Source organism: Streptomyces sp. NPDC002088 (assembly GCF_040296605.1).
Classification (GTDB): domain Bacteria; phylum Actinomycetota; class Actinomycetes; order Streptomycetales; family Streptomycetaceae; genus Streptomyces.
Map to the genome: position 1 here is coordinate 54,836 of NZ_JBEOXO010000020.1, position 114,423 is coordinate 169,258.

General features: G+C 71.0%; 110 protein-coding genes, 1 pseudogene and 1 riboswitch (2 of these 112 only partly in view). Of the genes and pseudogenes, 62 read left to right on the forward strand and 49 right to left on the reverse strand.

Going from position 1 to position 114,423, the window contains the following annotated elements; genetic code table 11:
* The 19 genes and pseudogenes from ABT114_RS34050 to ABT114_RS34140 all read left to right on the forward strand — a co-directional run.
* On the forward strand, positions 1–47 hold the 3' end of the coding sequence (locus ABT114_RS34050) for an MBL fold metallo-hydrolase (RefSeq protein WP_351146779.1). The gene continues 703 nt to the left of window position 1, outside the view; the window shows 47 of its 750 coding nt (coding positions 704–750); its start codon lies off the left edge, out of view; it ends in the stop codon at positions 45–47.
* A gap of 170 nt (positions 48–217) precedes the next feature.
* The gene (locus tag ABT114_RS34055) at positions 218–874 is read left to right on the forward strand and encodes a GntR family transcriptional regulator (RefSeq protein WP_351146780.1); all 657 of its coding nucleotides are present in this window, start codon (positions 218–220) and stop codon (positions 872–874) included.
* Complete coding sequence (locus ABT114_RS34060; RefSeq protein WP_351146781.1) at positions 871–1,782, forward strand: dihydrodipicolinate synthase family protein; 912 nt, start codon at positions 871–873, stop codon at positions 1,780–1,782. The genes ABT114_RS34055 and ABT114_RS34060 overlap by 4 nt, the downstream gene beginning before the upstream one ends.
* Entirely contained in the window at positions 1,779–3,524 is a 1,746-nt protein-coding gene (araD, locus tag ABT114_RS34065; protein WP_351146782.1) for an L-arabinonate dehydratase, read from the forward strand. The genes ABT114_RS34060 and araD overlap by 4 nt, the downstream gene beginning before the upstream one ends.
* Positions 3,525–3,721: 197 nt before the next feature.
* Positions 3,722–4,657 (forward strand): carbohydrate ABC transporter permease, encoded by a 936-nt coding sequence (locus ABT114_RS34070; protein WP_351146783.1) that lies wholly within the window; start codon positions 3,722–3,724, stop codon positions 4,655–4,657.
* A complete protein-coding gene (locus tag ABT114_RS34075; protein ID WP_351146784.1) occupies positions 4,654–5,550 on the forward strand; it encodes a carbohydrate ABC transporter permease in 897 nt (298 codons plus the stop codon). The genes ABT114_RS34070 and ABT114_RS34075 overlap by 4 nt, the downstream gene beginning before the upstream one ends.
* 14 nt (positions 5,551–5,564) lie before the next feature.
* The gene (locus ABT114_RS34080) at positions 5,565–6,872 is read left to right on the forward strand and encodes a pectate lyase family protein (RefSeq protein ID WP_502988441.1); all 1,308 of its coding nucleotides are present in this window, start codon (positions 5,565–5,567) and stop codon (positions 6,870–6,872) included.
* Positions 6,869–8,032 carry a Gfo/Idh/MocA family protein gene (locus tag ABT114_RS34085; protein ID WP_351146786.1) on the forward strand — a complete coding sequence of 388 codons (1,164 nt, stop codon included), beginning with the start codon at positions 6,869–6,871 and terminating at the stop codon, positions 8,030–8,032. Before ABT114_RS34080 ends, ABT114_RS34085 begins: the two co-directional genes overlap by 4 nt.
* Positions 8,032–8,877, forward strand: coding sequence for a DUF6807 domain-containing protein (locus tag ABT114_RS34090; protein WP_351146787.1), 846 nt, complete (start codon positions 8,032–8,034; stop codon positions 8,875–8,877). The genes ABT114_RS34085 and ABT114_RS34090 overlap by 1 nt, the downstream gene beginning before the upstream one ends.
* Positions 8,874–10,382 carry a glycoside hydrolase family 43 protein gene (locus ABT114_RS34095; RefSeq protein WP_351146788.1) on the forward strand — a complete coding sequence of 503 codons (1,509 nt, stop codon included), beginning with the start codon at positions 8,874–8,876 and terminating at the stop codon, positions 10,380–10,382. Before ABT114_RS34090 ends, ABT114_RS34095 begins: the two co-directional genes overlap by 4 nt.
* A gap of 33 nt (positions 10,383–10,415) precedes the next feature.
* Positions 10,416–11,471 (forward strand): annotated as a pseudogene (locus ABT114_RS34100) (pectate lyase family protein); the annotation flags it as partial.
* Positions 11,472–11,566: 95 nt separating this feature from the next.
* Positions 11,567–12,904, forward strand: a complete 1,338-nt coding sequence (locus tag ABT114_RS34105) for an ABC transporter substrate-binding protein (protein ID WP_351146790.1) — start codon at positions 11,567–11,569, stop codon at positions 12,902–12,904.
* A gap of 134 nt (positions 12,905–13,038) precedes the next feature.
* Positions 13,039–13,836: a rhamnogalacturonan acetylesterase gene (locus ABT114_RS34110; protein ID WP_351146791.1), complete on the forward strand. Its 798-nt coding sequence runs from the start codon at positions 13,039–13,041 to the stop codon at positions 13,834–13,836.
* Positions 13,837–13,867: 31 nt separating this feature from the next.
* The gene (locus ABT114_RS34115) at positions 13,868–15,187 is read left to right on the forward strand and encodes a pectate lyase family protein (RefSeq protein ID WP_351146792.1); all 1,320 of its coding nucleotides are present in this window, start codon (positions 13,868–13,870) and stop codon (positions 15,185–15,187) included.
* A 92-nt stretch (positions 15,188–15,279) separates the two neighbouring features.
* Positions 15,280–16,398: a pectinesterase family protein gene (locus ABT114_RS34120; RefSeq protein WP_351146793.1), complete on the forward strand. Its 1,119-nt coding sequence runs from the start codon at positions 15,280–15,282 to the stop codon at positions 16,396–16,398.
* A gap of 4 nt (positions 16,399–16,402) precedes the next feature.
* Positions 16,403–17,425, forward strand: coding sequence for a pectinesterase family protein (locus tag ABT114_RS34125; protein ID WP_351146794.1), 1,023 nt, complete (start codon positions 16,403–16,405; stop codon positions 17,423–17,425).
* Complete coding sequence (locus ABT114_RS34130) at positions 17,418–18,713, forward strand: pectate lyase family protein (protein WP_351146795.1); 1,296 nt, start codon at positions 17,418–17,420, stop codon at positions 18,711–18,713. Before ABT114_RS34125 ends, ABT114_RS34130 begins: the two co-directional genes overlap by 8 nt.
* 24 nt (positions 18,714–18,737) lie before the next feature.
* Complete coding sequence (locus ABT114_RS34135; protein ID WP_351146796.1) at positions 18,738–19,850, forward strand: right-handed parallel beta-helix repeat-containing protein; 1,113 nt, start codon at positions 18,738–18,740, stop codon at positions 19,848–19,850.
* Between the two features lie 99 nt (positions 19,851–19,949).
* A complete protein-coding gene (locus ABT114_RS34140; protein ID WP_351146797.1) occupies positions 19,950–20,744 on the forward strand; it encodes an HAD family acid phosphatase in 795 nt (264 codons plus the stop codon).
* Here ABT114_RS34140 and ABT114_RS34145 read toward each other — a convergent pair.
* Entirely contained in the window at positions 20,741–22,948 is a 2,208-nt protein-coding gene (locus tag ABT114_RS34145) for a glycoside hydrolase family 43 protein (RefSeq protein WP_351146798.1), read from the reverse strand. The genes ABT114_RS34140 and ABT114_RS34145 overlap by 4 nt on opposite strands.
* A 199-nt stretch (positions 22,949–23,147) precedes the next feature.
* On the opposite strand from ABT114_RS34145, the gene ABT114_RS34150 reads away from it, so the two are divergent.
* Entirely contained in the window at positions 23,148–24,302 is a 1,155-nt protein-coding gene (locus tag ABT114_RS34150; protein ID WP_351146799.1) for a right-handed parallel beta-helix repeat-containing protein, read from the forward strand.
* 122 nt (positions 24,303–24,424) lie between these two features.
* On the opposite strand, the gene ABT114_RS34155 is transcribed toward ABT114_RS34150, so the two are convergent.
* From ABT114_RS34155 to ABT114_RS34165, 3 genes are all read right to left on the reverse strand, one after another.
* Positions 24,425–25,255 (reverse strand): pectate lyase, encoded by an 831-nt coding sequence (locus ABT114_RS34155; RefSeq protein ID WP_351146800.1) that lies wholly within the window; start codon positions 25,253–25,255, stop codon positions 24,425–24,427.
* An 83-nt stretch (positions 25,256–25,338) separates the two neighbouring features.
* Entirely contained in the window at positions 25,339–26,202 is an 864-nt protein-coding gene (locus ABT114_RS34160) for a hypothetical protein (RefSeq protein WP_351146801.1), read from the reverse strand.
* The gene (locus tag ABT114_RS34165) at positions 26,199–26,765 is read right to left on the reverse strand and encodes a SigE family RNA polymerase sigma factor (protein ID WP_351146802.1); all 567 of its coding nucleotides are present in this window, start codon (positions 26,763–26,765) and stop codon (positions 26,199–26,201) included. Before ABT114_RS34165 ends, ABT114_RS34160 begins: the two co-directional genes overlap by 4 nt.
* Positions 26,766–27,038: 273 nt before the next feature.
* Here ABT114_RS34165 and ABT114_RS34170 point away from each other — a divergent pair, with 273 nt between their 5' ends.
* The gene (locus ABT114_RS34170) at positions 27,039–28,490 is read left to right on the forward strand and encodes an NCS2 family permease (protein ID WP_351146803.1); all 1,452 of its coding nucleotides are present in this window, start codon (positions 27,039–27,041) and stop codon (positions 28,488–28,490) included.
* 75 nt (positions 28,491–28,565) lie between these two features.
* Here the strand turns inward: ABT114_RS34170 and ABT114_RS34175 are convergent, their stop codons facing one another.
* From ABT114_RS34175 to ABT114_RS34185, 3 genes are all read right to left on the reverse strand, one after another.
* A complete protein-coding gene (locus tag ABT114_RS34175) occupies positions 28,566–30,023 on the reverse strand; it encodes a peptidoglycan D,D-transpeptidase FtsI family protein (RefSeq protein ID WP_351146804.1) in 1,458 nt (485 codons plus the stop codon).
* Between the two features lie 108 nt (positions 30,024–30,131).
* Positions 30,132–30,599, reverse strand: coding sequence for a GNAT family N-acetyltransferase (locus ABT114_RS34180; protein ID WP_351146805.1), 468 nt, complete (start codon positions 30,597–30,599; stop codon positions 30,132–30,134).
* Positions 30,600–30,602: 3 nt separating this feature from the next.
* Entirely contained in the window at positions 30,603–31,376 is a 774-nt protein-coding gene (locus ABT114_RS34185; RefSeq protein ID WP_351146806.1) for an IclR family transcriptional regulator, read from the reverse strand.
* 144 nt (positions 31,377–31,520) lie between these two features.
* Between ABT114_RS34185 and ABT114_RS34190 the strand changes: the two genes are divergently transcribed.
* Positions 31,521–33,050 (forward strand): aldehyde dehydrogenase (NADP(+)), encoded by a 1,530-nt coding sequence (locus ABT114_RS34190; protein WP_351146807.1) that lies wholly within the window; start codon positions 31,521–31,523, stop codon positions 33,048–33,050.
* A 72-nt stretch (positions 33,051–33,122) separates the two neighbouring features.
* Positions 33,123–33,731, forward strand: coding sequence for a DUF1349 domain-containing protein (locus tag ABT114_RS34195; RefSeq protein ID WP_351146808.1), 609 nt, complete (start codon positions 33,123–33,125; stop codon positions 33,729–33,731).
* Here ABT114_RS34195 and ABT114_RS34200 read toward each other — a convergent pair.
* A complete protein-coding gene (locus tag ABT114_RS34200; protein WP_351146809.1) occupies positions 33,691–35,079 on the reverse strand; it encodes an MFS transporter in 1,389 nt (462 codons plus the stop codon). The two genes, ABT114_RS34195 and ABT114_RS34200, sit on opposite strands and share 41 nt — an antisense overlap.
* 70 nt (positions 35,080–35,149) lie before the next feature.
* On the opposite strand from ABT114_RS34200, the gene ABT114_RS34205 reads away from it, so the two are divergent.
* From ABT114_RS34205 to ABT114_RS34230, 6 genes are all read left to right on the forward strand, one after another.
* The gene (locus ABT114_RS34205; protein WP_351146810.1) at positions 35,150–36,154 is read left to right on the forward strand and encodes a GlxA family transcriptional regulator; all 1,005 of its coding nucleotides are present in this window, start codon (positions 35,150–35,152) and stop codon (positions 36,152–36,154) included.
* Between the two features lie 11 nt (positions 36,155–36,165).
* The gene (locus tag ABT114_RS34210) at positions 36,166–36,681 is read left to right on the forward strand and encodes a GNAT family N-acetyltransferase (RefSeq protein WP_351146912.1); all 516 of its coding nucleotides are present in this window, start codon (positions 36,166–36,168) and stop codon (positions 36,679–36,681) included.
* Positions 36,682–36,786: 105 nt separating this feature from the next.
* Complete coding sequence (locus ABT114_RS34215) at positions 36,787–37,506, forward strand: DsbA family oxidoreductase (protein ID WP_351146811.1); 720 nt, start codon at positions 36,787–36,789, stop codon at positions 37,504–37,506.
* Between the two features lie 95 nt (positions 37,507–37,601).
* Positions 37,602–38,654, forward strand: a complete 1,053-nt coding sequence (locus tag ABT114_RS34220) for an aminotransferase class V-fold PLP-dependent enzyme (protein ID WP_351146913.1) — start codon at positions 37,602–37,604, stop codon at positions 38,652–38,654.
* A gap of 56 nt (positions 38,655–38,710) precedes the next feature.
* On the forward strand, positions 38,711–39,325 hold the full coding sequence (locus ABT114_RS34225) for an RNA polymerase sigma factor (protein WP_351146914.1): 615 nt from the start codon (positions 38,711–38,713) through the stop codon (positions 39,323–39,325).
* Between the two features lie 40 nt (positions 39,326–39,365).
* Positions 39,366–40,370 carry a maleylpyruvate isomerase family mycothiol-dependent enzyme gene (locus ABT114_RS34230; RefSeq protein ID WP_351146812.1) on the forward strand — a complete coding sequence of 335 codons (1,005 nt, stop codon included), beginning with the start codon at positions 39,366–39,368 and terminating at the stop codon, positions 40,368–40,370.
* 172 nt (positions 40,371–40,542) lie between these two features.
* Here the strand turns inward: ABT114_RS34230 and thpD are convergent, their stop codons facing one another.
* The 6 genes from thpD to ABT114_RS34260 all read right to left on the reverse strand — a co-directional run bounded on the left by thpD (position 40,543) and on the right by ABT114_RS34260 (position 45,811).
* Entirely contained in the window at positions 40,543–41,433 is an 891-nt protein-coding gene (gene thpD, locus ABT114_RS34235) for an ectoine hydroxylase (RefSeq protein ID WP_351146813.1), read from the reverse strand.
* Between the two features lie 7 nt (positions 41,434–41,440).
* Positions 41,441–41,851, reverse strand: coding sequence for an ectoine synthase (locus ABT114_RS34240; protein WP_351146814.1), 411 nt, complete (start codon positions 41,849–41,851; stop codon positions 41,441–41,443).
* A gap of 63 nt (positions 41,852–41,914) precedes the next feature.
* Positions 41,915–43,186 (reverse strand): diaminobutyrate--2-oxoglutarate transaminase, encoded by a 1,272-nt coding sequence (ectB, locus tag ABT114_RS34245; protein ID WP_351146815.1) that lies wholly within the window; start codon positions 43,184–43,186, stop codon positions 41,915–41,917.
* Positions 43,187–43,199: 13 nt separating this feature from the next.
* Positions 43,200–43,715, reverse strand: a complete 516-nt coding sequence (ectA, locus tag ABT114_RS34250; RefSeq protein ID WP_351146816.1) for a diaminobutyrate acetyltransferase — start codon at positions 43,713–43,715, stop codon at positions 43,200–43,202.
* Between the two features lie 305 nt (positions 43,716–44,020).
* On the reverse strand, positions 44,021–44,536 hold the full coding sequence (locus ABT114_RS34255) for a DinB family protein (RefSeq protein WP_351146817.1): 516 nt from the start codon (positions 44,534–44,536) through the stop codon (positions 44,021–44,023).
* A gap of 174 nt (positions 44,537–44,710) precedes the next feature.
* Positions 44,711–45,811 carry a pyridoxal-phosphate-dependent aminotransferase family protein gene (locus ABT114_RS34260; protein ID WP_351146915.1) on the reverse strand — a complete coding sequence of 367 codons (1,101 nt, stop codon included), beginning with the start codon at positions 45,809–45,811 and terminating at the stop codon, positions 44,711–44,713.
* 203 nt (positions 45,812–46,014) lie between these two features.
* Here ABT114_RS34260 and ABT114_RS34265 point away from each other — a divergent pair, with 203 nt between their 5' ends.
* From ABT114_RS34265 to ABT114_RS34285, 5 genes are all read left to right on the forward strand, one after another.
* The gene (locus ABT114_RS34265) at positions 46,015–46,866 is read left to right on the forward strand and encodes a transporter substrate-binding domain-containing protein (protein ID WP_351146818.1); all 852 of its coding nucleotides are present in this window, start codon (positions 46,015–46,017) and stop codon (positions 46,864–46,866) included.
* 4 nt (positions 46,867–46,870) lie between these two features.
* Complete coding sequence (locus ABT114_RS34270) at positions 46,871–47,704, forward strand: amino acid ABC transporter permease (protein ID WP_351146819.1); 834 nt, start codon at positions 46,871–46,873, stop codon at positions 47,702–47,704.
* Entirely contained in the window at positions 47,701–48,492 is a 792-nt protein-coding gene (locus ABT114_RS34275) for an amino acid ABC transporter ATP-binding protein (protein WP_351146820.1), read from the forward strand. Before ABT114_RS34270 ends, ABT114_RS34275 begins: the two co-directional genes overlap by 4 nt.
* Positions 48,493–48,635: 143 nt before the next feature.
* On the forward strand, positions 48,636–49,727 hold the full coding sequence (locus ABT114_RS34280; protein WP_351146821.1) for an amidohydrolase family protein: 1,092 nt from the start codon (positions 48,636–48,638) through the stop codon (positions 49,725–49,727).
* A gap of 246 nt (positions 49,728–49,973) precedes the next feature.
* Positions 49,974–50,900, forward strand: a complete 927-nt coding sequence (locus ABT114_RS34285; RefSeq protein WP_351146822.1) for an SCO1860 family LAETG-anchored protein — start codon at positions 49,974–49,976, stop codon at positions 50,898–50,900.
* Between the two features lie 91 nt (positions 50,901–50,991).
* Here ABT114_RS34285 and cobC read toward each other — a convergent pair whose 3' ends face one another.
* Genes cobC through cobM form a run of 6 tightly spaced genes read right to left on the reverse strand, consistent with a single transcriptional unit; the run spans position 50,992 to position 57,360 of the window.
* Positions 50,992–52,059 (reverse strand): Rv2231c family histidinol phosphate aminotransferase CobC, encoded by a 1,068-nt coding sequence (cobC, locus tag ABT114_RS34290; RefSeq protein ID WP_351146823.1) that lies wholly within the window; start codon positions 52,057–52,059, stop codon positions 50,992–50,994.
* A complete protein-coding gene (locus ABT114_RS34295; protein WP_351146824.1) occupies positions 52,049–52,990 on the reverse strand; it encodes a sirohydrochlorin chelatase in 942 nt (313 codons plus the stop codon). Before ABT114_RS34295 ends, cobC begins: the two co-directional genes overlap by 11 nt.
* Positions 52,987–53,577: a precorrin-8X methylmutase gene (locus tag ABT114_RS34300; protein WP_351146825.1), complete on the reverse strand. Its 591-nt coding sequence runs from the start codon at positions 53,575–53,577 to the stop codon at positions 52,987–52,989. The genes ABT114_RS34295 and ABT114_RS34300 overlap by 4 nt, the downstream gene beginning before the upstream one ends.
* Positions 53,574–55,301, reverse strand: coding sequence for a precorrin-3B C(17)-methyltransferase (cobJ, locus tag ABT114_RS34305; protein ID WP_351146826.1), 1,728 nt, complete (start codon positions 55,299–55,301; stop codon positions 53,574–53,576). The genes ABT114_RS34300 and cobJ overlap by 4 nt, the downstream gene beginning before the upstream one ends.
* Positions 55,298–56,545 (reverse strand): precorrin-6y C5,15-methyltransferase (decarboxylating) subunit CbiE, encoded by a 1,248-nt coding sequence (gene cbiE, locus ABT114_RS34310; RefSeq protein ID WP_351146827.1) that lies wholly within the window; start codon positions 56,543–56,545, stop codon positions 55,298–55,300. Before cbiE ends, cobJ begins: the two co-directional genes overlap by 4 nt.
* A complete protein-coding gene (gene cobM / locus ABT114_RS34315) occupies positions 56,542–57,360 on the reverse strand; it encodes a precorrin-4 C(11)-methyltransferase (RefSeq protein WP_351146828.1) in 819 nt (272 codons plus the stop codon). The genes cbiE and cobM overlap by 4 nt, the downstream gene beginning before the upstream one ends.
* A gap of 94 nt (positions 57,361–57,454) precedes the next feature.
* Here cobM and ABT114_RS34320 point away from each other — a divergent pair, with 94 nt between their 5' ends.
* Positions 57,455–58,183 carry a ZIP family metal transporter gene (locus ABT114_RS34320; protein ID WP_351146829.1) on the forward strand — a complete coding sequence of 243 codons (729 nt, stop codon included), beginning with the start codon at positions 57,455–57,457 and terminating at the stop codon, positions 58,181–58,183.
* 20 nt (positions 58,184–58,203) lie between these two features.
* On the opposite strand, the gene cobI is transcribed toward ABT114_RS34320, so the two are convergent.
* From cobI to ABT114_RS34370, 10 genes are all read right to left on the reverse strand, one after another.
* The gene (gene cobI, locus ABT114_RS34325; RefSeq protein ID WP_351146830.1) at positions 58,204–58,953 is read right to left on the reverse strand and encodes a precorrin-2 C(20)-methyltransferase; all 750 of its coding nucleotides are present in this window, start codon (positions 58,951–58,953) and stop codon (positions 58,204–58,206) included.
* On the reverse strand, positions 58,950–60,344 hold the full coding sequence (locus ABT114_RS34330; RefSeq protein WP_351146831.1) for a cobyrinic acid a,c-diamide synthase CobB: 1,395 nt from the start codon (positions 60,342–60,344) through the stop codon (positions 58,950–58,952). The genes cobI and ABT114_RS34330 overlap by 4 nt, the downstream gene beginning before the upstream one ends.
* Positions 60,338–60,937 carry a cob(I)yrinic acid a,c-diamide adenosyltransferase gene (cobO, locus tag ABT114_RS34335; protein ID WP_351146832.1) on the reverse strand — a complete coding sequence of 200 codons (600 nt, stop codon included), beginning with the start codon at positions 60,935–60,937 and terminating at the stop codon, positions 60,338–60,340. Before cobO ends, ABT114_RS34330 begins: the two co-directional genes overlap by 7 nt.
* Positions 60,937–62,940 carry a putative cobaltochelatase gene (locus ABT114_RS34340; protein ID WP_351146833.1) on the reverse strand — a complete coding sequence of 668 codons (2,004 nt, stop codon included), beginning with the start codon at positions 62,938–62,940 and terminating at the stop codon, positions 60,937–60,939. The genes cobO and ABT114_RS34340 overlap by 1 nt, the downstream gene beginning before the upstream one ends.
* Positions 62,941–63,109: 169 nt before the next feature.
* Complete coding sequence (gene cobN / locus ABT114_RS34345; protein ID WP_351146834.1) at positions 63,110–66,760, reverse strand: cobaltochelatase subunit CobN; 3,651 nt, start codon at positions 66,758–66,760, stop codon at positions 63,110–63,112.
* A complete protein-coding gene (locus ABT114_RS34350) occupies positions 66,757–68,289 on the reverse strand; it encodes a cobyric acid synthase (protein ID WP_351146835.1) in 1,533 nt (510 codons plus the stop codon). Before ABT114_RS34350 ends, cobN begins: the two co-directional genes overlap by 4 nt.
* A complete protein-coding gene (locus ABT114_RS34355; protein WP_351146836.1) occupies positions 68,286–69,230 on the reverse strand; it encodes a cobalamin biosynthesis protein in 945 nt (314 codons plus the stop codon). Before ABT114_RS34355 ends, ABT114_RS34350 begins: the two co-directional genes overlap by 4 nt.
* Positions 69,231–69,334: 104 nt before the next feature.
* A riboswitch (cobalamin riboswitch) is annotated at positions 69,335–69,474 on the reverse strand.
* A 154-nt stretch (positions 69,475–69,628) separates the two neighbouring features.
* Positions 69,629–69,850 carry a hypothetical protein gene (locus ABT114_RS34360; protein WP_351146837.1) on the reverse strand — a complete coding sequence of 74 codons (222 nt, stop codon included), beginning with the start codon at positions 69,848–69,850 and terminating at the stop codon, positions 69,629–69,631.
* 34 nt (positions 69,851–69,884) lie between these two features.
* Positions 69,885–71,150, reverse strand: a complete 1,266-nt coding sequence (locus ABT114_RS34365) for an inorganic phosphate transporter (protein WP_351146838.1) — start codon at positions 71,148–71,150, stop codon at positions 69,885–69,887.
* Between the two features lie 143 nt (positions 71,151–71,293).
* Positions 71,294–72,043 carry a lysozyme gene (locus tag ABT114_RS34370; protein WP_351146839.1) on the reverse strand — a complete coding sequence of 250 codons (750 nt, stop codon included), beginning with the start codon at positions 72,041–72,043 and terminating at the stop codon, positions 71,294–71,296.
* 196 nt (positions 72,044–72,239) lie between these two features.
* Between ABT114_RS34370 and ABT114_RS34375 the strand changes: the two genes are divergently transcribed.
* The 3 genes from ABT114_RS34375 to ABT114_RS34385 all read left to right on the forward strand — a co-directional run bounded on the left by ABT114_RS34375 (position 72,240) and on the right by ABT114_RS34385 (position 75,825).
* Positions 72,240–72,992, forward strand: coding sequence for a class II aldolase/adducin family protein (locus ABT114_RS34375; protein ID WP_351146840.1), 753 nt, complete (start codon positions 72,240–72,242; stop codon positions 72,990–72,992).
* 96 nt (positions 72,993–73,088) lie between these two features.
* Complete coding sequence (locus ABT114_RS34380; protein ID WP_351146841.1) at positions 73,089–74,216, forward strand: alpha/beta hydrolase; 1,128 nt, start codon at positions 73,089–73,091, stop codon at positions 74,214–74,216.
* A gap of 169 nt (positions 74,217–74,385) precedes the next feature.
* Positions 74,386–75,825, forward strand: a complete 1,440-nt coding sequence (locus tag ABT114_RS34385; protein ID WP_351146842.1) for a hypothetical protein — start codon at positions 74,386–74,388, stop codon at positions 75,823–75,825.
* Between the two features lie 35 nt (positions 75,826–75,860).
* Here ABT114_RS34385 and ABT114_RS34390 read toward each other — a convergent pair whose 3' ends face one another.
* Together ABT114_RS34390 and ypfJ are read right to left on the reverse strand one after the other, a co-directional pair.
* Positions 75,861–76,274 (reverse strand): VOC family protein, encoded by a 414-nt coding sequence (locus ABT114_RS34390; RefSeq protein ID WP_351146843.1) that lies wholly within the window; start codon positions 76,272–76,274, stop codon positions 75,861–75,863.
* Positions 76,275–76,355: 81 nt separating this feature from the next.
* Entirely contained in the window at positions 76,356–77,246 is an 891-nt protein-coding gene (gene ypfJ, locus ABT114_RS34395; RefSeq protein WP_351146844.1) for a KPN_02809 family neutral zinc metallopeptidase, read from the reverse strand.
* A 263-nt stretch (positions 77,247–77,509) separates the two neighbouring features.
* On the opposite strand from ypfJ, the gene ABT114_RS34400 reads away from it, so the two are divergent.
* The 3 genes from ABT114_RS34400 (at position 77,510) to ABT114_RS34410 (ending at position 80,587) form a co-directional block, all read left to right on the forward strand.
* On the forward strand, positions 77,510–79,108 hold the full coding sequence (locus tag ABT114_RS34400) for an ABC-F family ATP-binding cassette domain-containing protein (protein ID WP_351146845.1): 1,599 nt from the start codon (positions 77,510–77,512) through the stop codon (positions 79,106–79,108).
* 335 nt (positions 79,109–79,443) lie between these two features.
* Positions 79,444–79,665 (forward strand): helix-turn-helix domain-containing protein, encoded by a 222-nt coding sequence (locus ABT114_RS34405; protein ID WP_006123601.1) that lies wholly within the window; start codon positions 79,444–79,446, stop codon positions 79,663–79,665.
* 118 nt (positions 79,666–79,783) lie between these two features.
* The gene (locus ABT114_RS34410; RefSeq protein WP_351146846.1) at positions 79,784–80,587 is read left to right on the forward strand and encodes an enoyl-CoA hydratase/isomerase family protein; all 804 of its coding nucleotides are present in this window, start codon (positions 79,784–79,786) and stop codon (positions 80,585–80,587) included.
* A 3-nt stretch (positions 80,588–80,590) separates the two neighbouring features.
* On the opposite strand, the gene ABT114_RS34415 is transcribed toward ABT114_RS34410, so the two are convergent.
* On the reverse strand, positions 80,591–81,358 hold the full coding sequence (locus ABT114_RS34415) for a nucleopolyhedrovirus P10 family protein (RefSeq protein WP_351146847.1): 768 nt from the start codon (positions 81,356–81,358) through the stop codon (positions 80,591–80,593).
* Between the two features lie 87 nt (positions 81,359–81,445).
* On the opposite strand from ABT114_RS34415, the gene ABT114_RS34420 reads away from it, so the two are divergent.
* From ABT114_RS34420 to amaP, 5 genes are read left to right on the forward strand one after another with little or no spacing between them, the layout of a single operon-like run.
* Entirely contained in the window at positions 81,446–81,934 is a 489-nt protein-coding gene (locus ABT114_RS34420; protein ID WP_351146848.1) for an Asp23/Gls24 family envelope stress response protein, read from the forward strand.
* Positions 81,935–81,962: 28 nt separating this feature from the next.
* A complete protein-coding gene (locus ABT114_RS34425; protein ID WP_351146849.1) occupies positions 81,963–82,148 on the forward strand; it encodes a hypothetical protein in 186 nt (61 codons plus the stop codon).
* Complete coding sequence (locus ABT114_RS34430; protein WP_502988436.1) at positions 82,145–82,567, forward strand: Asp23/Gls24 family envelope stress response protein; 423 nt, start codon at positions 82,145–82,147, stop codon at positions 82,565–82,567. Before ABT114_RS34425 ends, ABT114_RS34430 begins: the two co-directional genes overlap by 4 nt.
* Positions 82,564–83,250, forward strand: coding sequence for a DUF6286 domain-containing protein (locus ABT114_RS34435; RefSeq protein ID WP_351146851.1), 687 nt, complete (start codon positions 82,564–82,566; stop codon positions 83,248–83,250). The genes ABT114_RS34430 and ABT114_RS34435 overlap by 4 nt, the downstream gene beginning before the upstream one ends.
* On the forward strand, positions 83,247–83,834 hold the full coding sequence (amaP, locus tag ABT114_RS34440) for an alkaline shock response membrane anchor protein AmaP (protein ID WP_351146852.1): 588 nt from the start codon (positions 83,247–83,249) through the stop codon (positions 83,832–83,834). The genes ABT114_RS34435 and amaP overlap by 4 nt, the downstream gene beginning before the upstream one ends.
* Before the next feature lie 27 nt (positions 83,835–83,861).
* Here amaP and ABT114_RS34445 read toward each other — a convergent pair whose 3' ends face one another.
* The 6 genes from ABT114_RS34445 to ABT114_RS34470 form a co-directional block, all read right to left on the reverse strand.
* The gene (locus ABT114_RS34445) at positions 83,862–84,617 is read right to left on the reverse strand and encodes an SDR family oxidoreductase (RefSeq protein WP_351146853.1); all 756 of its coding nucleotides are present in this window, start codon (positions 84,615–84,617) and stop codon (positions 83,862–83,864) included.
* A 5-nt stretch (positions 84,618–84,622) separates the two neighbouring features.
* Positions 84,623–86,410, reverse strand: a complete 1,788-nt coding sequence (locus tag ABT114_RS34450) for a glycoside hydrolase family 15 protein (RefSeq protein ID WP_351146854.1) — start codon at positions 86,408–86,410, stop codon at positions 84,623–84,625.
* A 67-nt stretch (positions 86,411–86,477) separates the two neighbouring features.
* Complete coding sequence (locus tag ABT114_RS34455; RefSeq protein ID WP_351146855.1) at positions 86,478–87,269, reverse strand: SURF1 family cytochrome oxidase biogenesis protein; 792 nt, start codon at positions 87,267–87,269, stop codon at positions 86,478–86,480.
* A 50-nt stretch (positions 87,270–87,319) separates the two neighbouring features.
* On the reverse strand, positions 87,320–87,553 hold the full coding sequence (locus ABT114_RS34460) for a metallothionein (RefSeq protein WP_351146856.1): 234 nt from the start codon (positions 87,551–87,553) through the stop codon (positions 87,320–87,322).
* An 80-nt stretch (positions 87,554–87,633) separates the two neighbouring features.
* Positions 87,634–88,629, reverse strand: coding sequence for a DEDDh family exonuclease (locus ABT114_RS34465; RefSeq protein WP_351146857.1), 996 nt, complete (start codon positions 88,627–88,629; stop codon positions 87,634–87,636).
* 65 nt (positions 88,630–88,694) lie between these two features.
* Complete coding sequence (locus ABT114_RS34470) at positions 88,695–90,095, reverse strand: NAD(P)/FAD-dependent oxidoreductase (RefSeq protein ID WP_351146858.1); 1,401 nt, start codon at positions 90,093–90,095, stop codon at positions 88,695–88,697.
* Positions 90,096–90,356: 261 nt separating this feature from the next.
* Here ABT114_RS34470 and ABT114_RS34475 point away from each other — a divergent pair, with 261 nt between their 5' ends.
* The 4 genes from ABT114_RS34475 (at position 90,357) to ABT114_RS34490 (ending at position 93,938) form a co-directional block, all read left to right on the forward strand.
* Positions 90,357–91,067: a VIT1/CCC1 transporter family protein gene (locus tag ABT114_RS34475; protein ID WP_351146859.1), complete on the forward strand. Its 711-nt coding sequence runs from the start codon at positions 90,357–90,359 to the stop codon at positions 91,065–91,067.
* A 250-nt stretch (positions 91,068–91,317) separates the two neighbouring features.
* On the forward strand, positions 91,318–92,187 hold the full coding sequence (locus tag ABT114_RS34480; protein ID WP_351146860.1) for a sterol desaturase family protein: 870 nt from the start codon (positions 91,318–91,320) through the stop codon (positions 92,185–92,187).
* Entirely contained in the window at positions 92,184–92,849 is a 666-nt protein-coding gene (locus ABT114_RS34485; RefSeq protein WP_351146861.1) for a lysoplasmalogenase, read from the forward strand. Before ABT114_RS34480 ends, ABT114_RS34485 begins: the two co-directional genes overlap by 4 nt.
* Before the next feature lie 42 nt (positions 92,850–92,891).
* Positions 92,892–93,938 (forward strand): zinc-dependent alcohol dehydrogenase family protein, encoded by a 1,047-nt coding sequence (locus ABT114_RS34490; protein ID WP_351146862.1) that lies wholly within the window; start codon positions 92,892–92,894, stop codon positions 93,936–93,938.
* On the opposite strand, the gene ABT114_RS34495 is transcribed toward ABT114_RS34490, so the two are convergent.
* The 3 genes from ABT114_RS34495 to ABT114_RS34505 all read right to left on the reverse strand — a co-directional run bounded on the left by ABT114_RS34495 (position 93,939) and on the right by ABT114_RS34505 (position 98,106).
* Positions 93,939–94,952 (reverse strand): CopD family protein, encoded by a 1,014-nt coding sequence (locus ABT114_RS34495; protein ID WP_502988437.1) that lies wholly within the window; start codon positions 94,950–94,952, stop codon positions 93,939–93,941.
* Between the two features lie 100 nt (positions 94,953–95,052).
* Positions 95,053–96,447, reverse strand: a complete 1,395-nt coding sequence (locus ABT114_RS34500; RefSeq protein ID WP_351146863.1) for a CoA transferase — start codon at positions 96,445–96,447, stop codon at positions 95,053–95,055.
* A 129-nt stretch (positions 96,448–96,576) separates the two neighbouring features.
* Positions 96,577–98,106, reverse strand: a complete 1,530-nt coding sequence (locus ABT114_RS34505) for a S8 family peptidase (protein WP_351146864.1) — start codon at positions 98,104–98,106, stop codon at positions 96,577–96,579.
* A gap of 262 nt (positions 98,107–98,368) precedes the next feature.
* Here ABT114_RS34505 and ABT114_RS34510 point away from each other — a divergent pair, with 262 nt between their 5' ends.
* The 3 genes from ABT114_RS34510 (at position 98,369) to moaA (ending at position 101,488) form a co-directional block, all read left to right on the forward strand.
* Positions 98,369–98,725 (forward strand): DUF485 domain-containing protein, encoded by a 357-nt coding sequence (locus ABT114_RS34510; RefSeq protein ID WP_351146865.1) that lies wholly within the window; start codon positions 98,369–98,371, stop codon positions 98,723–98,725.
* Positions 98,722–100,341: a monocarboxylic acid transporter gene (locus ABT114_RS34515; protein ID WP_351146866.1), complete on the forward strand. Its 1,620-nt coding sequence runs from the start codon at positions 98,722–98,724 to the stop codon at positions 100,339–100,341. Before ABT114_RS34510 ends, ABT114_RS34515 begins: the two co-directional genes overlap by 4 nt.
* Before the next feature lie 157 nt (positions 100,342–100,498).
* Positions 100,499–101,488, forward strand: coding sequence for a GTP 3',8-cyclase MoaA (gene moaA / locus ABT114_RS34520; protein WP_351146867.1), 990 nt, complete (start codon positions 100,499–100,501; stop codon positions 101,486–101,488).
* An 8-nt stretch (positions 101,489–101,496) separates the two neighbouring features.
* On the opposite strand, the gene ABT114_RS34525 is transcribed toward moaA, so the two are convergent.
* Together ABT114_RS34525 and ABT114_RS34530 are read right to left on the reverse strand one after the other, a co-directional pair.
* Positions 101,497–101,715 (reverse strand): hypothetical protein, encoded by a 219-nt coding sequence (locus ABT114_RS34525; protein ID WP_351146868.1) that lies wholly within the window; start codon positions 101,713–101,715, stop codon positions 101,497–101,499.
* Between the two features lie 186 nt (positions 101,716–101,901).
* Positions 101,902–102,279 carry a DUF3099 domain-containing protein gene (locus tag ABT114_RS34530; RefSeq protein ID WP_351146869.1) on the reverse strand — a complete coding sequence of 126 codons (378 nt, stop codon included), beginning with the start codon at positions 102,277–102,279 and terminating at the stop codon, positions 101,902–101,904.
* Between the two features lie 245 nt (positions 102,280–102,524).
* Between ABT114_RS34530 and ABT114_RS34535 the strand changes: the two genes are divergently transcribed.
* Complete coding sequence (locus ABT114_RS34535; protein WP_351146870.1) at positions 102,525–102,803, forward strand: GlsB/YeaQ/YmgE family stress response membrane protein; 279 nt, start codon at positions 102,525–102,527, stop codon at positions 102,801–102,803.
* A 66-nt stretch (positions 102,804–102,869) separates the two neighbouring features.
* Here the strand turns inward: ABT114_RS34535 and tyrS are convergent, their stop codons facing one another.
* Genes tyrS through ABT114_RS34550 form a run of 3 tightly spaced genes read right to left on the reverse strand, consistent with a single transcriptional unit; the run spans position 102,870 to position 107,110 of the window.
* On the reverse strand, positions 102,870–104,138 hold the full coding sequence (tyrS, locus tag ABT114_RS34540) for a tyrosine--tRNA ligase (RefSeq protein ID WP_351146871.1): 1,269 nt from the start codon (positions 104,136–104,138) through the stop codon (positions 102,870–102,872).
* 57 nt (positions 104,139–104,195) lie between these two features.
* Positions 104,196–105,590 carry a metallopeptidase TldD-related protein gene (locus tag ABT114_RS34545; protein WP_351146872.1) on the reverse strand — a complete coding sequence of 465 codons (1,395 nt, stop codon included), beginning with the start codon at positions 105,588–105,590 and terminating at the stop codon, positions 104,196–104,198.
* On the reverse strand, positions 105,587–107,110 hold the full coding sequence (locus ABT114_RS34550) for a TldD/PmbA family protein (protein ID WP_351146873.1): 1,524 nt from the start codon (positions 107,108–107,110) through the stop codon (positions 105,587–105,589). The genes ABT114_RS34545 and ABT114_RS34550 overlap by 4 nt, the downstream gene beginning before the upstream one ends.
* A 163-nt stretch (positions 107,111–107,273) precedes the next feature.
* Here ABT114_RS34550 and ABT114_RS34555 point away from each other — a divergent pair, with 163 nt between their 5' ends.
* The 4 genes from ABT114_RS34555 (at position 107,274) to ABT114_RS34570 (ending at position 110,638) form a co-directional block, all read left to right on the forward strand.
* A complete protein-coding gene (locus ABT114_RS34555) occupies positions 107,274–108,395 on the forward strand; it encodes an SEC-C domain-containing protein (RefSeq protein WP_351146874.1) in 1,122 nt (373 codons plus the stop codon).
* A gap of 205 nt (positions 108,396–108,600) precedes the next feature.
* A complete protein-coding gene (fabG, locus tag ABT114_RS34560; protein WP_351146875.1) occupies positions 108,601–109,320 on the forward strand; it encodes a 3-oxoacyl-[acyl-carrier-protein] reductase in 720 nt (239 codons plus the stop codon).
* Between the two features lie 4 nt (positions 109,321–109,324).
* Complete coding sequence (gene fabI / locus ABT114_RS34565; protein WP_351146876.1) at positions 109,325–110,092, forward strand: enoyl-ACP reductase FabI; 768 nt, start codon at positions 109,325–109,327, stop codon at positions 110,090–110,092.
* 198 nt (positions 110,093–110,290) lie between these two features.
* Complete coding sequence (locus ABT114_RS34570; protein ID WP_351146877.1) at positions 110,291–110,638, forward strand: hypothetical protein; 348 nt, start codon at positions 110,291–110,293, stop codon at positions 110,636–110,638.
* On the opposite strand, the gene ABT114_RS34575 is transcribed toward ABT114_RS34570, so the two are convergent.
* Positions 110,619–111,308, reverse strand: coding sequence for a FadR/GntR family transcriptional regulator (locus tag ABT114_RS34575; RefSeq protein WP_351146878.1), 690 nt, complete (start codon positions 111,306–111,308; stop codon positions 110,619–110,621). The genes ABT114_RS34570 and ABT114_RS34575 overlap by 20 nt on opposite strands.
* Before the next feature lie 73 nt (positions 111,309–111,381).
* On the opposite strand from ABT114_RS34575, the gene ABT114_RS34580 reads away from it, so the two are divergent.
* The 4 genes from ABT114_RS34580 (at position 111,382) to ABT114_RS34595 (ending at position 113,930) form a co-directional block, all read left to right on the forward strand.
* Complete coding sequence (locus ABT114_RS34580; protein WP_502988439.1) at positions 111,382–112,716, forward strand: CynX/NimT family MFS transporter; 1,335 nt, start codon at positions 111,382–111,384, stop codon at positions 112,714–112,716.
* 48 nt (positions 112,717–112,764) lie between these two features.
* A complete protein-coding gene (locus tag ABT114_RS34585; protein WP_351146880.1) occupies positions 112,765–112,881 on the forward strand; it encodes an SGM_5486 family transporter-associated protein in 117 nt (38 codons plus the stop codon).
* Between the two features lie 210 nt (positions 112,882–113,091).
* Positions 113,092–113,298, forward strand: a complete 207-nt coding sequence (locus ABT114_RS34590; protein ID WP_351146881.1) for a hypothetical protein — start codon at positions 113,092–113,094, stop codon at positions 113,296–113,298.
* Positions 113,299–113,411: 113 nt separating this feature from the next.
* Positions 113,412–113,930, forward strand: coding sequence for a SixA phosphatase family protein (locus ABT114_RS34595; RefSeq protein WP_351146882.1), 519 nt, complete (start codon positions 113,412–113,414; stop codon positions 113,928–113,930).
* Positions 113,931–114,065: 135 nt separating this feature from the next.
* Here the strand turns inward: ABT114_RS34595 and serB are convergent, their stop codons facing one another.
* Positions 114,066–114,423: the 3' end of a phosphoserine phosphatase SerB gene (gene serB / locus ABT114_RS34600; protein WP_351146883.1), read on the reverse strand. 857 nt of this gene lie beyond the right edge of the window; the window shows 358 of its 1,215 coding nt (coding positions 858–1,215); the start codon falls outside the window, past its right edge; the stop codon is at positions 114,066–114,068.

Here is a 114,423-nt window from a genome sequence, read left to right on the forward strand (position 1 = left end):
GCGGCAGGACCTCCGCCGCGCGCGAAGGTGAGACGCGGAACTTCTGAGGCATCCGCGCCCCTTCCGTCCCGGCAACCTCAACTTCCTTTGTCAGAAGCATTGACGAAACACAGGGCCGCTCCTACCTTCAACGCGTCGTACTTCGTACGTCATATATGAGATCCGATACGTGAGATCCGATACGTGAGATCCGATACGCGAGATCCGAGAGGCGCGCATGACCTCTGTGCCCATGCCGATCCCCTCCCGCACGCAGTTCGTGCTGGAAGGGATCAAACACCGCATCCTCACCGGGCAGTTGACGCCAGGTCAGGCCTTGGTCGAGACGGAGCTCGCCGCGCAGTTCGGGGTGTCCAAGACCCCGGTGCGCGAGGCGCTCAAGACCCTGGCCGGCACCGGACTCGTCGTGATGAGCCAGTACAAGGGCGTCACGGTGCGCATGGTGGACGCGGACATGGCGCGCGAGGTCTACGACGTTCGGCTGCTCCTGGAGCCCGAGGCACTGAAGCGTGCGGTACGGCGCGGGGCCTCCCTGGATGCCGCGCGTGACGCGCTGACCCGGGCCGACGACGCCACGGACACCGCCGAACGCTCCCTGGCCAACCGGGAGTTCCACCGCGCCCTGTACCTGCCGTGCGGCAACCCGCTGCTCGGCCGGATGCTCGACGAGGTCCGCGACCAGGCCGCCCTGGTCTCCGCGGTCGCCTGGGCGGCCTCGCCCTCCTGGGAGCGGGAGGCCGGCGAGCACCGGGAGATCCTGCGGCTCGCCCTCGCCGGGGACGCGGACGGCGCGGCGAGCGCCCTGCACGCCCACATCGCGTCCTTCGTGCGGCGAGCGTTCCCCCAGGCCGAGGCAGAGGAAGGTCAGGAATGAGCAGCGTGGCGTTCGAGACCCAGCGGGCGGCTCTGGCCGACGTGGTGGCGATCCCGGTGACCCCGTTCGCCGAGGACGGCTCCGTCGACGAGCATGCTCACCGGGCTCTGCTGCGCCGTCTGCTCGACGGCGGGATCACCACGCTCACCCCCAACGGCAACACCGGTGAGTTCTACGCCCTCACCCCCGAAGAGCGGCGACTGGTCACGGAGTTGACGATCGATGAGGCAGGGGATCGTTCAACGATCCTCGTCGGGGTCGGGCACGACATCCCCACCGCCGTCGCCTCCGCCCGCCACGCCCGCGAGCTCGGCGCGCAGATGGTGATGGTCCACCAGCCCGTCCACCCCTACGTCTCGCAGCGCGGCTGGGTCGACTACCACCGCACCATCGCCGAGGCCGTGCCGGAGCTCGGCGTCGTCCCGTACATCCGCAACGCGCAGCTGGCCGGCGCCCGCCTCGCCGACCTCGCCGACGCCTGCCCGAACGTCATCGGTGTCAAGTACGCGGTCCCGGACGCCTCCCGCTTCGCCGCCTTCGCCCGCGACGCCGGACTGGAACGGTTCGTCTGGGTGGCCGGTCTCGCCGAGCCCTACGCCCCCTCGTACTTCTCCGCGGGCGCCACCGGCTTCACCTCCGGACTCGTGAACGTCGCCCCGTCCGTTTCGCTGAACATGATCGAAGCGCTTCGATCCGGTGACTATCCGGCCGCCATGAAGGTCTGGGAACAGATCCGCCGCTTCGAGGAACTGCGCGCCGCGGGTGGCTCCGCCAACAACGTCACCGTCGTCAAGGAGGCCCTCTCCTCCCTCGGTCTGTGTCGCCGCGAGGTCCGCCCGCCCAGCAGGGTCCTGCCGGAGCAGGAGCGGGCCGAGGTCGCCGCCATCGCCGCCGGGTGGTCCATATGAAGCCCGGGGAAGAGCGTCCGGTGAAGCGCCCGGAGGAGCTCAGAAGCCATCAGTGGTACGGCACCGGCGGACTGCGCTCCTTCAGCCACCGCGCCCGTACCCGCCAGCTCGGCTACCTCCCCGAGGAGCACCTCGGCAAGCCCGTCATCGCGATCCTCAACACCTGGTCCGACATCAACCCCTGCCACGTGCACCTGAGGGACCGGGCCCAGGCCGTGAAGCGGGGCGTGTGGCAGGCGGGCGGCTTCCCGTTGGAGTTCCCGGTGTCGACGCTGAGCGAGACCTTCCAGAAGCCGACCCCGATGCTCTACCGCAACATGCTCGCGATGGAGACCGAGGAGCTGCTGCGGTCGTATCCTGTGGACGGTGCCGTGCTGATGGGCGGCTGCGACAAGACCACCCCCGCCCTCCTCATGGGCGCGGCCTCCGTCGACCTGCCGACCGTCTTCGTGCCCGCCGGGCCCATGCTGCCCGGCCACTGGCGCAACGAGGTCCTGGGCTCCGGCACCGACATGTGGAAGTACTGGGACGACAAGCGGGCCGGCCTCATCGGCGACTGCGAGATGGCCGAGCTGGAGAACGGGCTCGCGCGTTCGCCCGGGCACTGCATGACGATGGGTACGGCGTCCACGCTGACGGCCGCCGCGGAGGCGCTCGGTGTGACGGTTCCCGGAGCGTCGAGCATTCCCGCCGTGGACTCCGGACACGATCGGATGGCCGCGTCATCCGGCATGAGGATCGTTGAACAAGTCCACAAGGGACGAACCCTCTCCGCGATCCTCACCCGCGACGCCTTCGAGGACGCCGTCACCACCGTCCTCGGTCTCGGCGGCTCCACCAACGCCGTCATCCACCTGATCGCCATGGCGGGCCGCGCCGGCGTCACCCTCACCCTCGACGACTTCGACCGCGTCGCCCGCACGGTCCCCGTCCTCGCCAACGTCCGTCCCGGCGGCCGGACGTACCTCATGGAGGACTTCCACTTCGCCGGCGGCCTCCCGGGGTTCCTCTCCCGTATCCCGGACCTGCTCCACCTCGACCGGCCGACGATCTCGTACGACACCCTGCGCGAGCAGATCGCCGGCGCTCAGGTGCACAACGACGACGTCATCCGCCCGCGGGACAACCCGGTCGCGGGCGAGGGCGGGGTCGCCGTCCTGCGCGGCAACCTCTGCCCGGACGGCGCCGTCATCAAGCACATCGCCGCCGAGCGGCACCTGCTGAAGCACACCGGGACCGCGGTCGTCTTCGACGACTACAGGACGATGCAGCGCACCATCAACGACCCGGAGCTCGGCATCACCGCGGACAGCGTGCTGGTGCTGCGCAACGCCGGCCCCAAGGGCGGCCCGGGCATGCCGGAGTACGGGATGCTGCCCATCCCCGACCACCTGCTCAAGCAGGGTGTGCGGGACATGGTGCGGATCTCCGACGCCCGGATGAGCGGCACGAGTTACGGCGCCTGTGTGCTGCACGTGGCACCGGAGTCGTACATCGGCGGACCGCTCGCCCTGGTGCGCACGGGCGACTCGATCAGCCTGGACGTCGAGGCGCGCACCCTCCGTCTCGACGTGGACGACGAGGAGCTGGAGCGGCGCAGAGCGGAGTGGACGCCGCCGCCCGTGCGCTACGAGCGCGGCTACGGCGCGCTCTACAACGAGCAGATCACCCAGGCCGACACCGGCTGCGACTTCGAGTTCCTGGCCCGGCCGGGCAAGGTGCCGGACCCGTACGCGGGGTGAGGGCGGCCTTCCGGGGCCTCCCTCTCCCTTGATCGACAGATCGACAGATCGAACGAGTCGAACGACATATGCGAAGCGCTTCACCCATGAGCCCGTAGCAAGCGCTTCCTGCACAACCTGCACCCCCGCACACGACCCACCGCACCCCGCCCCCCGCCCCCCGCACACGACCCACCGCAAGCGAACGGAGAACAGTCATGGCCCAAGCCGCAGCCGTGGCGAAACCGCCCGCGCCACCCCGGCGGCGCCGTGCCTCCGCCACGCCCCGCAGGCTCCCGTACCTGCTGATCGCCCCGGCGGCCCTGCTGATGCTGGGCTTCATCGCCTATCCGGTCATCAGCGTCTTCTACTACAGCCTGCAGAACTACAACCCCACCAAGCCGTGGCGAAACGGCTACGCGGGCTTCGACAACTTCGTCCACGCCTTCACCGACGACCCGCAGTTCTGGGACACGCTGACCTTCAGCGCCAAGTGGGTCTTCGTCGAGGTCGGGCTGCAGCTGCTGTGCGGTCTCGCGCTGGCGCTGATCGTCAACCAGACCTTCGTCGGCCGGGGTCTCGGCCGTGCCCTGGTCTTCTCCCCGTGGGCCGTCTCCGGCGTGCTGACCTCCGCGATCTGGGTGCTCCTCTACAACTCCCAGACCGGCATCACCCGTTACCTCGCGGACATGGGCATCGGTGACTACGGCACCAGCTGGCTGTCGGACACCTCCACCGTGTTCCCGGCGGCGATTGTCGCCGACCTGTGGCGCGGTGTCCCCTTCTTCGCGATCCTCATCCTCGCCGATCTGCAGTCCGTCTCGAAGGACCTGTACGAGGCCGCCGAGGTCGACGGCGCCAGCCGGCTGAAGCAGTTCTGGCACATCACGCTGCCCCACCTGAAGGACGCGATCGTCCTGTCCACGCTGCTGCGCGCGGTCTGGGAGTTCAACAACGTCGACCTGCTCTACACCCTCACTGGTGGCGGCCCGGCCGGCGAGACCACGACGCTTCCGCTCTATATCGCCAACACCAGCGTCGACGCCCACAACTTCGGCTACGCGTCCGCCCTGACCACGGTCGCGTTCGTGATCCTGCTCTTCTGCTCGGTCGTCTATCTGCGGCTGAGCAAGTTCGGAGGCGAGGACAAGTGATCACCAAAGAGGCCACCGTGGTCGCACCCGCTCCCGAGCGGGTGGCTCCCGAAGCCCCGGGCCCCGCCAAGCGTCGCCGGGCTTGGGACGAGGCCCCGCGCTGGCAGATCTACCTCCCCCTGTCGATCTACCTGCTCTTCACCCTGATCCCGTTCTACTGGATCCTGCTCTTCGCCCTGCGTCCGGCCGGTTCGACCTCGCTCGTGCCCTGGCCGATGACCTTCGACCACTTCGAGAAGGTCTGGACGGAGCGAAGCTTCGGCACGTACTTCCAGAACAGCGTGCTCATCGGCGTGGCGACCCTGGTCCTGACCACCATCGTCGCCCTGGCCGGCGGCTATGCGCTCGCCCGGTTCGACTTCAAGGCCAAGCGGGCCTTCATGCTGGCCCTGCTGTGCTCGCAGTTCGTCCCGGGCGCGCTGCTCCTGGTGCCCCTGTTCCAGATCTTCGCCAAGCTCCAGATGATCAACTCGCTGGGCAGCGTCATCCTCGCGGAGACGGTCTTCCAGCTTCCGCTGTCGATGATCCTGATCAGCGGCTTCATCCGGAACGTGCCGTACTCCCTGGAGGAGGCCGCCTGGGTGGACGGATGCACCCGGTTCACCGCCTTCCGCATCGTCGTACTGCCGCTGCTGCGGCCCGGGTTGATCGCCGTCGGCTCCTTCGCCTTCGTGCACGCCTGGAACCACTTCCTGTTCGCCCTCATGTTCCTGTCCGACCAGAGCAAGCAGACCATCCCGGTCGGCCTCAACACCCTGATGAGCTCGGACAGCGTCGACCTGGGCGCACTGGCCGCGGGCGGCATCATCGCGGCCGTACCCGTCGTGATCGTGTTCGCGTTCATCCAGAAGTGGCTGATCACCGGTTTCAGCGCGGGGGCGGTGAAGGGATGAGACTCGGCAAGAGCATGGCCCGCGGCAAGGGCGCGAGGCTCCGTCAAGTCATCATCGCAGCCGCTCTGTTGGGAGTGCTCTGCGTCCCCGCCCACGCCGAGGCCCGCGACATCAGCCGCGACACCCTGGCCCCGGACGACGGCTGGGCCGCCGCGGAGGGCGGCACCACCGGCGGCGCCGCGGCCGACGACGCCCACGTCTTCACCGTGACCGACCGGGCCGGCCTCGTCCGCGCCCTCGGCGGCGGCAGCGACACCCCCAAGATCATCAAGATCGCCGGGACAGTCGACGCCAACGCCGACGACGACGGCCACCACCTGGACTGCGCCGACTACGCTACCGACGGCTACGGCCTGAAGAAGTACCTCGCCGCCTACGACCCCCGCACCTGGGGCTCCGCCAAGCCCAGCGGAGAGCAGGAGGAGGCCCGCCAGGCGTCGGCGGCGAAGCAGGCCGAGCGGATCGTGCTGCCCGTCGGCTCCAACACCACCATCGTCGGCCTCGGCCCCGGAGCCGTCCTCAAGGGCGCCAGTCTCCAGATCAAGAACGCGGACAACGTCATCGTCCGCAACCTCGACCTGCGCGACGCCTACGACTGTTTCCCCGTCTGGCAGCCCAACACCGGGGGCCTCGGCGACTGGAAGACGGCGTACGACAACATCTGGCTGACCGGCGCCACCCACGTCTGGATCGACCACATCACGGCCTCCGACAAGGGCCATCCGGACGCGGACGAGCCCACCTACTTCGCCCGCAACTACCTCCGTCACGACGGCCTGCTGGACATCACCAACGGCTCGGACCTGGTCACCGTCTCCTGGAGCCGGTTCGCCGACCACGACAAGGCGATGCTGATCGGCAACAGCGACTCGGCGACGGGCGACCGCGGCAAACTGCGGGTCACCCTGCACCACAACGAGTTCGAGTCCGTGGTCCAGCGCGCGCCGCGCGTCCGCTTCGGACAGGTGTACGTGTACGACAACCGGTACGAAGTCCCCGAGGGCACCGAGTACCGCTATTCGATGGGCGTCTCCACCGAGTCCGGCGTCTACGCCGAGAACAACGCCTTCCACACCCCCGGCCACGTCGAGGCCGCCGACCTGGTCAAGAGCTGGAACGGCACCGCCCTGCACCAGACCGGCACCCTCTTCAACGGCTATCCGGTCGACCTGCTCGCCATCTACAACGCCTACAACTCGGGAAGCGAGCGCGATCTCACGGCCGACGTCGGCTGGACGCCTACCCTGCACGGAAAGATCGACAGCGCCGAGGCGGCCGACCGAGAGGTGGCGCGCGGCGCCGGCGCCGGGAGGATCCCATGACCGCACTGCCCATCGTCCTCGCGGGAGCACGGGGCCACGGCCGCTGGCACCTCGACAACATCCGTAGGCTCCAGGACAAGGGGCTCGTACGGCTGGCGGGCGTGTGCGAGCTGACCCCGCTCACCGCGGACGAGCTCCGTGGCCTCGGTGAGCCCGAGCAGTCCGCCGACCTCGGCGCGCTCCTGGACTCCACCGGAGCCCGGATCGCCGTGATCTGCACGCCCATCCCGACCCACACCGACCTCGCGCTGACGGCCGCCGAGCGGGGCGTGCACATCCTCCTGGAGAAGCCGCCGGCTCCTTCCTACGCCGAGTTCCGCCGGATGGCCGACGGGGTCGCGAAGGCCGGTGTCGTGTGCCAGATCGGCTTCCAGTCGCTGGGCGCGCACGCCCTGCCCGCGATCCGCGAGCTGATCGTGGAGGGGGCGATCGGCGCGGTGGCCGGGATCGGCGGCGCCGGCGCCTGGGCGCGCGCCGAGGCCTACTACCGGCGGGCACCCTGGGCGGGCAGGCGGCGACTGAACGGCGTCGACGTGATCGACGGCGTCCTCACCAACCCCCTCGCACACGCCGTGGCCACCGCGCTCGCCCTGGGCGGCTCCACCCGCGCCGAGGACGTCACCGGCATCGAGACCGAGCTGCTGCGCGCCAACGACATCGAGTCCGACGACACCTCCTGCGTCCGCGTCACCACCGCGCAGGGCCACCAGGTCACGGTCGCCGCGACGCTGTGCGCCGAGAACCCGGACGAGCCGTACGTCGTCGTGCACGGCAGCCGCGGCCGGATCACCTTCTGGTACAAGCAGGACCGCGTCCTCCTCCAGCGCGCGGACCACGGCCCGGAGGAGTACGAGTACGGCCGTACGGACCTGCTGGAGAACCTCGTCGAGCACCTCACCGACGAGACCGGGCGGACCGCGCTGCTCGTCCCGCCGGACGCGACCGGCGCGTTCATGAAGGTCGTCGAGGCGATCCGGGTGGCCCCCGACCCGGCCCCGCTGCCCGCCGGTGCCTGGCACCTGCTGCCCGACGAGGGCCGCCGGGTCGTGCCCGGCGTCGACGGACTCGTCGCGGCCGCCGCCGACACCCTCGCCCTCTACTCCGAACTGGGCGCCCCCTGGGCGCTCACGACAGCGAACCCGAAAGAGGTGAGTACCTGATGACGGCGAACGACTCACCGGTCCTGCGCGTCGCGGGCCGCCCGGTCGGCCGCTACGTGACCCGGCCCGAGCTGCCCGAACGGCTCTCCCCGCGCCCGTATCTGCACCCCGTCACCACCCTGGCCGGCACGGCCGTGACCGAGCTCAGCCCTGACGACCACATCCACCACCTCGGCGTCGGTGTCGCCGTTCCCGACGTCGAGGGGCACAACTTCTGGGGCGGGCGCACCTTCGTCCGCGACCAGGGCCCGACGGAGCTCGACAACCACGGCGCCCAGCGGCACACGGCCTTCCAGCTGCGCGATCCCGACGGCTTCGTGGAGGAGCTGCGCTGGGTGGCCGCGGGCGCGGAGCTGCTGCGCGAGCGCCGTACGGTCGCGGCCGTCGAACTCACCGAGTCCGCCTGGGCGCTGGACTTCACCTTCTCCCTCACCAATGTCACCCCGGACCCGCTGTCGATCGGCAGCCCGGCCACCAACGGGCGCCTCGGCGCCGCCTACGGCGGCTACTTCTGGCGCGCCCGCAAGGAAGACCGGCCCCCGGACGTCTTCACCGCCGACACCGAGGGCGAGGCCGACGTCCACGGCACCCGCGCCGACTGGCTCGCCCTGGCCGGCGCCACCTGGACGCTGGTCTTCGCCGGAGCCACGGACGCCACCCGCCGCGACCCCTGGTTCGTGCGCGCCACCGAGTACCCGGGCGTCGGCTCGTCCCTGGCGTCCGAGGAGCGGCTGACGATCGAGGCCGGCGACACCGCCGTACGCCGGGTCGTCACCGTCGTCGCCGACGGCCGCCTCGGCCGGGACGCGGCCGCCGCGCTGGTGCGGAAGGCGGTCAGCCAGTGACGTACGAGACCTACCGCAACCCCGTCCTGAACGCCGACTGGTCCGACCCGGACGTCATCCGCGTCGGCGACGACTTCTACCTCACCGCGTCCAGCTTCGGCCGCGCCCCCGGCCTGCCGCTGCTGCACTCCCGCGACCTGGTCAACTGGTCGCTGGTCGGCCACGCCCTCGAACGCCTCGAACCCGGACGGGAGTTCAGGTCGCCGCGCCATGACTGCGGGGTCTGGGCCCCGTCGCTCAGGCACCACGACGACCGCTTCTGGATCTTCTGGGGCGACCCCGACCAGGGCATCTTCCAGATCAACGCCCCCGGGATACGCGGCCCGTGGACCCGCCCGCACCTCCTGAAGGAGGGCAAGGGACTCATCGATCCGTGTCCCCTGTGGGACGACGACACCGGCGAGGCGTATCTGGTCCACGCCTGGGCCAAGTCCCGCTCCGGTGTGAAGAACCGCCTCACCGGCCACCGTATGCACCCCGACGGGACCTCCCTGCTCGACGACGGCAAGCTGATCGTCGACGGGGACCGGATCCCCGGCTGGTTCACCCTCGAAGGGCCCAAGCTCTACAAGCACGACGGCTGGTTCTGGATCCTGGCGCCCGCCGGGGGAGTGGAGACCGGCTGGCAGGGTGCCTTCCGCGCCCGGGAGTTCTTCGGCCCGTACGAGGAGAGGATCGTCCTCGAACAGAAGGACACCGACGTCAACGGCCCCCACCAGGGCGGCTGGGTGCGCACCCCGTCCGGCGAGGACTGGTTCCTGCACTTCCAGCAGCGCGGCGCGTACGGCCGTGTCGTCCACCTCCAGCCGATGCGCTGGGGCTCCGACGGTTGGCCCGTGCTCGGCGACGAGGGCGCCCCCGTCGCCGTACACCGGCGGCCCGCCCTGCCGCAGCAGCCGCCCGCCGCACCCGCCACGGACGACGACTTCCCGGGCGGACGGTTCGGCCGCCAGTGGTCGTGGACGGCCAACCCCCATGACGGCTGGGCCACCCAGCACTCCGGCGACGGGCTGCGGCTGACCTGCGTACGCTCGGCAGACGCGCACGACCTGCGGAAACTGCCGAGCGTACTCACCCAGCGGCTGCCCGGAGCGCCCGTCGCCGTCGAGGTGGAGCTGAAGCTGCACAGCGAGGAGCCGGGGGCGCGGGCCGGGCTCGCGGTCCTCGGGGACGCGTTCGGCTGGATCGGACTCCAGCGGGGCACGGACGGGGCGGTGCATCTCGTACACCGGTTCGCCGAGGCCGTGGCCGTGGGGGAACGCGACGCCGAGCAGCCACGGCTCGCGCCCGAGGGGCGGGCGAGGCTGAGGATCGAGATCGGGGCCGGAGCGCGGTGCCGTTTTTCGTCCGATGTCGGTGACGGCCTCCGTCCGTCCGGCCCCGTCTTCGCCGCCACCCCCTGGCGCTGGGTCGGCGCCCTGCTCGGCCTGTTCGCGTCGGCGCCCGAGGGAAACGGGCACGCCGGCGCGGCCACCTTCACACAGTTCCGGATCAGTCCCCTGTAACCCACCCCACCCGCACGCCTGTTGGGAGCCGCAATGACGCACTTCCATAGCAAGCGCTTGCCGAGACGGGGCGTCGTCCTGGCCGCCGTCGCGGGCCTGGTCGCCGCCCTCGGACTCGGCACCATCGGCGAGGCCAAGGCCGAGACCGCCGCCCTTTCGCCGCAGGAGTCGGCCGCCTCCCGCTGGACCGACCAGCCCCACGGTTTCGCCTCCCTCGCGGGCGGCACCTCCGGCGGAGCCGGCGGCGAGGTCGTCACGGTCAGCGACCAGGCCTCGCTGGCGAAGTACGCGGCCGCCGAGGAGCCGTACGTCATCCGGGTCGCCGGGGCCGTCGCCGTCCAGCCGTTCGGTTCGGACGTCGTGGTCGCCTCGAACAAGACGATCGTCGGCGTCGGCGACACCGGCGAGATCGTCCACGGCGAGCTGCACCTCAACCCCGGCACCCACAACGTGATCATCCGGAACCTGACGATCCGAGACAGTTACGTCGAGGGCGACTGGGACGGCAAGACGCAGGACTTCGACGCCATCCAGATGGACACCGTCGACCACGTCTGGATCGACCACAACCGCCTCACCCACATGGGCGACGGGCTGCTCGACATCCGCAAGGACAGTCAGTACATCACCGTCTCCTACAACCAGTTCGCCAACCACAACAAGGCGTTCGGCATCGGCTGGACGACCAACGTCCAGACCCAGATCACCATCGACCACAACTGGTTCACCGGCACCAAGCAGCGCAACCCGTCCGCAGACAACTGCGCCTACGCCCACCTCTACAACAACTACATGTCGGCGCAGGTGGCCGACGGCGACCCGGTGTGGACGTACGGGAACTGGTCACGCGGCCACACCAAAATGGTGATCGAGAACAGCTACTACGACGGCGTCCAGCACCCCTACCAGGCCGACACCACCGCCGAGTTGGTGCAGCGCGGGTCGATTCTCAAGAACACGACCGGGCGGCAGGACGAGTGGGGTACCGCTTTCGACCCCCGTGATTTCTACGCCTATCGGCTGGACCCGGCGGCAGCCGTGCCCGCCCTGGTGACGCGGTTCTCGGGGCCGCAGAAGCAGATCGGCACGGGTCCTGCATGAGCCGGGCGACCGGGCGCCGCACGACCGTCACTGACCCCCCGCACCTTCATATCTCCGTGGATCCGGAAGAAGAGAGCCGACCTATGAAGAGCAGCATCCGCAGAAGCAGGCGCGCCGCCATGGCCGTCGCCCTGGGCTCCGTGCTCGCGCTGACCGCCACCGCCTGCGGCGACGACGGCAGTGGCGCGGCGGGGGACAAGGGCAACGAGGGCTCCGGCAAGGGCACGATCACCTTCTGGGACAACAACGGCGGTGTCCGCACCGACATCTGGAAGCAGATCATCGCCGACTTCGAGAAGAAGTACCCGGACATCAAGGTCAACTACGTCGGGATCCCCGCCGCGAGTGCCCAGTCCAAGTACGACACCGCCATCCAGGGCGGCGGCCTGCCCGACGTCGGCGGCGTGGGCACCGCGGTGCTCGCCGAGGTCGCGGTCCAGGGAGCGCTGGAGCCGCTGGACAGCCGGCTCGAGAAGAGTTCGCTGAACGGCAAGCTGAGCCAGAACCTGCTCGACGTCAGCAAGTCGGCCGGTGGCGGAGACACGCTGTACCAGGTGCCGACCTCGGCCAACAACGGCACGCTGTGGTACCGGACGGACCTGTTCCAGGCGGCCGGGCTCGACGCCCCGACCACGTGGTCGAAGTTCTACGAGGCCGCCGACAAGCTCACCGACAAGGGCAAGAACAAGTTCGGGTTCACCATCCGAGGCGGTGAGGGATCCATCGCGCCGGCCCTGGACGCGGTGTACGGCCAGACCGGCATCACCTCCTTCTGGAACGGCGACAAGACCACCGTCAACGATCCGAAGAACGTGGCCGCCCTGGAGAAGTACGTCGCGCTGTACAAGAAGGACACCCCGTCCGCCGACGTCAACAACGACTTCACCAAGATGGTCGCGCAGTGGGACAGCGGCACGATCGGCATGCTGAGCCACAACCTGGGCTCCTACCAGGACCATCTGAAGGCGCTGGGCGCGGACAAGTTCAAGGGCATCCCGAACCCGACGCAGGACGACGGCACGCGTGTGCAGATCTCCAACCCGGTCGACGGGCTGAGCCTGTTCAAGTCCAGCAAGAACAAGACGGCCGCCTGGAAGTTCATCGAGTTCGCCGTCTCGGCCGCGGAGAATTCCAAGTTCAACGAGTCGGCGGGGCAGGTGCCGGCGAACACCGATGCCGCGAAGGACGCGTGGATTCAGAATGCCGAGCCGACGAAGCTGGCGGCGGAGGCGCTGAACGGGACCGGCACGAAGATCGTGCAGCTGCCGTACTACCTGCCCGACTGGAACACCATCTCCAAGGCGGACAACGAGCCGAACTACCAGAAGGTGCTGCTCGGGAAGATGAGTGCGAAGGATTTCCTGGACACGCTGGCTGATCAGCTGAACGCTGCGCAGGCCGACTGGAAGAAGAACCACTGAGATCGGGTGGTTTCGGTTGTGGGCGCGGCCGCGAGCCGGTTGTGGCTGGTCGCGCCCACGCGGCGGAGCCGTATGTCGATACAGTCCCGCGCCCCCAGGGAAACGTCCGCAACCCCTGTTTGAAAGGCACCGTTGTGTCTCTTACCCGCAGACAGGTCACCTCGGCTGCCGTGGCCGCCGTTCCTCTCGCCTTTGCGGCGACCGGGAACGCGCAGGCTTCAGGGCGCCGATCTCGCACTCTCCACATCGCCGGCGATTCAACCGCCGCCCAGAAATACGCCGACGCCGCTCCCGAGACCGGGTGGGGTATGGCGCTTCCGTTCTTCCTCCGGAAAGAGTTGCCCGTCGCCAATCACGCGGTGAACGGGCGCAGTTCGAAGAGCTTCATTGATGAAGGCCGGCTCGATGTCATCCTCGGGCTGATCCAGCCGGGGGACCTCCTCCTCGTGCAGTTCGCGCACAACGACGAGAAGAGTGAGGACCCCACCCGGTACACCGAGCCCTGGACGACGTATCAGGACTGTCTGAGGCAGTACATCGACGGTGCACGCGCGCACGGCGCCCGGCCCGTGCTCGCCACCCCGGTCGAGCGCCGCAGGTTCGACGCGGACGGCAACGCGGTGCCGACCCACGGCGACTACCCGGCGGCGATGCGCGCGCTCGCCGAGGAGGAACGAGTCGCGCTGCTCGACATCCAGGCCCTGTCGCTGGCGCTGTGGCAGGAGCTCGGGGTCGAGGGGACGAAGACGTACTTCAACTGGACCGCGACCGAGCAGGACAACACGCACTTCAACCCGCCGGGCGCGATCGCCGTGGCACGGCTGGTCGCGCGCGAGCTGCTGCGGACGCGGGTGCTCGCGCCGCGTGACGTCGTCCGGCTGCACGACGACATCCCCACGTCCTGGATCACCTGGCCGCAGGCCGCCGCGTAACCATCCCGGAACCGGAAGAGAGAGCCGCACAATGAAGGCACAGAAATGGCATGGCCATGCCACAGTGAGAGCGGCCGCGCTGATCGGCTGCACCGCCCTCGTGCTGTCCATGACCGGCACCACCGCCCAGGCCCACACCCGCGACGTCACCCGCCAGACCCTCGGCGCCAACGACGGCTGGGGCTCCTACGGCACCGGCACCACCGGAGGCGCCGCCGCCGACGCCGCGCACGTCTACACCGTCACCACCTGGGCCCAGTTCAAGGCCGCCCTCGCCGACGGCGGCACCGCAGCGAAGATCATCAAGGTGAAGGGGACGATCGACGCGGTCTCCGAGGGCTGTGACGCCTTCGCCGCGCCCGGTTACGACTTCGACGCCTACCTGGCGAAGTACTCACCGCAAGCGTGGGGCCTGGACACCGACCTGAGCGCCGAGCCCGACGACAGCCCCGAGGGACTGCGCCGCGCCTCCGCCGCCAACCAGGACACGGCCATCAAGGCGAACATCCCCGCCAACACCACCATCATCGGTGTCGGCAAGAACGCCGGCTTCAAGGGCGCCAGCCTCCAGATCAAGGCCGTCGACAACGTCATCGTGCGCAATCTCGCCTTCGAGAGCCCCCTCGACTGCTTCCCGCAGTGGGACCCCACCGACGGCACCAATGGCAACTGGAACTCCGAGTACGACACCGCCGTCGTCTACGGCTCCACCCATGTGTGGCTGGACCACAACACGTTCACCGACGGCAGCCACCCCGACAGCGCGGCGCCCACCTACTTCGGCATGCTCTACCAGCAGCACGACGGCGAGCTGGACATCGTCCGCGGCGCCGACTACGTCACCGCCTCCTGGAACGTCTTCACCGAGCACGACAAGACGATCCTGATCGGCAACAGCGACAGTGAGTCCACCGCCGTGGGCGACCGGGGACACCTGAAGGTCACCTTCCACCACAACCTGTTCTCGGGCCTGGTGGAGCGCGCGCCCCGGGTCCGCTTCGGGCAGGTCGACTCCTACAACAACCACTTCGTGGCCGACGAGGGCTACTCCTACAGCTTCGGCATCGGCAAGGAGTCCCAGCTCGTCGCCGAACACAACGCCTTCACCCTGCCGGACGGGATCAGCGCGGCGAAGACCCTGAAGAGGTGGAACGTCTCGCCACTCACCGCCGACGACAACTACGTCAACGGCACGCTCACCGACCTGATCGCCGTCCACAACGCGGAGATCCCAGCAGAGGCCCTGGAGTCGGGCGCCGGCTGGACGCCCATCCTGCGCACCAAGGTCGACCCGGCGAAGGCCGTCCCCGGCATCGTCGACTGCGGCGCCGGTGCCGGCCGCCTGCACTGACACCCCGCACACGCACCCGCCCATCGGGCCGGGGCGCATCGCCCCGGCCCGACCCCAGACCCGCACGAGCCGCACCGCGAAGGAGCAGCCGCATGCCCTCGCACCTCCCCCTCTCCCGCAGGGGATTCCTCCTGGCGAGCGCCGGCGCGGGCACCGCCCTCGGCCTCGCCCCGGGCCCCGCGCGAGCCGCCGCCCGGCCGCGCCCGTTCGGCCGGTACGGATCACCGGCCGCCCGCCTGACCTCGAACACCCTGTACGTCGACCAGGGCGGGCGAGGTGACTTCACCACCGTCCAGGCCGCCGTGACCGCCGCGACCGGAAGCGGCTGGACACTGGTCATCGCACCGGGCACCTACCGGGAGACGGTCACCGTCGACGTCACCCGTACGGAGGCGACCTGGATCGGCGCCTCGGAGGACCCCCGGGACGTCGTGATCGTGTACGACAACGCGGCGGGCACGCCGAAGCCCGGCGGCGGCACGTACGGCACCACCGGGTCCGCCACCACGACCGTGCAGGCCGACGGCTTCACCGCCCGCTGGATCACCTTCGCCAACGACTGGCTGCGCGCCGACCACCCGGACATCACGGGTACGCAGGCAGTGGCCATCAAGGTGCAGGGCGACCGGAGCGCGTTCACCCACTGCCGCTTCCTCGGCCACCAGGACACGCTGTACGCCGACTCCCGCGCGCTGACCGCCTTCGCCCGCCAGTACTACGCCCACTGCTACGTCGAGGGCGACGTCGACTTCGTCTTCGGCCGGGCGACGGCCGTGTACGAGGACTGCCACTTCCGCACCCTGAACCGCACCGACCTGGCCGCCGCCCCGTACGGCTTCGTCTTCGCGCCGTCCACGGCGGGCGCCAACCCGCGCGGATACCTGGTGACGAGGAGCGGCGTGAGCAGCGAGGCGCCGGACGCGTACTACAAGCTGGCCCGCCCGTGGGTGCCCAGCTCCGACACCACCGCCCGCCCCATGCTCACCGTCCGGGACACCCACCTGGGCGCCGGCATCGACGCGGTCGCGCCCTACACCAACATGTCGGCCACCTACCCGTGGCAGAACCAGCGGTTCGCCGAGTACCGCAACACCGGCCCCGGCGCGGAGATCACCGTCCCCGACAACCGCCCCCAGCTCACCGACGAACAGGCCCAGGCGGCGACCCGCGGCGCCCATCTCGGCGACTGGACGCCGTGGAAGGAGTGCTGACGGCATGCGCAGACGCACCCTCCTCACCGGCCTCGCCGGCGGACTCGTGTTCGCAGGCACCGCCCCCGCACTCGCCCACGACCGCCGCGTCCTCCACGTCCGCCCCGGCAACTCCGTCCAGGCGGCCGTGGACCAGGTGACCGGCCCCGGCTGGACGATCGTCGTGCACCCGGGGACGTATCGCGAGGTCGTCGACGTTCCCGCCGGCAAGGCCGAGTTGACCCTGCGTGGCGCCACCCGCGACCCGCGCGACACCGTCATCGTCTTCGACAACGCGAACGGTACGAAGAAGCCCGACGGCACGACGTACGGCACCGCGGGCTCCGCCACCTTCACCTCCGCGGCGCCCGGACTGACCGTCCGCGACCTGACCCTCGCCAACGACTGGCTGCGCGCCGACCACCCGGACATCACCGGCACCCAGGCGGTGGCCGCCTACACCTACGGCGACCGCACGCACTTCGAGAACGTCCGACTGCTGGCCCACCAGGACACCCTCTTCGTCGACACGACCGCGCTCGACGCCTTCGACCGGCAGTACTTCCGGCACTGCTACATCGAGGGTGACGTCGACTTCGTCTTCGGCCGGGCGACCGCCGTGTTCGAGGAGTGCCACTTCCACACCCTCCAGCGGGACGTGACCTTCACACCGAAGGGCATGGTCTTCGCCCCCTCCACCGCCCGCGCCAACCCGCACGGCATCCTCGCCGCCCGCTCCCGCATCACCTCCGGCGCCGAGGACGGGGCGTACAAGCTGGCCCGGCCCTGGGTGCCGTCGTACGAGACGACCGCCTGGCCGTCCCTCGTCGTCCGGGACACCCGGATCGGGTCCGGCATCGACCCGGTCACCCCCTACATCAACATGCGCGACGCCTACCCCTGGCAGACCATGCGGTTCAGGGAGTACCGCAACACGGGACCGGGAGCCGTGCTCACGGTTCCGGAGAACCGGCCTCAACTCACCGAGGAAGAGGCGAGGTTGCACACCCGGGAGGCGTACCTCGGCGACTGGCGGCCCGGTGCGTAGGGCCGCGGCCGCCGCTCTGCTGGCGGGCGCGTGCCTGCTCGTACCGCCGACGGCGGCCTCCGCAGCGGAACGCGGCCCCGTCGGCTGGGCCTCGACGAACGGCGGCACCACCGGTGGCGCGGGCGGCTCGACCCGGACGGTGCACACGCGCGCCGAACTGAAAGACGCGCTGGCCAATGACGGCGACCCCACCGCACCCAAGGTGATCCGGGTCGTCGGCGACATCAACGGCCCTGAGGCGGACGACGGTTCACTGCTCGGTGAGCAGGACTACGCGCCCGGATACGACCTCGGCACGTACATGTCCTGCTTCGGGCCGGACGGCACGACCTGGTCCGACACCCGCTACGACTACTGCAAGCAGCAACGTCAACTACGGCAGAGCGGCTCGACGAAGGAGAAGGCGCAGATCCAGCTCACCGTGCCGAGCAACACCACGCTCGTCGGCGTCGGCGACGACGCTCGGCTGCTCGGGGTCTTCCTGACCGTCAACACCGGTACCAACATCGTCGTCCGCAACGTGCACCTCGAAGCGCCCGTCGACCACTTCACCAGCTGGTCGCCGGACGACGGGGCACAGGGCAACTGGAACGCCCGCTTCGACGCGATGACCGTGATCACCGGCAAGAACATCTGGGTCGACCACTGCACCTTCACCGACGGCCGCTACCCGGACCGCGAGGCACCCCTCGGCTTCCACGGCGAGCACGTCCAACGGCACGACGGACTGCTCGACATCGAGGACGGCTCCGACTTCATCACCGTCTCCGACAGCCGGTTCGACGATCACGACAAGGCACTCCTCATCGGCTCGGGCGACGGCCGCGGCGAGCGCGACCGCGGCCACCTCAAGGTCACCTTCGTCCGCAACCTGTTCACCGACATCGTGCAGCGCGGCCCGCGCGTCCGCTTCGGGCAGGTGCACGTCGTCAACAACGTCTACCGGGGCCGGGCCGCCGACACCCTGTACGCGCTGGGCGCCGGCCTGGAGTCGGCGATCTACTCCGAGCGCAACGTCTTCGCCTACCCGCAGGGCGAGCCGTCCCTCGCCGTCGCGAACTACGGAGGCGAACACTTCCGCGACACCGGCTCCTGGTTCAACGGCCGGCCCGCCCGCCTGGACGCGGTGGCGAGCGGCCTCGGCCTCACCGCCGAGGTCGGCTGGGACCCGGCCGACGCCTACGCCTACCGACCGCTGACCAGTGCGTCCGCCGTCGAGCACTACGTCCTGCGCCACGCGGGCGCCGCCGATCCGGTCCGAGGGAACCTGCCCGACGACCACCCCTGAACCGACGAAAGGACCCCCCACATCATGCTTCGTCGAACCGCTCTCGCCCTGTCCACCGCCGTGGCGGCGGGCGCCGCCCTGCTGGCGCTGCCCGCGCCCGCCCAGGCCGCCACCGTGGTCGTCAGCAACTCGACCGACCTGTCCAACGCCATCAAGAGCGCCACCGCCGGCACCGTCATCCAGGTCCGCGGCGGCACCTACTACCCGACGGCCACCCTCCAGTCCACGGCCAACGGCACCTCCTCCGCGCCGGTCACGCTCACCGCGTACGGCTCGGAGACCGTGAAGATCGACGGTTCGTCGCTCCCCGACGGCGACTGGATCTTCAAGCTGACCGCCGACTACTGGAACGTCTCCAACATCACCTTCCAGAACTCCCCGGACAGCGCGGTCGTCTGCCAGTCCTGCACCGGCACCAACTGGAACAACATCAAGACCATCAACGGCGGCGACTCCGGCTTCACCCTCACCGGGGACGGCACAGTGAACAACACCGTCAAGAACATCGACTCCTACGGCAACTACGACGCCGCCAACCACGGCGAGAACGCGGACGGCGTCGCCGTGAAGTTCGGCTCCGGCACCGGCAACCTGATCACCGGCGCCCGCCTCTACAACAACTCGGACGACGGGATCGACTTCTGGTCCTTCTCCTCGCCCGTCACCATCGAGCACACCTGGTCCTTCGGCAACGGCGTCAACCGCTGGTCCGACTCGTCCTTCGCGGGCGACGGCAACGGCTACAAGCTGGGCGGCGACGGCGAGGTGGTCGCCCACGTGGTCAACAACTCGGCCGCCTGGGGCAACGCGGGCAACGGCTTCACCGAGAACTCCAACACCGGTGCGATCGTCATCAACCGCACCACCGCCTACGCCAACAGCAAGTGGGGCTACTACTTCGCCACCAGCGCGGCCCGTCTGGGCAAGAACCTGGCCGTGAGCAACGGCAGCGGCTCGGTCAGCAAGGGCTCCTCGGTGGTCTCGGCCGGCAACAACTGGGACAGCGGCATCAGCACCCCCGCCTTCACATCGACGGACGCGACGAGCACGTACAACTCCCGTCAGTCCAGCGGCGCGTTGCCCGTCACTACCTTCCTGACGACGGGCAGCACCACCATCGGCGCGACCATGGACTAGCCCGTCCGGGGCGCTTGACCCGGTTTTTGCCTGTGAAGGAGGTATCGATCAGGCAACGGGCCTCGCGCCCACCAGGGCGACGCGCGTAGAACACCTGTCATGCATAAGCCACTGCGTATCGCGGCGCTCGCCGCAGCCGTCGCCGTCGCGGGCGCCGGTCTCTACGGCGCCGGCGCCGCCACGGCCGGCCAGTCCACGGCCAACTCCACCCAGGAGCCCTACAACATCGGGCTCCTGGTGAAGGACATCGACACCTACTACGGCACTGCGCTCGACAGCGACGGCGTGTACCAGGCGTCCACGGACAGCCAGTACGCCAAGGACCTGGCGCGCATCGACGCCGACGCGAAGAAGTACATCGACCAGGCCGCCCGCACGGGGCACCACAAGGGTGAGAAGCCCGCGGTCGTCTTCGACATCGACGACACGCTGCTGCTCAGCCTCGACTACGAGAAGCGCTACAACTACACCTACAACTCGGCCACGTGGGCGGACTACGTCAACAAGGCCGACCGCCCGGCCGTCTTCGGCAGCCCCGAGCTCGTGCAGTACGCGGAGTCCAAGGGCGTCGAGGTCTTCTACAACTCGGGTCTCAGCGAGGCGCAGCGCTCCGCCGCCGTCGAGAACCTGAAGAAGGTCGGCGCCGATGTGAACCTCGACGCCGACCACATGTTCCTCAAGGACAAGGCGAACCCGCCGTCCTACCTCAGCGCCTGCGCCACCCCGGGCACCTGGACCTGCACGACCGTCCAGTACAAGTCCGGCACCCGCAAGCACATCGAGGACCTCGGGTACAACGTCATCGCCAACTTCGGCGACCAGTACTCCGACCTCGACGGCGGCTACGCCGACCGGACGTACAAGCTGCCGAACCCGACGTACTTCGTCAGCTAATTCGCAACGGTCCGTACGGGCTTGACCGACTCCAGGGTCGGCACCACCGGCTCGATGGTCCCGTCCGCCGCGAACGTCAGGCGGTCGATGGTCGTCTCCCGGTGCATTCCGTCACCGCCGGCCTTTCCGGGGCCGTTCAGCGCGAAGCGGTGGTAGACGATGTACCAGTCGTCGGTGCCGGGCACGTTCACCACGGAGTGGTGGCCGGTGCCGAGGATGCCGTACTCGGGACGCTTGGACAGGATCGTCCCCCGCTTGGTCCACGGACCGAGCGGGGACGGTCCCGTCGCGTACGCCACGTGGTAGTTCTCGCTGCGGGTGTCGTCCTCGGACCACATGAAGTAGTACGTGCCGTTCCGCTTGATCACGAAGGACCCCTCACGGAAGGTGTCCGGGGTGATGTCCTTCACCTGCGAGGCGTCGAACGACACCATGTCGTCGTTCAGCGGAACCACATAACCGTGCCCGTTGCCCCAGTACAGGTACGCCTGCCCGTCGTCGTCCGTGAAGACGGCCGGGTCGATCATCTGGCCGCTCCACGCGCCGCCCTTGGCGACCAGCGGCTTGCCCAGCGCGTCCTTGAACGGGCCGGCCGGTGAGTCGGCCACCGCCACGCCTATCTGCTGCTCGGCGCAGAAGTAGAAGTAGTACTTGCCGTCACGTTCGGCGATCGTCGGCGCCCACGCGTATGTGTCCGCCCAGGAAACGTCCGGGCCCAGGTCCAGGATCACCCCGTGGTCCTTCCAGTGGACCAGGTCCTTCGACGAGTACGCCTTGAAACTCGTCCCGCCCCAGCCCTGGAAGCCGTCCGTGGTCGGGTAGATCCAGTACTCGCCGTTGAGGTAGTGGACGTCGGGGTCGGCGTTCAGGCCGGGCAGGGTCGGGCTGCCGGTACGGGCCGCCTCGACCGTCCAGCTGCGGCTGGTGCCGTCCGCCGCCGTCACCGTGTACGTCTGCGGCTTGCGGAAGTCACGCCGCGTGCCGGACCGCGGGCTCACCCGCGCGCCCTCGCCCACCCACAGCGTCGGGGCGAGCCGCGACAGATCCGCGCCGGGCTCCATCGGCAGCACGACCTTCGACGCCGACTCGGTGACGATCGCGTAGCCCTTCTGGTCCTTCGCCGTCGCGTCCACGACGGACGTCGGAGTGCTCGGGTACGCGGCGAGCAGACGGTCGTACTCCTCCTGCGTCACCGGCAGGACGGTTCCGTGCCGGGGGCTCGCGGGGAGCTGGTAGTTCGTGGACATGGTCCACTTGCCCGAGTCGAGGTCGGTCGTCTCGAAGGGGACGTAGCCGCGGCCGCCGTACTCGTCGATGAACAGGTACCACTTCTTCTCGGTGTTGGACTTGAACACCGTCGGGCCCTCGCCACGGTCGATCGAGCCGCTGCCGATGCAGTCGGAGACGAAGTCGTACTTGGTCGACGTCAGGCTCGTCGACTTCTCACCCGTGATGAACTTCGAGCACGGGGAGCTGGAGGACGGGTCCCGCTCGTCCTTGGTGTAGCGGTAGTAGGAGTCCTTGTACTTGACGACCGTCGAGTCGATCACCGAGTAGCCGGGGTCGTCCCAGACCTTCGGCTCGCTGAAGGTGCGGAAGTCCTTCGTCGTCGCGTACAGCATCTTGTTGTACGTCGATCCCGTGTGGTCGGGGTCGTCGTCGGCGTACAGCTTCGACGCCCAGAAGACGACGTACTCGCCGAGCGAGTCGTCCCAGTAGGCCTCCGGCGCCCAGGTGTTGCCCGCGTTGTCGGGGGCCACCTTCACCAGGCGCTGGTCGGTCCAGTGGACCAGGTCGGTGGACTCCCAGATCATGATCGACTTGCTGCCGTGCCGCTGGACGTCGTCCCAACTGCCGCTGCTGTTCTTGTACATCCTCAGGTCGGTGGCGATGAGGTAGAACTTGTCGCCCTTCGGGGAGCGGATGACGAACGGGTCGCGCAGCCCCTTCTCGCCGATCGTCGACGTCAGGACGGGCTTGGCCTGGTTCAACTCCCGCCAGTGCAGGGGGTCGTTGCCGCGGCTGAGGGCGTAGCGGATCTGCTCGCCGTCGGCGGTGCCCTCGCCGGTGAAGTAGGCGAAGAGGTAGCCGGCGTACTTCGGGTGGCTCACGGGGGGTGCTCCAGACTGCGCGGTGCTCGGTGGGGCGGTGAGGAGGGTGAGGAGGAGGGCCAGACAGGCGAGGAGCGAGGCTCGTAGGCGCATGGGCAATCCTGTCGGAGCATGGGGGATTCTGTGGGGTGTTGTGCACTCGGAGTGTCACCAGTGGGAAACAGCACGTCAATCGATGAGAACGGCATGAGAACCGGCGAAACTTTCGCTCGTTTTCGTTCGGCCGTGGCAACCTCTCCCGGCCACAGCGGCGACTGGACTGCGAAGCATCCCCCTAGGAAAGGAACGCCCCGTGCGTCAGAGCATCGGACGCCACCGCAGGACGCGCACCCTCTCGATCGCCGCCGCGGTGGCCGTCGCCGCGGGGGCGGGCGGCGTCTGCCTCGGCCTGTCGAACAGCGGCGCCCAGGCCGCTTCCACGACGGTCACCGTGTCCACCACCGCGCAGCTGGAGTCGGCCGTCAAGAGCGCCACCGCCGGCACCGTCATCCAGGTCCGCGGCGGCACGTACTACCCGACGGCCACGCTCAAGTCCACGGCCAGCGGCACCGGTTCGGCCCGCATCACGCTTCAGGCCTACGGCAGCGAGAAGGTGAAGATCGACGGCTCCGAGCTGCCGGCCGGCTCCTGGCTCGCCGGGATCTACGGCAGCTACTGGACCGTGCAGAACCTCACCTTCCAGAGGTCCCCGGCCCAGGGCTTCGTCGTCACCTCGTCCACCGGTGGCATCTTCAAGAACCTGGTCACCGCGGACAACGGCGACTCCGGGTTCACCCTGCGCGGCGACAACACCGTCAACAACCTCGTGCAGAACCTGGACAGTTACGGCAACTACGACGCTGCCGGGCACGGCCAGAACGCCGACGGCATCGCCATCAAGTTCGGCTCGGGCACGGGCAACAAGGTCACGGGCGCCCGCCTGTACAACAACTCGGACGACGGCCTCGACCTGTGGCAGTTCTCCTCGCCGGTCACCATCGAGCACTCCTGGGCGTTCGGCAACGGCAAGAACCGCTGGAGCGACTCGGCGTTCGAGGGCAACGGCAACGGCTTCAAGCTGGGCGGCGGGGGCGTCGCGGTCGCGCACGTCGTGAACAACGACGCGGCCTGGGACAATACCCTCAACGGCTTCACCGAGAACTCAAACACCGGTGCGATCGTGCTCAACCGCAACACCGCGTACGCCAACACCGAGGCCGGCTTCTACTTCGCCACCGGCAAGGCGCGGCTCGCCCGCAACCTGGCGGTGGGCAACAAGGGCGGCCTGGACAAGCTCGGCTCGTCCACGGTCTCCGCGGCGAACAACTGGGACAGCGGAGTGTCGACCCCGTCCTTCAAGTCGACGGACGCGACCACGGCGTATGCCTCCCGGCAGTCGAACGGGGCGCTGCCGGCGACCACGTTTTTGACGACCGGATCCACGACGATCGGTTCGACCATGAACTGACCGTGGTTCGCGGTGCGCGAACGCCCCCGCCGGTCGTCACCGGCGGGGGCGTTCTTGCTGCCGGCCGAGGGGGGCTCAGGCCGGCAGGCCCACGGGGTCGAACGAGGTGCCAGTGGTCGTCCCTACTGGTAGCTGATGTCGGACGACGCGAACGTGCAGGACTTGCCGTCGGCGCCGGTGCCCAGCTCCGTGGGCTCCTTGCCGGTGTTGTTGCCCTTGAAGCGGACGCAGGTCTTGATCTTCTTCTTGCTGTCGCCGTGGATGCGGATCTTCGACAGCGTGGCGGTGTCGCCGTAGTTGGCGTTGACGCCGACGATCGCCTTCAGCGGCGCGGTCACCTCGATGTCGCTCAGCGCGATCGTGCGCTTGTACTGCGTCTTGCAGTTGCCGCAACTGCGCACCAGCTTGCCGGAGTTCTGCACCTGGAAGCCGGTCACGGTGAGCTTGCCGGCGCCGTTGAACTGGAGCACCTTGTCGGACGCGTTCTTCGCGCCGCCGCCGATCACCTTGTAGACGGCCGACGACGACGTGCCCTTGAAGCTGGCGGCGTCCTCGCCGACGTCCAGCCACCACACGTTCTGTAGCGTGCAACTGCCCTTGCAGTGCACGCCGTCCGCGGCCGGGGTGCCGATGACGACGTTCTTGAGGACCGCGCCGTCAGCCAGTTCGAAGATCGGGCCCTGGTCCTCGTCCTGGCTGTCGGTGCCCAGGGAGCCGGCGCCGTAGAACTTCTTGAGCTTGCCGTCGTAGGTGCCCGACACCTTGATCGTCGACGAGACGGCCTTGCTGCCGGTGGCCGTCGGCCAGGACGAGGCGGCGCCCGCGGTGGACAGCATCGTCGTCGTGACCAGCGCCGCTCCGGTGATACCGAGGGCGACGGAGCCAGCGATCACGGTCCGCCGCCTGGTGACCCGGCGGCGGTGGCGGACACGCTGTTCGGCTCGTGGACTCATACCCGTTCCTTGCGTGGGAGAAGTTCGTTGCGTCTCCTGGTCGCCACGGGTGGGGAAAGGGTTGCCGCCGCTTCGGAAATTTCTTACGAGTCGCCCTCGGCGTCGTCATGGGCGGCGAAGTCGCCGCCCACGGCGCGCTCCCGGCCGCTCGCGGTGGCCGTGATCGTGTAGCTGTCGTCCTTCGCGTCCCGGCCGCCGCGGTCGTGGTCGTACTGCCCGGCGAACACCCACTCGCCCGCTGCGGCCGTACGGCCCTCCTTGAGCACCCAGGTGTAGACGAGGAAGCCGTTCTGCTCGTCCACCGTCAGCGTGAAGTCGTCCTCGGGCAGCGAGCGCCAGGCACCGGTCGAGCTGACCCCGCCGGTCTGCGCCACCTTCAACTGCACGGTGAGCGAGGTCAGTTGCTCGGAGGTCTTGAAGGTGATGTTGCTCTGCGCCCAGAAGTCGTTGCTGTGCGGGTCCACCGAGCCGTCCGACCACAGCGGGCCGTCCTCGCTGCCGTCGGCGGGCGGGAGCACGGAGGCGGAGGCGGAGGGTGTGGACTTGGGGGCGGTGGGCGAGGGGGACGTGCTCGACTTGCCCGAGTGGTGTGTGCTGCCGGAGCTGGGCGTCGAGCGCGGCGAGGCCGGTGGATGGCTCGTCGCGTCCGGGGACCCGGCCGGCGTCGGCGAGACCGCGACCGCCTGCTGCGGGGGAGTGTCGTCCTTCACGGCGGAGGCGACCGCGTACCCGCCGACCGCGAGCATGCCCGCGACCGCGGCCGTGGCGCTCACGATCCGCACCCAGCTCCACAGGGGCGGGCGTGTCGCCCGGTGGTCCGACCGCTCCGGCCCGGCCATCCCGCGTTCGATCCGGGCCAGGATGCGGGCCCGGTCCGGCTCGTGTGCCTCGGCCGCCTCGTGCAGCCGGGCGCGCAGCTCGTCGTGCACGTCCTGCTGCATCGTCATCGGTCCCTTCCTCCGGCCTCACTGGTGCGCGCCATCACCGCGTGCATCTTCTGCCGGGCTCCCTGTGCGCCGAGCGATTTCTGCAACTCGGCCATTCCCTTCGAGGTCTGGCTCTTCACCGTACCCACCGAGACGCCCAGGGCGAGCGCGGTGTCCTTCTCCGAGAGGTCGAAGGCGTGTCGCAGCACCACGCAGGCGCGTTTGCGGAACGGGAGTCTACGCAGCGCCGACTGGACGTCCACAACGCCCGCGACGTCCGGGTTCTCCGTCTTCTCCTCGCGCTGCGACCAGAAGAGGGCGATTCTCCGGCGTTCGCGGACCGCGCTGCGGATACGGGTGCGGGCCAGGTTGGCGACGACGCCCCGCGCGTACGCCACCGGGTGGTCGGCCGCCCGGACCCGGTCCCAGCGGTTCCACAGCGCCAGCAGTGCGTCCGCCGCCAGATCGTCGGCGGCGTCCGCCTCTCCCGTCAACAGATGGGCGAGGCGGGACAGTTCGGCGTAGTGGCGCTCGAAGAAGGCATGGAACTCCACCGAGGCGGCGTCGTCGACGACTGTGCCCACGGGTGACCTCTTCTCGGTGCGGCGTGCGGCACCCGGCGGGGGTGCCTGCAGGGCGTGTCATGTAAATGACATGGAGATGCCCCGAGGAGGTGGCCGGGACGAGATCCGGAAGCGTAGCAGCGATCGACCACTTGGCTCGTACGGGGCTTCGAACGGCGTATGGCTGCCCGAACCTGATTCCGTAACACGGAGAAAACCTGAAGCCGGTTCAACGAGGGAACAATCCAGCCAGCATCCGCGCACCGATCATTCAGGCAACGAGGAGTACCCGCCATGTCCGAAACACAGAAGGCGACCGACCGGCCAAGTGCCGCGCCACCCGCGGCCAACAGCGTCGACCGGTTCTTCAGGATCTCCGAGCGAGGATCCACCTTCGGCCGTGAGATACGCGGCGGCTTCGCCACGTTCTTCACCATGGCCTACATCCTTGTCCTGAATCCCATCATCCTGGGCAGTGCCAAGGACAAGTTCGGCCACCAGCTCGACGCCGTCCAACTCACCACCGCCACCGCCCTGGTGGCCGCCGTGATGACGATCATCATGGGCGTCGGCGGCAACCTCCCGCTCGCGCTCGCCGCCGGACTCGGCCTCAACGCCGTCGTCGCCTTCCAGATCGCCCCGCTGATGAGCTGGGACGACGCGATGGGCCTCATCGTCCTCGAAGGCCTGCTGATCTGCGTGCTGGTGGTGACCGGCCTGCGCGAGGCCGTCATGCACGCCATCCCGCAACCGCTCAAGCAGGCGATCAGCGTCGGCATCGGCCTGTTCATCGCCTTCATCGGCTTCGTCGACGCCGGCTTCGTCAGCCGGATCCCCGACATCGCGGGCACCACCGTGCCGGTCCAGCTCGGCGGCACCGGCACCCTCACCGGCTGGCCGGTCCTCGTCTTCTGCCTCGGTGTGCTGCTGACCATCGGACTGCTCGCCCGCAAGGTGAAGGGCGCCATCCTCATCAGCATCGTGACGATGACGGTCGTGGCGATCGCCATCAACTCGATCGCCGACATCAAGACCTGGGGCCTGACCACGCCGAAGTGGCCGGACAAGGTGGTCGACACCCCCGACTTCGGACTGATCGGTCACTTCAGCCTGTTCGGCTCCTTCAGCGAGACCAGCGCCATCACCGTCGTGCTGCTGGTCTTCACGCTGATCCTGTCCGACTTCTTCGACACCATGGGCACGGTCGTCGGCATCAGCGCCGAGGCGGGCCTGCTGGACGACGAGGGCAAGGTGCCGGGCCTCGGCCGGGTGCTGCTGATCGACGGTGCGGCGGCGGTCGCCGGCGGCGCGGCCTCGGCCTCCTCCGCGACGTCCTACATCGAGTCGGCGGCCGGCGTCGGCGAGGGCTCGCGCACCGGTTTCTCCAACCTGGTCACCGGCGGCATGTTCGCCCTCGCCCTGTTTCTGACCCCGCTGCTCACCATCGTCCCGCTCCAGGCGGCCGCCCCGGCCCTGGTCGCCGTCGGCTTCCTGATGATGACCCAGGTCAAGAACATCGACTGGGATAAGTACGAGATCGCCATCCCGGCGTTCCTGACCATCGCCGTGATGCCGTTCACGTACTCGATCACCAACGGCATCGGCGCGGGCTTCCTCGCCTACGTCCTGATCAAGACGGTCCTGGGCAAGGCGAAGGAAATCCACTGGCTGCTGTGGGCGGCGTCGGCGCTGTTCCTGGTGTACTTCGCGATCGACCCGATCGAGCAGATCCTCGGCGTCAAGTAGACCCGCGCCCCGAAGAGGCGCGGGGAACCGCGCGACCAGCCACGGACGGCCCGTAGCTGGTCGCGCGGCCAACGCTCAGCTCTTCAGCGCCGCCTGCATCATCGCCTTGGCCACCGGCGCAGCCAATCCATTGCCGCTGACCTCCGAACGGGCCGCGTCCGACTGCTCGACCATGACCGCCACGGCGACCTCCTTGCCGGTCGAGTCGGACTTGCCGTACGACGTGAACCACGCGTACGGCGTCTTGCTGTTGTTCTCGCCGTGCTGGGCCGTACCCGTCTTGCCGCCGACGGTGACCCCGTCGATCAGCGCGTTCGTGCCGGTGCCCTTCTCGACGACGGTCTGCATCGCCGACTGGAGCTGCTCGGCGGTGCCGGAGCTGACGACCTGGGTGGTGCCCGCCTCGTCGTCGTAGTTCTTCAGCACATCGCCGCCGCTGTCGGTGATCTGCGAGACCATGTGCGGCGAGATCAGCTTGCCGCCGTTGGCAATGGCCGCCGACACCATGGCCATCTGGAGCGGGGTCGCGGTGACGTCGAACTGACCGATGCCCGACAGGCCCGTCTGCGCCTTGTCCATGTCCGAGGGGTACACGCTGGCGTAGGCGCGCACCGGGACGTCCTGGCTGTCGTCGTTGAACCCGAACTTCTCCGCCATCGCCCGCACCTTGTCCTGCCCGAGCTGCACGGCCATGTGCCCGAACACGTTGTTGCAGGAGTACTGCAACGCGACCCGGATCGTGGCGTTCTCACAGGGCGCGGAGGTGCTCTCGTTCTTCAGGACCGTGGTGGTGCCCGGCAGGGTGTACGGGTCCGGGCTGTCGGTCTTCTCGTCCACCGACGAGTACAACCCGTTCTCCAGCGCGGCGGAGGCCACGACCAGCTTGAACGTCGAGCCCGGCGGCAGCGGCTGGCGCAGCGCACGGTTGGTCAGCGGCTTCTCCGAGTCGGCGGTGAGCTTCTTCCAGGCCGTCCCGGCGGTGTTGGCGTCGGTGAGCGACGACGGGTCGTACGACGGCGTCGACACGACCGCCAGGATCTTGCCGGTCGTCGGGTCGATCGCGACGGCCGCGCCCTTGTTGTCGCCGAGCGCCTTGTACGCCGCCTTCTGCACATCGGGGTCGATCGTCGTGACTACGTTGCCCGGATCCGCACGCTTGTTGGTGACCGTGTCCATGGCGGTCTTGAGGCGGTTGTCCGCGCCGTTCAGGAGGTCCTGGTAGATGCCCTCCAGCTGGGTCGGCGCGTAGCTCTGCGAGGCGTAGCCCGTCACCGCCGCGTACAGCTTGCCGTCCGTGTAGGTGCGTTTGTACTCGAGGTCGCCGTCCTTCGTCCGTGCCGAGCCGGTGATCGACTCCCCGGCCACGATGATGTTCCCGAGCGGCTCCGCGTACGTCTCGATCGCGTTGCGCCGGTTGTCCTTGTCGTCCGCGAGCGCCGTGCCCTCGTAGAACTGCACCCATGTCGCCCTGACCAGCAGAGCGAACACGAGGAGCAGTGCGAAGACCGATGCGCGCCTGATCGTCTTGTTCATCCCGCTCAGGGAGACGAACGAGGCGGAGGGAATCGTTCCCTTCCGCCCGGTTTTCTCATCGTACGTTCATGAAGATCATACGAACGTGAGGACCGTCTCAGGCCTCACTCATGCGTGGAGTTTCAGCACGACTTCCGCGATCTCCTCGCCGCGCGCGTTGGCGAATCCACGGGCCCGGGCGCTCTCCTGGAAGCCGCACTTGCGCAGGACCCGCAGCGACGCCTCGTTGTCCGCCGCCGCCCGCGCGTACAGCGGGCGTTCGCGCACCTCGGTGAGCAGGGTCCGCAGCGCGGCCGTGGCGATGCCGCGCCCCCAGTACGCGCGGTCCACCCAGTACGTGACCTCGCGCTCGCCCGGCTCCCCGTACACCGCCGCGCTCCCGACGACGTCCCCGTCGGCCAGGACGGTACGGACCACGGACGTGGCGCGGATCCGCTTCCACTGGTCGTCGAAGGCGTTCCGGTCGGCCGGGTCCTCGGGGGTGAACGCGGCCATCCGGAGGGATTCCGGGTCGTTCATCTGCCGGTAGAAGACCGGCAGGTCGCTGTCGTGGACCTTGCGGAGGGCGACCTCCATCGTTCAGAGCCTCCGGGTGGCGAGCGTCAGCCGGTCGCGGGCGTCGAACAGGGCGTCCTTCACCATCTGTTCGTGGGCGGGGGTGAGGCGGGCCACCGGGACCGAGCAGCTGATCGCGTCGCGGGCCGGGGTGCGGTAGGGGATCGCGACGCCGAAGCAGCGCAGGCCCAGCGTGTTCTCCTCGCGGTCCACGGCGAAGCCCTGCTCCCGGACCTGGTGCAGCTCCTCGATGAGCTTCTCGCGGTCCGTGATCGTGTTCTCGGTCAGCGCGGGGAGCGTCTCGGGCAGTATCTTGCGGACCTGTTCGTCCGTGTACGTGCTCAGCAGCGCCTTGCCGAGGGACGTGGAGTGCGCGGGGAGCCGGCGGCCGACCCGGGTGAAGGGGCGCAGGTAGTGCTGGGACTGGCGGGTGGCCAGGTAGACGACGTTCGTGCCGTCCAGACGGGCCAGGTGGATGGTCTCGGTCGTGTCGTCCGAGAGACGGTCCAGCGTCGGGCGGGCCGCCGCGACCACCTCGTCGCCGTCGATGTAGGAGGTGCCGACGAGCAGCGCGCGCACGCCGATGCCGTACCGCGTGCCCGTCGCGTCCGTCTCCACCCAGCCCAGCTCCACCAGCGTGCGCAGCAGCATGTACAGGCTGGACTTGGGATAGCCGACGGCCTCCTGGACCGACGCGAGGGAGTGCATACCGGGCCGTCCGGCGAAGTACTCGAGCAGTTCAACCGTCCGTACGGCGGACTTGACCTGCGCCCCGCCCCCCGTCTCGCCTGCCGACATCGCCCTTGACCCCTTCGTTCGACGGGAAATAGTCTCCAACAGCATATTCATCATCAGAGACAGCGTTCAGTATATCGAACGCCCCTGGTGGATGACGTTAATACTGCGGCATTGCATGCGGCATTGGATGTGGAGGGACCCGCGGTGGCAGCAGCACCAGTCTGGAGTGTCGACCCCCGTACCGGGAAGCAGCGTGAACAGGTTGCGGTGGAGGCCACGGCCCAGGAGGTGGACGCCGCTGTCCGTGCCGCGCACGACGCGCGCGGCGCCCTCGCCGACCGCACCGTCCGCGCGGCCTTCCTGCGCAGCGCGGCCGCGCAGCTGGAGGCGGCCAAGGAGCAGCTCGTCGAGGCCGCCGACGCCGAGAGCGCGCTCGGCCCGGTCCGGCTGACCGGCGAACTCGCCCGCACCTGCTTCCAGCTGCGGGCCTTCGCGGACATCGTCGACGAGGGCGCCTTCCTCGACGTGGTCATCAACCACCCCGACGACACCGCCACCCCGCCCATCCCGGACCTGCGCCGCTACAAGGTGCCGCTGGGTGTCGTCGCCGTCTACTCGGCCTCCAACTTCCCCTTCGCCTTCTCCGTCGCGGGCGGCGACACCGCCAGCGCGCTGGGCGCGGGCTGCCCGGTCGTGGTCAAGGCCCACCCCGACCACCCGGGCCTGTCCGAGCTGGTCGCCAAGGTGGTGCGCAGGGCCGCCGCGGAGCACGGCATTCCGGACGGTGTGCTGGGTCTGGTGCACGGCTTCGAGGCCGGCGTCGAACTCATCAAGCACCCGCTGGTCACCGCCGCCGGATTCACCGGTTCCGTCCGCGGCGGGCGCGCGCTGTTCGACGCGGCGGCCGCGCGGCCGGTGCCGATCCCGTTCCACGGCGAGCTGGGGTCGCTGAACCCGGTCGTCGTGACCGAGGCCGCGGCCACGGAGCGCGCGGAGGCCATCGGGGCCGGGCTCGCCGGGTCGATGACGATGGGCGTCGGGCAGTTCTGCGTGAAGCCCGGGCTGGTGCTGGTGCCGTCCGGCGCGGCGGGCGACGGACTGGTCAAGTCCCTGACGGACGCCGTCAGCGACACGGAGTCCGGGGTCCTCCTCGACCACCGTATGCGGGACAACTTCATCGCCGGGGTCGCCGAGCGTGCGGAGCTTCCGGACGTGGACTCCCCGGTGACGCCCGGCGCGGGCGGCGAGCACACCGTGAGCGCGGGCTTCCTGACCGTGCCGGCGAGCAGGCTGGCCGCGGAGGGCGAGCACGACCTGCTGCTCGAGGAGTGCTTCGGGCCGGTCACCGTGGTGGCCCGCTACGAGGACGACGCCGAGGTGCGGGGCGTGCTGTCGCGGCTGCCCGGGAACCTCACGGCCACGGTTCAGCTGTCCGCGGAGGAGGCGGCAGGTGAGGGGCGCGGCGCGGAGATCCTCGCCGAGCTGACTCCGCTCGCCGGGCGCGTGCTGGTGAACGGGTGGCCGACCGGTGTCGCTGTGGCGCCGGCCCAGCACCACGGGGGGCCGTACCCGGCTACGACGTCCACGTCCACGTCGGTGGGCGGAACGGCCATTGAGCGGTGGCTGCGGCCGGTCGCGTACCAGAACGCTCCCGAGGCGCTGCTTCCCGCGGAGCTGCGGGACGAGAATCCGCTGGGGCTGCCTCGCCGGTTCAACGGCCAGTTGGAGCGATAGTGCCGTAAGGGGTGCCGGCCTTCGCGGGCCGGCGCCCCTGAGTTCGTTCAGTCGGCCTGAGAGAATGCGGCAATGGACGTCGAGCTTCCCGAACTGCCTTTCCCCCTGCGCACCTATGGCCCCGACGGCCACTGGTCCTACGAGGACGGCTACCTCAGCGGATGGGCCGGACCCCGGCAGGACCGGTTCGTGCCGCCCACCGGGGAGGCGTTGGATCCCGCCTCCGACGCGCCCCGGCTGCTCGGGGCGCCCGAAGGGGACTTCCAGCTGATCGCCCGTGTCACGGTCGGTTTCGCCGGGGCCTTCGACGCGGGGGTGCTCTACGTCCATGTCGGTGAGCGGGCCTGGGCCAAGCTCTGCCTGGAGTACTCCCCGGACGTGCCCACCGTGTGCACGGTGGTCACCCGGGGACACTCCGACGACGCCAACTCCTTCACCGTGGAGGGGAGTTCGGTCTGGCTGCGGGTGAGCAGAACCGGCCGCGCCTTCGCCTTCCACGCCTCCCGCGACGGGAAGCGCTGGACCTTCGTCCGGCTGTTCACCCTGGGCGAGGAGAAGGAGACGGGCGCGGCCCTGGTCGGCTTCATGGCGCAGTCACCGATGGGGGAGGGGTGCGTCGTGACGTACGACCACCTCGAGTTCAGGCCTGCCTGGCCGGACGACCTGCGAGACGGCAGCTGAGCAGGAACGTCACCACGAACAACGCCGCGCTGATCAGCAGGCTCAACCGCAGCCCCGCGGTGAACCCGTGGGAGGCCAGCACCCCGAAGACGGCGATCGCCAGACCGCCGGCCACCTGGCGGGCGGCGTTGAGGACGCCCGCCGCCAGGCCCGCCCGCTCCGCCGGTACAGCGTCCAGCATCACGGCCGTCAGCGGCGGCACCGTCAGTGCGCAGCCCAGGGCCATCGGGACGAGCAGCCCGGCCACCAGGGCGGGAGACGTGCCGGCGTCGACGAACAGCAGGGCGAGCAGTCCCCCGGCGGCCAGCCCCTGGCCCAGCAGCATCGGCAGCCGTGCGCCGTACCGGCCCGCCAGCTTCCCCGAGAGTACGTTCGTCACCGAGATCAGCCCCGCCATCGGCAGGAACATCAGCCCCGCGTACAGCGCGGAACGTCCCTGCACCTGCTGGAAGAAGAGGGAGAACAGGAACACCACGCCGTAGAACGCCACGCTGGCCGCCGCCCCCGTCGCGACCGCCACCGACACCTCGCGGCTGCGGAACAGTCCCAGCGGCACCACCGGATGCGACTGCCGGGCCTCGGTCCGGACGAACGCCACGGCCGCCGCGACGGCCACGCCGAACGCCACGAGCCCGGTACGGCCGCCCTCGATCACCGAGAACGTCAGCGCGGTGAGCGCCACCACCGCCGTCAGCTGACCGGGCAGGTCCAGCGGCGCGGGACGGCGCTCGGAACGGGGCGCGCGCACGAGCAGGGCGAGGGCCACCGCGCCCAGCGGCAGGTTGATGAAGAAGATCCCGCGCCAGTCCCAGGCCGTCGTCAGCGCACCGCCCGCCACCGGACCCAGCGCCACCGCGACCGACCCGCCGGCCGCCCACAGCGCCACCGCACGCGCACGTCGGGCCGGATCCGTGTACGCCTGCCGCACCAGCGCCAGGGAGGCGGGGAGCACGACGGCCGCCGCCACGCCCTGGACCACCCGCGCGGCGACCAGCGCCCCCAGGCTCGGCGCCAGGCCGCACGCCGCCGAGGCGAGCGTGAACACCGTGATGCCGAGCGCGTACGCCCGGCTCGCCCCGGCCCGGTCCGAGAAGGCACCCGTGGACAGCATCAGGGCGGCGAACGCGAGCGTGTACGCGTCGACCACCCACTGCAGGCCCGACAGCCCGCCGCCCAGCGCGGAACCGATCGACGGCAGCGCCACGTTCACGACGGACGCGTCCAGGGTGATCAGCGCGAAGCCGAGCAGAGCGGCGGTGAGGGTGAGGGCGGGGGAGGAGTGCTCAGGCGTCAACTCGGGCAGTTTGCCCGCGAGTTGAGGTTCCTTGATCGCTTCGTTTGTCGGCATGGCTCCATCGTGCGGATCTCCGGAGGCGTACAGTAGTGGCCCGAATGCCATACAGCCGGAGGTTCTGGCCATGAGGGCCTTGAGTACGGAGCAGCGCGTCCACCGTGTCGCCGTCCTGGCGCCGTCACCCGTCTCGATGTTCAACCTCGCCATCCCGGAACTGCTGTTCAGCAAGGTCGAGGTGGACGGACGGCCCGGCTACGAGGTGGTCATCTGCGCGCCCGAACCGGGGCCGGTGCCCACCACGGGCGGTCTCGACCTGCAGGTGCGCCACGGTCTCGACGCCGTGCGGGCGGCGGACACCGTGCTCGTCGCGGGCACCGGTGCGCTGTTCACCCCCGACCCGGCCACGGTGGCCGTCCTCAGGGAAGCGGCCGCCGACGGCAAGCGCATCGCGTCCATCTGCACCGGCGCCTTCTCGCTCGCCGAGGCGGGCCTGCTCAAGGGCCGTGCGGCCACGACGTACTGGGGGCACGCCGAGGAACTGCGCAGGCGGTACCCGGACGTCGACCTCCAGGGCGACGTGCTGTACGTGCAGGACGGCCCGGTCGTCACGTCGTCCGGGTACGCCGCCGGCATCGACCTGTGCTTGCACATCATCCGTACCGACTACGGCGCCGCCGTCGCCAACCAGGTCGCCCGCCTCGCCCTCGTCGCCCCCGTCCGGCCCGGCGGCCAGACCCAGTTCACCCAGACCCCGCTGCCGCCCGAGCGCGGCACCGCCTGCGCCGACACCCGCGGCTGGGCCATGCGCAACCTCGACAAGCCGCTCACCCTCACCGACCTGGCCCGGCACGCCGGTGTCAGCGTCCGCACCCTCACCCGCCGCTTTCACGCCGAGAGCGGCGTGAGCCCCCTGCAGTGGCTGCTGCACCAGCGCATCGAGCGTGCCAAGGAGCTCCTGGAGACCACCACCCTGCCCATGGATCAGGTGGCCAGGGCCTGCGGGCTCGGTACGGCCGACTCGCTCCGCACCCACGTGGTGCGCCGCACCGGGCTCACCCCGAGTGCCTACCGCGCCCAGTTCGGCCGCCCCGGAACCGGGGCGGCGGCAGCCACGTCCTTCGTTGCGTGATCAGCGACAGAGTGGTCAGTGGCAGGGTGACCGGCGACCGGGTGATCCGTACCGTCCTGGCCGCGGAGGCCGAGGCCGTCGCCGCGCTGCACGCCCGCGCCCGGGCCACGTACTACCCGGACGGGATCCCCGACGACGGCACCGACTGGCTCGCCACCTGGCGGGGTGCCATCGCGCGCCCGGACGGACACGTGCTGTGCGTCGTCGAACAGGGCCGCATCGTCGGCCTCGCCTCCTTCCGCACCCCGGACGGCGCCCCGGCGGACACGGTCAAGCTGTTCCAGTTCCATGTCGACCCCGGCCACTGGCGGACCGGCGTCGGTACGGCCCTGCACGCGGCCTGCGTGGAGGAGTGGCGGGCCGACGGCAGGCGCACGGCCGTGCTCGACGTGCACGTCGACAACCGGCGGGCCCAGGCCTTCTACGGCCGCCAGGGGTGGGTTCCGGACCCGGAGAACCCGCTGGCCGAGGGTGATCACCACCTCTTCCTGCGGTATGCGGTGGCCGGGGAGCACCGCCGGGAATGAATCAGGCAGGAACGAAACAGCCGGGAATGAAACAGGCTGCTTGAACGTTCACGCACGCGGCGGAGGCAGTCTCCGTACCCGTGCGACCTGGAGAGAGCCGAAGACATGCGCGTCGAGATCTGGAGCGACATCGCCTGCCCCTGGTGCTACGTGGGCAAGGCCCGCTTCGAGAAGGCGCTCAAGGCCTTCCCGCACCACGACGAGGTCGAAGTCGTGCACCGCTCCTTCGAGCTGGACCCCGGGCGGGCCAAGAACGACATCCAGCCCGTACTCACGATGCTCACCAAGAAGTACGGCATGAGCGAGGCGCAGGCGCAGGCCGGTGAGGAGAACCTGGGCACGCAGGCCGCCGCCGAGGGGCTGGCGTACCGCACCCGGGGCCGCGACCACGGCAACACCTTCGACATGCACCGCCTGCTCCACTTCGCCAAGGAGCGGGGCAAGCAGGACGAGCTGATCCAGATCCTGTACCGGGCCAACTTCGCCGAGGAGCGGTCCGTCTTCGCCGAGGGCGAGGAGCGGCTGGTCGAGCTGGCCGTCGAGGCCGGGCTGGACGGCGACGCGGCCCGCACGGTCCTGGCCGACCCGGCCGCCTACGCCGACGAGGTCCGCGCCGACGAGCGCGAGGCCGCGCAGCTCGGCGCGAACGGCGTGCCGTTCTTCGTCCTCGACCGTAAGTACGGCGTCTCCGGCGCCCAGCCCGCGGAGGTCTTCGCACAGGCGCTGACGCAGGCGTGGGGCGAGCGCTCGCCGCTGAAGCTGATCGACGACGGCGGCGCGCAGGCATGCGGCCCTGACGGGTGTGCGGTGCCGCAGCAGGGCTGAATCCGCAGGCCGGGGCTGACCTATAAGGGTTCCTTAGCGGATCCACGTAGGAGTCGGCAATGGACTACGACTTCACGGGGCCGCACAGTGGTCCCATGGAGACCTTCGAGAGCCTCGTCCGTGCCGAGTTCGCCCCGAAGAACACCTTCCTCAACACCGCGAGCAGCGGGCTTCTCCCGGCCCGTACCGTGGCCGCCCTGCACGAGGCCGTGCGGATCAGGGCCGACGGCAGGCCGCTGGACCCGCTGTTCGCGGACGTGGAGGCGTCCCGGGCCGCGTTCGCCCGGCTGGCCGGCGTCCCGGTCGCCCGGGTGGCCGCCGGGGCGTCGGTCGCCGCGCACACCGGACTGGTCGCCGCCTCGCTGCCCGCCGGCGCCGAAGTCCTCACCGCCGAGGACGACTTCACCTCCGTGGTGAACCCCTTCTACGCCCGCGGCGACCTCAAGGTGCGCGCCGTGCCCCTGGAACGGCTCGCCGAGTCCGTCCGCCCCGGCACCGCGCTCGTCGCGGTCAGCGCCGCGCAGTCCGCCGACGGGCGGATCGCCGACCTGTCCGCGCTCCGCGAGGCGGCCCGCACCCACGGGGCCCGGACCTACGTCGACTGGTCCCAGGCCGCAGGATGGCTGCCGCTGGCCGCCGACGCGGCCGACTACACCGTCTCCACCTGCTTCAAGTGGCTGCTCGGCCCGCACGGGGCGGCCTTCCTCGTCGTACCGGAGGACCTCGGCGGCCTGACCCCGGTGCTGGCCGGATGGGTCGCGGGGGAGAACCCCTGGGACAGCTGCTACGGCCCGGTGGCCGAACTCGCCCACTCCGCCCGCCGTTTCGACGTCAGCCCCGCCCTGTTCACCTACGCCGGGCTGCGCCACTCCCTCGCCCTCATCGAGGAACTCGGTGTGAACGCCGTACACGCCCATGACCTGGCCCTCGCCGACCGGTTCCGCGCGGGACTCGCCACGCTCGGCCACGCGCCCCTGCCCGCACCCGGCTCGGCGATCGTGTCCGTGCCCGGAATCGGCCACCGGCAGCCCGAGGTGAGCCGCGCCGGCATCGAGGTCTCCAACAGGGCCGGCAACCTGCGCGCCTCCTTCCACCTGTACAACACGACCGCGGACGTCGACCGCCTGCTGGACGTCCTGTCGGGCTGACCCTCTGGCGCCGAATCGGCGAGGACGCTAGGAAGGCACCAGGGGCGGTGGTGCCTGTGGAATCCACGGACAGGACGTCGGCGCAGTCGTCCGCCGACGCGGAGCTGCACCGGCGGCTGGTGTACGGCGACGAGTCCGCGCTGGCCGAGGCGTACACGGCGTACGGCGGCCTGGTGCGGCGGGTCGCCGTGCGGGTCACCCGCAGCCCGGCCGCCGCAGAGGACGTGGCGCAGGAGGTCTACGCCCACCTGTGGAGCCGGCCGTACGCCTTCGACCCGAGCCGGGGCTCGCTGCGCACCTGGCTGTCCATGCTCGCCCACCGGCGGGCCGTGGACTGGCTGCGCGGCGAGGCCCGGCACCGCAAGGACGCCCGCGCCGACGACTCCGCCCTGCACGCGATACCGGACGCCGGGCCCGGCCCGGACGAGACGGTCGTCGACCGCGAGCGCTCCCTGCTCCTGCACAGCGCACTCGCCGAACTCCCGCAGCCCCAACGGGAAGTCGTGCACCTCGCCTACTTCGCGGGCCGCACCTACCGGCAGGCCGCCGCCGAACTCGGCATCCCCGAGGGCACCGCCAAGACCCGGCTGCGCACGGCCCTGCGCACCTTGGCTGCGTCCTTGGCGGATTCGGCCGACCCGCCGGATCCGGCACTGGAAAGGGGCGCATGATGGCAGGCAGGGCCAGAGACATCGGGGAAGGAGGCACACGGTGACCACCGAGCACGACCGCGTACGGGACCTGCTGGCCGCCTGGGCCTTCGGGGCGCTGCCGCCGGCCGAGGCGCGGACGGTTCCCCCGCATCTGGCCGGGTGCGCGAGCTGCGCGGCGGAGGCGGAACGGCTGCGCGGGACGGTACGGCTGCTGGACGGGCCGCAGCCGCACGGCGCCCCCGCAGATCCGGCCGACTCCGTGCTGTCCGTCGCCCTGCGCGCCCGCCCCGCCCCGCCCCGGGCGGCCCCGCACGCCGCCCCCTACACCGCGGCGGTCGCCGGGCTCGGTGCGCTGCTCAGGGAGGCGGACGGCCGATGGAGCACGCCGGTCGTGCACGACTGGGACGTGCACGCGGCCGTCGCCCACCTCCTCGCCGCCGACGAGCTCCTCGCCGGCCGGCTCGGCGTCGAGGCGCGCGTGCCGCCCTCACGGATCGAGGCGGACACGAGCTGGGAGGACGCCTGGAACCGGCGGACCGCCGACGTGATCGCCCACGAGCACGGCCGCGGCGCCGAGGAGACGGTCGCCGCCTGGTCCGCGCAGGCGGCTGCACTGCTCGCCACCCCCGAGGCCCACGATGTCGGACTCGCAGCCCGGGCCACGACGTTGATGGGCGTCCGGCTGCCCGTCGCCGACCACTTCCTCGTGCGGGCCTTCGAGACGTGGATCCACACCGACGACATCGGCCGCGCCCTGGGCCCGGCCGTCCCGCCGCCGCCCGAGGAGCACCTGTGGCAGCTGGTCCGCCTGGCCGTGCGCATCCTCGGCACGGCGCTCGGGCCCGCGGCGCCGCCGGTGCTCTTCTCCGTCACCGGCGGCGCCGAGTGGGTGCTGGGCTCCGAGGACGAGCCCGTACGGGCCGAACTCGCCCTGGATCCCGTCGACTTCTGCCTGCTGGTCGGCGGCCGGCACGCGCCCGACGAGGTGCCGCGGGGCGCCACGGGCGACGCGGCCGCCGTACGGAACGTACTGGAGCGTGCCGCGTCGCTGGCGTGGTTGTGAAAGGGGGACGGCCTAGCGGACGGGAGTGAAATCCCTCGCCCCGATGCTGCGTCTTCCGGGGGACAACCCCCGGACCCCCGGCCGGGCTCGGTTCACCGGACGGGGGTGAAATCCCTCGCCCCGATGCTGCGTCTTCCGGGGGACAACCCCCGGACCCCCGGCCGGGCTCGGTTCACCGGACCGGAGTGAAATCCCTCGCCCCGATGAACTCGGGCCGTCGCACGGGTGCTGCGAACGGCTCCACGGCCTCGTTCTCCACGCTGTTGAACACGATGAAGACGTTGCTGCGCGGGAACGGCGTGATGTTGTCCCCGGAGCCGTGCATGCAGTTGCAGTCGAACCAGGTCGCCGAACCGGCCCTGCCGGTGAACAGCTTGATGCCGTACTCGCTCGCCAGCGCGGTCAGCGCCTCGTCCGACGGCGTTCCCGCGTCCTGCATCTGCAGCGACTTCTTGTAGTTGTCCTCGGGTGTGGCTCCCGCACACCCGAGGAACGTGCGGTGCGAGCCCGGCATGATCATGAGTCCGCCGTTGGTGTCGTGGTTCTCGGTCAGCGCGATCGAGACGGACACCGTCCGCATGTTCGGCAGACCGTCCTCGGCGTGCCAGGTCTCGAAGTCGGAGTGCCAGTAGAAGCCGCTGGCCCCGAAGCCCGGCTTGACGTTGATCCGCGACTGGTGGACGTAGACGTCCGAGCCCAGGATCTGCCGGGCCCGGCCGACCACACGCTCGTCGCGGACGAGACGCGCGAAGACCTCGCTGATCCTGTGGACCTCGAAGACGGACCGGATCTCCTTGGACTTCGGCTCCACGATGGATCGCGGGTCGGCGCGGATCCCCGGATCGGCGACCAGCCGGTCCAACTCCTGCCGGTAGACGGCCACTTCGTCCTCGCCGATGAGCTGGTCGACGGCGAGGAAGCCGTCCCGCTCGTACGTCTGGAGGTCGGCGGTGCAGATCGGTCCCGGCGTGTCGGGGGCGCCCCAGACGACGGGGTCCTGGCGGGGGACGGACACCTCGGTGGTGCCGCGGCTGGGGTAGAGATCGGTGACGGTGGTGGTCACGGGGATGTCACACCTCCTCGGGCTCGGGTTCCGTGAGCAGCGGGTAGACGCCGTGCTCGTCGTGGTCCTCCCGGCCGGTCACGGGCGGGTTGAAGACGCAGATGCAGCGGAAGTCCTCCTTGATCCGCATCGTGTGCCGCTCGTGCCCGTCGAGGAGGTACATGGTGCCGGGCGTGATCGTGTACTTCTGCCCGGTCTCGTCGTCGGTCAGCTCTGCCTCGCCCTCGACACAGACGACTCCCTCGATGTGGTTGGCGTACCACATCGACGTCTCGGTCCCGGCGTACATGATGGTCTCGTGGAGCGAGAAGCCGACCCGCTCCTTGGCGAGGACGATGCGTTTGCTCTCCCAGGTGCCGGTGGCGGCCCTGGTATGCCGGTCGGTGCCTTCGATGTCCTTGAACGAACGAACGATCACGGTGGTGCGTACCTCCTTGCTAGACGGTTGCGCGTACGGCGCCAGTCGGTTGCGCGTAGGGCGCTAGACGGTTTCGCGTACGGCGCGGGCGAGGACGCGCAGGCCCTCGTCCAGTTCCTCGGGTGTGATGGTGAGAGCGGGCAGCAGCTTGACGACCTCGCTCTCCGGGCCCGACGTCTCGACGAGCAGCCCGAGTTCGAAGGCGCGCCGGGCGACCCGGTCGGCCCGGCCCTTGTCGTGGAACTCCAGGCCCCACACCAGCCCCCGGCCCCGGTACTCCTTGACGTCGGCGAGGTTCTCCTCGGTGATCGAGACGAGAACCTGCTCGATCTGTTCGCCGCGGGCCCTGGTCTGCTTCTCCATGGCGGACCCGTCGGCCCAGTACGTCTCCAGCGCGGCCGTCGCCGTGACGAACGCCGGGTTGTTGCCGCGGAAGGTGCCGTTGTGCTCGCCCGGCTCCCACACGTCGAGCTCGGGCTTGAACAGGCACAGCGACATCGGCAGCCCGTAGCCGCTGATGGACTTCGACACGGTGACGATGTCGGGGGTGATCCCGGCCTCCTCGAAGGAGAAGAAGGCCCCGGTGCGCCCGCACCCCATCTGGATGTCGTCGACGATCAGCAGCATGTCCTGGCGCTCGCACAGCTCGGCGAGCGCCCGCAGCCACTCCGGGCGGGCAACGTTGATGCCGCCCTCGCCCTGGACCGTCTCGACGATCACGGCGGCGGGCTTGTTGAGCCCGGACCCCTGGTCCTCCAGGAGCCGCTCGAACCAGAGGAAGTCCGGGACCTGGCCGTCGAAGTAGTTGTCGAACGGCATCGGTGTCCCGTGTACGAGCGGGATGCCCGCCCCGGCCCGCTTGAACGCGTTGCCGGTCACGGCGAGCGACCCGAGCGACATGCCGTGGAAGGCGTTGGTGAACGACACGATGGCCTCGCGACCCTTCACCTTCCGCGCCAGCTTCAGCGCGGACTCCACGGCGTTGGTGCCGGTCGGGCCCGGGAACATGACCTTGTACGGCAGGTCGCGCGGCCGCAGCACCAGGTCCTGGAAGGTCTGGAGGAACGACCGCTTGGCGACGGTGGACATGTCGAGCCCGTGGGTGACACCGTCCCGCAGCAGGTAGTCGATCAACGCCCGTTTGAGTACGGGGTTGTTGTGGCCGTAGTTGAGCGAACCGGCGCCGGCGAAGAAGTCGAGGTACTGGTGGCCGTCCTCGTCGTACATACGGCTGCCCCGCGCACGGTCGAAGACGACGGGCCAGCCGCGGCAGTAGCTGCGCACCTCGGACTCCAGGGTCTCGAAGACGCTCAGGTCGGGCTGCGTGATGGTCACGGCGAAACGCTCCTCAGTGCGACGGGTGGGTCAACGGGCCGATGCGGTACAGGACTTCGGGGTCGTGCGGACCGTCCGGGAACAGTCCCGAGTGGAACAGGACCTCGCGGGTGACGGTCGCCTCGTGCCGGGCGGCGTACGAGGTGAAGAGCCGCTCGGAGGCGGTGTTGCCCGGCGTGATCGTGGTCTCGACGGAGGTGAGTCCGCGCTCGGCGGCGATCCGGGCGGTCAGGCCGTCGAGCAGCGACGCGGCGAGTCCGCGGCCGCGGTACGCCGGGTCGACCGCCACCTGCCAGACGAGCAGGGTGCGCGGACGCTCCGGCCGGACGTATCCGGTGACGAACCCGACGGGCCGCCCGTCCTCTCCGCGCGCCACCGCCGACGTACCGGCGAAGTCGCGACACCACAGCAGATAGCTGTAGGAGGAGTTCAGGTCGAGCGTCCCGGAGTCCTTGGCGATTCGCCAGAGAGCGGCCCCGTCCGTCACCGACGGGCGGTCGATGTGCAGGTCTGCTTGTGCGGCAGTCATGCGAATTGAATTTACCGAGGGAAATTAAAAAATGCATGGAGGGCAGGGCTTACGTCCGAACCGGTTCCGTGTTATCACGCGGGCGCGGGCAGGCGCGCAGCTGGACGGTGAATATGCCGTTTTGTCCGCCATGAAAGCCGCGAAACGGCTCGCTTGTGGAACGCGTCACATGGGCGTGACCTTCACGAAATCCCCGCGAATCACCCCGCTAAGCGTTAGCGGAATCTTTGCGTTTAGGTACGGGATGAGCGGGCAGAAGAATGTGGGGAGCTACCTTGAATAGGAATTCCAGAATTAAGCCGAATTCAGACTCCGGTCACCCCGTCGATACGCTCCCGAAGAATGTCCGCGTGACCGTTGTGTCGCGCGTACTCCTCGATCAGGTGAATGAGCACCCAGCGCAGACTGACCTCGAGACCGGCCATCGGCCCGTCGGCGATCCGCCCGGTGTCGTCCAGCGACCGCCCCGCGTAGAGCTCCTGCCCTCGCGCGATCTCCCGGCGCCAGACCGCCAGCACCTCGTCGAGCCCCCGCCCGGGGGCGAGGGCGTACCCGCTCTCCTCCTCGTACACCGGAGGCACGTCGAGTCCCGCGAACACCCGCTGGAACCAGTTCCGCTCGACCTCGGCGAGGTGCTGCACGAGCCCGAGCAGGGTGAGGGACGACGGATCGGCCGCCGCGACCCGCAGCTGCGCGTCGTCCAGCCCCGCGCACTTGAGCTCCAGCGTGGCGCGGTGAAAGGCGAGCCAGCTCTCCAGCATGGGGTGCTCGTCGCCGGTCATGAGGGGGATCGGGCGGCCGTCGGGAAGGGTTGCAGTCATGGCCGTCAGCGTAGGGATTCAGCCCGTCCGGCGTTTGAGGACGAGGCCTTTCAGGCCGAAAAAATGGGGGTCTGGGGGCGGAGCCCCCAGGGTCGGGAACGGGAAGAGGCTGCGGGGGCGAAAGAGGCCGGAACCTCAGCCCACGACTACCGCCACGCCACTACCGCCACGCCACTACCGCCACGCACCTTCCACGGCCCGCCGAGCCCCCTCCAGATCCACGTCCAGCCCCTTCTCGCTCAGCGCGGCGCCCAGCGCCGCCAGACACGCCTGCACCACCCCCACCGTCGCATCCACCCCGTAGTGGTTGACCCGGATCATCTCCTTCGCCAACGCACCTCCACCCGCGGCCAGCGGCAACGCCGGGTCCGATGCCAGCGCCCGGGCCACCAGCTCCGACGCCGCCACCCCCGACGGCGCCCGCAACGTCGTGGCGACCGGCGCCGCGTCCTTCGCTTCGTGCACGTACGGCTCCAGCCCCCCGCCCAGGGCCACCGCCCCCGCCCGCGTGGCCAGCGCGGCGCCCCGGTGCCGGGCCATCACCGCTTCCAGTCCCACCGTCTCGATCCGCTCGACGCACGCCTCCAGCGCGAGCATCTCCAGCTGGGCCGGCGCGTGCAGCAGCGCCTTGCGGCCGCCGTCGACCCACCGCTCCTTCCAGTCGAGCAGCGACAGGTACGACCGGCGCGGCGCCCCGGGGTTCGCGGCCATCCGTGCCCAGGCCCGCGCGCTCACCGACACCGCCGACACACCGGCCGGACCGCCCATCGCCTTCTGCGCGCCGATCACGCACAGGTCGACGCCCCACGCGTCCGGCAGCACCGGCTCGGCCCCGACGGAGGCGACGGCGTCCAGGTAGAACAGGGCGCCGTGCTCCCGCACCACCTCGCCGATCTCCGCGACCGGGTTGGTGTTGCCGGTCGCCGCCTCGGCGTGCACCAGGGACACGAAGTCGATCTCCGGGTGCTCGGCGAAGGCCTCCCGGATCTGGTCGGCGGTGACCGCCGTGTGGAAGGGCACGGCCAGGTCGATCACCGTGGCCCCGCAGTCGCGCAGCCAGTTCCCGAAGGTCTGTCCGTACGGGCCGGTGATCACGTTCAGGGCCGTCGTGCCGGGCCCCGTCGTCGCGCGGATCGCGCCCTCCAGCGGGAGCAGCGCCTCGCCCTGCATGATCACGACGTCCTGCCGGGTGTCGAGCAGCCGGGCCACGCGGTCCTCGATCGAGGCGAAGTGCGCGGCGCTCAGCGGGGGCAGGTCGAGGAAGGGGTGGGTCACGGCGGTGCTCTCTTCGCTCTCTTCACTCACGAGTGGTCGACGGAGTCGAGGGTATCCGGCGGCCATCCCCTCTCCGACCGGCTACTTCCTAGGCCGGGCGGCCGTGAAGCCATCGGTTTGATTTGAGAGACCCAAACATCTCCTTATAATCGGAACCCACAGTTCACTCACAGCCCCCACGGACCCCTTCAGGAGGTCACCCCGTGCACACGCTCCTCGGACGCCGGACCCGCGTCCTGGCCGCCACCACAGCGACGGTCGGACTGGCTCTCGTGGCCGGCTGCTCCTCGAGCGACAGCGGCGGCAGCGGTACGAAGACCGCGGCCGGCGGGGTCGAACTCGTCAAGGCCGGGCAGCTCACCACCTGCACCCACCTGCCGTACCCGCCCTTCCAGTCGGAGATCGACGGCAAGGTGCAGGGCTTCGACGTCTCCCTCATCGACCTGGTCGCCAAGGACCTGGGTGTGAAGCAGGAGATCGTCGACACGCCGTTCGAGAACTTCAAGACCGGCGCGTTCCTCAACTCCGGCCAGTGCGACCTCGCCGCCGCCGGCATGACCATCACCGAGGAGCGCAAGAAGAACGTCGACTTCTCCGACCCGTACTTCAACGCGACCCAGGCCGTCCTGGTCGACAAGAAGAGCGGTATCGACTCGCTCGCCGACGTCAAGGCCAAGGGCAAGAAGCTCGGCGCCCAGGCGCAGACCACGGGCGAGGAGTACGTGCAGAAGAAGGGCTTCGACGCGATCTCCTTCGAGTCCTCCGACGCGGTCCTCAACGGCCTGCGCACCGGCCAGGTCCAGGCTGTCGTGATCGACTACCCGGTCGTCCAGGGCTGGCTGAAGAACAAGGCCAACGCCGACGCGTTCAAGGTGGTCGACAACATCGACACCGGTGAGCAGTACGGCTTCACGGTGAAGAAGGGCAACACCAAGCTCCTCGCCGCCGTCAACAAGGCGATCGCCGAGGCCAAGGCCGACGGCACGTACAAGAAGCTCTACGAGCAGTGGATCGGTCCGTACGACGTGTCCGCCGCCTCGCCCTCGGCCTCCTGACCTCATGGCCGACACAGAGGCACGAGCCGAACCCCTGGCAAAGGGCCTGACCCGGCGCCAGAAGCGCCGCCTGTCGCGTGGCGCCCAGTACGCCGTCTTCGTCGCGGCCGTGATCGCCTTCGCGGTCACGGCCGACTGGGGGCGGCTGCAGAACCAGTTCGCGCAGGTGGACATCGCGAAGCAGATGTTCCCGGACGTCATCACGCTGGCGCTGAAGAACACCGTGCTGTACACCGCGTCCGGCTTCGTCTTCGGACTGGCACTCGGCCTGGTCATCGCGCTGATGCGGCTGTCGTCCGTCGGCCCGTACCGCTGGCTGGCCGGAATCTATATCGAGATCTTCCGCGGCCTGCCCGCCCTGCTGATCTTCGTCTTCATCGGCGTGGCCGTGCCGCTGGCCTTCCCGGGCACGGAGATCGTCGGCGGCACGTACGGCAAGGCCGCCCTCGCGCTCGGCCTGGTGGGGGCCGCGTACATGGCGGAGACGTTCCGCGCCGGCATCCAGGCGGTGCCCAAGGGGCAGACGGAGGCGGCCCGCTCGCTGGGCTTCTCGCCGGCCCGCGCGATGATCTCCGTCATCATCCCGCAGGCGGTCCGGATCATCCTTCCGCCGCTCACCAACGAACTCGTGATCCTCTTCAAGGACTCCTCCCTGGTCCTGCTCCTCGGCGTGACCCTGGAGGAACGCGAGCTGTCCAAGTACGGCCGTGACCTGGCCAGCACGACCGCCAACTCCACGCCGATCCTGGTCGCGGGCCTGTGCTACCTGCTGGTCACGATCCCGCTCGGCTTTGTCGTACGCCGTATGGAGGCCAAGGCGCAGGAGGCCGTGAAATGAGCCGACCGGAGATCGAAGTACGCGACCTGCACAAGTCCTTCGGCGACAACGAGGTGCTGCGCGGCATCGACCTGGAGATCGGCCAGGGCGAGGTCGTCTGCGTCATCGGCCCGTCGGGCTCGGGCAAGTCCACCCTGCTGCGCTGCGTGAACCTCCTGGAGGAGCCCACGAAGGGCCAGGTCTTCGTCGGCGGCACCGAGCTGACCGACCCGGACGTCGACATCGACGCCGTACGCCGTCGTATCGGCATGGTCTTCCAGCAGTTCAACCTCTTCCCGCACCTGTCGGTGACCGAGAACCTCACCCTGCCGCAGCGCCGGGTGCTCAGGCGGGGCAAGGCGGAGGCCGCGAAGGTCGCCGCCGAGAACCTGGAGCGCGTCGGCCTGTCGGAGAAGGCGGACGCCTACCCGGCCTCCCTCTCCGGCGGCCAGCAGCAGCGCGTCGCCATCGCCCGCGCACTGGCGATGGGTCCCCAGGTGATGCTCTTCGACGAGCCGACCTCGGCGCTCGACCCGGAGCTGGTGGGGGACGTGCTGGCCGTCATGCGCATGCTCGCGAACGAGGGCATGACGATGATGGTCGTCACCCACGAGATGACCTTCGCCCGTGAGGTCGCCGACCGGGTCGTCTTCATGGACGGCGGAGTGATCGTCGAGGACGGCACCCCCGACCGGGTCATCGGCAACCCCCAGCACGAACGCACCCGCCACTTCCTCTCCCGACTGCTCGACCCCGCGATGGCGGAGGTGGAGGAGGATTCGTCGGAAAAGGCGAGCGGGGCCCACTGATTGCACTACGCTGGCGGAACCGGGCAGGTTCCGTCCCGGCTGGTGTTGATCGCGGAAGACTTGGTCGCTCGCCGAGCGACCGAGCGGCGTGAGCCAGGAAGCCCCCTCATCCCGCAGGGGGCGGGTTCAATAAGGTGCGGTACATGAGCGATCACGCGGTGCTGCACGTGAAGGGGCGGATCCTCGTCGGCCCGGACGAGATCCGCGACGAGCTGTGGGTCGTCGGCGGCCGGATCTCCTACGACCGTCCCGCCGGCGCCCGCGACCTCCGCACCGTCGAGGGCTGGGCCCTGCCCGGCCTCGTCGACGCGCACTGCCACGTGGGCCTTGGCCCGCACGGCCCGGTCGACCAGGACGTGGCGGAGAAGCAGGCGCTGACCGACCGCGAGGCCGGCACCCTGCTCATCCGCGACGCGGGCTCGCCCTCCGACACCCGCTGGATCGACGACCGCGAGGACCTGCCGAAGATCGTCCGGGCCGGCCGGCACATCGCCCGCACCCGCCGCTACATCCGGGGCTTCGCCCACGAGATCGAGCCGGACGACCTCGTCGCGTACGTCGCCCAGGAGGCCCGGCGCGGCGACGGCTGGGTCAAGCTGGTCGGCGACTGGATCGACCGCGACCTCGGCGACCTGTCGGCCTGCTGGCCGCGCGAGGCGGTCGAGGCCGCGATCGCCGAGGCCCACCGCCTCGGCGCCCGCGTCACCGCCCACTGCTTCGCCGAGGACTCCCTGCGGGACCTGGTCGAGGCGGGCATCGACTGCATCGAGCACGCGACGGGCCTCACGCAGGACCTGATCCCGCTGTTCGCCTCGCGGGGCGTGGCCATCGTCCCGACCCTCGTCAACATCGCGACCTTCCCGCAGCTGGCCGCCGGCGGCGAGGCCAGGTACCCGCGCTGGTCGGCCCACATGCGACGGCTGTACGAGCGCCGCTACGACACGGTGCGCGCCGCTTACGACGCCGGCATCCCGGTGTACGTCGGCACCGACGCCGGAGGCAGCCTCGCGCACGGCCTGGTGGCGGGCGAGGTCGCGGAACTGGTGACGGCCGGGATCCCCCCGGTCGAGGCCCTCGCGGCCACGACGTGGGGTGCGCGCGGCTGGCTGGGCCGGCCCGGTCTGGAGGAGGGGGCGGCGGCGGACCTGGTCGTGTACGAGGCGGATCCGCGGGCGGACGTACGGGTACTGGCGGCTCCGCTGCGGGTGGTGCTGAACGGGCGGATCGTCGACTAGTTGACGAGGCGTGACCGACTGGGCAGGCACGTCGTTGCACTCCCTCGCGTGCGCGGGTGCGTCAACCCGTGCGCTCGCACGGAGGGAGGTACGGGGGTGGCGGCATGGAACACCCGTGCCGCAAGAATCGAAAACGTTCACGGAAACCCCACGATGGAGTGAAGTGACGTGGGATTGCCGCCCGTTCACTCTCAGTGCGTAATCCTTGCCGGGTCCCAAGCACGTCTCTTCTGGGGGTCCCCCACCTTGAACGGCAATCACATCCGCATGCCCGCACGCCGTCTCGCCGCCGTCGCGGCGGCCACGGCTCTGGCCGCTGGTCCCGCGGCCCTCGCCACAGCGGGTGCCGCGCACGCGACCACGACCACCGACGAGGGGCGCGCGAGCGCCGCCGTCCTGCGCACCGGTCTGGACGTGGCCCTCCTCAACAAGACCGTGGACGTCCCGCTCGCGGTCTCCCTCAACGAGGTGCAGGCACCGCGGCAGCAGAACGACGCGCAGCAGACCGCGCTGACGGCTCATCTCGACGGCGTCGACGGCGGAAAGCCCTTCAGTGTGCTGCGCGCCGACGTGGCGACGGCCAAGGCGACGGTCACGTCCACCAAGGCCGAGGGCTACACCGACCTCGCCCACGTCCGGCTCCACGTCCCCGGCCTGCTCCTGCTGTCCGTCATCGAGGTCGAGGGCATCACCTCGAAGGCGACCTGCGAGGCCGGGAAGACACCGGTCGCCTCGGCCAACGTCCTCGGCTCGGTGACCGTCCTCGGCAAGCGGGTCACGCTGACCGCGGGCGGCCCCACGGACGTCAAGGTTCCCGGCGTCGGCGAGGTACGCCTGGACCTGTCGAAGCGGGAGACCACCTCCCGTACGGCGGCCGCGACCGCGCTCGAACTCACCGTGTCCATCAACCCGTTGAAGCTGAACGTGGCGGAGGTGGAGGGCACGCTGACCCTGGCGAAGGCGACGTGCGAGGCCCCGGTGGCGGCACCGGCAGGCGCCGACCCGGGATCCGATGCGGACCCGGGATCCGATGTGAAGGCGCAGGGCGCGCCCGCGGAGGCGGACCTGGCGCAGACCGGCGGGAGCTCGGTGACGCCGTACATCGCGGGCGGCGCGGTGGCGCTGGTGGTGGCGGGCGGAGGAGCAGTGGCGGTGGCGCGGCGTCGGGGCTGAGCACCGAAAATCCCGCCCCTCCGGCGTTCGAGGAGCAGGATCCCGGGGGCAGCGCCCCCGGGAAGGGGCGGTGGGGGCGAGACCCCCGGCCTCACTGCCCCAACGCCCGCCCCAGCGCCCCCAGAAACCCGTTCACCGTCCCCCGGTCCCGCACCGCCAGCCGCACCCACTCCTCGCCCAGCCCCGGAAACGTGTCCCCGCGCCGCACCGCGAACCCCAGCTCCCGCAACCGTCGCCGTACGGCGCCCGCCTCCGGCATCCGCACCAGCACGAACGGCCCTTCCGCCGGCTCCACGACCCGCACCCCCGCCGCCGCGAACTCCGCCAGCCCCGCGACCAGATGGGCCCGGTCGCGCTCGACACGATGAGCCGCGTGGGCGGCCTCCGCCAGTGCCTGGGGGCTCACGCACGCCTCGGCCGCCGCGAGCGCGGGCGTGGAGACCGGCCACAGCGGCTGGGCCCGCTCCAGCGCGGAGATCGTCTCCGGGGAGGACAGCACGTACCCGATGCGCAGCCCGGCAAGACCCCACGTCTTGGTGAGGCTGCGCAGCACCACAAGGCCCGGCACGTCCGTCCGCCCGGCCAGCGCCTCCCGCTCGCCCGGCACCGCGTCCATGAACGCCTCGTCGACCACCAGCGTCCGTCCCGGGCGGGCGAGTCCGGCGATCGAAGCGGCCGGATGCAGCACCGACGTCGGGTTCGTCGGATTGCCGATCACCACCAGGTCCGCGTCCTCCGGCACCGCCGCCGGATCCAGCCGGAAGCCGTCCTCCGCCCGCAGCAGCACCCGGTCCACCGTGTGTCCCGCATCCCGCAGCGCCGCCTCCGGCTCCGTGAACTGCGGGTGCACGACCACCGGCCGGCGCACCTTCAGGGCGCGGGCGAGCAGCACGAACGCCTCCGCCGCGCCCGCCGTGAGCAGTACCCGGTCCGTCGGCAGCCCGTGCCGCGCCGCCACCGCCGCCCGTGCGGCCCGCCCGTCCGGATAGGCGGCCAGCCCGGTCAGCGACCCGGCGATCCGCTCCCGCAGCCAGGCCGGGGGAGTGTCCGCGCGGACGTTGACGGCCAGGTCGACCAGTTGCGCCCCGTCGTCACGCACCTCGGCGTCACCGTGGTGCCGCAGGTCGTGCCCGTCCCCGATGGAATCCTCAGTGCGCATGCGAGTGCGTGTGCCCCCCGTGATGGTGGTGCCCGTGGTGGTGGCCTTCGTGATCACCGTTGTCGTCCGGGTGGAAGTGCGGCTGCTGCGGCAGCCCCACCTTGTCCTCGAAGCCCGGCAGCGCGATGCGGTACACGCACGAGTCGCAGTTCATCCGCAGATCGCCCTTCACCGCCTCCGCGTACCGCTCCATCACCAGGTCCAGAAGCTCCGGCTCGGGACCGATCACGTCCGCCGACCGCACCTCGACCTCGGGGTGCGCGGCCGCCCAGCCCTCCGTCTGCTGCCGCACCCGGTCCGGCAGGATGCCCGTGAAGAGGAAGTAGGGCAGGACGACGATCCGGCGGGCGCCCAGCCTCACGCACCGGTCCAGGCCGCTGGGCACGTCCGGCGCCGCCAGCGACACGAACGCCGTCTCCACGCCCGCGTACCCGCGCCCCTCCCACAGCAGCCGCGCCGCCTTGTGCACCTCGGCGTTGGCGTCCGGGTCCGTCGAGCCGCGCCCGACCAGCAGCACGGTCACGTCGGCCCGGTCCTCGGGCGTCCGGCCCGCACCGCCGAGCGCCTCGTCGAGCCGCCGCTCCAGCACGTTCAGCAGCGCCGGGTGCGGACCCAGCGGACGGCCGTAGGTGTACGTGATCCCGGGGTGCCGCTCCTTCTCGCGGGACAGGGCCGCCGGGATGTCGCCCTTGGCGTGCCCGGCGGACACCAGCATCAACGGCACGGCGGCGAACCGGCGTACTCCCCGCTCCACCAGCTCGGTCACCGCGTCCCCGAGCGGCGGCGGGGACAGCTCGATGAAGCCGCCCGCGACGGGCAGTTCGGGGTGGCGGCGACCCAGCTCCCGTACGAAGTCGCGGAACGCCTCGGCTCCGGCATCGTCCCGGGTGCCATGGCCGGCGATGAGCAGGGCGGGCGGCGGGGTGGTCACGATTTCTCCTCGGAGTGCGAAACAGAGCGGTACAGCAGGGCGTTGAGCGCGGCCGCGGCGACCGCCGAACCGCCCTTCTCGGACACGTTGCTCACGGCGGGCAGCCCGCTCTCGCGCAACGCGGCCTTGGACTCGGCCGCCCCGACGAAACCGACGGGCAGACCGATGACGAGCGCGGGGGAGGCGTCCAGCGTCAGCAGCTCCTCCAGGGCGGTCGGCGCACAGCCGATCACCCACAGGGCGCCGGGGCCGACCTCCTCGTACGCCAGCCGGATCGCGTGCGCCGAACGGGTCAGCCCGGGACCGGACCTGGCATCCTTCAGCCGGCAGACGGTCTCACGGCGGGTGATCCCGGCCGCGACCATCTCCACGTCCACGACCACGGGCGCTCCCGCGTGCAGCGCGGCGTGCGCCTTCTCCAACTGCCCCTCGTCCAGGACGAGATCGGTGGCGTAGTCGAGGTCGGCGGCGGAGTGGATGACCCGCTCCACCACCGCCCGCGACAGCGGCGGGAAGTGCGAGGTGTCCAGGCGGGCGCGCAGCCGCCGGAAGGACTCCTGCTCGATCGGGTGGACCACACGGTTCACTTGGCGCCCTCCTGCGGGCCCGTGGCGGAGCCACTGATCGATGGAGCCTGCCAGCGGTAGCCGCGCGGGGTGACCATGCGCCCCGCGATCTGCCGGGTCGCCGTGTTGCCCACGGTCACGACCGTCATCATGTCGACCGTCGCCGGGTCCAGGGAGGCCAGCGTCGTGACCCGGCTGGACTCGTCCGGGCGCGACGCGTTCCGTACGACACCGACCGGCGTCGCCGGCTCCCGGTGCTCCGCGAGGATCGCCAGGGCCTTCGGCAGCTGCCAGTCGCGGCCCCGGCTGCGCGGGTTGTAGAACGTCACGACGATGTCCGCCTCGGCCGCGGCCCGCACCCGCCGCTCGATGACCTCCCACGGCGTGTGCAGGTCGGAGAGGCTGATCGACACATGGTCGTGGCCCAGCGGCGCGCCCAGGATCGCCCCGGCCGCGAGCGCCGCCGTCACACCGGGCACCCCGACCACGTCGATGTCGTCGGACGCCTCGGCGAGCGCGGGCGAGGCCATGGCGTACACGCCCGCGTCCCCGCTCCCGATCAGCGCGACGGCCTGCCCGCGCCGGGCCTCGGCGACCGCGGTCCGCGCCCGCTCCTCCTCCGCGCCGAGCCCCGACTCCAGGATCCGGGTGCCGGGCCGCAGCAGATCACGGATCTGGTCGACGTACTGGTCGAGCCCCACGAGCACGGAGGCGCGCCGCAACTCCGCCTCGGCGCGCGGGGTCAGCAGGTCCCGGGCGCCCGGCCCGAGCCCGACCACCGCGAGCCGCCCGCGCCCCGGCCGTCGTACGACGGCACAGGTCGCCATCGCGGGCCGCCCGTCCGCACGCTCCGACTTCCGCTTGGGGACGAGGAGTTCACCGCCCCGTACGAGGGCGGCGGCCTCCGCGACGGAGGGGGTGCCGACGGCGGCGAGCGGCGCGTCGGACGGGTTCGGCACCTCGACGGCCGCCAGCTCCTCGGCGGAGTACGTCACCAGGGGCACACCGAGCCGCTCGGCGGCGGCCAGGATGCCCGGCTCCTCGGCCTTTGCGTCGACGGTGGCGAGTTCGGCGACGCTACGGGCGGACAGCCCCGCGTCCCGCAGCGCCGCCTCGACCAGCCCGAGCACCTCGTCGGCCGGTGCGCCCTTGGCGGCGCCGACACCGACGACCAGGGACGGCGGACGCAACAGCACCTCATGTGCGGCGGGCTCCACCGCGCGGTCGGTCAGCCGGATCGTGTACGCCCCCCGCGCCGCCACCGGCAGCGGAGGCAGCGGCCAGGACACCTCGGCGTCGAGCGCGACCGGCTCCCCGTCCAGCAGGGCCCGACTCACCCCGGCGACGTCTCCCTCCACGGGGAGGCCGAGCGTGTCCAGCCCGGGGACGCCCACCGCGTCCGTCGCCGTGGTCACCACCGGCTCGGCGCCCAGCAACCCGCCCACCTCACGGGCGAGTTCGTTGGCGCCGCCGCCGTGCCCGCCCACCAGCGACACGGCGAACCGCCCGCCCTCGTCGACGCACACCACACCGGGGTCGGTCCGCTTGTCGCCCAGCAGCGGTGCGACGAGCCGTACGACCGCCCCCGTCGCCAGGAAGCACACCAGCTGCTCGCACTCCGCGAACGCTCGCCGTACGGCGTCCCCCACGGGTCCGTCGTACACCCGCGTGCGGTCCGGCCATGCCGCGGCCAGCCGGTCGCGCGCCGCCGCCCCCGCCGCGGTGGCGGAAATGAGGCCGATCACAGAGCAACTCCTTCGGTACGCACCGCGGGGCGGGTGCCCCACAGCAGGAAAACGGGATTGGTCGCCGCCAGCCGGGTCACGTCCCCCGGCAGCGGCGCGAGCCGCGACGACTGCAGCAGCACGCCGTCGCAGTCGAACCCGGCGCCGGTGAGCGCCGCGCGCGCCGCCGGTACCCGGTCGAGAGCGGCCATCGCGACGACCACGGTCCGCCGGGCCCGCCGCGCGCACGCGGTGACGATCCCGGGCAGCTCACGGCCCCCGCCACCGACGAACACGGCGTCGGGATCGTCGAGTTCCGCCAGCGCGTCCGGCGCCGTGCCGTGCACCACGTGCACGTCGACACCGTGCGCGGCGGCGTTGGCGCGGATCCGCCCGACGCCGTCCGGGGTCTTCTCCACCGCGGAGACGGCGGCGCCCAGCCGCGCGCACTCCACGGCCACGGAGCCGGAGCCCGCGCCGACGTCCCACACCAGGTCGCCAGGGCGCGGCCCGAGCCGGGCCAGCGCCAGCGCCCGCACCTCGAACTTGGTGATCATCGAGTCGCGGTGCGCGAACCCGGTCTCGTCCAGCGCCCAGCCCGCGGGCCCCGGCGCCGCCCCGGCGACCGTACGCACGTCACCGACCGTCCGCGTCTCGTCCAGGCACAGCACCACGCTCACCGTCGAACCCCAGTCACGGGCAGCGGCCTGAGCCGGCGTCACCCGCTCGACGCGTTCGCGCGCGGGATCGCCCAGCGCGGCGGCCACCACGAGGACACGCTCGGCCGACGCGCGGGCGAGGGCCGCCCCCAGCTCGGCGGGACCGGCGCCGGGCCCGGTCAGCACGGCGGCCTTCGGATGCGCGCGGCACACATTGACCGCGGTGCGCAGCTCCCGCCCGTGCGCGCTGACGACCACGGCGTCGTCCCAGGTCAGCCCGATCCGCGCGAACGCGGTGGCGACGGAGGACACCCCGGGCCGCACGTCGAGCGCCCCGGCCCCGAACCGCTGCGTGAGCACCCGCACGATCCCGAAGAACCCCGGATCCCCCGAGGCGAGCACGACGACCGGCCGCCCCTTCCCGACGTACTCCTCGATGGTGTCGAGAGCGGGCGCCAGCGCCCCGAGGACGATCAGCTCGGCCGTCTCCGGCAGCCGCGGCCGTACGGCGTCCAGGTGCCGCCGGCCGCCCACGACGAGCTCCGCCCCCGCGAGGACGTCCCCCGGCGGCGGCGCACCGGTTCCCGTGCCGACGACCGTGATCACGTGCCGGCACCCCGGGCGCGCAGGGCCTTGCGGGCCTCCGGGTCGGCCTTGCGGTAGCCGTGGAAGTGGCCCGGGTGGTACAGGTGCGAGCGCGTGCCGCTGGCGTCGAGCGCCGGGCCGACCAGGAACAGGGTGTGCTTCCAGAGCTTGTGCTCCTTGACCGTCTCCTCCAGCGTGCCGATCGTGCACTTCACGATCAGCTCCTCCGGCCAGGTGGCCTGATAGGCGACGACGACCGGGGTGTCCGTCGGGTAGCCGCCCTCCAGCAGCTCCCGCACCAGCTGACCACTGCGCGCCGCCGACAGGAACACCGCCATGGTCGTCCCGTGCTTGGCGAACTCGCGTACCTCCTCCCCGGGCGGCATCGGCGTCTTGCCGCCGCCGAGCCGGGTGAGGACCACGGACTGCGCGACCTCGGGGATGGTCAGCTCGCGCTGCGCGAGCGCGGCGACCGCCGAGAAGGAGGAGACGCCGGGCACGATCTCCGTCTCGATCCCGATCCCGGCACACCGGTCGACCTGCTCCTGCGTGCCGCCCCACAGAGCGGGATCGCCGGAGTGGATACGGGCGACGCGCAGGCCCTCGGCCCGGGCCCGCTCGTACACGGCCACCACGTCCTCCAGGGACATGGTCGCCGAGTCGAGGATCTCCGCGTCCTCGCGCGCGTGCTCGAGGACCTCCGCCTGGACCAGGCTCGCGGCCCAGATCACGACGTCGGCCTCGGCGATGGCGCGCGCGGCCCGGAACGTCAGCAGGTCGGCGGCGCCGGGGCCGGCACCGACGAAGGTCACCTTGCCGGTGGGGGCATCGGCCATGGGTTCGAGTCCTCTCGTACGGAACTTCAACGTGACTTCAACGTGATGGGGGTCGGACGTGCGCGACCGGGCGTCGATCGGATAGCAAGAGCACATGGCGGTCTTCGTCGCGCTCGGCGCGTTCCTGATGACGCTGGCCGGCGGCTGGACGGCACAGCGGGTCACCGACCGCCGCCACCTGGTCCTCGGCCTGGCCGGCGGCCTGATGCTGGGCGTGGTCGGCCTGGACCTGCTGCCCGAGGCACTGGAGGCGGCCGGCACCGAGATCTACGGCGTACCGGCCGCGCTCCTGCTCTTCGTGGCCGGCTTCCTGCTGGCCCATCTGGTGGAACGCCTGCTGGCCGCCCGCCAGGCGGCGCACGGCGCGGAGGACACCGACGGGAGGGCCCCCGAGGTGGGCCTGACGGCGGCCGCCGCGATGGTCGGGCACAGCGCCATGGACGGCGTGGCGATCGGCGCGGCCTTCCAGGTCGGCGGCGGCATGGTCGCGGCGGTCGCGCTCGCGGTGATCGCCCACGACTTCGCGGACGGCTTCAACACGTACACGATCACCAGCCTGTACGGGAACGCCCGCCGCAGGGCGCTCATCATGCTGTTCGCGGACGCGGCGGCACCGGTCGTCGGCGCGGCCTCCACCGCGTTCCTCACCATCCCGAAGCAACTGCTCGGCGGCTACCTCGGCTTCTTCGGCGGTGCACTGCTCTATCTCGCCGCGGCCGAAATCCTCCCCGAGGCCCACCACGAGCACCCCGCCCGCTCGACCCTGCTGTGCACGATCGCGGGCGCGGCGTTCATCTGGCTGGTGGTGGGCCTGGCCGGGTGAGCCGGACGGTCCGCGGGCCGTCACAGCTTGCCGCCCCGCCCGCCGGCCCGCGGCGCGGGCGCGATGAGCGTCGAGAGATAGGGCAGGGGGCCGTCCCCGAGGTCGGCGGCCGGCCGGATGGACTCCTCCGCCAGCCCCAGCGCCGAGCCCCACACGGCGTCCTCGATCCGTCCGGTCTCGCGCAGCGCCTCCGCGACCTCCTCGGCCTGCCGCCCGAACTTGTACGCGACGACGGTGCCGGTCCCGTTCAGCGCGTCCTTGAGCACGGCGGCCCCCGCGGTGACGGGCACCAGGGTCAGCGGCTCGGTCCCCTCGGTGAGGACCGCCCCCGAGCGCGCCGCGAGATCCTGCATGGCGGTGATCCCGGGCACGGTCTCGACGACGACGCTCGGCACCAGCTCGGCGATGGTCTGCGCGAGATAGGTGAAGGTGGAGTACACGTTCGGGTCCCCGATGGTCGCGAAGGCCACGACGCCGTGCGCTTCGAGCAGCCGGGCGACCCGCGTCCCGGCCGCGTCCCAGGCAGCCTCGCGCCGCGCCCGGTCACTGCGCTCGTTGAGCGCGAACACCACCCGGACGACCTTCTCCTCGGGCACATAGTGCAGCACGGTCGCCTCGGCGCGACCGCGCTCACCGCCATCCGTGCCATCGGACGCGGCCATGACGGGTACGACGACCACGTCGGCCTCCCGCAGCGCGTTGACCCCCTTGACGGTCACCAGCTCGGGGTCGCCGGGACCGACCCCGACTCCGATCAGCCTGCTGCTCATGACGTCCGGCACCTCTCGACGAACCGACGGGCGACACCGGGCGCGGACGCCCAGTGGGTGTGCAGATAGCTCGCGTGCACACCTGCTTGTACAAAACCTTCGACCCGCGGCCGAGGAGCACGAACCCCCCAGGCGGGGCTTTCTCCCGCCCCCGGCTCGACGACGGTCCGATGGAACTCGTGCCCGCGCATCCGCTGCCCGGCGGTGGCGAGCACGCTGTCACTCACGGCCACGGCGTCCCGGTATCCGAGGGTGAGCCGCTCGCTCATCCGCGCCCGGGCGTCGAGCACCCCGCACATGGGCAGCCCGTCCAGCTCCCGGCACAGATACAGCAGCCCGGCACACTCGGCGGCCACGGGAGCACCGCTCAGCGCGAACTCGGCAACGGCCTTGCGCAGCGGCTCGTTGGCGGACAACTCGGAGGCATAGACCTCGGGGAACCCACCGCCGATGACCAACCCACGTGTATCGTCCGGGAGTTGCTCGTCCCGGAGAGGGTCGAAGGGGACGACTGCGGCGCCGGCGGCGGTGAGCAGCTCGGCGTGCTCGGCGTAGGAGAAGGTGAAGGCGGGCCCACCGGCAACGGCTACTGTCAGCCCGTCGTGGGGGTCCCCCCGCTCGGGGGAGGGAAGGGGCGGCGGGGGCGAGGAGGCAACGGCCTCAGCCGCATCCCAAGCCGCACACGACAACGCCCCCGCACCCCGCGCCAACCCCAGCAACGCCTCCAGATCACACCCGTCGGAGACTTGCGCCGCCATCGCCGCGACAGCGGACACCGCCTCCGTCCGCCGCTCGGCGACCGGCACCAGACCCAGATGCCGGGAAGGCGTGTCCACCTGCGGGACCCGCCGCAGCACCCCCAGCACGGGCACCCCCGCCGAGTCCAGCGCCTCCCGCAACAACTCCTCGTGCCGATCCGACGCGACCTTGTTCAGAATCACGCCGCCGACCCGGACCTCCGGATCCCACGACGCGAACCCGTGCACCAGCGCCGCCACGGACCGCGACTGCGACGAGGCATCCACGACCAGCACCACCGGCGCCCGCAGCAGCTTCGCGACCTGCGCGGTGGACGCCAGTTCACCCTCCCCGGCGGCACCGTCGTAGAGCCCCATGACACCCTCGACGACAGCGACATCGCACCCGCGCGCGCCATGCGCGAACAGCGGCCCGATCAACTCCGGCCCGCACAGGTACGCGTCGAGGTTCCGCCCCACCCGCCCGGTGGCGAGCGCGTGATACCCGGGGTCGATGTAGTCAGGACCGACCTTGTGCGGGGACACGGAAAGCCCGCGCCCCGCGAAGGCGGCCATCAACCCCGTGGCAACGGTGGTCTTGCCGCTGCCGGAGGACGGCGCGGCAATCACCAACCGGGGTACGGACGTCACCACTCGATGCCCCTCTGGCCCTTCTGGCCGGCGTCCATGGGGTGCTTGACCTTGGACATGTCGGTGACGAGGTCCGCGAAGCCGACGAGCTTCTCGGGCGCGTTCCGCCCGGTGATCACCACATGCTGGGTGCCGGGCCGGTCCCGCAGCACGGAGATCACCTCATCGGTGTCGATCCAGCCCCAGTGCATCGGGTACGCGAACTCGTCGAGCACGTACAGCTTGTACGTCTCGGCCGCCAGGTCCCGCTTGACCTGCTCCCAGCCCTCCCGGGCCTTCTCCTCGTTGTCCATCTGCTGATCGCGCTGCACCCACGACCAGCCCTCGCCCATCTTGTGCCAGTCGACGGTCCCGCCCTCGCCGGACGCCCCCAGCACCCGAAGAGCGTTCTCCTCGCCGACCTTCCACTTCGCCGACTTGACGAACTGGAACACCCCGATCGGCCACCCCTGGTTCCAGGCGCGCAGCGCGAGCCCGAACGCGGCGGTGGACTTGCCCTTGCCGATCCCGGTGTGCACGACGACCAGCGGCCGGTTCCTGCGCTGACGGGTCGTCAGGCCGTCGTCCGGAACCACACTCGGCTGCCCCTGAGGCATTACGCGGCCCTCCTCGAAGTCCCCTGCACATCCCTGACCAGCCCGGCGATCGAGTCCGCCCGCAGCTCGTCCAGCGTCACCGCCGTACCACCCAGCTCACCCGCGAGCCGCCCGGCCAGCCCCAGCCGCACCGGCCCGGACTCGCAGTCGACGACCACGGAGGCGACCCCCTCGGCCGCGAACAACCGGGCCGCACGCCCGGCCAGGGCCACCGGCTCCGGACCACCCGTGGCCCGCCCGTCGGTCACCACCACGACGAGCGCCCGCCGAGCGGGATCCCGCAGCCGCTCGACCCGCAGCACCTCGTGCGCCTTCAGCAGTCCGGCCGCGAGCGGGGTCCGCCCGCCCGTCGGCAGCGACTCCAGCCGGGCCGCCGCGGCGTCCACGGACGAGGTCGGCGGCAGCGCGACCTGCGCGTCCTTGCCACGGAAGGTCACCAGGCCCACCTTGTCGCGCCGCTGGTAGGCGTCGAGCAGCAGTGACAGGACGGCACCCTTCACGGCGCCCATCCGCTGCCGGGCCGCCATGGACCCGGAGGCGTCGACGACGAACAGCACGAGATTGGATTCCTGACCTTCTCGCACCGCTTGCCTGAGGTCGTCACGACGCAGGAGAAGTCCAGGTCCGGTGCGGCCCCGTGCCCGCTGGTGCAGTGCGGCTGCCTGTACGGTCGCCGTCAAGTGAAGCTTGGTCAGTGTCCCTTGGGGGCGCCGGGCCCCGATCGTTCGCCCGTGCTCGGTCCGCGCGCGCGAACGCCGCCCGGCCGCGCCCTTACCGAGACCGGGCACGCTCAGCGCCTTCGTACGGAAGGGTTCGGCGGCCCGTACAGGCTGCTGCTCACCCGAGCCGGACGCCTGCGGCTGCCCGGAGTCCCCGGCCTCCGGCTGAGTGCCCGTGTCACCCCCCTGCGGGCTGTCGGAGCCGTCCTGCGGGGGCTGCCCGCCACCACCGGGCCCGTCCGGATCCGGATCATCCTCCTCGCCGCCGCCCTGCCCGCCGAACTCCTCCAGCGTCTCGTCGAGCTTGTCCTCGTCAAGTCCCGGGGCGTCGAAGGGGTTCCGGCGCCGCCGGTGCGGCAGCGCCAGCAGAGCCGCCTGCCGTACGTCCTCGGCCAGCACCTCGGTCCGCCCGGCCCACGCGGCCAGCGCGGTCGCGGTGCGGGCCATGACGATGTCGGCCCGCATGCCGTCGACCTCGAAAGCGCCACATGTAGCTGCGATCTGCCGCAGTGCCCCGTCGCCGAGCCGCACGGACGGCAACAGCTGCCGCGCCGCCACGATCCGGGCCCGTACTGCGGACTCCTCGTCGGCCCAGCGCGCCGCGAAACCCGCGGGATCGTCGTCGTACGCGAGCCGACGCCGCACGACCTCCACCCGCTGATCGGGCTCCCGCGAGGCCGCGACCTCGACGGTCAGCCCGAACCGGTCGAGCAACTGCGGCCGCAGCTCGCCCTCCTCGGGGTTCATCGTCCCGACGAGCAGGAAACGGGCGGCGTGCCGTACGGAGACGCCTTCGCGCTCGACGTACGAGGCGCCCATGGCTGCCGCGTCCAGCAGCAGGTCGACCAGGTGGTCGTGGAGGAGATTGACCTCGTCGACGTACAGGATCCCGCGGTGCGCCTGCGCCAAGAGGCCCGGCTCGAAGGTCTTCACGCCTTCGGCCAGAGCGCGTTCGATATCGAGGGCTCCGACCAGCCGGTCCTCGGAGGCGCCAACAGGGAGCTCGACCATGCGGGCGGTTCGGCGAACGCCCGGTCCTGCCTCGTGAGGCCCGTCAGGACAGGTTGGGTCGGGTGAGGAGGGGGCACAGGAGAACCGGCATCCGACGACGACGTCCACCTCCGGCAGGAGCGCCGAAAGTGCGCGTACAGCGGTGCTCTTCGCGGTGCCTTTTTCGCCGCGCACGAGTACGCCGCCCACGGCGGGACTCACCGCGTTCAGCAGCAGTGCGAGCCGCAGTTCGTCCTGCCCGACGATGGCGGAGAACGGGTAGGGCGTGCTCATGTGAGGATCACTCCTTCGGGTGGCTCGGGGGAAAACGGCCGGGCGTCGCGAGCCGAGTCACCAGGATGGAGACCTGTTCCCCGCCGACGCGGGGGTGTTCCGGCCGCGCAGGTCGCCGTGATCTGTCGCAGTGCGTTGTCCCCGCCGACGCGGGGGTGTTTCGGGGAGATCACGAGTCTCCCTCCAGATCTCCCTCAAGCTCGAGGTAGGTCGCCCGGAGCCGGTCCAGGGTCTCCTGGTCCGGCTCCGCCCACAGACCACGATCCGCCGCCTCCAACAGCCGTTCCGTGATGCCGCGCAAGGCCCACGGGTTGGACTTCCGCATGAAGTCCTGGTTCTCCGGCGAGAACACGTACTCGGCCGACAACCTTTCGTACATCCAGTCGTCCACGACCCCGGCCGTGGCGTCGTACCCGAAGAGGTAGTCGACGGTCGCCGCCATCTCGAAAGCACCCTTGTAACCATGCCGCCGCATGGCCGCCATCCAGCGCGGGTTGACCACCCGTGCCCGGAAGACCCGGTGTGTCTCCTCGCCCAACGTGCGCGTCTTCACCTGATCCGGCGTCGCGGAATCACCCACGTACGCCTCGGGGTTGACGCCCGTCAGGTGCCGCACCATTGCGACCATGCCGCCGTGGTACTGGAAATAGTCGTCGGCGTCCGCGATGTCATGTTCTCTGGTGTCGACGTTCTTGGCGGCCACGGCGATCCGCTTGAACGCCGTCTCCATGTCCCCCCGAGCCGCCCGCCCATCAAGCCCGCGCCCGTACGCGTAACCGCCCCAGACGGCGTACACCTCGGCCAGATCCGCATCGCTGCGCCAGTTCCGCGCGTCGATCAGCGGCAGCAACCCGGCCCCGTACGCCCCCGGCTTCGACCCGAAGATACGGGCCGTCGCGCGCCGCCGGTCGCCGTGCTCGGCGGTGTCCTCGTCGACGTGGGCGCGGACGTAGTTCTGCTCGGCGGGCTCGTCCAGCTCGGCCACGGCCCGCACAGCGTCGTCGATCAGGGCGACGACGTGCGGGAACGCGTCCCGGAAGAAGCCGGAGATACGCACCGTGACGTCGATACGAGGCCGCCCCAGCTCCGCCACCGGCACCACCTCGAACCCTGTCACCCGCCTCGACGCGTCGTCCCACACCGGCCGGCAGCCCAGCAGCGCGAGGATCTCGGCGATGTCGTCGCCCTGCGTGCGCATCGCCGACGTACCCCAGACCGTCAGGCCGACGGACGTCGGGTACTCGCCGGTGTCCTGGAGGTACCGCTGGACGAGCGAGTCCGCGAGAGACTGCCCGACCTCCCAACTGAGCCTGGACGGAATCGCCTTGGGGTCGACGGAGTAGAAGTTGCGGCCGGTCGGCAGGACGTTGACGAGCCCACGGGTCGGCGAGCCGGACGGGCCCGCCGGGACGTAACCGCCGTCAAGTGCCTTGAGGATGTGGTCGATCTCGTCGGTCGTCTTCGCGAGCCGCGGTACGACCTCGTCGCACGCGAACTCCAACACCGCGACGGCATCCGGCAGTTCGACGCCCACGACCTCGCGCACCAGAGCGGGAACGGCCGCCGTGTCCCAGCCGCGTTCCTCCATGCCCTCGGCGAACCGGCGGCACAGCTGCTCCAGCAGGTCGATCGCGTCGGCTCCCGTGCGTGCGGGTCCCTCGACCAGCGAGGTCAGCCCGTCCGGCACCTTCACCGGCGCACCCGGCTCGCCCAGCAACTCCTTCTCGACCAGGCCGAAATGTTCGGCGAGGCACGCGCGCAGGCCGGGCAGGGCGTTCGCCGTACCGCCCCACACCTGCGAGGCGCGCAGCACGGCGAGCACGAGGTTCACGCGCGGTTCGGCCTCCGGCCCGCCGCCGAGGATGTGCAGCCCGTCCCGGATCTGCACGTCCTTGATCTCGCACAGATAGCCGTCGATGTGCATGACGAACTCGTCGAACGCGTCCTCGTCCGGCTGGTCGTCCACATGCAGGTCGTGATGGAGTTCCGCAGCTCGCACCAGCGTCCAGATCTGGCTGCGCACGGCCGGGGCCTTGGTCGGGTCCAGGTCGGAGACGAGGGCGTACTCGTCGAGGAGCTGCTCCAGTTTGGCCAGGTCGCCGTAGGTGTCGGCGCGGGCCATCGGCGGCACCAGGTGGTCGACGACCGTGGCGTGGCCGCGCCGCTTGGCCTGGGTGCCCTCGCCGGGGTCGTTGACGATGAACGGGTAAATCAGGGGCAGTTCGCCGAGGACGGCGTCCGGCGCGCACCCGCCACTGAGCCCCAGGCCCTTGCCCGGGAGCCACTCCATCGTGCCGTGCTTGCCCATGTGGACCACGGCGTCCGCGCCGAAGCTGTTCTCCAGCCACCGGTAGGCCGCCATGTAGTGGTGCGACGGCGGCATGTCGGGGTCGTGGTAGATCGCGATCGGGTTCTCGCCGAAGCCGCGCGGCGGCTGGATCATGACGACGACGTTCCCGAACTGGAGCGAGGCCAGCACGATGTCGTCCCCGTCGGCGTACAGGGAGCCCGGCGGCTCGCCCCACGCCTGAACCATCCCGTCGCGCAGCGCGGGGTCGAGCTTGTCGAACCACGCCTGGTAGTCGGCGAGCGGCACGCGCGCGGGCGCGGCGGCCAGCTGCTCCTCGGTGAGCCATTCGACATCGTGGCCGCCGGCGTTGATCAGCCGGTGGATCAACTCGTCACCGTTGTCGGGGTGTCCATCTACCACGTACCCGGCGTCCCGCAGGGCATCGAGGACCCGTACGGCCGAGGCGGGTGTGTCGAGCCCGACCGCGTTGCCGACCCGTGAGTGCTTGGTGGGGTAGGCGGTGAAGACCAGCGCGAGCTTCTTCTCCGCGTTCGGCTTGTGCTTCAACCGCGCGTGCCGTACGGCGATGCCGGCGACCCGCGCGGCCCGCTCGGGGTCGGCGACGTACACCGGGACGTCGTCCGGGCCCTGCTCCTTGAAGGAGAACGGCACGGTGATGAGACGCCCGTCGAACTCCGGGATCGCGACCTGCATCGCCGCGTCCATGGGGGAGAGCGCGGCGTCCGACTCGTCCCACGCGGCGCGCGAGGAGGTGAGGCAGAGGCCCTGCAGGACCGGCACGTCGAGGTCGGCGAGCGCCCCGATGTCCCAGGCCTCCTCGTCGCCGCCGGCGGACGCCTGCGAGGCGTGCGTACCGCCCGCCGCGAGGACGGTGGCGACGAGCGCGTCCGTCTTCCCGAGGATGTCGTACAGTCCGGCGTCGGCGCCGCGCAGCGAACCGCAGTACACGGGGAGCGCGTTGGCGCCCCGCGCCTCGATCGCGTCGCACAGGGTGTCCACGAAGCCGGTGTTGCCGCTGAGCTCGTGGGCACGGTAGAAGAGCACGCCGACGGTCGGACGGCCCGCTTCCGACGCACGGTCCCCGTGGACCCCGTACTCCGGCATCTTCAGCGGCTCGACGAACCCCTCACCGGTCAGCAGCACGGTGTCGGACAGGAACCGGGCAAGTTCCACCAGGTTCGCGGGGCCGCCCTCCACGAGATACCGCAGCGCCTCCGCCACGACCCCCGCCGGAACCGACGACTCGGCCATCAGCTCGGCGTCGGGCACGGCCTCCCCGCCGAGCAGCACAGTGGGGATCCCGGACGCCTTCAGCGCGGCCAGCCCGTCCTCCCAGGCCCGCTTGCCGCCCAGCAGCCGGACGACGGCGATACCGGCGCCCTCGATCAGCCCCGGGAGCTCCTCGGCGACGTCGACCCGGGTCGGGTTGCCGATCCGGTACGGCGCGCCGGAGGCCCGGGCCGCCAGCAGATCGGTGTCGGCGGTCGACAACAACAACACTGTGCTCATGCGGGCGCTCCCGGTGGAATGAAAGGCAGTCCTTGCGGCGCGCCCGACTCGATGAGCCGCCACAGCGCGTCCGTGTCCGCGTGCTGTTCGATCAGGTCGCCGAGCCGGTCGAGCTGCTCCTCGCGCAGCGCGGCGAACGAGGTGTCCGGGGCCGGTACGAAACGACGGCCCGCGGCGGCCGCCACCTCGCGCAGGAAGGCCCGCCGGAAACCGTCCGACTCCAGCGAGCCGTGCCAGTGGGTGCCCCAGGTCTGGCCGACCCGGCAGCCGTCCAGGCTGTGTCCATCGGCATCACGGATGAACGCCTCACCGCCGGTGACGTCGGCGACCCCGTGATGGATCTCGTACCCCTCGACGCGTTCACCGAGGGCCTCGCCGACGGGCCGGGTGAGGGTCTTCTCGCGGGCGAACCGCACCCGCACGGGCAGGATGCCGAGCCCGTCGACGTGCCCCTTGCGGCTCTCGACCTCGTCCTCGATGTGCTCGCCGAGGATCTGGAAGCCACCGCAGATACCGAGCACGGGCCGCCCCTCGGCGGCCCTGCGCTCCAGCGCGTCCGCGAGGCCCCGCTCCCGCAGCCACTCCAGGGCCTTCACCGTCCCCCGGGTCCCCGGAATCACGACGAGATCGGCGTCGGAGAGTTCCTCGGCCCGGTCCACGAACCGCACGACGACACCCGGTTCGGCGGCCAGCGCGTCCACGTCCGTGAAGTTGGACATGAGCGGGATCGCGCAGACGGCGACCCGCAGGATGTCCTCGCCGACGGGGGAGGAGACCGTGGACTCCCGGACGGCTCCCCGCAGGGAGACCCTCAGCCCGTCCTCCTCGTCGATCCCGAGCCCGTGTTGGAAGGGCAGGACGCCGTAGGCCCGTCGCCCGGTGAGGCCGTGCAGCATGTCGAGCCCGGGTTCCAGCAGCGACACGTCGCCGCGGAACTTGTTGACGAGGAACCCGGCGACGAACTCCTGGTCCTCGGGCGACAGCAGCGCGACGGTCCCGAAGAAGGACGCGAACACGCCCCCGCGGTCGATGTCGCCGACGACCAGGACCGGTAGCCGCGCATTGCGGGCGATGCCCATGTTCACGATGTCGGTGCGGCGAAGGTTGATCTCGGCCGGGCTGCCCGCCCCCTCACAGATCACCGCGTCATACGTGCCCCGCAACTCGGCGAGGCAGTCGAGCACGGTTCCGAGGAGCGCCTGCTGGCGCCCACCGTGGTAGCCGCGCGCGGTCATCTCGCCCACGGGCTTCCCCATGAGGACGACCTGGCTGCTCCGGTCGCTCCCGGGCTTGAGCAGCACGGGGTTCATCAGCGCGGTCGGCTCGACGCGCGCGGCCTGCGCCTGCATGGCCTGCGCGCGCCCGATCTCGGCGCCCTCGCGGGTGACGAAGGAATTCAGGGACATGTTCTGCGCCTTGAACGGCGCGACCTTGACGCCCTGCCGCACCAGCCACCGGCAGATTCCCGCGGTGACGACGCTCTTGCCGGCGTCGGAGGTGGTGCCGGCGACCAGGAGACCACCGCTCATGACGTACGCCCCTTCATAAGGAGTCCCGCGGCGGCACTGACGCCGAGCGCGAGCCAGCCGACGCGACGGGAGAGCCGTACGGCCCGGTCGATGTCCGCGACCCGGACGGCGCGTCCCTCACCGCCGTTGAGCACGGGCCGGTGCTCGACCCGCCCGGCGTAGGAGAGGGTCCCGCCGAGCCGCACGCCGAGGGCTCCCGCGAACGAGGCCTCCACGGGACCGGCGTTGGGACTCGGATGCCTGGCCGCGTCGGCCCGCCAGGCCCGTACGGCCCCCCGCGGATCGTCTCCGGCCACGGCCGCGAGTACGGCGGTGAGGCGGGCCCCCGGCCATCCGGCGACGTCGTCGAGCCGGGCGGACGCCCACCCGTAGCGCAGGTAGCGGGGCGACCTGTGGCCGACCATGGCGTCGAGGGTGTTCACGGCCCGGAACCCGAGCAGCCCCGGCACGCCCCCGACGGCTCCCCACACCAGGGCGCCGACGACGGCGTCGGAGGTGTTCTCGGCGACCGACTCGACGACGGCCCGGGCGATCCCGTCGGCGTCGAGAGCCTGCGGATCCCGCCCGCACAGATGCGGCAGCCGGGCGCGGGCACCCTCGACGTCCCCGGCTTCCAGGGCACGCCCGACGGCCCGGGCCTCCCGGGCGAGTGAGGTCCCCCCGACGACGGCCCAGGTGGCGGCGGCGGTGAGGGCGACGGAGGCGGCGGTGGAGGTACGTACGGCGCGGGCGGCCGTGGCGCCGAGCGCCACGGCGCCGCCGGCGCACACCACGGTGTGCAGCGCGCCCCGGCCCCGGTGGTCCCGCCACAACACCCGCTCCACGGCCCCGGCCGCCCGCCCGAACGCGGCGACCGGATGCCCACGGCGCGGATCGCCGAGGAGCAGGTCGCCGAGGAGGCCGGCCGTGGCGCCGTACGCGAAGACGCGATCGGCACGCATCCGCTCAGCCGATCGCGGCGGGACCGGGCAGAGACCTGGTGCTGAAGCTCAATCGGCAGCCGAGCATGGCGACATGTCCTCACTCAGGGTGTCCGCGCCCTGGTTCGATGAGACCGGCGGTGAGAGTTCCTGGCTCCCGGGGCTTACTACCCCGGTGACAGTGGCGGGACCGCGCCGGATTCGCACCGGCTTCCTCTCCTGCCGCCGTAGATGGCTCCGGCAGTCCACCACGGGCCCGGAAGGGCCGTCAACTTGCTGTTGACCTGGGGTGGAGGAGTGTGTGAAGGCCCACACGCGCGGCAGGTGACAGCTGTGTGAAGCCGGTTGGGCAAAGCGGAGGGCGGGAGGAACCCGTGGGTGCCTCCCGCCCTCGACTCGACGAACGGTGTGCCTGGGAGTCAGGCGACGATCAGGTAGATCCCGTAGCCCACCGCGGCCGCGCAGGCCGCGAAGCACGCGTACGCGCCCGTCACCGCCAGCGCGGCGGACCCACCCTGAGCGGAGGCCCGCTCCTGGCGCGAGAGGCCCATGATGCCGAGGGTGAACAGGGTCACGAGAGCCACGGTGACCACGAGGCTGACGCCGAACACGGAACCCAGGGTTGCCCAGTCGATGTTCATGGTGATGCTTCCTTCTTAACCGGGTGCGCGGGGCTCAGACGGCGGCGGCCGGCGGGGACACCGGCTCGGCGGTGGGGGCCGTGGCCTGGGCGGGGATCGTGGCCGGGGCGGGGATCGTGGCCGTGAGGTCCTCGGTCACCACGCCCGCGGGGGGCGGGGTCACCGCGGCGATCGCCGTGGTCACGACGCCGTCCGGCTCCTCCGTGTCGTTGACGTTGCTGTGGTCGACGACCTCGCGCCGGGAGAGCTTCCAGATCGCGGCGCTGGAGGCGATCAGGAAGACGGCGACGACCGCCGTGCCCCAGTCGCCGAGGTCCGTCACGGACTCGGCGAGGGCACCGACCACGGCGGCGGCCGGCAGGGTCAGGACCCAGGCGACGAGCATGCGGGTCGCGGTGGACCAGCGCACGACGCCGCCCTTGCGGCCGAGGCCCGCGCCCATCACCGAGCCGGAGACCGCGTGGGTGGTGGAGAGGGAGAAGCCGAGGTGGGAGGAGGCCAGGATGACCGTCGCGGCGCTGGTCTGGGCGGCGAAGCCCTGCTGCGGCTGGAGATCGGTCAGGCCGCTGCCCATGGTGCGGATGATGCGCCAGCCGCCGAGGTAGGTGCCGAGCGCGATGGCCAGACCGGCGGAGAGGATGACCCAGGTGGGCGGGTCGGAGTCGGGCGCGACGGCGCCGCCGGCGACCAGGGCGAGGGTGATGATGCCCATCGTCTTCTGCGCGTCGTTGGTGCCGTGGGCCAGCGAGACCAGGCCCGCCGAGGCGATCTGGCCCGCGCGGTAGCCCTTCGTGGCGGCCTTGCCGTCGGCCTTCTTGCCCAGCGTGTACGACAGGCGGGTGGCGAGCAGCGCGGCGACACCCGCGACGATCGGGGCCGCGACGGCCGGGATCATGACCTTGGTGACGAGCGCGTCGCCGTGGACCGCGCCCGTGCCCGCCGAGGCGATGGTGGCGCCGATCAGACCGCCCATCAGGGCGTGCGAGGAACTGGAGGGCAGGCCCACCAGCCAGGTCACCAGGTTCCAGAGGATCGCGCCGACCAGGGCGGCGAAGATGACCTCGGGACGGATGCCGGTCTCGTCGACGAGACCCTTGGAGATCGTGTTGGCGACCTCCACGGAGAGGAAAGCGCCCACAAGGTTGAGCGTGGCGGACATGACCACCGCGACCTTGGGCTTGAGCGCACCGGTCGAGATGGTCGTGGCCATCGCGTTGGCGGTGTCGTGGAAACCGTTCGTGAAATCAAACGCGAGTGCGGTTACGACCACAATCGCGAGGATCAGCGAGAAGCCTTCCATTTACCCAGGCAATCGTTCGAAGTCATTGGCTGGATGAAGGTAAGTAACCTGGGTGAACGGAAGGTGAACTGGGGCGGGCGTTGGGGTGTCACAAACGGGGGGCCGCCGCTCCGTTCGGAGACGGCGGCCCAGATGCCGCACGGCTAGTAGCTCCGGGCGAACGATTTCAGGCTGCTCGCCGAGCCGTTGAAGAGATTCTGGTCACCCGGCAGGCTGCCGCTGTTGTCGTACTGCCAGAAGGTCCAGTACGACCACCCGGCCGGCAGTGATCCCGCTTCTGCCGAATCGTGGCGGGCGATCCACAGCGCGTGACTGGAGGCAAAGGCGCGGCTGCTGCCGGTGCAGGTGTTCCACCAGTGGGTGGTCGTGTAGATCACCGGACGACGGCCGGTGAGCCGCTTCACCTCGTCGCTGAACGACCAGATCCAGGCGACCATCTTCGCCTTGCTCAGGCCGTAGCACTTGTGCTTGCCGTCGTACGGGTTGTACTCGATGTCGAGCGCGGGCGGCAGCGTTCTGCCGTCCGAGGTCCAGCTGCCGCCGTTGCGCACGAAGTACGCCGCCTGCGTCTTGCCCGACGACTTGTCCGGCAGCGCGAAGTGGTACGCCCCGCGGATCAGGCCCGCGTTGCGTGAGCCGTTGTACTGCTGGTTGAAGTAGGGGTTGCGGTAGGTGGTGGACTCGGTCGCCTTGACGTAGACGAACGTGGCTCCCTTCGCCTTCGCCTTCTGCCAGTCGACGTTCTTCTGGTGCGACGAGACATCGTGTCCCTTGGGCGGGCTCGCCGCCGAGGCCGGCAGCTCGGTGAGCGCGGTCCCCCCGAGCGTGAGAGCCGCCACCGATGCGGCGATCACGCCGGCACGGTGGCGGGACGGTTTGCGATCACGGGCCATGTTTCCCCCCGGAATGGCTGCGTGCACGACAAATCCCCCAGAGGCTACTGGAGGACCGGTGCATGCTCGTCGATCTCCGGCCAAGGGGCTCGAGAAAGGCATCTATACATATATGCGCCCTTACGGAGCTGCGGCTTCCGCCCTACAGTGCCCCGGCCCCGCGGCGCGCCGCGGCCGCGCCTGGCAGGATCGCGGCATGGCTGAGCAGCGGCGCGACGAGCGGGGCGGACGGGGCGTCCGGGACGGCGCACAGGTTGTGCGGGAGGGTGCCGGAGGCGTGGCGGAGTCGCGGGGGAGCAGTGTGCGTGCGGAGGAGGCGCGCGCCTGGGACGCCCTGGTCGCGACGGCCCGCCGGACCGTGTCCGAGGGGCTGGTCGTCGGCACCTCCGGCAATGTCTCGGTGCGCGTCGGGGACACCGTGCTGGTCACACCGTCGGGCGTGCCGTACGACCGGCTGACGCCGGACGACGTGACCGGTGTCGACCTCGACGGCCGGCAGGTGCTCGGCACCCTCGCCCCGACCAGCGAGCTGCCCATGCATCTCACCGTCTACCGCACCACCGACGCCCGCGCCGTCGTGCACACCCACGCCGTGCACGCCACGGCCGTCTCCACACTCGTCCCCGAGCTGCCGACGATCCACTACATGGCCGGCGCCCTCGGCGGACCCGTCCGGGTCGCCCCTTATGCGACATACGGCACCGAGCAGTTGGCCGAGAACGTGCGCCACGCCCTTGCCGACCGCACCGGCTGCCTCCTCCAGAACCACGGCACCCTCACCTACGGCGCCACCCTCGACCAGGCCTACGACCGCACGGCCCAGCTGGAGTGGATGTGCCGGCTGTGGCTGACGGCGTCCTCGGTGCCGGGCCTGACGCCGAACCTGCTGTCGGCCGAGCAGGTGGCGGAGGCGGGGGAACGGCTGCGGGGGTACGGGCAGCGGGGCTGAACCCGCTCCCGCACTACCCCCCTCCCGCGCCTCCTCACGTCACCCCGCCCCCGCCTCCCACTGGCCGGTCGCCCGGTCCGCCACGACACTGGACTCGTGCGCCCTGCCAAAGCGACGGCCGCTGCCGTCACCGCAGTGATAGGGGCCGGTGCCGCCGCCGTGGCCGCGGGCCGACTCGCCAGCGACGCCGCCCTCAAGGCGCCGCCCGGCAGGCCCCTGCCCACCGAACCCCGGCTCACCGTGCACGGCACGGCCGCGGGGCAGATCACGCTGACCAGGGACCTGGCCTCCCTGCGGCCCGGCGTCTACGGCCTCGCGGGCGACGGCTCCCACGCCGTGGTCGGCGCCGTCCTGGACGCCGCCCCGCACTCCGCCGATACGGTCGTACGCCGCCTGGAACGCGTCACCCACGGCACGCTGCGGCAGCACGACAAGGTGTGGCTCACCCCGAACGTGCACATCGGCAACCCGAGTGCCGCCCTCGGCCTCGACCACGCCGACGTCGACGTCCCGGGTGAACTCGGTTCCCTCCCGGCGTGGTTCGTCCCCGGCGCCCGCGACACCTGGGTGATCGCGGTCCACGGCCTCGGGACCACTCGGGAACACCCGATGAACATCATGGAGTTCCTGCACGACCTCCGCTTCCCGGTGCTCGCCCTCGCCTACCGCGGTGACCTCGGCGCACCCCGCCCGGCGGACGGCCTGAACCATCTCGGCGAGACCGAGTGGCGCGACCTGGACGCCGCGATCCGCTACGCGGTGCGCTACGGCGCCGAGCGCGTCGTCCTGCACGGCTGGTCCACCGGCGCCACCATGGCCCTGCGCGCCGCCGCGCACTCGGGGCTGCGCGACCGGGTCTCGGGGCTCGTCCTGGACTCCCCGGTCCTCAACTGGGAGACCACGCTGCGCGCCCTGGCCGCGGCCCGCCACACGCCGGAAGCGCTGCTGCCGCTGGCCGTCCTCGCCGCGCAGGGCCGCACGGGCACGAACAGCGACCGGGCCGACGAGGCCGCCGACCCCACCCTGCTCCGGGTCCCGACCCTGATCTTCCACGGACCCGGCGACGAGGTGGCCCCCTGGCCCCTCTCCCGCCGCCTCGCCGGCCGCCGGCCCGATCTGGTCACCCTCCAGCCCGTCGCGCGCGCCCCGCACGGCGCCATGTGGAACGCCGACCCGGCGACCTACGAGGAGGCCCTGCGGCGTTTTCTGACCCCCCTGATGTGACCGTGCCGAGCACCGGTCACCGACCGGTCGACCTGATTCCGTTTAATGCCGTACCACTGGCCTGATCACACCTGTCAGCCCCTCTCCCGAGCACGTGCGTTGGCCAGTCCCGTCGCCCGCCGTGACATTCCGTTTGGGTTTTCGGACGGTCAACCGGAAGACTGCACCCGTGACGTCCCGTATCCCGCGCGACTCCAGGCTTCGACTCGTCCGCCCCCGACCCCTGGCCGCCGCCCCCCGAGCTGTGAACCAGCAGCGCTCGCGCCGCCCCGCACCCCGACCCCCGGAGGGCACACCGGCCCCCGCGGAACTGGCCAGAATGGCTCGCTCCGGTCTGGCCCCGGCCGCCCGCGTCGCCCGCTGGGCCGACGCCGCCCTCGGCCCCGGCCGCGACGGTGCGACCGCCGACGGCAAGGCCACCCTCGCCGACGCGACCGCCGAACAGGCGGCCCTGGATCTCGGCCTGACCCCGGCTCAGGTCCGCGCCGACTGGGACACCGCCCGCCTCGCCGGCCTCGTCGAGGTGCACGGCGACAGCGCCCGCCCCGGCTGGCGGCTGCGCGCCTGGAACCGCGACGACAGCGCCGTACTGCGCGGCTGGGTCGCCCTCTTCGACGCCTGGTCGCTCGCCTCCCCGGAACCCGCGGAGCACGAGCCCGCGACCGTCGCCGAGGTCGTCTCGGCCATGCCGCAGGTGCTCTCCTTCCTGCAGCTGTCCGCCGGGCCCGTCCCCGTGGCCCAGCTCCTCGACCTGCTCGCCCAGCGGGTCACCGAGCTGCGCACCGAGCGCTGCGAGATCCCGTACGGCCCCCACGCCGTGCCCAGCGCCGCCACCGAGGCCGCCGCGCCCTCCGCTTACGCCGATCCGGCGGAGCCCGCTCAGGAGTCCGAGCTCGCCCCCCTTCTCGACTGGGCGCTGCGCGCCCTCGCCTCCGTGGGCGCGCTCACCTACGGCGACGGGCAGGCCACGCTCACCCCGCTGGGCAGCTGGGCGGTCTGGGTCAAGCTGGAGCAGATCTGCGTCGCCGCGCAGAGCCCCGCCGGGAACATCGAGCAGGCCGCCGAGGACATGCTGCGCGGCTGCGCCCAGCTGCGCCCCAACGCGGCCCGCGCCGAGTACCGCGCCTGGCTCGCCGCCCGCCCCGTCGGCCGCGCCGTCACCGATCTCCTGGCAGCCGCCCGCGGCGAGGACGCCCTGCTGCGCGGCCTCGCCTTCGAGGCGCTGCGCGTCGTCGGTGCCCCCGCCGAGCCCGACGTCCGCTCCGTGGCCGACGAGCCGACGCTGCGGCCGTACGCCCTGCTGTGGATCGCCGAGCACGACGGCGTCGACCCCGAGGACGCCCACGAGGTGCTCACCCGGGAAGAGGCCACGTGGCTGTGGGTCGACACCGCCGCCGCCGTCGCCGACCACGGCGAGGCCCCGATGCTCGTCCGGCACCTGGAGTCCGCGCTGCAGCCCACCGTCCCCCGGTTGCTCGACGAGGTGCGTGCCGTCGGTCATCCGCGCACCGTGCAGGTCCTCGTCGCGCTCGCTGCGGCCCACCCCGACCCGGCCCTGGCCAAGGCCGTCCGCCGGGCGGCCTTCCAGGTGCACACCGGGGGGAGCTGACCGGCCGGGCGGGCGGCAGTCCTGTATCCCGGGCGTCAGCCCTGTATCTCGGGGGCGTACGTGCCGAAGCTCCAGATGTTGCCCTCGGTGTCCCGGGCCATGTAGTCCCGCGACCCGTAGTCCTGGTCGGTCGGGGGCATGACGATCTCCGCGCCGTGCTCCACGGCGCGCTGGTGGTGTGCGTCGACGTCGTCCACGACGACGTACACCCCCACCGGCCCCGCGCCCTTCATCGCCGTGTCGAAGACGCCGCCGCGGCCCTTGGAGCCGACCATCACCGCGCCGTTGCCCTGCACCAGCTCGGCGTGCATCACCGAGCCGTCCTCGCCCTCGTACACGGACAGCTCCATGAACCCGAAGGCCTCCGTGAGCTGCCTGATCGCCGCCTTCGCGTCCGCGTAGAGCAGCGTCGGGTAGATGCTCGGACGCCCGCCGCTCATGCCTGCCATGCCGACCACTCCCTCGTGCGCGCCGCCGGGAAATTCACCCGCCGCCCAGTCTCGCAGCGCCCACTGACAACGGCCCCTGCCTCACCGGAAGGTGTTGCACCGCGCCATGTCGCCGGTCCGGTAGCCCTGGTAGAACCACTGCTGCCGCTGCTGAGCCGACCCGTGCGTCCACGTCTCCGGCGTCACCCGCCCCTGGAACCTCTCCTGGATCCGGTCGTCACCCACGGCCGCCGCCGCGTCCAGGCCGTCCCGGATGTCGGCGTTCGTCAGGCTGGTGATCAGCGGGCGCCCGGTCGACTCGTCCTTCGTGGTGGTCGCGTGGTGCGCCCACACCCCCGCGTAGCAGTCCGCCTGGAGCTCCACCCGCACCGCGTTGCTGTTCGCCCCTTGCCGCCCGTCCTGGGACCGGCCGAGCGTGCCCATCAGGTCCTGTACGTGGTGCCCGTACTCGTGCGCCACGACGTACGCCTGTGCGAACGGCCCGCCGCTCGCGCCGAACTGCGTCCGCAGCTCGTTGAAGAACCCAAGGTCCAGATAGACCTTCCGGTCGCCCGGGCAGTAGAACGGCCCGACCGACGAGGTCGCCGTACCGCACGCCGTACCGACCTGCTGGCTGAAGAAGACCGTGGGAGAGCGCGTGTACCTGCCGCCACGGTCCTGGAACTCCTGGCTCCAGAAGTCCTGCACGCTGTTGACCACCGCCACCATCCGGCAGTCGTCCTTCGCGTTCGCGTCCTGCCCGGTACGGCAGCTCTGCTGGACCTGGGCCAGGGAGGACGAGGTCGCGGCCGGCTGGTCGTTCCCTGACGACAGACCGAGCTGGTCGGGGCCGACCCCGAAGAACAGGCCCAGGAGCAGCGCGATCAGTCCCGCGAGGCCGCCGCCGATGGTCGCCCTGCCGCCGGGGATCCGGCTGCCGCGTACGTCCTGGACCTCGGAGGTGTCCAGCCGGGCGTCGTCGTCGAACTGCATGGGCGCATCGCCTCCGCAACGTCGTCCCCCAGTCGCCATCCTCACCCTGCGGGCCGCCCGGGGCACCCCGGACGACCTCCGAGGCGAAGGACGCACCCCGAGCGTGCCGTACGTCACGGTGAGGCACGTCGAACGCCTGAACGCAGAAAAAGTGGTTGCATCGCCCCGTTAGACTGACGTCTATGGCCATTCTCCTCGCGCATTAGACGGCGGGAACGTCCTCAGCCGCCCACCCGCCAACCCTCCCGTCCTGGAGTCTGTCCGTGATCTCCGCCTCCGGTATCGAGCTGCGCGCCGGTGCCCGCATCCTCATCGAGTCCGCCACCTTCCGTATCACCAAGGGCGACCGCATCGGCCTGGTCGGTCGCAACGGCGCGGGCAAGACAACGCTCACCAAGGTCCTCGCCGGCGAAGGCATCCCCGCCGCCGGCACCGTCGCCCGCTCCGGCGAGGTCGGCTACCTGCCGCAGGACCCGCGCACCGGCGACCTCGACATACTCGCCCGCGACCGCATCCTCTCCGCGCGCGGCCTGGACACCCTGATCCGCAAGATGCGCGAGAACGAGCAGCGCATCGCCAACGGCTCGGGCGCCACCCGCGACAAGGCCCTGCGGCAGTACGAACGCCAGGAGACGGAGTTCCTCACCAAGGGCGGGTACGCCGCCGAGGCCGAGGCCGCCACCATCGCCGCCGCGCTCAACCTGCCCGACCGCGTGCTCGGCCAGCCCCTGCACACGCTCTCGGGTGGTCAGCGCCGCCGTATCGAGCTGGCCCGGATCCTGTTCTCGGACGCGGACACGCTGCTGCTCGACGAGCCGACCAACCACCTGGACGCCGACTCGATCGTCTGGCTGCGCGACTACCTGAAGACGTACCGTGGCGGCTTCATCGTGATCTCCCACGATGTCGACCTGGTCGAGACGGTCGTCAACAAGGTCTTCTATCTGGACGCCAACCGCGCCCAGATCGACGTCTACAACATGGGCTGGAAGCTCTACCAGCAGCAGCGCGAGGCCGACGAGAAGCGCCGCAAGCGCGAGCGGCAGAACGCCGAGAAGAAGGCCGCCGCCCTGCACTCGCAGGCCGACAAGATGCGCGCCAAGGCCACCAAGACCGTTGCCGCGCAGAACATGGCCAAGCGCGCCGACAAGCTCCTCTCGGGCCTCGAAGCGGTGCGTCAGCAGGACAAGGTCGCCAAACTGCGCTTCCCCGAGCCCTCGCCGTGCGGCAGGACCCCGCTCATGGCGGAGGGACTGTCGAAGTCCTACGGCTCCCTGGAGATCTTCACGGACGTCGACCTGGCCATCGACAAGGGCTCGCGCGTCGTCATCCTCGGTCTGAACGGCGCAGGCAAGACAACCCTCCTCAGGCTGCTCGGCGGCGTCGAGACGCCGGACACCGGCCAGGTCGTCGAGGGCCACGGCCTCAAGCTCGGCTACTACGCGCAGGAGCACGAGACCCTCGACCCGGAGCGCACGGTCCTGGAGAACATGCGCTCCGCCGCCCCCGACCTCGATCTCGTCGCGGTACGCAAGACGCTCGGCTCCTTCCTCTTCTCCGGCGACGACGTCGACAAGCCGGCCGGTGTCCTCTCCGGCGGCGAGAAGACCCGTCTCGCCCTCGCCACCCTCGTGGTGTCGTCGGCGAACGTCCTGCTCCTCGACGAGCCGACCAACAACCTCGACCCGGCCAGCCGCGAGGAGATCCTCGGCGCGCTGCGCACCTACAAGGGCGCGGTCGTTCTGGTCACGCACGACGAGGGCGCGGTCGAGGCACTCCAGCCGGAGCGGATCATTCTGCTGCCCGACGGAGTCGAGGACCTGTGGGGCTCGGACTACGCGGATCTCGTCGCCCTGGCTTGATCGACTGCCTGATCCACAGCGTATGGATCATTCGGCCGATCCGTGATCCATCATCTGTGTGAGATCTCCTCGTATCGAGGTGTGTCCTACATCCATTTCGCGGCCGATCCCTTTGTCGACAAGGGATCGGCCGTCGTCTGTCCCTGACCTGGGACTTCGCTGAATAACCCGTTCGGCCGTACGAATGCCACTCGGCGGAACCGCAGATTCCGTATGTGGGGACACGCTCCTGTCGTCACAAGCATGTCGTACGGACCTTGCCGAATGGGTGGCCATGAGGCCCCGGAGGGGTGATCATGAGGGGACCAGAGCGCACTTCCCATGAGGAGGCACGGGTGGCCGAGACTCTGAAGAAGGGCAGCCGGGTGACCGGCGCCGCGCGCGACAAGCTCGCGGCAGACCTGAAGAAGAAGTACGACTCCGGTGCGAGCATCCGGGCGCTGGCCGAGGAGACCGGCCGCTCGTATGGCTTCGTGCACCGGATGCTCAGCGAATCGGGCGTCACGCTTCGTGGGCGTGGCGGGGCGACACGGGGCAAAAAGGCCGCTTCGGCCTGACCCCGGGCGGCCCATCGGCTCCGATGGTGGCCACCCGGTCGGTCGGCTGACCGGCCGGGTGGTTACTGTGCAGTCACTTAGCTGACCGCTAGCTGACCGCACCCATCGGAGGCGCCCCATGGCTTCGCCCGACCAGGAACTCGTTCCTCTGCTCGACAAGGACGGCGTACGGCTCACCGTCGACGACGCGATCGCCACGGTGACGCTGGCCAACCCGGCCAAGCGCAACGCGCAGAGCCCCGCGATGTGGCGGGCGCTTGCCGAGGCCGGGCGGCTGCTGCCGGGCTCCGTCCGTGTCGTCGTGCTGCGCGGCGAAGGCAAGTCCTTCTCCGCCGGCCTCGACCGGCAGATGTTCACGCCGGAGGGGATCAAGGGCGAGCCGTCCTTCATCGACCTCGCGCGCGGTAGCGACACCGAACTCGACGCTGCTATCGCCGAGTTCCAGGAGGGCTTCACCTGGTGGCGGCGCAACGACATCGTGTCCATCGCCGCCGTGCAGGGACACGCCATCGGTGCGGGCTTCCAGCTCGCGCTCGCCTGTGACGTGCGCGTCGTAGCCGACGACGTGCAGTTCGCCATGCGCGAGACCAGCCTGGGGCTCGTACCCGACCTGACGGGTACGCATCCGCTGGTGTCCCTCGTCGGGTACGGCCGGGCGGTCGAGATCTGCCTGACCGGCCGGTTCGTCCTGGCTGAGGAGGCCGTGAACACCGGGCTGGCCAACGTCTCGGTGCCGGTGGCGGAACTCGGCGCCACGGTGCGGGACCTGGCCGCGGCGATCCTGGCCGCGCCCCGGGACGCGGTGATCGAGACCAAGGCTCTGCTGCGCGGGGCCGCGGACCGTACGTACGACGAGCAGCGCGGCTCCGAGCGGACCGCGCAGGCCCGGCGGTTGCGGGATCTGGCCGGCGTCGGCGAATGAGCCTCAACTGACCGCAGTCACCAGCACCGCCACCGTCGGGTGATCCGGCAGTACCTCGCCCACCACCGTGCGGACCGCCCGGGCCACGTCCAGGGCCCGGTGGTCCGGCAGCACCGTGATCTCCACGCGCGCGTGGCGGTGCGGCAGCGCGGCCTCACTCCTGCGTTCCCCGATGTGCACCGACCGGCCGCCGAGCGCGCCGGTCAGGCGGGCCACACCCGGGACGGCGAGCGCGGCCGCGGCGGCCCGCGCCTCGTCGGGCTCCGACGCCTCCTCGGCCGCAGGAGGCTCCGGCGGGGGTACGGGGGAGGGCTGCGGCTCCTCGTCCAGCAGGCCCGTCACCCGCAGGTCCACCGCTGTGACCGACAGGCCCAGTCCCTCCGTCGCCGCCGTCTCCAGCGCCGCCCGCACGAGGGACGCGGTGGCCGGCAGGGGCTCGGACACCGTCGCCGCGAAGTCCGCCGTGATGCGCAGCGGGCCGGGGGGCAGTGCGCTCGGCGGCGGCGGAACGGCCGGCTCGTACACCTCCTCCGGATCGGCGAGGGCGATCCGGAGCGCGCCGGGGCGTACACCCGGCACGTTCTGCGCCGCGCGCCGCAGCACCGCCTCGGCCGCCGCTTCCGTGATCCACGCGCCGTCACGCCGGTCGCCCAACGGCAGCAGTCTGCCCAGCCTCAGCTGATCCCGTACTGCCAGCCCGGCTCCCACCACAGCCTTGTACGAAGGGGCGTCGTGCCGCCTCTCGTTCCCGGTCCATCGGTCCGCCGTCATAGTTCCAGACTGCCGCATCACCGGGGCGGGTGCGGTCAACCGCGCTTACGGTGGGGGAAGGACGACGACCGGAAGGGACGTACGGTCATGACCGACATGACGGAGCAGAACCGGACGCAGAACCCCGAAGGTGCGGCAGAGTCGCCGGTCCAGACCCGCAAGGCCACCAGGCGCGGCGGCGGGGACCCGGCGACCCGGGGGCGGACCACCATCGCCGACGGGGTCGTGGAGAAGATCGCCGGGATGGCGGCGCGTGACGTCCTCGGTGTGCACGCCATGGGCAGCGGCCTGAGCCGCACCTTCGGCGCCGTACGGGACCGGGTGCCCGGCGGATCGAAGTCCGTGACGCGCGGGGTCAAGGCCGAGGTCGGCGAGGTGCAGACCGCGCTCGACCTGGAGATCGTCGTCGACTACGGCGTATCGATCGGCGACGTCGCCAAGGCCGTGCGGGAGAACGTCATCTCGGCGGTGGAGCGCATGACCGGCCTCGAGGTCGTCGAGGTCAACATCGCCGTGAGCGACGTCAAGCTGCCCGAGGAAGAGGAAGAAGAGGAGCCGGAGCCCCGGATCCAGTAGGCCGGAAGACTGAGCTGAGGAGCGCAGCATGAGCATGGCCGTGGTCGGCATGATCGCCGGGATGGCGCTGGGTTTCGCCGGGTACTTCGGCGGGTTCGGCGCGTTCGTGCTGGTGGCGGCACTGGGCGCCATCGGGTTCGTGGTCGGCCGGTTCCTGGAGGGAGACCTGGAGGCCGGCGACTTCTTCCGTCCGCGTGGCGACCGGCGGCGGTGACGCCCGTGAGTGAAGAGGCCGTCCAGGGCGGCGGACACCTGGCCGTGGTCCCGCCGGGCGAACGGGGCGCGACCCGGATCGCCGACCGGGTGGTGTCGAAAATCGCCGCCCAGGCGGCGCGCGAGGCTGCCGGGACACTGCCCGCCGACGCCACGCCCCCGCATGCCACGGTCGTCGTACGTCCCCGAGTTCTCGACCCCCCTCAAGCAGGGGAGACATCGATCGACACCGCCCACATCCGCGTCCATCTCGAACTCGACTACCCCTGCGACATCGGCGCCCGCTGCCGCGAGGTGCGTCGGCATGTCACCGAGCGGGTAGGCGCGTTGGTGGGAATGGAGGTGCCGGAGGTCGCCGTCCATGTGGAACGGCTGCACCTGGCCCCGGCACACGGCGTGGCACAGGGGAGGACGCGATGAGCGAGCCCCAGGGCTCCGAGGGCACCACACGGCGACTGCCGGTCATGGAGAAGGACGACACCGGCCACGGACGCGGCCAGTCCGCGTCGGCGGCGGCCTACGACCCCCTGCCACCGACGCTCGACGGCGCGGACGACGGCTCCGGCCACCGCTTCTGGTCGGCGCGCCGGATCCCCGCGGCCGTCGTCGCCGTGCTGCTCCTGGTCGTCGCGGGCGCCTTCCTGTACGACATCGCCGCCGTGCGCGCCCACCGGCCCGCCATGCACTGGCGCCGGGCACTGGCCCGGCAGCTCGCCGAACGGCCGCTCGACGACACCTGGGTGCTCGTCGGCGCGGGCGTCGCCGCGCTCCTCGGCCTCTGGCTGCTGGTCCTGGCCGTCACCCCCGGCCTGCGGGCCGTCCTGCCGATGCGGCGCACCCACCCCGACGTGCGCGCCGGACTGCACCGGGACGCGGCCGCGGTGGTGCTGCGCGACCGGGCCATGGAGGTCGCCGGCGTGCAGTCGGTACGCGTGCGGGCGCACCGCAGGCGGGCCGACGTCCGCGCGGTCTCGCACTTCCGCGAACTGGACGACGTACGCGCCGACCTCGACGCCGTGCTCGCCGACGCGATCAGGGGACTGGGGCTCGCCCGGCCGCCCGCGCTGTCGGTGCACGTCCGGCGGCCGGGACGGAAGGGGTGAGTACGGTGCTCAGGACCGTCAACCGGGTGCTGATCGGCCTCGTCGGCCTCGTACTGGTGCTCCTCGGCGGCTCGGTGCTCGCCATCGGCCTGGGCGCTCCCCCGCCCTCCTGGTGGATCCACCACGGACCCCACGACGTACTGCTGACCGTCGCCGAACGCACCCGCTGGCGGGACGCCGGCTGGTGGTGGCCGGCCGTCCTCGCCGTGCTCGCCGCCCTCGTCCTGCTCGCCCTGTGGTGGCTGATCGCGGTGCTGCGCCGCCGTCGGCTCGCCGAGCTCCTCGTCGACACCGGAGACGGCGCGGGCGCGCTGCTGCGGGGGCGGGCGCTGGAGGGGGTGCTGGCAGGTGAGACGGACGACCTGGACGGCGTCGCACACGCCCGTGTCCAGCTGACCGGACGGCGCAACGCCCCCGAGGTACGGGTACGGCTCCTGGTGGAACCGCACGTGGACCCCGGAACGGCGCTGCACCACTTCACGACCCGTGCGCTGGCGCACGCGCGGGACTCGGCGGGGCTCGCGGCGTTGCCGGCGAAGGTACGCCTGCGAGCGGTCAAGCACCGTGCGGAAAGGGTGAGTTGACCGAGCTGCCGAGGCCTGCCCGCCGCCTCAGAACCCGTGCCGGGCCCCACCGTCCACCGGCAACATGATCCCCGTCAGATAAGAAGCCGCCGGAGACAGCACAAACGCCGCCACCCGCCCGAACTCCTCCGCCGTCCCGTACCTCCGCAGCGGAATACGGGACTCGTTCGCCGCCCGGGTCGCCTCCGGATCCGCCGAGTACCCGTCCAGCTCGCGCACGCGATCCGTGTCGATGCGGGCCGGCAACAGCCCGACGACGCGGATGCCGCGCGGACCCAGCTCGTCGGAGAGGGACTTGGCGAACCCGGCCAGGCCCGGCCGCAGACCGTTGGAGATGGTCAGCCCCGGAATCGGCTCGTGCACCGAGCCGGACAGCACGAACCCGATGACGCCGCCGGCCTCGAGCTCCGCGGCCGCCGCGCGGGCGAGCCGTACCGCGCCGAGGAACACCGACTCGAACGCCGTACGCCACTGCTCGTCCGTGTTGTCGGCGACGAAGCCGGGCGGCGGGCCGCCGACGCTGATCAGGATGCCGTCGAAGCCGCCGAAGTGCTCGCGCGCGGTGGCGATCAGCCGGGCCGGTGCCTCCTCCTCGGCGTTGTCGACGGCCACCCCGATCGCGTTCGGGCCCAGCTCGGCCGCCGCGTCGGCGACCCGCTTCTCGTCGCGCCCCGTGACGACCACCTTCGCGCCGTCCGCCACGAGCTCGCGCGCGGCGGCGTTGCCCAGTCCGCGGGTGGCCCCGGTGACGACGTACACCCGGTCCTTCAGTTCAAGATCCATGGTCCCTATCCTGCCTGGTCGCCTCCGGACAGGGCGAGGGCGGTGTTCACCAGGCCGATGTGGCTGAACGCCTGGGGGAAGTTGCCGAGCTGGCGGCCGGCCACCGGGTCGTACTCCTCGGCCAGCAGTCCCACGTCGTTCGTGAGGCCCACCAGCCGTTCGAACAGCTCACGGGCCTCCTGGGTACGGCCCGTCATGTGCAGCGCGTCCGCGAGCCAGAACGAACAGGCCAGGAAGACGCCCTCACCGCCCGGCAGCCCGTCGACGGGCGTCTCCTCGGCGTCGTAGCGGCGTACGAAGCCGCCGTGGCCCAGTTCCGCGCGCACCGCGTCCACCGTGCCGATCACCCGCGAGTCGTCGGGGGGCAGGAAGCCGACGCGCGGGATGAGCAGCAGGGCGGCGTCGAGTTCACGCGATCCGTAGTACTGCGTGAAGGTGTTGCGTCCGGGGTCGTAGCCCTTCTCGCACACCTCGCGGTGCACCTCGTCGCGCAGCGTGCGCCAGGCGTCCAGGTCGCCGCTCAGCTCCGGGTGCTCCTCCAGGGTGCGCACCGCCCGGTCGGCGGCCACCCACACCATCACCTTCGAGTGCACGAAGTGGCGGCGGCCGCCACGCACCTCCCACAGCCCTTCGTCCGGCTGCCGCCACGCCGACCGAAGGAACTCGAGCAGGGCGCGCTGCATCGCCCACATGTGCGGCTTGGCGGACAGACCCGAACGCCGGGCCAGGTACAGCGTGTCCAGGACCTCGCCGTAGACGTCCAGCTGGAGCTGGGTCACGGCGCCGTTGCCGATCCGTACGGGCGCCGAACCGGCGTAACCGGCGAGCCACGGCAGCTCGAACTCCGGCAGCCGCCGCTCGCCCGCGAGGCCGTACATGATCTGGAGGTCCGCCGGGTCGCCCGCGACCGCGCGCAGCAGCCAGTCCCGCCAGGCCTCGGCCTCCTTGTGGTAGCCCGCCGACAGCAGGGCGCCCAGGGTGAGGGTGGAGTCGCGCAGCCAGCAGTAGCGGTAGTCCCAGTTGCGCACGCCGCCCAGCTCCTCCGGCAGCGAGGTGGTGGCCGCTGCGACGATGCCGCCGGTGGGTACGTAGCTCAGGGCCTTGAGGGTGATCAGGGAGCGTACGACGGCGTCCCGGTACGGGCCGTGGTAACGACAGCGGGCCGCCCACCTCCGCCAGTCGACGACGCTGCTACTCAGCGCCTCGTAGGGGTCGACCAGCGGCGGGCGCGGTTCGTGAGAGGGGTGCCAGGTGAGGACGAACGCGACCTTCTCGCCCTCGGCGACGGTGAACTCGGAGTGCGTGCCGAAGTCCTCGCCCCAGGTGTGTACCGAGGGTTCGCTGCGCAGCCAGACCGAGTCCGGGCCGGCGATGGCGACCCGGTGGCCGTCGGACCGGCGCATCCACGGGATGATCGAGCCGTAGTCGAAGCGGAGCCGGATGGTGCTGCGTACGGTGACCCTTCCGCTGACGCCCTCCACGATGCGTACGAGGTCGGGGGCCCGCTCGCGCTGGGGCATCAGGTCGGTGACGCGGACCGTGCCCTCGTCCGTGTCCCACTCGGTGTCGAGGACGAGGGTGTCGGGCCGGTAGGCGCGGCGCGTGCAGGGGTCCTTGGTGCCCTTGGGGGCGATCCGCCAGTGGCCGTTGTCCTTGCCGCCGAGCAGCTTGGCGAAGCAGGCGGCCGAGTCGAAGCGGGGGAGGCACAGCCAGTCGACGGAGCCGTCCCTGCCGACCAGGGCGGCGGTCTGTTCGTCGCCGATGAGGGCGTAGTCCTCGATAGCAGGGTGCACGGGATTGCGGGTTCCCGGTGGACCGACGGGGCAATCAGGGTATGCGGCCGGGTGGGTCAGTGCGGCCCTACACCGTCGCCGGTTCGGCCTCCGCCGCCGCTGCCCCGGCCGCGGCCTCCGCCCGGTCGCGGCGCTCTCGCCGTACCAGGACCCACCAGCCCACCGGGACGGCCGCGGCGAACAGCCACCACTGGATCATGTAGGCGTAGTTCAGCGGGGCGTCTTCCTTGCCCGGGTCGGAGATCTGCTCCGGAGTGTCGCCCTTCGCTTCGGGCGCCGTCTGCTGGATGTAACCGCCGAGCACCTGGGCGTCGAGGCGCTGTGCCTCCTCCGTGCTGCTGATCAGCATGATCTGCCGGTCCGGCAGTCCCTTGATGTCCTTGATGCCGCTCGCCGCGGTCGTCTCGTCGGGCATCAGCCGTCCGGTGACGGTGGTCCGGCCGGCGGGCGGTGCGGGGATCTTCGGGAAGGCGGTCTGTGCTCCGTTCGCGGGGATCCAGCCCCGGTTGACCAGCAGCACCTTGCCGTCCGTCAGCACGAACGGGGTGAGGACGTGGAAGCCGACCTCGTCGTCGGAGTTGACGCGGCGCCTGACGACGACTTCCCGAGAGGTGTCGAACGTGCCGGTCGCCGTGACGGTGCGGTAGCGCTCGGTCTTGGTCACGGCGTTCCCGGGGGAGGCCAACTGCTCCACCGGGACCGGCTTGGCGGCCAGCGCGTCGGAGACCAGCTGGTTGCGGGCACTGCGCATCTCGTATCGGTGCATCTGCCAGATGCCCAGCTCGATCATCGTCGGGATGAGCGCAATGGCGACGAGGGTGACGATCACCCACTGCCGGGACATCAGGAAGCGGTACACCCCACGACCGTACAACTCGGTCGTGGGGCGCAGTCAGCCGGGTACCCGGCTCAGACCTTGTCGACGATCCCCGCCCTCCCCTCGGCGCGGGCGCAGTGGCCGCCGCAGTACCAGTGGCCCTCGACCTCGACGCCCTGGCCGATGATCTGCACCCGGCAGTGCTCGCAGATGGGGGCCATGCGGTGGATCGCACAGGAGAAGCAGTCGAAGACGTGGACCGCGCCCTGCGCGTGCACCTCGAAGGTCATTCCGTAGTCATTGCCGCAAACTTCGCATCTCGCCATGCGCCACAGGGTGAGGCGTCACCGTCGTCCGGGCGAGCGAGTGGCGGGCGAGTCGCGCGGCAATCACCCGTCCGTACGGGTCACTCGCCGGCGGGTGCCACATCGCGCAGCAGTTGTCCGAACGCCGCCTCGTCGACGACCGGCGTTCCGTACTGCCGCGCCTTGAGCACCTTCGACGTGCTCGAGTCGGGGTCGTTGGTCACCAGCAGGCTGGTCAGCCGGGACAGGCTGGTGGCGACGTGCAGTCCGGCCTCCGTCGCGCGGTCCTCCAGCAGTTCGCGGTCGATCGACGTGTCACCCGAGAAGGCGACGCGCATGCCCTGCTTGAGCGGTTTGCCCTCTTCGTACCGTCCAGGGTTGGGATAGGGGCATGCGGGCCTTTTGCGCGACGGGCGCCAGCTGCCCTGCGGGTAGCCGCCGTAGCCACTGCTGTCCGCCTGCCGACCGATCCGGGGCGCGGGCCGGTCCTGCCACTCGGTCAGCGGCCGGCACTCGTGCAGCGGCAGCCGTACGCCGCCCGCGGCCGCGGCCCGCAGGCTGGGCCGGAACGCCTCCGCCAGCACGCGCGCGTCGTCCAGCGCGTGGTGCGCCCGCTGCTGTACGACGCCGAAGTGGGCGGCCAGCGACTCCAGCTTGTGGTTGGGCAGCGGCAGGCGCAGTTCCTTGGAGAGCGCGATGGTGCACAGCCGCTGCCGCACCGGGGCCTCGCGCTCCGCGCGCGCGTACTCGCGGGCGATCATCTGCCAGTCGAAGACGGCGTTGTGCGCGACGAGCACCCGGTCCGCCAGGCGCGCCGCGAACTCCTCGGCGATGTCCGGGAAGAGCGGCGCGCCTTCCAGCACATCGCTCGTCAGACCATGGATCCACACCGGGCCCGGGTCCCGCTCCGGGTTGACCAGCGTGTACCAGTGGTCCTCGACCTCGCCGCGCGCGTCCAGCCGGTAGACGGCCGCGGAGATTATCCGGTCGTCCCGGGCCAGGCCCGTGGTCTCCACGTCAACGACCGCGTACCCCTGGGGATACGCGGTCGGCCACGTTGTGGGGGACGACGCTGCGGTCGTGCGGTCTTCGAGCATGGTCAATGAGGATACGGGCCACCACCGACAGCGCGGTGCACCTGTCCCGGCAGTGGCGGTCCCGGTCAGGAAACGGCGGACTCGCGCTCGGCCTCGCTCAGCGGCGGCGCCTGCAGGTGCGGCTTCTTCGGGCCGAGGAGCATGGGGACGAGCATGTCGGGCGAGAAGAGGCGGGTGGCCGGCTTCTCCAGGCTCATCACGTCGAGCAGCGCACCGAGGGCGCGCGGGTTGCGGGCGCCGGTCTCGACGGCCCGGTCGACGAACCGGGCCAGGAACCGCTCCAGGGCCGTGGGCGGGGTCGTGGCGGCGCCGGGGTAGAAGGCGTCCTGGCCGACCGCCAGGTCCCAGGCGGCGGCGACCGGCCGGGCCGCGGCGTGCTGGAGGCGGCGCGCGGTGCCAGGGGCCGTGAGGGAGGCGGAGCGCAGGACGGTACGCAGGGCGAGGGCGCACTGGGCGGCGACGGTGAGGCCGTGGCCGTAGACGGGGTTGTAGGAGGCGACGGCGTCGCCCAGGACGGTGAAGCCGTCCGGCCAGCGCTTCGCCTTCTCGTAGTAGCGGCGGTGGTTGGCGGTGCTGCGGGTGGTGGCGATGTCGCCGAGCGGTTCGGCGTCCTTGATCAGCTCGCCGATGACCGGATCGCCGAGGCTGAGCGCGAAGTCCGCGAAGGCGTCCGCGTCGGCGGTGGGCTCGCCGCCGCGGGTGCCCGAGAGGGTCACGATCCACCGGTCGCCCTCGATCGGCAGGATGACGCCGCCCCGGCCCGGGGCCTTGGCTGGGTTGGCCTGCACGTTGACGAGCGGGAAGTCGATGTCCTTGGTGGTGCCCGGCGCCCGGTAGAGGCGGGTGGCGTAGGCGACGCCGGCGTCGACCTCGCGTTCCGTGATGTCCGGCAAGCCGAGGTCTGTCAGCCACCGGGGCGCGCGGGAGCCGCGTCCGCTGGAGTCGACGACCAGGTCGGCGGTGAGAGTGAGCTCCTCGTCGCCGGTGCGCACCCGGACGCCGGTGACCCGGGCGGCGTCGCCCTCCAGGGAGAGTGCGGTGGTGCCCTGACGGAGGGTGATGCGCGCGTCGGCCAGGACGCGGGCGCGGATCACGGAGTCGAGCAGGTCGCGGGAGCACACCAGGATGCGGTGGTGGGTCGTCAGGAAACGGCGGAACCAGACCTCGTTGGGAGCCCGGGAGACCATGTCGCCCATGACGTGGACGAGACGGCCGCCGCCGGCCACGGCCTCGTCGACGAGGCCGGGCAGCAACTCGTCGAAGGCGAGCACGCCGCCGCTCCACACGAGGTGCGCGTGCCGGGCCTGCGGGACACCGCGACGCGGCTCGGGCCCCTCGGGCAGCACGTCCCGTTCGACGAGGGTGACGTCGGCGAACTCGGCGAGCGTCGCCGCCGCGAAGAGACCGGCGGCGCTCGCGCCTATGACGACCGCGGTGGGCCGGCGGGTGAGGGCCGTGTCAGGCATGGTGGTTCACGCTTTCTGTGCTGCTTTCCCGTCCAGGACGGCGAGCAGGGACTTCATGGCCTTGGTGCTCATCGCGGGGTGGCTCTTTCCGGGGGCACGCGCAGCCTATGCATCCGTTCGGACAACTCTCAATGATCACAGGCCAATTGGAAGGCTCGGCGAAGACGCTTGCCGACTGCCTCGACGAACGCGACGAGCCCGGTGTCCGCGTCTGGAGCGTCGGTACGGGTCCGGTGACCCCCCGGATGGAATCCTCGCCGTGTGACGGAACCGACGCACGACGAGGCCCACGACGGCACGCTGGGCTCACGGCTCAACTGGCTGCGCGCCGCGGTCCTCGGGGCCAATGACGGCATCGTGTCCACCGCGGGGCTCGTCGTCGGCGTGGCCGGCGCCACGGAGGACCGCTCGGCGCTGCTGACGGCGGGCCTGGCCGGTCTGCTCGCCGGTTCGCTGTCGATGGCCGCGGGGGAGTACGTGTCGGTGTCGACGCAACGGGACTCCGAGAAGGCGGCGCTGGCCCTGGAGAAACGGGAGCTGAGGGAACAGCCCGAGGCCGAGCTGGAGGAGCTCACCGAGTTGCTTCGGGAGCGCGGGCTGTCGCGGGACGTGGCGCGGGAGGCGGCGCAGCAGCTGACGGAACGGGACGCGCTGAAGGCCCACGCGCGCGTGGAGCTCGGCATCGACCCCGAGCACCTCGCCAACCCCTGGCATGCGGCCTGGGCGAGCTTCGGGGCGTTCACGGTGGGTGCGCTGCTGCCGCTGCTGGCGATCGTCCTGCCCCCGGCGGACTGGCGCCTGCCGGTCACCGTGGGGTCCGTGCTGGCCGCCCTCGTCCTCACCGGCTGGGCCAGCGCCCGGCTGGGCGCGGCGGCACCGGGGCGCGCGGTGCTGCGGAACGTGGCGGGCGGGGCGGTGGCCATGGGGGTCACGTACGCGGTCGGGACGTTGCTGGGGGCGGCGGGGGTGTGAGGGTCAATCATGTGAAAGCAGCGCGTACCAGCCTGACCACCGGCAGATCGTGGTACACAGCCAAACCCAGGAAACACAGGCAAAACCTACGACTGCTGCAATCAACCCTCCCCGTTTCCGCAGGGGGCATCGTAGGTCCCGGCGGGGCGGCCATCGGCGGAGATCACCGACAAGTAAGCGGCTACCGCCGGTAATACTTGTCGGTAACCACATCTAGCCCCCGAACGACCAGCGGTTCTACGGTGCCTCCATGCCGAACCTGCCCGATGTCGTGCTGTGGTCGATACCCGCCTTCGTGCTGCTCACCGTGATCGAGGTGATCAGCGTCCGCATCCATCCCGACGAGGACGCGGCCGGATACGAGGCCAAGGACGCCGCGACGAGCGTCGGCATGGGACTCGGGAGCCTCGTCTTCGACTTCGTCTGGAAGATCCCGATCGTCGCCGTCTACACGGCGATCTACGAGGTGACACCCCTGCGCGTGCCCGTCCTGTGGTGGACGGTCCCGCTGATGCTGCTCGCGCAGGACTTCTTCTACTACTGGTCCCACCGCGGCCACCACGTCATCCGCGTCCTGTGGGCCTGCCACGTCGTCCACCACTCCAGCAGGAAGTTCAACCTCACCACCGCCCTGCGCCAGCCCTGGACCACGCTGACCGTCTGGCCGTTCTACGTCCCCCTCGTCGCCGCCGGTGTGCACCCGGCCGCGCTCGCGTTCTGCTCCTCCGCGAACCTCGTCTACCAGTTCTGGATCCACACCGAGCGGATCGACAGGATGCCCCGCTGGTTTGAGTTCGTGTTCAACACTCCGTCCCACCACCGGGTGCACCACGCTTCCCAAGGCGGCTACCTCGACCGCAACTTCGGCGGGATCCTGATCGTCTGGGACCGGCTGTTCGGCTCGTTCGTGCCGGAGACCGAGCGGCCGGTGTACGGGCTGACGAAGAACATCGCCACATACAACCCGCTGAAGGTCGCCACCCACGAGTACGTCGCCATCGCCAAGGACCTGAAGGCGGCGCACGGGTGGCGTGAGCGTGCCGGGCGGGTGTTCCGCGGGCCGGGCTGGCAGCCGGCGCCCCCTACCGCCGCTCTCGTCGAGGAGACCACCGCCGCGTGAGAGCGTCCCGTGTCCTCCTCGCCGCCTTCGCCCTCGCCACGGCCGTCGACCTGGGCTCCCTCCTGGCCGGTGCGGACACCGGGCACACCGTGGCCAAGCCCCTGCTGATGCCGCTCCTCGCCGGCTACGCGGGCCTGCGCGGCGCACCCCGCCTCCTCGTCGCCGCCCTTCTCTTCGGCTGGGGCGGCGACACCCTGCTCCTGTCCGACGCCGACCCCGCCTTCCTCGCCGGGATGGCCTCCTTCGCGGCCGGGCACGTCTGCTACCTCGCCCTGTTCCACAGGACCGGCACCGCACGCGCGCGTGCGGCTCTCCTGCTGCCCGGCTACGCCGTCGCCCTCCTCACCACAGTCGCCCTGCTGTGGCCGGACCTGCCCGCGGACCTGCGCCTGCCCGTGGCCGTCTACAGCACTCTGCTCACGGCCATGGCGTACGCGGCGGCCACCCGGCTCGGCCTCGTCGCGGGGCTCGGCGGCGCGCTGTTCATGGTCTCCGACACTCTCATCGCGACCGGCGTCGCCGACTGGCCGCAGCTGCCGAGGCCCGACTTCTGGATCATGCTCACCTACGCCGCTGCGCAGTTCCTGCTGGTCCGGGGCACCCTCGACGAGCGGCGGGTGCCGACAGCGGCGTACGGTGAAGTGCGCTCTACCACCCCCTGAGCGCACCCGTACCGCACAGAACGCACGAGAAGGACCCTCGCCATGCGCGCCACCACCATCCACGCCCCCTACGACATGCGGGTGGAGGACGTGCCCGAGCCCGTGGTGCAACTGCCCACCGACGCCGTGGTCCGGGTGCTGCGCGCCTGCATCTGCGGCAGCGACCTGTGGGCGTACCGCGGCGAGGCGGCCCGGCAGCCGGGGCAGCGGATCGGGCACGAGTTCCTCGGCGTGGTCGAGGAGACCGGCAGCGAGGTGACCGGTGTCCGGCGCGGGGACCTCGTCGTCGCGCCCTTCATGTGGTCCGACGGTGTCTGCGACTACTGTCGCGAGGGACTGACGACGTCCTGCGAGCACGGTGGCTTCTGGGGTTCCGTCGGTCACGACGGCGGCCAGGGCGAGGCCGTGCGCGTTCCCTTCGCCGACGGCACCCTCGTGCAGCTGCCCAAGGACGCGGCCTCCGACGACCACCTGCTGACCGCCCTGCTGACCCTCTCCGACGTGCTCGGCACCGGCCACCACGCCGCCCTCGGCGCGGGCGCCCGCCCCGGGGCCACGGTCGCCGTCGTCGGTGACGGAGCCGTCGGCCTGTGCGCGGTGCTGGCCGCCAAGCGGCTCGGCGCCGAGCGGATCATCGCCCTCGGCCGCCACGAGGTCCGCACCGACATCGCGCGCCGCTTCGGCGCCACCGACGTCGTCGCCGAGCGCGGGGACGCGGCCGTGGAGGCCGTCCGCGAGCTCACCCGCGGGCAGGGCGCGCACTCCGTCGTCGAGGCGGTCGGCACCGAGCAGTCGATGCGGACGGCCGTGAACATCGCCCGCGACGGCGGTGCCATCGGCTTCGTCGGCGTGCCGCACGGCAGCGGCACCGGCCTCGACCTCGGCGTCATGTTCGACCGGAACATCGCCCTGCGCGGCGGTGTCGCGCCGGTCCGCGCCTACATCCCCGACCTGCTGCCCGACGTCCTCGACGGCACCATCGACCCGTCCCCCGTCTTCGACCTGACCGTCGACATCGAGGGCGTCCCCGACGGCTACAAGGCGATGGACGAGCGCACCGCTCTCAAGGTGCTCGTCACCAACGGCTGATCACCGCCAGCGGATCGGCAGCGGCAGCGCCGTCAGCACCCCCGACACCGCGACCACCACCCCCAGCGCGACGACCTCCACGCGCGCGGGGGAGCAGGCGGTCAGCGGGTCGGCCGCGCGGCGCAGCCGGATCCGCGCACACACGGCCAGCAGGGCGACGACGACCACGAGGAGCACCTTGGCGAGCAGGGTGCGCCCGTAGGCGGTCGTCGTCAGCTGGTCCAGGATCGTGTCCGTCGGCATCCGGCGCAGCGAGCTCCACATCCCCGTCGCGGTGATCGCGGCCAGCAGTACGGTCGCCACGCGCGCGTAGAGGCCCAACAGGGCCGTGCCCGCCCTGCCTGCGCGCCACTGCCCGAGCGTGCGGAGCACACGCAGCAGACCGCCCATCCACAGCGCGGCACAGGTCAGGTGCACGAGCGTCAGCGCGGAGCCCGTCAACGGGCTGTGTTCGGTCGGGGGATGCGCGCGCAGCGCCTCCGCGACGACCACCGTGGCCAGGGCCCACATCTGGGTGACCGGTCGGCGGGACAGCGCGCACAGGCCCGCCACGGCGAAGGCGTTGACCTCCAGCAGCGCGAGCCTGCCCTCGTACGAGCGGTAGAGACCACCGACGTCGATCTCGGCGAGGCCGTGCGGCACCAGGTTGCCGGTGGCGACGACCGAGGCGAGCCCCAGCGCCGCGACGAAACCGGCGGCGGCCGCGTACGGGGCCCATCTTCGCGGCCGGTCGGCGGGAGCCCCGGGCACCCGCCCGGCCAGGTGATCGACGAAGAGCTCGCCGACCGGGACGCACAGCGCCGCGAACAGCACCGTACGCAGCAGCGCGATGCCACCGGCGCCCGGCGCGGCGGCCTCTCCGGTGCCGTGCAGCGCGGCGGACGGCCCGAGCAGGGGTATCAGCGCGCCGAGCGTCACCAGCACCAGAACGGCGACGGCCCGGCCCGTACCGGGACGCCGCCGTTCTGGGCCGCTCGCCTCGGGAACCTCTGAGGTCGGTCGTATCAGGGTCACCTCAGGATCTTCACCATCCGTCGCAGAACGGGGCAACTCCAGGGAAACAAGTGGGGGAACGGCATTCCGCCCATCGATACGATTCCGGCCGTCCGCCGGCTCAGACCCAGCGCGCCGCGTCCCCGCCCCAGGGCCCCGGAGGCCGTGCCCAGTCGGCCGGTCCGCCCGCGAAGGACACCGGCGACAGGGCGTACCGCAGCCGCCCGAGACTGCCGTCGGCCTCGGCCAGCCAGGGCTCCGGCCCGTCGTACGGCACCTCGCCCGAGGGCTCCGGCGCGATCCCGTCCGTCATCCCGTCCTTGATTCCGTCGGTCAGCCAGGCCGCCGTACGCGCCAGCGCCAGCCGTACGAACCTGCTGCCCCCCTCGTACGACTGCTCGGTCAGCGCCCGCAGCACCGCGGCGGCCAGCAGATAGCCCGTGCCGTGGTCGAGGGCCTGCGCGGGCAGCGCGCCGGGCTGCTCCGGCGCCCCCTCGACGGCCGCGATGCCGGTGGCGACCTGCACCAGGCTGTCGAAGCCGCGCCGCCCGCCCCACGGCCCGTACGCACCCCACGCCGACAGCTGCGCCACGACCACCCCGGGCCTGCGCTCGGCCAGTGCCTCGGGGGAGAGCCCGAACCGGTCCAGGGCGCCCGGCCGGTACCCGGTGACGACCACGTCCGCCGCCGCGAGCAGCTCCTCGAAGGCACGTCGGTCGGCCACCAGGTCGAGCACCGCCGACCGCTTCCCGAAGCCCGTGTCGGCGTGCTGGTCGGGGAGTTCGGGGAGCTGCGGGGCGTCGACGCGCAGGACGTCCGCGCCCAGCAGGGCGAGCGTCCGGGTGGCGACCGGGCCGGCGATCACCCGGGTGAGGTCGAGGACGCGCAGCCCGGCGGCCGGCAGCAGTGGACCGCCGTCGACCGGAGTGAGCACGCGCGTGCGTGCGGCGTCCAGCCGCCCGCGTTCCACCAGCGGACGCCCGGCCACCGCTGCCGCCTGCGGGTGTCCGGCCCACTCCTTCGCGCTGCGCAGAGCGACCGCGAGGCCCCCCGCGCTGTACACCGTGTCCTCGACCTCCAGGGCGGACCGCTCGGCGAGCCGGCCGGCCACGTCGTCCACCGTCGCGCCCTCCGCGAGCCCCAATGCGCCCAGCAGTCGCGCCCGGTGGTGCGGATAGTTGGCGTGCGTGCGCACCCAGCCGTCGCCGGTCCGCCAGAACCGCGACAGCGGTGCGAAGCTGACGGGCGCCCGCCCGTCGACCAGCAGATGCCGCTCGCTGACGAACGCGGTGGCCACGGCCCCGTCGTCCACGTGGACCCCGGGCACCTCCGGCAGCCCGGCCCGCCGCGCCCCGAGCTCGGCGGCGGCCAGCGCGCACGTGCCCACGCAAGCCCGCGCCAACTCCCGCACCGGAAGGCGTGCTTCGAGCGCTCCACGCCGTACGACGGTCGACACGCGCGCGAGGAGGGCGGGATCGCCGTCCAGCGCGGACCAGGCAAACTTGATTCCAGTCATGACTGCACTATGCAGTATGTGCAGGATCAATATATTGATCAGGGGTCCACGGATCCGGGTTGCACACGGGCAGCGCAAGGGCCGGGCGGTTCGACCGCCCGGCCCGACCTTCTGCGTGTTCCTTGCCGGCTACTTCACCGCGCGCAGCGCGTTGACGATGCCGAACCCGTAGAAGCCATTCACGCGCTTGCCGCCCACGCAGGTCGCGTCCACGACCCCGTCGCCGTCCCCGTCGTAGGGGTCGGTCGGGCAGCCCGGGTTGTCCGCCTGGGCCTTGAGCAGCGCCTGGAGCTGGGCCGGGGTCGCGTTCGGGTGGGTCGACTTCAGCAGCGCGGCGACCGCGGCGACGTGCGGGGAGGCCATCGAGGTGCCCTGGAGGTAGCCGTACTCGTTGTTCGGCAGCGTGGAAAGGATGCGGCCGTTCTGCGACGGGGTACCCGGGATCTGGTACTTGTCGCCGCCCGGACCCGCCACGTCGACGACACCCTGGCCGTAGCTGGAGTAGTACGACTTGGTGCCCTTGACGCCGGTCGCGCTCACGGTGACGACACCCGGCAGCTGGGTCGGTATGTCGAAGCACTCGTGCGGGTCGACCGTCCGGGGCACGGCGGTCGAGTCGTCGGGGCTGGAGTCGTCGACGAGGGCGTCCGAGTCGAGGTCGTCGTTGGAGTTGCCCGCCGAGGCGACGTTGAGGGTGCCCTTCTTCTGGGCGTACAGCTGCGCCCTGTTGACCGCGTCGACGATGGCCTTCTGGTCGGGGTCGTCCGTGCAGTTGTACAGCCACGGGTCAACGTAGTAGCTGTTGTTGGTGATCTCCACGCCGTGATCGGCGGCGAAGACGAAGGCGCACACCACGCTCTCGGGGAAGAACAGGCTGTTCGCGTCCGGCTGGGCCACCGTGATGCTCGCGACCTTTACACCGGGGGCGACGCCCGCGACGCCGATGCCGTTGCGGGCCGCGGCGATCTCACCCGCCACATGGGTGCCGTGGTAGTGATCGGCGTCGACCGGCCGCCAGGAGCCGTACGTCGTGTCCGCCTTGCCGCTCACGCAGTTCGCGGACTGCGAGGCGGAGAAGTTCGGGGCGATGTCGGGGTGGGTGTCGTCGACGCCGGTGTCGATGACGGCGACGGTCACCTTCTTGCTGCCCGGGTTGATCGTCGCGGCCTTGTCGGCGCCTATCGCGCGCAGGTCCCACTGGTCGGCCTCAAGGGGTTCCGCACCCGAAGCCGTGCTCTGCGCGGCGACCTTCGCCGCCTCGGCCTTGGACAGGTACTGGACCGCGCCCTCGTCCGTCGTGCCCGCGGCGGTGACCGCCGAGGTACGCGTGGCACCGGCCGACTGCACGCCGGGCACCGTGCGTATCTGCGCGGCGAAGCCGGGGTTCGCGGAGTGGGCGACGATCACGCCTATCTTGTCGTACGTCACGACGACGGTGCCGCCGGCCGCGACGACCGCCTTCTCGACCGACTCGATCGTGCGGTGGTCCAACTTGGTGTTGACGACGTACGCGAAGGTCCCCGCGTCGGCCGCCTGGGCCGCGGACTCGGCGCGAGGTGCGGCCGATGCCGCCGCCGGCAGGAGACCGAGCGAGGCGGTCAGGGACAGCACGACGGGCACGGCGAGGGCGAGACGGCGTCTGGAACGCAGATGAGCCATGGGGTCTCCACATCATCCGGAAACAAAACCGGCCCGGACACGGATGGTGCTCGGGCAGGTACATGACGGGTGGTGCAGAGTGAAGCTATCTTCCGAACTCTCTGGCCAGCAATGATTTACGGAGATGACTTCCGAAAGAACCGGGCCGAGTTGAACCGCGCCTCGCCGGGCGCCGTGAGCCTGAACAGGGAACGGGAGGGTGACCGCCCGCCCGCCCCCCTCGTTCACCGTCGTCACCGCACCCGCAACGCGAGGAGACTCCGTGGCTACCGACGCACCGCCCCCTTCGAAAACAGAACACCGGCTCCCCTCCACAGAGGAGTTCGTCGCGGTGCAGGAGAGCGCCGAATTCGGTGAACTGCGCCGCTCCTACCGGTCCTTCGCCTTCCCGTTGACCGTCGCCTTCATCGCCTGGTACCTGCTGTACGTCCTGCTGTCGAACTACGCGGGCGACTTCATGGGCACCAAGCTGTTCGGCAACATCAACGTTGCCCTCGTCCTGGGCCTCGCCCAGTTCCTCACCACGTTCCTCATCGCCTGGTGGACCGCGCGGCACGCCGCCGCCAAGCTCGACCCCGCGGCCGAGGCGATCAAGTCCCGGATGGAGGGCGGCGCATGAGCCCCGCGATCACCCTGGCCGCAGGGGAAGCCAGCGAGCACCGGACGCTGATCATCACCCTGTTCGCGGTCTTCGTCGCCGCGACCCTCGTCATCACGGTCTGGGCGGGCCGCCAGACCAAGGACGCCGCCGACTTCTACGCCGGCGGACGGCAGTTCACCGGCTTCCAGAACGGACTCGCCGTCTCCGGCGACTACATGTCCGCCGCGTCCTTCCTCGGCATCGCGGGCGCCATCGCCCTCTTCGGCTACGACGGCTTCCTCTACTCCATCGGCTTCCTGGTCGCCTGGCTGGTCGCCCTGCTCCTGGTCGCGGAGCCGCTGCGCAACTCCGGCCGCTACACGATGGGCGACGTACTGGCGTACCGCATGCGCCAGCGCCCCGTCCGTACGGCGGCCGGCACCTCCACGATCGTCGTGTCGATCTTCTACCTGCTGGCGCAGATGGCGGGCGCCGGCGTCCTGGTCTCGCTGCTGCTCGGCATCACCAGCGACGGGGGCAAGATCGGCATCGTCGCCCTGGTCGGCGTCCTGATGATCGTGTACGTCACCATCGGCGGCATGAAGGGGACCACCTGGGTCCAGATGGTCAAGGCGGTGCTGCTGATCATCGGCGCCCTGCTGCTGACCTTCCTGGTGCTGCTGAAGTTCAACTTCAACATCTCCGATCTGCTCGGCTCGGCCGCCGACAACAGCGGGAAGGGCTCGGCCTTCCTGGAGCCGGGCCTGAAGTACGGCGCCACGTCCACGACCAAGCTGGACTTCCTCTCGCTCGGCATCGCCCTGGTCCTCGGCACCGCGGGTCTGCCGCACATCCTGATCCGCTTCTACACCGTGCCCACCGCCAAGGCCGCCCGTAAGTCCGTGATCTGGGCGATCGGCCTGATCGGCGCCTTCTACCTGATGACTCTCGCCCTCGGCTTCGGCGCCGCCGCGCTGATCAAGCCGGACGAGATCATCGCCTCCAACAAGGCGGGCAACACGGCGGCCCCGCTACTGGCACTCCATCTCGGCGGGGTCGACTCCAACTGGGGCGCGATCCTGCTGGCCACCATCTCGGCGGTCGCCTTCGCCACGATCCTCGCGGTCGTCGCGGGCCTGACCCTGGCCTCGTCCTCCTCCTTCGCCCACGACATCTACGCCAACGTCATCAAGAAGGGCACCGCCACCGAGAAGCAGGAGATCGGCGCGGCCCGCTGGGCGACCGTCGGTATCGGCGCCGTCTCCATCGCGCTCGGCGCCCTCGCCCGCGACCTGAACGTCGCCGGTCTGGTCGCCCTCGCCTTCGCGGTCGCCGCCTCGGCCAACCTGCCGACCATCCTCTACAGCCTCTTCTGGAAGCGGTTCACCACCGCCGGCGCACTGTGGTCGATCTACGGCGGCCTGGTCACGGCGGTCGGCCTGGTGCTGTTCTCGCCGGTGGTCTCGGGCAAGCCCACCTCGATGTTCCCGGACGTCGACTTCCACTGGTTCCCGCTGGAGAACCCGGGCATCATCTCGATCCCGGTCGGCTTCCTGCTGGGCGTCGTCGGCACCCTGCTGTCCAAGGAGGAGCCCGACACCGCCAAGTACGCCGAGCTCGAGGTCCGGTCACTGACCGGCACCGGAGCGCACTGAGCGTTCCCCGTCCGCGGCCGCGTCGCAGGGATCGTACGGTCCTACGACGCGGCCGCGTCTTGCCTCGTGGGATCGGCAACTGTTGTTGTCAGTGACGTCACGTAGGCTCGCAGATGACGGAACGAAGATTGAATCCGCGACGAGGGACGGGGCCCACGTGCTCATCGACACCTACGGCCGGGTGGCCACCGACCTGAGAGTCTCGCTGACCGACCGGTGCAATCTGCGATGCACCTACTGCATGCCCGAGGAGGGCCTGCAGTGGCTGGCCAAGCCCGACCTCCTCACGGACGACGAGATCGTCCGCCTGATAGACATAGCGGTCACCTCCCTGGGCATCGAGGAGGTCCGCTTCACCGGCGGCGAGCCTTTGCTGCGCCCCGGACTGGTCGGCATCGTCGAGCGGGTCGCGGCCCTGGCCCCCCGCCCCCAGATGTCCCTCACCACCAACGGCATCGGCCTGAAGCGCACAGCCGAGGCCCTGAAGGCCGCGGGCCTGGACCGGGTGAACGTCTCGCTGGACACCCTCCGCCCCGACGTCTTCAAGACCCTCACCCGCCGGGACCGCCACAAGGACGTCATCGCGGGCCTCGAAGCCGCCCGCGAGGCGGGCCTGACCCCGGTCAAGGTGAACTCGGTCCTGATGCCGGGCCTGAACGACGACGAGGCCCCGGACCTGCTGGCCTGGGCGGTGGAGCACGACTACGAACTGCGCTTCATCGAGCAGATGCCCCTGGACGCCCAACACGGCTGGAAACGCGAGGGCATGGTGACCGCGGGTGACATCCTCGCCTCCCTGCGCACCCGCTTCGAGCTGACCGCCGAGGGTCGCGACGAGCGCGGCTCGGCCCCGGCCGAACGCTGGATCGTCGACGGCGGACCGCAGCGCGTCGGCGTCATCGCCTCCGTCACCCGCCCGTTCTGCGCGGCCTGCGACCGCACCCGCCTCACGGCCGACGGCCAGGTCCGCACCTGCCTGTTCGCCACCGAGGAGACGGACCTGCGCGCCGCACTGCGCAGCGACGCTCCCGACGAGGAGATCGCCCGTATCTGGCGGCTGGCGATGTGGGGCAAGAAGGCGGGCTCGGGCCTGGACGACCCGTCGTTCCTGCAGCCGGAGCGCCCGATGTCCGCGATCGGAGGGTGACCGGAAGGTCAGGCGCCCTCGGGCGCCTCCCACTCCGCGAACTTCACCACGTCCTTCAGGAAACCCCGCACCCCGAGGAACTGCGACAGGTGCTCGCGATGCTCCTCGCAGGCGAGCCACGTCTTGCGCCGCTCCGGCGTGTGGAGCTTCGGGTTGTTCCACGCCAGCACCCACACGGCGTCGGCACGGCAGCCCTTCGCGGAACAGACAGGGGTCTCGTCACTCACGGATTCATCTCACGGTTGCGCAAACAAGGCGACGCCGAGCAGCCACGGGGGGAGCTGCCCGGCGTCGGTCTGTCGCTCCGACGGGGGATGCGGAGCGCGTACGAAGTATGTCACGGGTAACCGGCCGCCGGGAGCCGGAACAACAGGATTGATCTGAGCTTTTCTTGAGCTTGGCGCACAGGCTGCTCATGGTCTGTGCTCGGCCTGGTCGGCCGCGACGTCTTCCGGGACGGATTCCGCGTCGTCGTCCTCCGCCCGCGGCGGCTCGATCATCGGCGGCGTCGGCGCGGTCACGAACGTCGTCGGGAGCGAAGGCACGTTCTCCCGCCCGGCGTTGGCGACGACCACCGCGATGTAGGGGAGAGCGGCGCCCAGAACCAGGGCCACGATCGCGACGTGCCGTTCTACGTTCCACAGGGTGGCCGCGAGGATCACCGACAGCGTACGGATCGTCATCGAGATGACATACCGGCGCTGCCGACCACGGACGTCCTCCTGGAGGCCCTGCCTGGCTCCGGTGATCCGGAACACCTGGACGTTGCCGCCGCCGCGCTGCTTCCGCATCACATTCCACCATCCGCCCGTATCGGACTCCCCTGGCCCGCACCCGGTCGACGCCCGACCGGGAAACCGGGCCCCGAACAGCTTCCACGTTACGCCGCGGCTCCGCCGTCTTCGAGACCGGGGCACCTCCTGCCTGGGCGAACGACATGCGCTCACGCACGTACTGCCGTACCCGACATGCGCCGTACGGCGAGCGGACGGACACTGAGCGTACTGCTCACGTCACGCCGTACGAGGAGGCAGCCATGGGCTGGTTGTGGGCCATCATCGTGGGATTTGTGCTGGGCCTGATCGCCAAGGCGATCATCCCGGGCAAGCAGCACAGCCCCCTCTGGCTGACCACCATCTTCGGCATCCTGGGTGCCATCGTCGGCAATGCCATCGCCCGCGGCCTCGGGGTGGCCGAGACCCGTGGCATCGACTGGAGCCGGCACGTGTTCCAGCTCGTGGCCGCGATCGTCATCGTGTTCCTCGGTGACATGGCGTACATGGCCCTGCGGGGGCACAAGAAGCACCGAGTCTGAGGCCACGCATGGCGAAGGGGTGGCTCCCCGTCCGGGAAGCCACCCCTTCGTCCTGTCCGTGTCGGCTCAGACGGCCTTGACCTCGACCGCCGCCAGGTTCTTCTTACCCCGGCGCAGCACCAGCCAGCGGCCGTGGATCAGGTCCTCCTGGGCGGGGACCGCGTCCTCGGCGGTGACCTTCGCGTTGTTCACGTAGGCGCCGCCCTCCTTGACCGTGCGGCGTGCCGCCGACTTGCTCGCCACCAGGCCGACCTCGGCGAAGAGGTCCACGACAAGACCCAGCTCGGCGACCTGGATGTGCGGCACCTCGGCGAGGGACGCGGCCAGCGTCCTCTCGTCGAGGGCCGCCAGCTCGCCCTGGCCGAAGAGGGCCTTCGAAGCGGCGATCACGGCGGCCGTCTGGTCGGCGCCGTGCACCAGCGTCGTCAGCTCCTCGGCCAGCGCCCGCTGCGCGGCGCGGGCCTGGGGGCGCTCCTCGGTCTGCTTCTCCAGCTCCTCGAGCTCCTCACGGGACCTGAAGGACAGGATCCGCATGTACGTGGAGATGTCCCGGTCGTCCACGTTCAGCCAGAACTGGTAGAAGGCGTACGGCGTGGTCATCTCCGGGTCGAGCCAGATGGCGCCACCCTCGGTCTTGCCGAACTTGGTGCCGTCCGCCTTGGTCATCAGCGGGGTCGCCAGCGCGTGCACGCTCGCGTGCGGCTCCAGCTTGTGGATCAGATCCAGACCCGCCGTGAGGTTGCCCCACTGGTCGCTGCCGCCCTGCTGGAGGGTGCAGCCGTACCGCCGGTACAGCTCCAGGAAGTCCATGCCCTGGAGCAGTTGGTAGCTGAACTCCGTGTAGCTGATGCCCTCTTCGGACTCCAGACGCCGGGCGACCGAGTCCTTGGTCAGCATCTTGTTGACGCGGAAGTGCTTGCCGATGTCGCGGAGGAACTCGATGGCCGACAGGCCGGCCGTCCAGTCCAGGTTGTTCACCATCACCGCGGCGTTCTCGCCCTCGAAGGACAGGAACGGCTCGATCTGCGCGCGCAGCCGGGTCACCCAGTTCGCGACCGTCTCCGGGGCGTTGAGCGTGCGCTCCGCAGTGGGGCGCGGGTCGCCGATCTGGCCGGTCGCCCCGCCCACCAGGGCGAGCGGACGCAGACCCGCCTGCTGGAGCCGGCGCATGGTGAGGACCTGCACCAGGTGGCCGACGTGCAGGCTGGCCGCCGTCGGGTCGAAACCGCAATAGAACGTGACGGGACCGTCCGCGAGCGCCTTGCGCAAAGCGTCCTCGTCAGTGGACAGGGCCCACAGCCCGCGCCACTTCAGCTCGTCGACGATGTCCGTCACGGTTCTCGTATCTCCTTGGGTGATCTTCGGGTGGTCGAACGACCACTGGCTACGAGGTTATACGCCCTGGCTGACAGAGCTCATATTGAAGTCGGGCACCCGCAGCGCGGGCATCGCGGCCCTGGTGAAATAGTCGCCCCACTCGCGCGGCAGCGTCTTTTCCGTGCGCCCGGCCTCCGTCGCTCGTCCCAGCAGGTCGACCGGCGACTCGTTGAACCGGAAGTTGTTCACCTCGCCGGTCACCTCGCCGTTCTCCACGAGGTAGACGCCGTCCCGGGTCAGGCCGGTGAGCAGCAGCGTCGCCGGGTCCACCTCGCGGATGTACCACAGGCAGGTCAGCAGCAGCCCGCGCTCGGTGCTCGCGACCATCTCCTCCAGGGAGCGGTCCTCGCCGCCGTCCAGGATCAGGTTGTCGATCGCGGGTGCCACCGGCAGCCCGGTCAGACCGGCGCTGTGGCGGGTGGTCGTGAGGTGCTTCAGCTCACCCGCGCCGACCCACTCCGTCGCCCGGATCGGCAGTCCGTTGTCGAACACCGACTGGTCGCCCCCGGAGGAGTGCGCGATCACGAACGGCGCGGACTCCAGGCCCGGCTCGTTCGGGTCGCTGCGCAGGGTCAGCGGCAGGTCGGACAGCTTCTCCCCGAGGCGCGTGCCGCCGCCGGGCTTGGAGAACACCGTCCGCCCCTCGGTCGCGTCCCGGCCGGACGCCGACCACATCTGGTAGATCAGCAGGTCGGCGACGGCGGTCGGCGGCAGCAGCGTCTCGTAGCGGCCCGCGGGCAGCTCCACTCGCCGCTCCGCCCAGCCCAGGCGTACGGCCAGCTCCGCGTCCAGCGCCGCCGGGTCGACGTCCTTGAAGTCCCGGGTCGACCGCCCGGCCCAGGCCGAGCGGGTACGGTCCGGTGACTTGGCGTTGAGTTCCAGCGTCCCGTTGGGCTGGTCGTGCCGCAGCCGCAGCCCCGTCGACGTACCGAGGTAGGTCGTCACGAGCTCGTGGTTGGCGAAGCCGTACAGCTCGCGCCCACCCGCACGCGCGCGTGCGAACGACTCCCCGAGCGCCGGCGCGAAGTCGGCGAACACCGCGGAGGAGGTCTCCAGGGGCGCCTCCGCGAAGTCGGGAGACTCCGGCACGCCTGTGATCAGCGGCTGCGCGTCCTCGGCGGGCCCCGCGCCCTTCGCGGCGGCCTCGGCGGCCCGCACCAGCGGCTCCAGCTCCTGCGCGGTCACGGCGGACCGCGACACGACGCCGGAGGCGGTGCCCTCCTTGCCGTCGACGGTCGCGATCACGGTGAGCGTACGCCCGCGCGTGACGCCGTTCGTGGTGAGCGCGTTGCCCGCCCAGCGCAGGTTGGCGGTGGAGTACTCGTCGGCGATGACGACGCACGCGTCCGCCCGGGACAGCGCGAGGGCCCGCTCGACAACCTCGTGCGGCTTGCTCGTAGGGGCGCTCATCGACCGGCCTCCTGAGTCGTGTTGAGGATGTTGACGCTCTTGAAGAGGGCGGAGGGGCAGCCGTGGGAGACTGCCGCGACCTGGCCCGGCTGGGCCTTGCCGCAGTTGAAGGCGCCGCCGAGGACATACGTCTGCGGTCCGCCGACGGCCGCCATGGACCCCCAGAAGTCGGTGGTCGTGGCCTGGTAGGCGACGTCCCGCAGCTGGCCGATGATCCGCCCGTTCTCGATCCTGAAGAAGCGCTGCCCGGTGAACTGGAAGTTGTACCTCTGCATGTCGATGGACCAGGACCGGTCCCCGACGACGTAGATGCCCCGGTCGACACCCCCGATGAGGTCCTCCGTGGACATCCCCGCCGGATCCGGCTGCAACGACACGTTGGCCATGCGCTGCACGGGCACGTGCCCCGGGGAGTCGGCGAACGCGCACCCGTTGGACCGGTCGAACCCGGTCAGCCGCGCGATGCGCCGGTCCAGCTGGTAGCCGACCAGCGTGCCGTCCTTCACCAGGTCCCAGGACTGCGCCTCGACACCCTCGTCGTCGTACCCGACGGTCGCCAGACCGTGCTCGGCGGTGCGGTCACCGGTGACGTTCATCTGCTGCGAGCCGTACTTCAGCTTGCCGAGCAGGTCGAAGGTGGCGAAGGAGGTGCCGGCGTAGGCGGCCTCGTAGCCGAGCGCGCGGTCCAGTTCCGTCGCGTGCCCGATGGACTCGTGGATGGTCAGCCACAGGTTGGACGGGTCGACGACCAGGTCGTACAGGCCCGACTCGACGCTCGGCGCCCGCATCTTCTCCGCGAGCAGCTCCGGCAGCTGGGCGAGCTCCGACTCCCAGTCCCACCCCGTGCCCGTCAGGTACTCCCAGCCGCGCCCCACGGGCGGTGCGATGGTCCGCATCGAGTCGAACTCGCCGCTCGACTCGTCCACCGACACGGCGGTCAGCTGGGGATGCAGCCGCACCCGCTGCTGCGTGGTGACGGTACCGGCGGTATCCGCATAGAACTTGTTCTCGTGCACCGTGAGCAGCGAGGCGTCGACGTGGTTGACCCCGTCGGCCGCCAGCAGCCGTGCGCTCCACTCCGCCAGCAGCCCCGCCTTCTCCGCGTCGGGCACGGCGAACGGATCGATCTCGTACGACGAGATCCACGTCTTCTCGGCGTGCACGGGCTCGTCCGCGAGCTCCACGCGCTCGTCGGACCCGGCCGCGCTGATCACCTGGGCGGAGAGCTTGGCCATCGCCACCGCCTGGGAGGCGACCTTGGCGGCGGCGTCCATCGTCAGATCCACGCCCGACGCGAACCCCCAGGTACCGCCGTGCACGACCCGCACCGCGTACCCGAGGTCCGTGGTGTCCGACGACCCGGACGGCTTGGCGTCCCGCAGCCGCCAGGAGGCGCTGCGCACCCGCTCGAACCGGAAGTCGGCGTGCTCGGCACCGAGGGCACGCGCGCGTGCCAGCGCGGCGTCGGCCAAGGCCCTGAGGGGTAGCGCCAGGAACGACTGATCGATTTCATGGGGCACGGGTGGGATTCCCTTCGCTCTGACCACCGGGGTCTGTCCTGCTCGAACCATCGAATCGCCAGACCGAAGTCAAACACGCCTCGCGGACGGAACAGGGGACGGAGGGGTGAATCCCGTCCTGATTGCCCGGCCGCGTCAACTCCCGCCGCACTACGGTGGATCCATGTCCAGCAAGCACCGCACCGGCGCCAGGAGCGGCAAGAACCGCCCCAGCACACCCCTGCCCACGATCGACGACGCCACGGTGGCACGGGAATGCGAGAGTCTGGCGGAGGAGCACCCCGAGGACCGCGAAGAACTCCTCCTGGAAGCCGCCGACGCGTGGAACGAGACAGGCGAGTACGACCGGGCGATCACGCTGTACGAACGGCTGCTGGACCCGGAAAACGGAGGCGTTGCCGAACCCGACCTGGTGGACGCCTACCGGATCGGCACGCTGTGGGACGCCGGACGCGACGAGGAGGCCCGCGCGGCGGCGGATGCGTTCCGCAAACGCCACCCCCGGCACGCGGGCGCCTGGAACTTCGTCGCGGAGAGCTTTGAGTCGCGGGACGAGACCGCCACGGCCGCCGGGTGGTTCACAGCAGGCGTCACGCACGCTCTCGGCGCGGGGACCTCGGTGACCGCGGACACGGTGGAAGGTGATCCGCACCACTTCGACGTGGAGATGCTCGTCATCGGCCGGCACCGGGTGCGGCGGCTGCTCGGCGAGCCGCACGACGACTGGGACCAGGTGGCCGACGTACTGCACGAACGGCGCGCGACCCCCTTCCTCGGCCGGGTACGTCCGCTGGACGAGATGCACGATCCGCTGCTGCTCAAGCGGATGGCGGAGGACGCCCCCGAGCTGCTGGAAGCCGAGATCGCGGCATTGACGGACGGACTGACGGGCGGGCGCCGCCAGGCACGTGACCCGCACAGTACCTGCGTCCTGTACTGGCCTGCGGAGGAGTTCGCCCGGTTGCGGGGACACTGGCCGAAGGCCGCGGAAGCGTACGGCAGCGAGCACGGCGAGCATCGGCGGCGGGTCGAGGACACGCTCCGGGAGCTCTCCGAGGAGGGAGCCACGCACCTCGCGGTCGGCCGTGCCTCGGTGCGCGGCCTGGAGACGTACGCGGCAGGAGACGGCGGATCGCCCGATGCGCCGGCCACCCGGTCCGCGTACGCCGCCGAACTCGCCCGTACGGGGCAGGTGGCGGACTGGCCCCCGCCCCGCAACGGCCCCTGCTGGTGCGGATCGGAACGCAAGTACAAGAAGTGCTGCGGGAACCCCGCGTTCCAGTGAACCGAGAGGCGGCCCGCCCATCGGGCGATCGCCGGCGGCCCGACTCCGGTACGACGACTGTAGGGATCCAACAGACGGCAGGGTGCGCCACTGTCGGTGCCCGAATGTCCCCCGACGCGACCGGACCGATAGGTTTTCGGGGGAAGCCGCCGGTCATCCAGGTGTTCGGGCGGGTGTGTCAGACCCCTATGGAAAGGGTGATCCGTTGAGCCGCTCGGTTCTCGTCACCGGAGGCAACCGGGGCATCGGCCTCGCCATCGCCCGCGCATTCGCCGATGCCGGCGACAAGGTCGCCATCACGTACCGTTCGGGTGAGCCGCCGGCCGCCCTGACGGAATTGGGCTGCCTCGCCGTCAAGTGCGACATCACCGACACCGAGCAGGTGGAGCAGGCCTACAAGGAGATCGAGGCCGAGCACGGCCCGGTCGAGGTCCTGGTCGCCAACGCCGGCATCACCAAGGACCAGCTCCTGATGCGCATGTCCGAGGAGGACTTCACCTCGGTCATCGACACCAACCTCACCGGCACCTTCCGCGTCGTCAAGCGCGCCAACCGCGGCATGCTGCGCGCCAAGAAGGGCCGCGTCGTGCTGATCTCGTCGGTCGTCGGGCTGTACGGCGGCCCCGGCCAGGCGAACTACGCCGCCTCGAAGGCCGCCCTCGTCGGCTTCGCGCGCTCCCTCGCCCGTGAGCTGGGCTCGCGCAACCTCACCTTCAACGTCGTCGCGCCCGGCTTCGTCGACACCGACATGACCAAGGCGCTCACTGACGAGCAGCGCGCGAACATCGTGGCGCAGGTCCCGCTCGGTCGGTACGCGCAGCCGGAGGAGGTCGCCGCGACGGTGCGGTTCCTCGCCTCGGACGACGCCTCGTACATCACTGGAGCCGTCATTCCTGTTGACGGCGGACTGGGAATGGGTCACTGATCACATGAGCGGAATTCTCGAGGGCAAGCGCATCCTGATCACCGGTGTGCTGACGGAGTCCTCCATCGCCTTCCACGCTGCCAGGCTGGCCCAGGAGCAGGGCGCCGAGATCATCCTGACCGCGTTCCCGCGGCCCACGCTGACCGAGCGCATCGCCAAGAAGCTCCCGAAGCCCACCAAGGTCATCGAGCTGGACGTCACCAACGACGAGCACCTGGCCCGCCTGGCCGACCTGGTCGGCGAGGAGCTCGGTGGCCTGGACGGTGTCGTGCACTCCATCGGCTTCGCGCCGCAGGACGCGCTCGGCGGCAACTTCCTCAACACGCCGTTCGAGTCCGTCGCCACCGCGATGCACGTCTCGGCGTACTCCCTGAAGTCGCTGACCATGGCCTGTCTGCCGCTGATGCAGAACGGCGGCTCGGTCGTCGGCCTCACCTTCGACGCGCAGTACGCCTGGCCGCAGTACGACTGGATGGGCCCGGCCAAGGCCGCCCTGGAGGCCACCAGCCGCTACCTCGCCCGTGACCTGGGCAAGCAGAACATCCGCTGCAACCTCGTCTCCGCGGGCCCGCTCGGCTCCATGGCCGCCAAGTCCATCCCGGGCTTCAGCGACCTGGCGTCCGTCTGGGACAGCCGCTCCCCGCTGGAGTGGGACCTCAAGGACCCGGAGCCGGCCGGCAAGGGCATCGTCGCGCTGCTGAGCGACTGGTTCCCGAAGACCACGGGCGAGATCGTCCACGTGGACGGCGGTCTGCACGCCATCGGTGCGTGATCTTTCGTACGTCGTCCTGTAGGTCGTCTCCTACGTCGTCCCGTACGTCGTCGGCGCCCCGTTTCCCGCAGCGCGCGGGGAGCGGGGCGTCACCCGTTCGGCCCCTCCGGTCAGGCGGAGGAGGGTGACGATTGCGCACTCTGGAGTAACGCGTCCACCACGCGAGACCCTCCCGAGCACGGCCCAGGAGGTCCCCTTGTGCGCCTGTCCCGCAGCCTGGCCTCAGTGACCGTGGCCGTCGCTCTCGTGCTGTCCCTGTCGTACGAGGCGATGCCCCACGCGCGTGTGAAGACCGGGAGACCGGCCCCACGGGAGCCGTTCGGCGCCGAGTGCCGGACGACCGTCCGCGGCTCCCACGTCGTCGCCTACTGCCACAACCCCTATGCCGACACCGATCGCGTCAGCCTGCACGTCGAGTGCGACCGCTGGTGGGACCTCGACACCGACGGAGCCCCCGTCGACACCGGACCCGCGATGACCGTACGGCTCACCGGCCGCTGCTGGAAGGAAGTCCGCTCGGTGTGGATCAGCCACCAGAAGCGGTGAACCGTCCCGGACGGCACAGGAACGGATAGCTCGCCGCCTCCACGGCGGCCGAGTCCGCGTCGCCCGAGCGGATCGCGTCGACCAGGCGCGTGTGGTCCATGTACGTCTCCGGCGTCAGCTCCTCGCCGACGTCGTCACGCAGCCAGTCGCGCAGCACCTCGCCCAGGTCGGCGTACATCGCGGTCATGACGTCGTTGTGGGAGGCGGACACCACCGCCAGGTGGAAGGTCGCGTCGGCCGCCACGAACGCCTCCGTGTCGCCCGACGTCCAGGCCTCCTCGCGCCGCAGCAGCAGCGTGTCGAGCTGCTTCAGGTCCTTCTCGGTGCGCCGCTCGGCCGCCAGCCTCGCCGCCGCCGACTCCAGCGCGGAGCGCAGCTCGGCGACGTGCCGCGGGTCGGCGTCGGAGAAACGGCGGTGCATCACGCCCGCCAGCTCGCTGGTCGCCACGACGTACGTGCCGGAGCCCTGGCGGATGTCCAGCAGACCGTTGTGCGCCAGCGCCCGGACGGCCTCGCGGACCGTGTTGCGGGCGACCCCGAGCTGCTCGACCAGTTCGGGCTCGGTCGGGATGCGGGAGCCGACCGGCCACTCGCCCGAGGTGATCTGGTTGCGCAGCGCGGCGATGACCTGCTCGGACAGCGCCGAGCGGCGGGGATGGCTCAGGGGCATGGCACACCTTCGCACGCGGTGGGCGGGAGTGGGCCACCCGGGGATGGACAACCAATCATCCCATGATTCTATGATGAGCCTCATGGTGAGTGAGGAAACCCGGACGGTGACGTCCACGACCGTACGCAGTTCGGCCCCGGCCGTCGGCGAGTCCCCGGCGTCGATGTCCGACGTGGCGGGCGTGCCGGACGTGGCGGGCGTGCCCGACGGCACGCGCGCGTGGGCGACGCGCCTGGTCGTCGTCGGCATCGTGCTGTCCGCCCTGAACCTCCGCCCCGCCATCACCAGCCTCGGCGCCCTCCTCGAAGAGGTCCGCGACGGGCTCGGCATGAGCGGCAGCCTGGCCGGGGTGCTCACCTCGGTGCCGCCGCTCTGCTTCGCCGTCTTCGGCGCCATGGCCCCCCGGCTCGCCCGCCGCTTCGGGCCGGGCGCGGTGGTCTGCGCGGGCATGGCGGCCATCACCGCCGGTCTGCTCATACGGCCGTACGCGGGGAGCACGGCCGGCTTCCTCGCGGCCAGCGCGCTCGCGCTCATGGGCATCGCGGTCAGCAACGTCCTGATGCCGGTCATCGTCAAGCGCTGGTTCCCGGACCGGGTCGGCTCCATGACCGGCCTGTACTCGATGGCCCTCGCCCTCGGCACCTCCGCCGCGGCCGCGGTGACCGTGCCGATGACCGAGACGCTGGGCGGCAGTTGGCAGACCGGGCTCGCGGTCTGGGCGGGCCTGGCGGCGGCGGCCGTACTGCCGTGGATCCCGCTGGTGCGGGACCGCGGCCCGGCGGTCACGCAGGAGCCCGCGCGCGGGGAGCGGCACCAGCCCGCGCTGCGCATCACCCGCAGCCGTACCGCCTGGGCGCTCGCTGTCTTCTTCGGGCTCCAGGCCACCGCCGCGTACATCACCATGGGCTGGATGGCACAGATCTTCCGGGACGCCGGAGTGCCCGCGGGCACGGCCGGGCTGCTCCTGGCCGTCACGATGGTGATGGGTGTGCCTCTCGCCTTCGTCATCCCGCGCCTGGCCACCCGGCTGCCCCACCAGGGCCCGATCGTGCTCGCCCTCGGCGCCTGCGGCCTCGCCGGATACGCCGGCCTGTACTTTGCGCCGGCCGGCGGTGCCTGGGCCTGGGCCCTGCTGCTCGGCGTCTCCAACTGCGCCTTTCCGCTGGCCCTCACGATGGTCGGCATGCGGGCCAGGACCGGCGCGGGTGTGGCCCAGCTGTCGGCCTTCGCGCAGAGCACCGGCTACCTGATCTCGATCCCCGGCCCGCTGCTGGTCGGCGTGCTCTACCAGCACAGCGGCGGCTGGGGACTGCCGATCGCGCTCATGGCCGCGCTGATGGTTCCGCAGATGGTCGTGGGCCTGCTGGCGGGGCGCGACCGCACGGTGGAGGACGAGGCGGCCCGCTGACCCCACCCCGGCGGGCCCCGTGCGGACGAGGGGTGCGAAACTTGCCGTATGCCAGTGCTCGACCCGAACCCGCAGAACGGCCAGAAGAAGATGCTGCTCGTCTTCGGCTCGTTCTTCGCCATCTTCGTGATCATCGGCATCATCGCGACGATCGCCTCACCATGATCGCCCCGGCCTCCTCCCGCCCCTCGTGAAGCCGATGGCGGGGACCGTGGTGGGAGCCGATGGTGGTGCTAGCCCCCCATCCCCTAGGGGGTGAGGGTCAGGGTCAAGTGGGTGGGTCACCGGATGGGTTGGGGGCCCGGGATTCCGTAACTTCGAGGTATGGCCGCGAGACGCGGACCACGGACCACTCGGAGACCAGCGGAGGCACCCATGTCGGCCCCTACCCACACCCGGCCCCACCCGGCGACCACGGGGCGTGTCGACATCCGGCTGCCCTGGTGGGCCCTCGCCCTCCCGGCGCTCGCCTTCATCACCCTGCTCGCGCTGATACTGAACCCGGCCGAAGCCCAGGCGGCCACCGGCGACCCGGCGATCACCCATTTTCTCGAGCGCGTGCAGGACTTGTTCGCACGCTAGGGAGGGGGCGGCCGGCCCGGCGGCCGGGTGCCGCTGCGGTACCGGAAACGGCCGGTGAAGCCGCATGTCAACTCCCTGCGCCCCATGGCGTGTTTCATGCGAAGCTGGATTCCATGAGCGTCGCAGAACCCCGCAGGATTGTCCTCTTCCGGCATGCGAAAGCCGACTGGCCACAGGTGACCGATCATGAGCGGCCGCTCGCTGACCGGGGCCGTAAGGACGCCGCAGTCGCCGGACTCAAGCTCGCCGACACCGGCATCCGCTTCGACCTGGCCCTGTGCTCCACCGCGACCCGGACCCGCGAGACCTGGAAGCTCGCCGTCCACGAGTTCCCGCACCGGCCGAAAACCGTCTACGAGGAGCGGATCTACGAGGCCTCGCCCGGAGAGCTGATCGCACTGCTCAACGAGACCCCCGACGACGCGCACCACGTCATCCTGATCGGCCACAACCCGGGCGTGAAGGGCCTCGCCGACATCCTGGCCGGTTCGGCCGAGGGTGACGCCCGCGAGCGGATGAACACCCGGGGCTTCCCGGCCGCCGCCTTCGCCGTGCTGTCCTTCGACGGTTCCTGGAAGACCCTGGAGCCGGGAGTGGCCACGCTGGTCGACTACTGGGCACCGACCGACTGACTCCCCGGACACCCCCGCGAGGGGGCCTGCACCGCGGGTCGGTGCCGGACCCCTCGTTGCTCGTCGCGTGGGGCTGACTGCTCGTGGTCCCAGTGGGTCTCAGTTGTCTCAGTTGTCTCAGCGGTCTCGGCTGTCTCAGTTGTCGTCGTGGGTGTCCGCCGCCTCGACCTCTTCGCGGGTGACGCCCAGCAGATACAGGACCGTGTCCAGGAATGGCACGTTCACCGCGGTGTGCGCCGCCTCGCGCACCACCGGCTTGGCGTTGAAGGCGACCCCGAGGCCGGCCGCGTTGAGCATGTCCAGGTCATTGGCGCCGTCACCAATCGCCACGGTCTGGACGAGCGGTACGCCCGCCTCGGCGGCGAACCTCCGCAGCAGCCGCGCCTTGCCCGCCCGGTCCACGATCTCGCCCGTGACCTTGCCGGTCAGCTTCCCGTCGACGATCTCCAGCGTGTTGGCCTGGGCGAAGTCCAGCCCGAGCCGCTCCTTCAGA

Coding starts and splice junctions, on each gene's coding strand:
- ABT114_RS34055 (WP_351146780.1), top strand. CDS start 218: ATGACCTCTGTGCCCATGCCGATCCCCTCCCGCACGCAGTTCGTGCTG.
- ABT114_RS34060 (WP_351146781.1), top strand. CDS start 871: ATGAGCAGCGTGGCGTTCGAGACCCAGCGGGCGGCTCTGGCCGACGTG.
- araD (WP_351146782.1), top strand. CDS start 1,779: ATGAAGCCCGGGGAAGAGCGTCCGGTGAAGCGCCCGGAGGAGCTCAGA.
- ABT114_RS34070 (WP_351146783.1), top strand. CDS start 3,722: ATGGCCCAAGCCGCAGCCGTGGCGAAACCGCCCGCGCCACCCCGGCGG.
- ABT114_RS34080 (WP_502988441.1), top strand. CDS start 5,565: ATGGCCCGCGGCAAGGGCGCGAGGCTCCGTCAAGTCATCATCGCAGCC.
- ABT114_RS34085 (WP_351146786.1), top strand. CDS start 6,869: ATGACCGCACTGCCCATCGTCCTCGCGGGAGCACGGGGCCACGGCCGC.
- ABT114_RS34090 (WP_351146787.1), top strand. CDS start 8,032: ATGACGGCGAACGACTCACCGGTCCTGCGCGTCGCGGGCCGCCCGGTC.
- ABT114_RS34105 (WP_351146790.1), top strand. CDS start 11,567: ATGAAGAGCAGCATCCGCAGAAGCAGGCGCGCCGCCATGGCCGTCGCC.
- ABT114_RS34115 (WP_351146792.1), top strand. CDS start 13,868: ATGAAGGCACAGAAATGGCATGGCCATGCCACAGTGAGAGCGGCCGCG.
- ABT114_RS34120 (WP_351146793.1), top strand. CDS start 15,280: ATGCCCTCGCACCTCCCCCTCTCCCGCAGGGGATTCCTCCTGGCGAGC.
- ABT114_RS34125 (WP_351146794.1), top strand. CDS start 16,403: ATGCGCAGACGCACCCTCCTCACCGGCCTCGCCGGCGGACTCGTGTTC.
- ABT114_RS34135 (WP_351146796.1), top strand. CDS start 18,738: ATGCTTCGTCGAACCGCTCTCGCCCTGTCCACCGCCGTGGCGGCGGGC.
- ABT114_RS34140 (WP_351146797.1), top strand. CDS start 19,950: ATGCATAAGCCACTGCGTATCGCGGCGCTCGCCGCAGCCGTCGCCGTC.
- ABT114_RS34145 (WP_351146798.1), bottom strand. CDS start 22,948: ATGCGCCTACGAGCCTCGCTCCTCGCCTGTCTGGCCCTCCTCCTCACC.
- ABT114_RS34155 (WP_351146800.1), bottom strand. CDS start 25,255: ATGAGTCCACGAGCCGAACAGCGTGTCCGCCACCGCCGCCGGGTCACC.
- ABT114_RS34160 (WP_351146801.1), bottom strand. CDS start 26,202: ATGACGATGCAGCAGGACGTGCACGACGAGCTGCGCGCCCGGCTGCAC.
- ABT114_RS34170 (WP_351146803.1), top strand. CDS start 27,039: ATGTCCGAAACACAGAAGGCGACCGACCGGCCAAGTGCCGCGCCACCC.
- ABT114_RS34175 (WP_351146804.1), bottom strand. CDS start 30,023: ATGAACAAGACGATCAGGCGCGCATCGGTCTTCGCACTGCTCCTCGTG.
- ABT114_RS34180 (WP_351146805.1), bottom strand. CDS start 30,599: ATGGAGGTCGCCCTCCGCAAGGTCCACGACAGCGACCTGCCGGTCTTC.
- ABT114_RS34185 (WP_351146806.1), bottom strand. CDS start 31,376: ATGTCGGCAGGCGAGACGGGGGGCGGGGCGCAGGTCAAGTCCGCCGTA.
- ABT114_RS34195 (WP_351146808.1), top strand. CDS start 33,123: ATGGACGTCGAGCTTCCCGAACTGCCTTTCCCCCTGCGCACCTATGGC.
- ABT114_RS34200 (WP_351146809.1), bottom strand. CDS start 35,079: ATGCCGACAAACGAAGCGATCAAGGAACCTCAACTCGCGGGCAAACTG.
- ABT114_RS34205 (WP_351146810.1), top strand. CDS start 35,150: ATGAGGGCCTTGAGTACGGAGCAGCGCGTCCACCGTGTCGCCGTCCTG.
- ABT114_RS34215 (WP_351146811.1), top strand. CDS start 36,787: ATGCGCGTCGAGATCTGGAGCGACATCGCCTGCCCCTGGTGCTACGTG.
- ABT114_RS34220 (WP_351146913.1), top strand. CDS start 37,602: ATGGAGACCTTCGAGAGCCTCGTCCGTGCCGAGTTCGCCCCGAAGAAC.
- ectA (WP_351146816.1), bottom strand. CDS start 43,715: ATGACTGCCGCACAAGCAGACCTGCACATCGACCGCCCGTCGGTGACG.
- ABT114_RS34255 (WP_351146817.1), bottom strand. CDS start 44,536: ATGACTGCAACCCTTCCCGACGGCCGCCCGATCCCCCTCATGACCGGC.
- ABT114_RS34270 (WP_351146819.1), top strand. CDS start 46,871: ATGGCCGACACAGAGGCACGAGCCGAACCCCTGGCAAAGGGCCTGACC.
- ABT114_RS34275 (WP_351146820.1), top strand. CDS start 47,701: ATGAGCCGACCGGAGATCGAAGTACGCGACCTGCACAAGTCCTTCGGC.
- ABT114_RS34280 (WP_351146821.1), top strand. CDS start 48,636: ATGAGCGATCACGCGGTGCTGCACGTGAAGGGGCGGATCCTCGTCGGC.
- cobC (WP_351146823.1), bottom strand. CDS start 52,059: ATGCGCACTGAGGATTCCATCGGGGACGGGCACGACCTGCGGCACCAC.
- cobM (WP_351146828.1), bottom strand. CDS start 57,360: ATGGCCGATGCCCCCACCGGCAAGGTGACCTTCGTCGGTGCCGGCCCC.
- ABT114_RS34320 (WP_351146829.1), top strand. CDS start 57,455: ATGGCGGTCTTCGTCGCGCTCGGCGCGTTCCTGATGACGCTGGCCGGC.
- cobI (WP_351146830.1), bottom strand. CDS start 58,953: ATGAGCAGCAGGCTGATCGGAGTCGGGGTCGGTCCCGGCGACCCCGAG.
- cobO (WP_351146832.1), bottom strand. CDS start 60,937: ATGCCTCAGGGGCAGCCGAGTGTGGTTCCGGACGACGGCCTGACGACC.
- ABT114_RS34340 (WP_351146833.1), bottom strand. CDS start 62,940: ATGAGCACGCCCTACCCGTTCTCCGCCATCGTCGGGCAGGACGAACTG.
- cobN (WP_351146834.1), bottom strand. CDS start 66,760: ATGAGCACAGTGTTGTTGTTGTCGACCGCCGACACCGATCTGCTGGCG.
- ABT114_RS34350 (WP_351146835.1), bottom strand. CDS start 68,289: ATGAGCGGTGGTCTCCTGGTCGCCGGCACCACCTCCGACGCCGGCAAG.
- ABT114_RS34355 (WP_351146836.1), bottom strand. CDS start 69,230: ATGCGTGCCGATCGCGTCTTCGCGTACGGCGCCACGGCCGGCCTCCTC.
- ABT114_RS34360 (WP_351146837.1), bottom strand. CDS start 69,850: ATGAACATCGACTGGGCAACCCTGGGTTCCGTGTTCGGCGTCAGCCTC.
- ABT114_RS34365 (WP_351146838.1), bottom strand. CDS start 71,150: ATGGAAGGCTTCTCGCTGATCCTCGCGATTGTGGTCGTAACCGCACTC.
- ABT114_RS34370 (WP_351146839.1), bottom strand. CDS start 72,043: ATGGCCCGTGATCGCAAACCGTCCCGCCACCGTGCCGGCGTGATCGCC.
- ABT114_RS34375 (WP_351146840.1), top strand. CDS start 72,240: ATGGCTGAGCAGCGGCGCGACGAGCGGGGCGGACGGGGCGTCCGGGAC.
- ABT114_RS34390 (WP_351146843.1), bottom strand. CDS start 76,274: ATGGCAGGCATGAGCGGCGGGCGTCCGAGCATCTACCCGACGCTGCTC.
- ypfJ (WP_351146844.1), bottom strand. CDS start 77,246: ATGCAGTTCGACGACGACGCCCGGCTGGACACCTCCGAGGTCCAGGAC.
- ABT114_RS34410 (WP_351146846.1), top strand. CDS start 79,784: ATGGCTTCGCCCGACCAGGAACTCGTTCCTCTGCTCGACAAGGACGGC.
- ABT114_RS34415 (WP_351146847.1), bottom strand. CDS start 81,358: ATGACGGCGGACCGATGGACCGGGAACGAGAGGCGGCACGACGCCCCT.
- ABT114_RS34420 (WP_351146848.1), top strand. CDS start 81,446: ATGACCGACATGACGGAGCAGAACCGGACGCAGAACCCCGAAGGTGCG.
- ABT114_RS34425 (WP_351146849.1), top strand. CDS start 81,963: ATGAGCATGGCCGTGGTCGGCATGATCGCCGGGATGGCGCTGGGTTTC.
- ABT114_RS34435 (WP_351146851.1), top strand. CDS start 82,564: ATGAGCGAGCCCCAGGGCTCCGAGGGCACCACACGGCGACTGCCGGTC.
- ABT114_RS34445 (WP_351146853.1), bottom strand. CDS start 84,617: ATGGATCTTGAACTGAAGGACCGGGTGTACGTCGTCACCGGGGCCACC.
- ABT114_RS34460 (WP_351146856.1), bottom strand. CDS start 87,553: ATGGCGAGATGCGAAGTTTGCGGCAATGACTACGGAATGACCTTCGAG.
- ABT114_RS34465 (WP_351146857.1), bottom strand. CDS start 88,629: ATGCTCGAAGACCGCACGACCGCAGCGTCGTCCCCCACAACGTGGCCG.
- ABT114_RS34470 (WP_351146858.1), bottom strand. CDS start 90,095: ATGCCTGACACGGCCCTCACCCGCCGGCCCACCGCGGTCGTCATAGGC.
- ABT114_RS34480 (WP_351146860.1), top strand. CDS start 91,318: ATGCCGAACCTGCCCGATGTCGTGCTGTGGTCGATACCCGCCTTCGTG.
- ABT114_RS34490 (WP_351146862.1), top strand. CDS start 92,892: ATGCGCGCCACCACCATCCACGCCCCCTACGACATGCGGGTGGAGGAC.
- ABT114_RS34500 (WP_351146863.1), bottom strand. CDS start 96,447: ATGACTGGAATCAAGTTTGCCTGGTCCGCGCTGGACGGCGATCCCGCC.
- ABT114_RS34505 (WP_351146864.1), bottom strand. CDS start 98,106: ATGGCTCATCTGCGTTCCAGACGCCGTCTCGCCCTCGCCGTGCCCGTC.
- ABT114_RS34515 (WP_351146866.1), top strand. CDS start 98,722: ATGAGCCCCGCGATCACCCTGGCCGCAGGGGAAGCCAGCGAGCACCGG.
- ABT114_RS34530 (WP_351146869.1), bottom strand. CDS start 102,279: ATGCGGAAGCAGCGCGGCGGCGGCAACGTCCAGGTGTTCCGGATCACC.
- ABT114_RS34535 (WP_351146870.1), top strand. CDS start 102,525: ATGGGCTGGTTGTGGGCCATCATCGTGGGATTTGTGCTGGGCCTGATC.
- ABT114_RS34545 (WP_351146872.1), bottom strand. CDS start 105,590: ATGAGCGCCCCTACGAGCAAGCCGCACGAGGTTGTCGAGCGGGCCCTC.
- ABT114_RS34555 (WP_351146874.1), top strand. CDS start 107,274: ATGTCCAGCAAGCACCGCACCGGCGCCAGGAGCGGCAAGAACCGCCCC.
- fabI (WP_351146876.1), top strand. CDS start 109,325: ATGAGCGGAATTCTCGAGGGCAAGCGCATCCTGATCACCGGTGTGCTG.
- ABT114_RS34575 (WP_351146878.1), bottom strand. CDS start 111,308: ATGCCCCTGAGCCATCCCCGCCGCTCGGCGCTGTCCGAGCAGGTCATC.
- ABT114_RS34580 (WP_502988439.1), top strand. CDS start 111,382: ATGAGCCTCATGGTGAGTGAGGAAACCCGGACGGTGACGTCCACGACC.
- ABT114_RS34585 (WP_351146880.1), top strand. CDS start 112,765: ATGCCAGTGCTCGACCCGAACCCGCAGAACGGCCAGAAGAAGATGCTG.
- ABT114_RS34590 (WP_351146881.1), top strand. CDS start 113,092: ATGTCGGCCCCTACCCACACCCGGCCCCACCCGGCGACCACGGGGCGT.
- ABT114_RS34595 (WP_351146882.1), top strand. CDS start 113,412: ATGAGCGTCGCAGAACCCCGCAGGATTGTCCTCTTCCGGCATGCGAAA.